Genomic DNA, 111,250 nt, shown 5'->3' on the forward strand with positions numbered 1-111,250 from the left:
GTTTAGCCTTTTTTATGGCTATTTATTACCCTTTTTCTCCTTTTTTTATCCTTGACTCCTTACCGGAAATCTTATAGTATTTTATATTTTTTATTAAACTTTCTAATTCACCATCTTGTAATTTAATTTCTAAAATTTTTTCTTTATCTAATTTATAAACACTATTTATTACTTCAGAATTTTGAACCAACACTGCACCACCACTTAAAAATGAACTAAACGGACTGTTTTTGGTGATTTCAATATAATAGTCGCTTAATTTTTTTGAAAGATTTGACTCATATAATTCAAAAAGTTTTTTTATAGTATCTTCAATATTATTATTATAATTTTTGATTATATTAAATTCATTACTTATATATCTGGAAATAAAATCAAAAAGATTTAATTCTTTGTATATAAACGATTCCGAATTTTCCAATATTCTCTCAAAATACATTAAAGTGTTTAATGAATTACTAATTTTATTTTTTTCTTCTTCAAAGAATTTATCAATTTGAATACTTAAATTATTTAATATATTTTTCGTATAAAATTCTGATTGTAATAATATATTATTTATAGAATGAAATATGTTTTGAAAATTATTTTCTATTTTATTATTAAAAGATTCTATTTGATTTATAATTGCTCTTGCTACTTCAGTCGGTGTAGAAAAACTCATATATGAAACAAAATCTGGAATAGTTTTATCTTTCTCATGACCTATACCTGTTAATATTGGAATTTTATTATTTGAAACTCGCGCTATATTTTGAGCTAATCTATAATCATCAAAATACATTAAATCAGATTGAGCGCCACCACCTCTAATTATTACAATAATATCATAATCTATTTTTGAATCTAATATTAATTTCAAAGCTTTGGTCACACTCATTGGCACCTCTACTCCTTGCATAGTAGAAGGATAAAGATGTACAATTGGAGATATTCGTAATTTACTAATATTTTTAATAAAATCACCATAACCTGCCGCTGTTTTAGATGAAATTACTGCGATTTTTTTTATAGGATTCAAATTTTCTAATTTATTTTCTTTAATCCTTAATAAACCTTCAGATTTTAATTTATATAATATTTCTTTTTTCCTTTTTTCTAATTTAGAATTTCCCAACGGCATTAATGATTGTAATCTGATTGCTATAGTTGAGGATGTAGGCCAAAACGAAAGTTTTCCCTTAAACTTCCAACTTTTATTTTCTAAGTCTTTCACAGATTTTAATTCTAATCTTTCTAATAAAGTTAGTACATGTTTTTTTGAAAGAAAGACAGTTATTTTATAAGTTTTTCCAGTATTATTTCTTTGAGAAATTTCTATAAATAAATCCCCATTATTACTTGTTTTTGCACTTGATATATCTCCCGCAAAGACAACTATTTCATCAAATAATGATGTTTTTTTTAATTCAAAAGAAATCCAATTTAAAAGTTCTAAAAGGTCTCTAAATTTTTTCATTTTCACCCTCTTTTCCAGAAAGAACAACAGTTATTTCTCCTTTAACATTTTTTTCTAAAAAATGTTTTAAAGCTTCACTTACTTTCCCTCTAAATAATTCTTGATGAATTTTTGTCATTTCTCTTGCAATGAATATATCTCTATCCCCTATTATTTCAAGTATTTCTTTTAATGTATTATTTAATCTTTGAGGAGATTCAAAAAAAACAAAAAGCATTCCTAAATCTTTTATTTTTCTAAAAAGTCTCCTTTTATTTTTCCCCCTTGGTAAAAAACCATAAAACATATATTTCGACCCAGGAAAACCACTTAATGCAATTGCTGCAGAAGGAGCATTAGGGCCTGGTATAATATCTATTTCAATATTTTCTTCCCAACATTTATTTATTAATTGATAACCTGGATCTGATATAACTGGCATACCCGCATCACTAACTAAAGAACAAATATTATTTTTTCTCACAATCTCTAAAGCTTTTTTAAGAACCTTATTTGCATTATACTCACTAAAAGTAAATAACTCTTTTTTACCTATATCTAAATTATTTAATAATTTTATAGTAACCCTTTTATCCTCAACAAAAATCACATCTGAATCCTTTAATATTTCAATAGCCCTTAAAGATACATCTTTTAGATTACCTATTGGGGTTCCGATTATAAAAAGTTTTCCCATAAATCCACCTCTTTTCTCATAACTATATATAATCTATTATATAATATAATTATTAAATAAAAAGAAAAATAAATTTTTAATTTTCTATTTTAATAATTATATTATTTAAAATAAGAATAAAAGTTCTCAATAAAAATACCTCCAGAGTACATTATCCGCTCTGGAGGCATTTTATATTTAATTTTCTATTTTTTCAACACCATTTGAACTTTTTACTTTAAAATATTCTATATCAATATTATATTTTTTATTATATTCATTTTTCAAACTATCTATACAAATTTCTAATTCATCATCTTTTGAAAGAACTAATACAGCTCCACCAAAGCCACCACCTACTATTCTAGCTCCTGATACTTTATTTTTTAAATAATCTACAATAAAATCTATTTCTTCACATGAAACTTCATATAAATTTCTCAAACTTTCATGAGATTCAAAAAGATATTTCCCAATAGCTTCAATATTATTATCTTTTAATGATTCTACTGTTTTTATAACTCTTTTATTTTCATCCAAAATATGTTTCACCCTTTTATACAATATTTTATCTAATTTTTTTAAATCATCATAAGATACTTCTTTAAATGTTTTTTTATTTAATATTTTTAAAGCTTCATTACATTGTTTTCTCCTAATATTATATTCAGAATTCCCAAGCTCGTGTTTTACTCCTGAATTAATAATATAAAAATTATACTCCTTTAAGTTTAAAGGTATTAAATTATATTTTTTTGTATATGTGTCTAAAAATAATGCATGATTTTCCTTTGATAATGTTGAAGCATATTGATCCATAATACCACAATTTAGACCAACAAACTTATTCTCTGATTTCCAACCAATTAAAGCTATTTCTTCTAAAGAAAATCCTAAATTCAAAAAATCATTTAATGCATACGCTGATACTACTTCTAAAGCTGCTGAACTTGATAAACCTGCTCCTATAGGAAGATTAGATTTAACAAAAAATTTAAAAGGTTGAATTTTACCTTTGATTTTTTCTATTTCCAATATAACTCCTATTATATAATCAGCCCATGTATTTGTTTTTTTTAACTCTAATAAAGAAATTTCTTGATTAGTGTTTTCAGAATGAAATAAAAAATTATCTGAGACTTTAATTTCCAAATTAATATATTTATCTATTGCAAAAGGTAAAACATATCCATCATTATAATCTGTATGTTCACCAATAATATTTATTCTTCCAGGAGCTCTATACATTTATATTCACCTCAACATTTCTTAACTGTTTTGCCGCTTCTTCAGGTTCTATCGGATTTATAAATGCCCATGTTCCACTTTCAACACTAGCTATCCATTTAATTAAGTTTGGTCCCCTCATAGGTGAAATGAATTCCACATGAAAATGAAAATAATGTGTAGTTTTTTTTATATTAAATGGCTTTTGAAAAAACATCATCATATATGGAAATGGCATATTGAATAAAGCATTATATTTATTTATTACAATTTTTAATACACGTGCAAATTCTTTTTTTTCTTCATTTGATAACTCATATATAGTTTCTACATGTCTTTTAGGATAAATATGAACTTCATATGGATACCTTGCATAAAAAGGAACAAGTGCTATAATATTTTTTGTTTCATATACTATTCTTTTATTTTCTTTTTTTTCTTCATTAACTATATCACACACTGCACATGAATGTTTTTCTGAATACCATTTTTTTAAAGAATTCATTTTTAATTCAATTCTTGGAGGAAGAAAAGGAAAAGCATACAATTGTCCATGAGGATGTGGTAAAGTTGCTCCTACTTCTTTCCCTTTATTTTCAAATATAAAAACATATTTAACAAAATTATAAGATAAAAGCTCTTTCGTTCTATCGGCCCACATATTAATTAATTTTTCAATTTGTTTTAATGGCATTTGAGATAATTCAGAATTATGATTTTCAGTATATACAATTACCTCACAAATACCTTGTGATTTTTCCTTTAATAAAACATTACTATCATTTTCAATCTCAGGTGAATCTTTTTTTAAAGCGGGAAATCTATTTTCAAAACTAACTAAATCATATTCCCCAGGAAGTTCTAACACTCCTGGGCATATTGGACAACTATCCTTTGGCAAATTAGGCCTCTTTTGTCTTGAAGATGATATCATTACCCATTCCCCAGTGATTGGATTATATCTTCTTTCAAGCATATTAATCCCTCTCTTCATAATAATGAAATAACCTTCCATCCTCATTCAAAACTGTTTTTTTATTTAATTTTATATAGTCCTGATCATGGAGTATTTCATATTTTTTATTTTTTAAATCAATTTTCATTTTAATATTTCCTGATTTTGTATTATAAGATTCTATTTCAAACGTATCATTATTACCTAATAAACCTTTAACATGAGAAATACCATCTTTTAATTCCAAAGTTTTTGAAAATACATCTTTTCGAATATTTTTTTCTAAATCGTCGCTTTGAATTATCATATTATTTAATACACCAGATACATATGAATACATTTCAATAATTTCATTTTTTAATTCTGTATCTTCTGTTCTTAATAATAAACAGTCAGGATCATTCCACCACCACTTTCCATTCATAAAGCTTCTTGTTAAAACATTTCTTAAGGCATAATAAGCATTTGGATATATAAAATCTGGAGAATCCATTTTATAAAAAGGTGCCGTATCAGTACTAATTCTCATTCCATCCACATATCCAACTGAAGGTAAAATTGGAGCTCCGCACCCAAGAACAAAATACATATTAGTTGACTTACGAATAATATTCATTCCTATATTATATGCTTCTATAGGGGTTACATCCAAATGCCTTTTACCAGGTATAGCCCCAGCAAAGAGAAAATCTATTTTAAAATAATGAATACCTTTATTTCTCAGATCATTGAAAATTGAAGATAAATATTTTTGAGATTCTGGATGCGTAGTATCAAGTGCATATATATTTTTATTCCAATTATAATAAGCGACTTTAGGATTACCATTTTTATCCTTTACGAGCCAATCTTTATGATTAGAAAATATTTCTGAAGTTTCAGATACACTAAAGGGAGCTAACCATAATCCTGGAATATATCCATATTCCTTTATTTTATTAGAAATTGTTTCGATAGAAGGAAATAATTCTTTAGGCTTCCAATCACCTATATCTTTTTGCCATGAATCATCTAATTGAAAAACTTCATAATTATACTCCATAGATAATTTTAAATTTTTTAATATCTCTTCCCAAGTTAAATTTTCAAAATATTGATACCACGATGACCATCCTATTGGATTCCATTTAGAAAATTTAGGATTAAGTTCAATCCTAACATAATCCGCATAAATTTCTAATAACTTTTCTAGAGGTTCATTTTCTAATATTATTAATGGTTCAATATCTATATAATCATCTGCTTTTTTCCCAAAATATTCCAAACAAGCAATAATTTTATTATCTTTAACTATAAAAAAAGGGTGAGCTATTTTTGAAGTTAAAAATCCATATAATTTATTCTCTTTCCCTAAAAAATAATCAGATATTATGTTGTTCTCTAAAAGTTCAGGAATTGGATGTACAGCAAACTTAGCTTTACTTTTCCAATCATCTGGAATATTGTATTTATATGTTGAAATATTTATTTTTTTTGTAGGACTCCAACTTTGCCAATTATTAATAAATAAATTTTCTTCTACAATATCATCAAATAATTCCATTTTATTTAAAATTCCTTTTACTTTTCCTCTAATTATGTAACCTTCAGGAATCTTATCTATTTTCAATTTTAATAAATAATCATTTTTTTTAAATTCAATATATTCTCCGTCAAAATAATTTCCTAATATATTCATATAATCCACCACCTGGAATTTTTGTCTTATTTACTATTTTTGAATTCTCCATAACAATATTAATATCTTTAGATACATGACCAATAAATGTAATTGACATATAAAAACCTCCTAAACATATTAAACGCAATCAATATGTATTTTACTTTTCTCAAAAAAGTTAGAAAATTTAATAGGGATTTTTTTATCAGTTATAATTCCCGTAATTTCAAAAAAGTTAGAAAAAGAAACGAATGATTTTTTAAAAAATTTTGATGAATCTGTTACAATAAACTTTTTTTCTGACGCTTGTATAATAGCTTTTTTTAACTCAGCCTCCAGAAAATTAGCAACCATAAAACCTTTTTCGTAAGATATTCCTGTTGTTCCAAGAAAAGCTATATCTAAATTCAAATCTTCAAGAAATCTTATTGACCATGGCCCCACTATAGAAAAACTATTTTTCCTAATAGTTCCTCCTAATAAAATTATCTCATAATGACTTTCAACTAATTTCTCTGCAATATAAATATTATTGGTAATTATCGTAACACCATTTATAGGTTTTTGTTTTAATAAGTCTGCAATATAATAATTTGTACTACTACTATCCAAAGCAATAGTGTCATCTTCTTGTATATAAGAATAAGCTTTTTTAGCAATTTCTTTTTTTTCAAAACTCATCTGTTTTATTTTACTTAAAAAATTCCATTCTACCTTTGCATGATCTGGTAAAATAGCGCCTCCATGTGTTCTAATTACTTTACCCAATTCTTCTAAATAAGATAAATCTTTTCTTATAGTTACAGCGCTGACTTTTAAAAATTTAGATAATTCATTTACGGATGCTTTCCCTTTGTTTTTTATAAAAGTTATTATCTTCTTTTGTCTTTCTTCAGCAAACATAAAATCATCCTTTCTCCAAATTACTGTACATATACTAACAATATTATTTTAATACTTTATTTATTTTTTTCAAAATCTCTTAATATATATTTATGTTCACTTACGAATAGCTATATTTAATTAGTAGTTAATTTCGTTTATTTTCTAAATATCGCAATAATTGAAACTAAACGAAAATAAACGAAAAAATAAAGTGCCTAATTTCTATAGAAAATAGAAATCAAGCACTTCAAATAAAAAAATTTTAATCAAATTACCCGTTAATTCAATAGGGTTCTGCTAAAATCAAAATTCTTTATTTTATTGTAATGGCAAAAATATGCATTGTAGGTTTTTTGGGGAGATAAATGTTTTTTATTTTTTTGTTTTTTAATTTAAACTCATTTATATATATTTTAGGATTCAGATTTTCCTTTATCCCTATACCTGAGTATCTATATATTGTATCAATAACTATCTCTTCTCCAAAAACTGGGTTCTGACACCAGTCAGAAAAGCTTAATAATTCTTCCTGTAAATCTCCATTTTCATATTCTATAATAATTTTTCCTTGGTAGTTTCCATGTTCTGAAGAACCTAAAATATAAAGTTTTTTCCCAATAATATTATCAAATTCTAACTTTTGACCTGAAGTGACTATATTATCCAATCCATCAATAAGGATTCTAAATGGTATATTATTGTATCTTAAAATACTATTTGATAAATATTTTTCTATTTTTTCAGCAGGATATTTAGCACCAAAAACACCGTCCGGATTATCAAAATTTCCTTCTTTCCTTTCAGAAAAATATGTTATACCATCATTATTGAAAGCATTACTTAAATCAACTAAAATATGTTCATCAATATTAAAAGTTTTTGCTTTTATATTTATATTTATAATATTTTTTTCATCTATTTTTTTTTCTTTATATTCTATTACTTCATAATTTTTCTCTACTATTTTGAAGTAATTATTTTCTGACTTTACTATATAAAATGGATTTTTAGCTATTATCAAAATTTGATCCAAATATAACGTTTCATTATTATACGGAGTAATAGAAATAGTTAATTTCCCTTCTTTCAAATTAATTGGAATATAGATATTTTCAGTAGTTATTTTTTTTCCTCCTGAATACACATTAATTTTTGAAGTTGGAATTTTACCAATAAGATATAAATAATAATCTCCAGAAAAATTAATTTTTGTTTTTAATGCTATTTTTTCGTTTGTTTTTATTTGGATATTCCCAGAATTTTCTAATTCAAAATAATATATTCCTGCATCCATTTTTTCTGCTTCTAATAAAACAGATCCTTTACTATTTAACATTTTTGAATAAAAAAAGTGTTCAAATCTTTTTGGCAAACGATTTAATCTTTCCAAAGATATTAATGCTGATATCGTAGATTCTGCACCTGCATTTTGATTTATATAAACAGAATGCATCCCATCATATCCTTCACCATTTTTCCCTATCATTGGATAATTTAAAGAGTTATTCCCGTAATAAAAAGAACCAAATAAAAAAGCTTTTACAGCATATATATCTTCTTGTGTCACTAAATATAATTTTGATAAAGTTGATATTATCGTTTCTAACCCATAAGATAAATAAGGATATTTATTTATATAATCTTTAATTTCATATATAGGTCCTAAAGATATCAATAAATCTAAAAATTTAGAATAGTTTTTAACTGAATCAAGATAGACCTTATTCTTTGTAATTTTATAAGCTTCTATTAAAGCCTCTCCTTGCCTCGATCCCCAAGAATGCCATAAAAAATTATTTTCATCTCCTTCGTTATAGGCACCTACAAAAGGGCCTTCTTTAACTTGAGATTTTAAAATCGAATTAGAAATATCAATTATATATTTTAAATCTTCTTTGTCATGTGAATAATAATAATATTTTGATAATCCTAATAAAAAAATTGACGATACATCTGTACTTTTATTCAATAAAAAATTAGAATCTAAATTTTCCAAAAGAACATACTTTACTTTTTTAGCGGAATTTATTAATTTGGAATTTAATTCTTCATCCTGAAATACATTTATCGCATTACTTAATGCCCAAAATGCTCTAACTGCCCACCAACTTGCAGATTTTCTGCTAGTTATTCCATATTTATTAATTTTCCCATCCTTAAAAATAAAGTTATAAAAATCTCCATCGGTATCTTGCATTGCAAATAAAAACTCTAAAGCCTCTTTTGCTCTTTTATAGTAAAAATTATCTTTTTTTATAGTATACAAATCAGTGTAAAGAATAGCCACTCTTGCAACATCATCGACACAAGTGACTCCTTCACCAAATGCTTCTTTATGAACATACTTGTCACCATATTTATCGGCATATATCCAGTAACCTATAACATCTTTATCTCCTATTTTGAAAGTATCACGTAAAAATTCTAAATGAGAAAAATTTAGATTTATTGAAAAGATTGATATTGCAAATATTAAAAACAATAATATTAAACTCTTTTTCATTTTATCCCTCCAAAAAAGGGCACTTAAAGTGCCCTTGATTATTATTTTAAAACGTGAATATTTTGAATCTCAATTGCTCTCTTTTCTAAGAAATCAATTGCCTCTGAAGTATCGCGAGATTGAAAAATCGAATAATATCTTGTATAATTCACAACATCTCCAGCCTTAAATTTTGCCATCCAATATTTTCCTACATTTTCTTCTGAATATGGTGGGAATATCTCTTTAGTGGCTTCATAATTATCCATTTCTCCAGGAAGCCATCTAAAAATACCATCTCTAAATTCTCTACTTTCATAGAACCAAAAATCGTTAAATACAAATTCTTTTAGATCAGAGTAAATTACTGGTTTTTCTGGAAGTATTTCTGCAGCACCTATACTATATTTAGGTGAAAAATTAGCTCTCCAACTTTCCTCTGAAACAAATGCATATGTTGCTCCCCACCATAATGGCTTCATAGAATCAATTGCTGAAAACTCTATATATGGCTTTCCATTTACATATTTCACAGCATCTCTTTGTTCCCAATATTCAAGAGGAGAACCGTTAATTTGCTCTGCCCAAACCATTCTTCTAAACATTGGTAAAATGTGTTTTGCGTTATCATCAATATTTGTAATCGGTGCTGTTGCCATTACTTGTAATTTCATAATATCAACATAATTTGTAAATCTAAATGAATTTTTTACCAATACATCTCCCGTTTTAAAAATATAGGTTACTATATGTTGATTTAAACCTGGTAATAATTTTGAATACAAATCCGAAATAACTGTTACTGCTACTGGGCCAGCATCTAAAACACGAACATTTTCTATCTCTAACCCAGAAGAAGTCATTTCCACATGTTTTCCTAATTTACCATTAATATAAAAAGTACTTCCTGACCATCCAGCAATTCTAGCTGTCCCTAGTTCGTTATAAATAGTTCCTTTTATATCTTTGTATCTTATAAAATTAGCTAATCCAAATTTATTTATTTTTATATCAAAATCTTTTGAAGTTACTAAATACTCATCATTTTCCTTTTCAACAGAAAAATTTGGGTTAAAAGCCATTAAATCTTTACTAGAATCATCAGATATCATAATTTTAGCATATTTTTTAAATGTAAAAAGAAGTTCATCAGAAGAAGATATTCTTTTATTTCCATCCATGTCGTTTATTTGGTATGGTAAATAATTACCATTTTCATCCAACACTCTTATTGAATACCAATTTGCTTCAAAGTCTTCTCCTACAATATCTAAAAGTTTCGAAAAGGATATCGTATAAGGTACTTCCATCCATGTCATTTGATTAGTTTTGATTTCAATTACTCTTTCTTCTGCCATTACAAAAATTGAAAAAATTATCAATAATAATACTAAAATGCCTTTTTTCATGCTTTCCCCCCTTTTTTTAATGCTAATTTTTTGGTTAAGCGCTTACACATTTTTGATTATATATCATATTCTTTTTTTTTTCAAACTTATTATTCAACGAATAGTTATATCTAGAAGAGCTGATAGCTAAAATATGTTCATTACACTCAAAATTCTTGAATTTCTATACTATTTTTAAATTAGAAATTAATTACAAATAATTAGATTTTTAAATATAATCAATAATAATTATCTATAAAAAATATTATTAAGCGTTAAATAAGTTTTTTTTATTTTTTTATTTTTTATATTTGTGTTATTATTCTAAATGGTTAAGCGCTTACATAATTGAGGTGAAATCATGGCAAATATTGAAGATGTTGCAAAATTAGCTGGAACTTCAATAGCAACAGTTTCAAGAGTATTAAACAATAAAGGTAAATATTCTGAAAAAACAAAAATAAGAGTTCTAAAAGCTGTTGAAGAATTAAACTACAAACCATCTAGCCAAGCAAAACATCTTGCAAAAGCAAAATATGGATTTAAAATCGGTGTCCTTTATAGCAACAGAATTAAAAATATATTAGAAAAGAAAAAAAATGAATTCGGTGAAATGGATTTCTATTTAACTGTATTAAAAGGAATATTTGATGGCGCAAAAGAAAATAAAGCAAATGTAAAAATAATGACTTTTGATGAATTTATTCAAAAAAATAATGATTGTGATGGAATATTAATTTTGGGTTCGGATACTATACCAGACGAAATCATTGATTATAATATTCACAAAGTATTGGTTGATAATTATATTGTAGGAAAAAAAATAAATGCGATTATATCAAATGGTTTTGATGGAGCATATTATGTGATTGATAAAATGATAAAGAGAAATTACAAAAGGATTCTTCATGTCCATGGGCCATTAAAATTTTATGGTTTCAGAAGAAGATTTGAAGGGTATGAATTAGCTATGAAAAATAACCATTTATTTCCTATAACATATGAAGTTGCAGAAAATCAAAAATCAATAAATTATATTATAGATTTAATCTTAGCCAAAAATCCAGAAATTATTTTTACTTCTAATGATCCAATAGCAATTATGATTATGAATGTTTTAAAAAGAAGAAAAATAAAAATCCCAGAAGATATACAAATAATAGGATTTGATGATATCGCCTTTTCATCATCTATTGAACCACCACTTTCTACAGTCAAAGTATTTAAATATGAGATGGGAAATGTTGCTTTAGAAAGAATTATTGAACTTATCAACGGAAAAAATTTACATCCTTATGTAACTTCTTTGTTTACAGAATTTATAGAAAGAAAAACTACAAAGGGGGTCTGAAAATGAGAAAATTTTTTGTTTTATTATTTATAATGCTATTATCTTTTTCGTTTGCCAAAACAAAAATTGTATTTTGGACAGCTCCAAATCCAAATCAAGAAGCATATTGGAAAAAATTAGTGGCTGAATATGAAAAACAAAATCCTGATATTGATATTGAATGGTCTACTATTCCTGCTGCTGGAAGTTCAGAAGAAGCAATCTTAACCGCTATTGCTTCTGGAAGAACTCCTGATATATCGACAAATATTTTTTCTGGATTTGCTGCACAATTAATTGAACTTGATCAATTAGTAGAAATAAATAAATTGCCAGGATTTGACGAACTTATTTCTACTAGAAAAATGAAAGAAATAATAAAAGGCTGGAATTTTATGGGAAAAACTTATGTTTTACCTATTTATTCAAATCCAATTTTGATGTGGTGGAGAAAAGATATTTTAGAACAATATGATTATAAAACTCCACCTAAAACTTATTCTGACGTTTATAAATTATCAAAAAAATTTGTCGTACCAAAAGAAAAATATACAATGAGAGTGATTGCAGGAAGAAATTGGTGGGATAGATGGTTCGATTATATTACTTATTATTATGCTGCAAATGAAGGAAAACCATATATTGATTTAAAAAAATATAAAGCAGTTTATAATAACGATGCTGGTATTAAAGTAGCAAAGTTCTTTGAAATAATGTTTAAAAATAGATGGACAGCTGTTGACCTTGGAAATGCTCCACTATATAATGGTGTAATATTAGGTAGCTTAAAAGGTCCATGGGAAATTCCATATGCAGAAAACCAATTCCCAGATGTATTAAAAAACATAGTAATTACTCCTCCATTAGTTCCAGATGATTATCCAAAAGATAAACCTATTTATACATTCGCTGATACAAAAGGTTTAGTTATTTTCAAAAATTCAAAACATCAAAAAGAAGCCTGGGATTTTATAAAATGGGTATTTTCAAATCCTGAAAATGATAAATTATGGTTAGAATTGACAAAAATGCCTCCTGCTAGATCAGATTTACTTACAAATAAATTATTTAAAGAATTTTTTGATAAAAATAAATTGGCTGCAGAATATGCTAAGTATGTGGAATACGCTGTTCCTCCAGCTCTAATTTCAAAAACTGTCGAAGTTCAAGATGAAATGACATTTAGTTTAATTGAACCTATAATGTATGAAAAAACAGATGCAACAACAGCTGTTAAAAATTCTGTTAAAAAAATTAACAGAATAATATGGTGATTATATGGCTAACAATTTAAGAAAAAAGGAAGCCCGAAAGGGTTTCCTAATTTCCTCAACATACTTGATCTATACAGCAATTTTTTGGGGATATCCTTTTATATGGTTGTTAATATTAGCATTTTCTAGATGGAGATATGTAGGAACACCACAATTTTCTGGTTTTAGAAATTTTTTAAGAGTATTATATGATCCGATTTTTTGGAAAGCTTTTTTTAATGTAATAAATTTTTTAATGTATTATATACCAATTGTGTTAATATTTTCATTATTATTTGCTCTTGCATTGAATAAACTTAAATATGGGAAAACATTTGTAGCTTTATCATTTTTAGTTGCAAATGTATCTTCTGGAGTTGCATATTCAATCATGTTTTCTAAATTATTTGCTGAAAATGGCCCTTTGAATCAATTAATTTATAATTTATTTGGAGCAACAATTCCATGGTTTACAAATCCTCAATTAGCAATGTTTTCAATTTCTTTAATTGTCGTGTGGAAATTCATTGGGTATTATGGCTTAATATTATATGCTGGTATAGCAAGTATTCCCAAAAGTATATATGAAGCCGCAGAATTAGATGGTGCAAATAAATATGTAAAATTTTTCAAAATAACATTACCATTATTAAATCCCTCAATAGTTATGGTATTAGTTTTTGCAATATCTCTTTCTTTTGGAATTTTTACCGAACCATACATGATTACAGGAGGAGGCCCAATGAGAAGCACATTAATGCCTATGATGGTAATGTATACTTCTGCTTTTCAAAAATTAGATCCAACATATGCTGCTACTATGTCTATATTTACAGCTATATTTAGCTTCAGCATTATATGGATAACAAGAAAAATACTTGAAAGAGAAGTGGATATAATATGAAAAAAATAAATACTATTATTTTTCATATACTAATGTTTATTTTAGCTTTAATATGGTTATATCCATATATATGGCTTTTTATGTCATCTTTTAAACCTTCATCTGAAATATATACAAGGTTTTGGCCAACCCATTTTACTTTAGATCATTTTAAATTTATATTTGAAAGCGCTGAAAAGATGCAAAGACCTTTTATCAGAGCATTTTTTAACAGTATTTTTATCTCTGTAACTGTTACTTTATCAGTAATTTTAACGTCAGCTATAATTTCATATGCCTTAGCCAAAATTCAATTTAGAGGCAGAAATAAAATTTTTAATTTTTTAATTTTTCAAATGGTTTTTCCAGGTTTTATGTTTACAATACCACTTTACATATTAATTAGAAATCTTGGATTATTGAATACTTATTCAGCATTAATATTACCAAGTTTAATGAGTGGATGGGGCATTTTTATGATTACCCAAAGTTATAGAAGTACTCCAAACGATTACATTGAAGCTGCAAAAATGGACGGAGCTACAGATTTATGGATAATTTTCAAAATCATGATGCCATTAAATAAATCTGCCATTTCTATTATTTCTCTTTTTACCTTTATTGGAATATGGGATAATTTCATGTGGCCACTAATTGTAATGAAAAATTATAATAAAATGCCATTATCTGTATTATTAGCAAGTTTTAACCATCAATATGGTGCTTACATTGGACCTATATTAGCTGGTTCAGTTATACAAACAATTCCTATGGTTATTTTATTTTTAATATTTAGAAAATATTTCTTACAAGGAATTTCAATCACATTAAAGTGAGGTGTTAAAGTTGGAAATAAAATTAAAAAGGCATCCTTTAAATCCTTTATTTTCACCAAACCCAAATCACCTATGGGAATCAAGATTTGTATTTAATCCTGCAGTAGTATATGATGGAGAATTATTTCATATGCTTTACAGAGCTCAAGGTGAAGATATGGTATCAAGAATGGGATATGCTGTTAGTACAGATGGCATTCATTTTAACAGAATGGAAAAACCTGTATTTGAACCTGATGATATTAGTGAAATGTATGGTGTTGAAGATCCAAGATTAACATATATTGATGGAAAATATTATATGTGTTATACAGCATATTCACCCACTAATATAAGTGTTGCTTTAGCATCAACAACAAATTTCTTTAATTGGGAAAGACATGGCATTGTTTTGCCAGAATCTCCTAATAAAGATGCTGCTATTTTACCTGAAAAAGTTGATGGAAAATATGTTATGTTCCATAGGTTAGAACCCGATATCTGGTTAGCATTTTCTGATGATCTAACTCATTGGGAAGATTATGTGAGTATAGCAAAACCCAGAGAAGGTTACTGGGATAATTTAAAAATAGGTATTGCAGGCCCACCATTAAAAACAGAATTTGGATGGTTATTACTTTATCATGGAGTTCAAAAAGCACCAAGGCTTATATATAGATTGGGATTTATGTTATTAGATTTAAATGACCCAAGAAAGGTTTTAAAAAGGACAGAAAAACCTATATTAGAACCAGAAGAACCCTGGGAAAAATTCGGTGGTGTTCCTATGGTTGTCTTTTCTGATGCAATGGTTGAATATAAAAATCAATATTATATTTATTACGGTGCTGCTGACAATTATATTGCTTTAGCCACTATAACAAAAGAAGAGGTTTATAAATGGATTAAAGAATAGGATAGGGAAATTCTCTATCCTATTCTATTTTTTGTATATCGTGCAATTACATCAATTTCATAATTAACAAAATCATAGGGTTTTAAATACTGAAGATTTGTATTTTTATATGTATGATCTATTACTTGTACTTCAAAAGAATCGAGATTTTTTCTTGCAATAGTCAAGCTAATACCGTTTAAAGTAATAGAACCTTTTTCTACAATAGCCCATTTTTCTTTTGGAGTTTGGAACTTCATCCAATACGTATTTGAAGATTTATATAAATTTAAAAATTTTATTTTTCCATCAACATGTCCTGAAACAATATGACCACCAAGAAAATCAGATAACCTTAAAGCTCTTTCAAGATTTACAATTTTATGATTATAATATCTTAAATTAGTTCTACTTAAGGTTTCTTCACCCATTGAAAAATATAATTTATTATTTTCTATTTTTTCTACAGTTAAACATACTCCGTTTATTGCTATGCTTTCTCCAATTTTTATATTTTCAAAAATATTTTTAACAATTATCTTGTTATTTTTAATTTCCATTTTTTCAGATATTTGAACTATTCCTGTGAACATGGTTCCAACTCCCAATACAGATTATTTCCAAAATTTCTATTTTTTTTACTTTTAAATTTTATAGCCTCTTCAATTGTATTTATAGTTATATTTTTAAATGGAGAAAGACCATTTCCTATAATTTTTGGAGAATAAAAGATATGTATTTTATCTACTAAATTATATTTTAAAAACAAAGATAAAATAGTTGCTCCACCTTCTACAAGGATACTATCTATGCCTTTATTATATAATATATTAATAATCTCAAAAATATCCATAGTATTTATTATTTCAGTATTAGATTTTATATTTTTTATGTTTTTTTCTGTAAAAATAACATTTTTCCCATCTTCATTTAATATATTTAATTCTTTATTTTTAAATACTCCTTCTCTATCAAGAATGATTCTAACAGGATTTCTCCCATTTTTTAATCTACATGTAAGCTTAGGATTATCATTTATTAATGTATTTGCTCCAATTAAAATTGAACTATAATAATTTCTAAGTTTATGAACAAATTTTCTGGATTTTTCATTAGAAATCCATTTCGAATCATATTTTTTTGTAGCTATAAAGCCATCTAAGGTCATAGCAAATTTCAATGCTATAAAAGGTCTTTTTTTGGTTATATAAGTTATAAAAATTTCATTTAATTCTTTCACTTTGTCTTCTAATATACCGTATTGAACTTTTATACCATTTTCATTTAATATTTTTACACCATTTCCATTAACTAAAGGATTAGGATCCAACATTCCAATATAAATTTCTTTAAAACCTTCTTTTACTAATCTATATGCACATGGTGGTGTTTTCCCAAAATGAGAACATGGTTCTAATGTTACATACATCGTAGCACCCTTTATATCAATATTATTCTTTTTAGCATTATCAATTGCCACTATCTCTGCATGACGACCACCATAAAATTCATGATACCCTTTGGAAATAATCTTACCGTCTTTTACAATCACAGCTCCTACTAATGGATTTGGATTAACTTTCCCTATACCTTTTTTAGCTTCTTTTATAGCTAAATTCATAAAATATTCATGATTCATACAATCACTCTCTCAATATTTTATTTAAATTAGCCATTTCTAATGCAGCCATCGCAGCTTCAAACCCTTTGTTTCCTGCTTTAGCTCCTGATCTATCAATGCTTTGCTCTAAAGTATCACTTGTAACTACACCAAAGGTTACCGGAATTTTAGATTCCAAATTTATTTGTGCTATCCCTTTTGAAACTTCATTTGCAACAACTTCAAAATGATATGTTTCTCCCCTTATAACAACTCCTAAAGCAATAACCCCATCATACCTCTTTTTAATAATATTTTTTATAACAAAAGGGATTTCAAATGCTCCTGGTACTTTAAAAATTTCTATATTTTTTTCACTAACATTATGCCTTTTTAAAGCATCTAAGGCTCCTTCTAATAATTTTTCAGAAAAGAAAGAATTAAACCTTGAAACTACAATACCAAACCTTAAACCTTCTCCATCAAAAATACCTTCATAAACTTTCATTATATAACCTCCTATAAATTTATTTTATGATTCATTTTAATTTTTTTTATTTTTAAATAAAACTTGTTTTCTTTTGTAATCTCTCCATGATGATTTTCCTCTTTTTCTACGTTTATTCCGTACTTTTTCAATTGATAAACTTTATCAGGATTATTAGTCATTAAAACAATGTTTTTTATATTTAATGATTTTAAAATTTGGGCTGCAATTGCATAATCTCTTCCATCAATGGGCATACCTATTTTTAAGTTTGCTTCTACTGTATCAAAACCTTTTTCCTGTAATTCATAAGCTCTTATTTTATTTGTAATACCTATATCTCTACCTTCCTGTCTTAAATAAATTATTAATCCATCACCAATATTGTTTATTTTTTGCATAGCTAAATGTAATTGACTACCGCAATCACATTTTTTTGATGTTAAAACATCCCCTGTTACACATTCAGAATGTATTCTTACATACAAAGGTTCCTTCTTTAAATTACCTTTATAAATTACAAAATGCTCTTTATTATCAAATTTATTTTCAAAACCTATAATTTTAAAACCACCATACTTAGTTGGAAGTTTTGCAGTAGTAATCGGTTTAACGTATAATCTATGTTTTACTGTTTCGATAAATATATCCTCCACACTAATTAATGGAATATCATATTTTTCAGAAATGGTTTTTATATAATTATAATTATGTGAATTACCACTATCATCTAATATTTCAACTAGAATAGAAAAAGATTTATATCCCAAAATTTTCATTAATTCAACAGAACTTTCTGTATGACCTTTTCTATTATTAATCCCAACACTACCTAATAATTGTACATGACCAGGATATTTAAATTCATTTATATATTTACCGTGAGCAATATTTTTAATAGTAATAGCTCTGTCCTTAGCAGATATTCCAGTATTTGTATTAATATGATCAACAGTGATAAAATAATTTGTTTGAAGTGTATCTAGATTATTTGTTGGCAATTTAAAAAAACCTTTACTTAATAAATAATTTTCTTCAGCAGCCAAACATAATAATCCCTTTCCTTTAGTAATAAAAAAATTTATAATTTCTCTATTTGCCATTTCTGCCGGGAAAACAAAATCTGCTTCTACCTCTTTTTTTTCATCCCATATAATTATAGGTTTGTTAGTTTTAAAAGTTTTAATAATACTCAATTTATCCATATTTTTCCCTCCTAAAAATAAAATTGCCCTGGATTTATCCAGGGCAATTTTTATCACATTATATATAGTAATGTCATTATGTTTTAATAACAAAACTACCTATATACATTTCGGTTTCTCCTCCCATCCAGACTTTCACTGTCGGCTCTGGAATTTCACCAGATCAACCTTATTTAATAAGGCTCGCGGGCTTTAACCGCCGGTCGGGAATTTCACCCTGCCCCGGAGAATATTCAATTTTATATTATTATAACATAATTCAGAAAAAAAAGCAACCTCATATGAGATTGCTTAATGCTTCTTTTATGTTTAATGGGAAGGTTTTTCTTTTATCTTAATAGATTTTTGAGTAATTTTTATATTTATTATTTTATTTTTATAATAAACATTAAATTCCATACTTTCCCAATGTTCTGGAATCCAAGGTTTAAAATTAATTTTTTCTTCATTATCTATATATAATCCACCAAAACCATAGACTGCTGCCTGCCACGTCCCACCAGCACTAGCTGCATGTAATCCTAATGCTGTATTATTTTGATTATCCTCAAGATCTACTAGTGCAGTTCTCATAAAATATTCATAAGCTTTTGAATGATTTCCAACAACTAAACCCATTATTGCATACATACTCGGACTTAAAGAAGATTTATGCATTGTTCTTTTTTCATAATATTCAAAATTGATTTTCTTAGTTTTTAAATCAAAATCTTCAGGTATTAAATGCATTAACATTAAAACATCTGCTTGTTTAATTAATTGATATCGATTTAATTTTGATAAATCTATGTCTTCTGGCCATTCAGGCATATTTTTATTATTATAGCTAGAAATTTTTTTATCCTCAAGTTCAAAGTATCCTTCAAATTGTTCAATTAAATGTGTAGACTTATTCCAAGGAATATATATTTTTTTTGACACATCTATCCATTCGTTTAATTCTTTTTCTTCTAAATTAATTTTTTTTATAATTTTTTCGTATTTTTCAGGAAATTTATTTTCTAACATTTTCAAATATTCTAAAGCTTTTTCTATATTCCATTTTGCTAAATAATTAGTGTAAAAATTATTATTAATATGTTCATGAAATTCGTCCGGCCCTATAACATCATTAATTTCATATCTATCTTTTTTCTTATTATATTCAGCTCTCGATACCCAAAATCTTGCTGTTTCAAAAAATATTTCCGCACCATAATCTGTAAAGAATTCCCAATCTTCTGTTGCTCTTAAATATTCTCTAATAGCATAGGCTATATCTGCTGTAATATGATATTCTTTATCTCCTGTCCAGATTCTTACTTTATTTCCATAATAATCCTCACCCCATTTAGGTGTTTCTTCTTGACCATCATCTGCAGATTCCCATGGGAATTGAGCTCCTTTATATCCATTTAAGAAGGCATTTTCTCTTGCTTTATCAAGCGTATAATATCTATATTTCAAAAAAGCCTTTGCTGCTTCTGGATATTCATATATATAAAAAGGTAACATAAATATTTCTGTATCCCAGAAAACATGACCTTTATATCCTTCACCATGTAGCCCTTTTGCACCTATACTAACTAATTCATCATCAGGATTCGCAATTGAAAGTAAAGAAAAAATATTAAATCTTAAAGCTTTATCAGCTTCATTATCTCCAACAATTTTTATGTCTGCAATTTTCCATAAATCTGAATACTTTTTACAATGTTTTTCAAAAAGATTATTAAATCCTTCTTTTTTTGCTATTTTTATCTCCTTTATATTATTATCAAAAATATTTTCATATCTTCTAGAATCTGTTATACTCGTATATATTTTTACCATATATTCTCTACCAATTTCTGGATCAATATCAATTGTTTGAGAAACGAAATCAATATAATTATGTGTTTTTACTGTATTAAAAGGAGCTTCCATAGAAGACAAAATTCCTATTTTATTTTTACTATCTCTAATACATGCTTCTAAATAAATATAATCTTCTGAAATATTAATATTGCTTAAAAAATAATGTTTTACTCTCTCTTTAGGATGATGATTAGAATTATACGTTCTTCCATCAATAAATGATTCTATAGTTATTCTATCATTATGATTCTCTGGAATTATAGTATATGTCATTAAGGCTAAATTTCTTCTATCTAAACTCAAAAATCTATATCCTTCTACATTAGTAATTCTTCCTTTTTTATCTTTTAATTTCATTTTTTTATATAAAATACCTTGTTTCATGTCTAAAATTCTTTTAAAATCTAAAATTTCGCACTCAAATGGATTTAAATACTCATATCTCAAATAAATACGTAACCCCCAAAAATATGGCAAATTGACTAATTCTTTAACTTGCGCTTCAGATTTATTAAAAATACCAGCAAGGTATGTCCCTGATACTTCATTTTGAAATAAATCTTCATAAGTTCCTCTAACTCCTAAATATCCATTAGATAAAGTAAAAATTGTTTCTTTCACAGGAGAAACTTCAAACTCTTTTTGTTCAATTAACCATTTTTTTTCTGATAATTTCATCTTTTTACCTCCTGCAATAAATCTTTTAACCTTTCAAAATTTAAATCCGATAATGAATTTATTACTAACGTCGCATGAGATAATTCTTTTTCATTACCATGCCTTGCTATTCCAATAGTAAACATATTAGCATTTAACCCAGCATTTATACCTTCAATAGCATCTTCAATAACAATACAATTCTGTGGTTTCACGTTCAATCTTTTAGCAACAGTTAAAAATATTTCCGGATCAGGTTTTCCATTATTAAAATCGTATCCTGTTACAACAGTATCAAATAAATCATAAATATTTAATGATTTTAATATCCTTTTAGTATTTTTACTTGATGATGCTACTGCAATTTTAATATTATTTCTTCTTAATATTTCAATCAAATTCATAGCATCATCAAACAGCTTAGGTGATGATGTTTCTAAAAATTCTAAAAAATATTTTTGCTTTTCTTCTGCCATTCTATTTAATTTTTCTTTATCTACATCTGTAGCCACCGAAGATATTCCCTTTATTCTAGGCTTTCCATCCACTTTTTCTTTATAAACTTTAAAATCAAAATAATAACCGTATTTTTTAAACATTTTTTCCCATGCTTTATAATGTAAAGGCACTGTATCTGTAATTACACCATCCATATCAAAGATTACAACTTTTAACATATTATTTCCTCCTCACACTTTAGCCTTTTATTGCTGAAGCTTTTCCAGATTCTACAAATTGATTCTGAAAAGATAAAAATATAATTATCATAGGTATTGTCATAAGAATTGATGCTGCCATCATATATTGCCAAAATGTATAATATGAAGTTTTGAAAAAATTAAGTCCCATAGTTAATGTATACATTGTTTTATCTGAAGTAATTATTAATGGCCACATAAAATCATTCCAAGCTCCCAAAAATGTGTAAATCGTTAAAGCTGTCATAGCTGGTTTTGCATTTGGTGCAACAATAGTAAAAAAAGTTTTGATAATACCAGCACCATCAATTCTTGCTGCTTCCTCTAATTCTTTAGGGAAATTTAAAAAAAATTGTCTCATTAAAAATAAGCCAAATACGCCTGTTAATTTGGGCAATATTAAACCTGTATATGTATTTACAAGTCCAAATTTTACCATTAAATTATATTGGGGTATCATTAAAACTTGAAATGGAATCATCATTGTCGCTAAAAATAAAGAAAACCAAAAATCTTTTAAAGGAAACTTTAATCTTGCAAAAGCATATCCCCCAAGAGTATCCAAAAACAAATGACCTATTGTTAAGGCACCAGCATAAAAAAATGTGTTTAATATCCATCTTCCATATAGTGGAACAACATCAAATATTTTTTTATAATTTTCAAAAGTGGCATTTACTCCAAATATTTTAGGTGGGATTTTAAAAAAATTTATTTTTGGTGGCCATTGCATTATGTCTATCCCAAATTTTTCTCCTGTATTTGGATCAATGCCATTTAATGGTGTCACTGAAACCAAAAAAGCCCAGAAAAAAGGAAATAATGATATTAAAGCATATATTATTAATATAATATATGAAATTGTTTTTGCAACTTTTAAGTTCATATTTTCACCTCAATATTTTTCTCTTACAAATTTTCTTTGAAGAAAAGTTATAAACAAAATAATAAAAAATAATATCAATGCTAATGCTGAAGCATATCCCATATTTCCATATTCAAAAGCATTTTTATATATATAATAAGAAATAGTTATATTTCGCATATTTTTTATAAGAAAATAAATTTGATCAAAAACTTGCATACTTCCAATAGTTCCCATTATTATCACAAATAAGATTTGAGGTCTTAACATAGGAATAGTTATTTTCCAAAAAACTTTTGACGGTGATGCTCCATCAATTCTGGCTGCTTCATATATAGAAGTTGGAATATCTTGTAATCCTGCTAAAAATGTAATCATAAAATATCCTGCTGTTGTCCAAATATTCATTACCATTATAGCCGGTAGTGCTGTATTAGGATTTTCTAACCATGCAATTGGTTGAAATCCAAATATGGATAAAAATCTATTTAAAATTCCTGGACGCGAATATATCATCCAAAAAATCATAGAAATTGCTGCAGAAGATGTTATAGAAGGAATAAAAAATGTTGCTTTAAAAAACTTTACCCCTTTTATCTTTGAATTTGCAGCTACAGCTAATACAATTGCCAACAAAGTTTGAACTGGAACCACTATTAAAGCATAAAAAAACGCATTAAATAATGATATTCTAAAATACTGATCGTTAAACATTCTTTTAAAATTTTCTATTCCTAAAAAATTAGGTATATATTTTTTAAAATATGAGCCTCCTTTTTTTAAATAAATAGACATAAAGTCAGCTATTTTCATTTCTTTATCTAATTCACCATGAAGAAAGTCGTTTAATAATTTATTGGTATCAAAATACTGTTTTATCGTTTTTTCTTTATTATCATCAAGATTTATTCCTACATCAGATTTTATAAAAGTCATCAAATCAAAATAATCTTTTATTTCATCCACAGAATTCACATCATCTTTAAAAATCCCTAAATGAAATTCTAAAGTTTCTTGAGGATTAAAAGTCACTTCTAAATTTCTGGCATTTAAAGGATTATAATCAGTAAAACTATAATAAAAAGCTGCAAAAATAGGATATATAGTAAAAGTAATTATTGATATAATAATTGGTGCTGAAAACAAATATCCAACTAATGCCTCTTTGGTTTTCCATTTTAATTTCACAATATCACCACCTTTACATTTAGAGGGGGAAAATCCCCCTCTAAATTACTGACCACTAATCCACTGAGAATAATTTTCTTTTATTTGATTTAATGCTTCATCTAAAGTAATTTTATTATAGAATAAATCTTTTAATCTTGAATTAATTTGATCATTAGCAATAGAAAAAATACCTGTTGGTGTTGGAACACTCCATGGATGAGCATATTCTGCTCCTTTATAAAATGGAATTTTCATCGGATCTGTATCTTTAGCTGCTAAATCTTTTCTTGAAGCAAGCACACCAGCTTTTTCGACAAAAATTTCTTGACCTCTTGTTACTAAAAATTTTAATACTTCCCATGCTTCTTTTTTATGCTTTGATTCTTTATTTATAGACCATGAAACTGTATAAACCATTGTAGATTTTTTTATTAAAGACGGCATTTCTACAACACCTATTTTCTTATATACATCAGGATAAGACCCTTTTAAGAAACCTAACGACCAAGGCCCAGACATTCCCATAGCAACTTTTTCTTTACCTAAAGCTTCACCTATCCATCCTGCTCCAACTGTTTGAGGCTCAACCGCTACTCCGTATTTTATAACTAAATCAATATAAAATTTAAGACCAAATTTTGATGCATCTTCATTTAAAGCAGTATTTAAATTTTCATCTACTAATCTTCCATTTGCACCTAAAATAAATGGTATAACTCTATTAAAATCAGCTGCTAAAACCATAGGTGTTTTAAAACCTTTTCTTTTTAGCTGTAAGGCTTTATCTAACAAATCAAACCACGTATCATTACTTGTGGGATATGAAACACCATATTTATCAAAAATTTCTTTATTATAATACAATGCTAAAGTTGAAAAGTCTTTAGCTATACCATATATCCTATTGTTATATTTAAATGCATCAACTAAAGTTGAATAATAACCACTTAAATCAAAATTATCTTTTTTAATATACAAATCTAATGGTAATAAAACATTTTTTGAAGCAAATTCTTGAAAAAAATATACATCAACATAAAAAATATCTGGTGCTGTTCCTGCAGATAATCTTGTTTTTAATGTTTCTAAATAGTTACCTGGAATTGGCTCCCAAACCACTTGAACATTACTATGTGTTGAATTAAATTCTTCAACCCCTGCCTTAATTGCTGACTCTTCATCTGGATTACCTGGCCATCCCGAAATCTTTATAGTTGTTACTGCAAATAAAGTAGATACTACAAACAACACCAATACTAAAACTAATACCTTTTTCATAAAAAATCCCTCCTTTTAAGTAATGAAATCGATTACATTTTTCGACACAAAAACTATTTTTTAAACTTTAATGTACTTTCTCTAATTGAAATATCAACTGGGATAATAATATTTTTTACTTTCTTACCTAATGATATTTCATGAATCATTTTCGCTGCATTATAACCAACCTGATAAATATTTTGATTAATAGAAGTAATTTTTAATATTTTAGATGAAGACAAATCGTCAAATCCAACAAGCGGTAAAAAATAACTTTTTTCTGTCATATAATCAAATACTCCATATGCCATTAAGTCAGAACCACAAAATATTCCATCGTAATTTTTTATATTAATTTTTTTTATAATTTCATATCCTGATTTTTTACTGAAATCTCCATAGACTATATCAACATTAACATTAAAATCAGTTTTAGCATTAAGTACACCATTTAAACGCTGATAAGTAACTGCTGGACCAAGATTACCACTAATATATAAAATATTTTTACATCCAATTTCATTTAAATGTTTAATTCCTAAATAACCCCCTAATTCATTGTCTGGATCAACAAAATAAAAATTATTTCTATTATTCCGTCCTATTACTACAAAAGGAAAATTTATTGAGTTTAAGAATTCTACTCTTTCATCATTGTCTTCTAAATCTGTAATAAAAAAGCCACTTACCAAATTACTTTTTATAAGTTTCTCATATTGATTAATGCAATGCTTTTCTGAATGTGAATCTACAACTAACTTTAATTCATGATGAAAAAAATACTCTAATATACCATTTAAAAAAGGATTTGTATACGAATTGTATTCAGGAATATTATTTCTCAACATTAAAATACCAAACAAATTTGAAGAACGTTGTCTTAATGATTTAGCACTATAATCTGGTTCATAACCATATTTTTCTATTATTTCTAAAATTTTTTCTCTTGTTTCTTTCTTCACTTTAGAAGAATTATTTATTACCCTTGATACTGTGGCAACTGAAACTCCTGCTAAATTAGCTATATCCTTTATTTTCATACTATACACTCCTTTTGTAATCGATTACATTATCATTATATCAAAAATAATAAAAAAATTAAACCTTTATATTTTAGAGTTAATAGTCTTTACTTATTATTAGAATTTGTTATTATCTATTATGAACTTTTTTTAAAAAAATGCTAAAATAAACACCCTTTTAATAAGGGTGTTTATTTTTTATTTTATAGGAGTATTTTTAAATGCTTCATCCAACACTTTATTTAAATTTTCATAAAATTCTTTACCTTGCTTTCCTAATTGCTCTATCAAATATGATTGTTGTTGCAATAATGAAAATGCTGTTTTTGGATTATATATTAATACGGAATGATATTCTATTCTTCCAGCTTTCATAACATAATACTTCGCAACAACTTCTGCACCTGTTTGAATTGTTTTAGCAAAATTCGAACTAACATTTTTAAATACATTATTAGCTACTGAGACAACTTTGTCATTATCTGTCCCTGTTGACGCACTTTGCAAAACACCTTGAGCTCTTTGTTGAAAATTTGCAACTACTGAATTTAAATATCTTGATAATTGTTCTCTTGCATCTTGCTCTGCTTGAGTATACATTACAGATCCCATTCCAGGAGCACCTTCAGCTATTCCATCAAAATATAAAAGAAATCCTTCTTTTTTAAGTTCTTTTAATTCTGGTCCTTTGCCTGACTTTTTAAACTCTATAACTGCTTCTTTAGGAATTTCAGCAATCTTCACACCATCAATATCAAGTGGTTTAAAAGGATATGTTAAAGAATTATATAAAAACAATCCACCTAATAACAACGCTATAATGCCTAATCCTACACCTGTCCATAATACAATGTTATTATCCATAAAATCCCCTCCTTTATAATTTGCATAAATTTGGTTAATTATTTATATATAAAATTATATCATAAAAATATACATAATACAATTAGGATATTGATTTTTTATGATTTTTTCGATATAATAATTCGGAAAACTAAATAATGAGGTGATAAAATGAATCGAGCTTTAAAATTATATTTTATAATTAATGCTATAATGGCCTATTCTTTTATAACTATTTTAATTTCTCCTATGTTTGCTAACAAATTAGGATTAACTGTATATGATGCTGGAATGGTTTTTTCAACTGTTTACGGAATACAAGCTATTTTAACCTTTTTGCTAGGTCATTTTTTTGAAAAGAGATCTCCAAACTATGGATTAGCTCTAGGAAGATTTCTTTTTGCTATTGGAAATTTAATTTTAGCATTTGCTTTTAATTCAGTGATATATTTAATTGCACAGATATTAATAGGAAGTTTTGATGTTTTTTCTCCTTTAATAAGTATGTATGAGAGAGCTATTGTTCCTCCAAAAAAACGTGAAAATTTTTATAAATATTTATTAATAATTTCTGAAGGAATAAAAGTTTTTTTATATTTACCTTTATTGTTTTTTATAGACTATAATAACACTTCTTTGGTTTTTTATAGAAATGTTTTTCTTTCAGTATTTCTTTTTAATATGATATATACATTTTTTATACTAAAAATCCTTCCGTTTGTGAAGAGTGGAAGTGATTTACATAAAGACCATATAAATATACACAAACCTAATATAAGAAAATACATTACTGTATTAATAAACCAAATAATATTTTTTGCTAACTTTGGTTTTGGAAGCTATTTAATAATTTCATACTATGTAAAAGAGGTATTAAATGGTGATTCGAAAATCATGATTATTTATGAAATTGTATTTTCATCGACTGTTTTAAGCTCTATACTGTGGAGAAAATATATTAAACTAAATAATGAAAATAGATTAATATTGGGAACATTTGTTATGGCATTTTTTTATTTTTCACTTTTATTTAAAGGTTGGTTCTCTTTTTACTTATCTCATATAATTTTAGCAAGTGGTTTTGTGTTATGGTTTTCTTCAAAAGAACCTTTAAAACAAGAATATGCACCTGTCAATTTTGGGAGATATGAAGGAATATTCAATGGTGTAAATCTATTCTCAAAGATTTTCACTCCTGGTTTAGCTGGGTTTATTGCTTTTAAATATTCCTATACTACCGTTTTTGTTATATCTTTCATTGTATTATTAATTAATAGCATTATTACTTTTTTAGGATTAAAAAAAGGTTAAACTATTTCTAGGCTTCCGATAATGGAAGCTTTTTTTATTTGAAAAAAAAATAAATTCAGAGTATAATTAAAATGGAGGTGATAATATGAAAAAAATTATATTTTTAGTTTTCTTATTGCTGTCAATGTATGTGTTTTCAAAAAATATAGAATTTAAATCTTTTAATACCTATTACACTGAACATAAAATATACTGGAATTCTGAAATATCCCATGAAGGAAGCGTTTTATATTATTTAGATTTTACAAATGAAGAATTACCTCATGAAATGACATTCATTACAGAATATCAAAGTGTTTTAATTTCTGGAGAAAAAAAAGGTTATATATACCATTTAAAAGTTACTGCTAAAAATATTGATAGAGAATATTTAGGTGAAAGTGATGAAGCAACTTTAATCATATACGATGATGATGAAGAACCTCTAAGAATAATCGGGTCAAAAGTAGAAAATACTGATGATAAAAAAATAATACATTTTATTTTAAGAAATGTTTCAAGTAAAACTATTGTTAATTTTGAGATTAGGTATTGGGGACTTGATATATTAGGTAATCCCATAAGAATAAATAGAAGATCACTGCTAAAACACATTGAGAATAATGTAGAAATTCGACCTTTCGATTTTTATGATTTATATATTGAAGTTTTTAATGTTAAAAATTTAAAATTCTCTAAAGGGATTATATGGTACATCAATTTTTCAGATGAATCTTTTTGGGAAAAAATTGTATATTAACTAAGAAAAGCCCTTAAAACGGGCTTTTCTTAATATATGTTATTAGGGTTTGAAAGAAATTCATCCTTAAACTGCATAAATCTATCTTCTTCAATTGATTTTCTAACTTCTTTCACAAAATTAATCAAAAACCTCAAATTATGTATACTTAACAAAACTTTCCCTAATATTTCATCTTTTCTAATTAAATGATGTATATATCCTCTAGTATGATTTTGACATGCATAACAATCACATTTATTATCAATAGGCTCTGTCGAATATTTCCATTTTCCTGCTTTAAGGTTTACTTTCCCGTCCCACGTCATTGCAGTTCCATGTCTTCCCATTCTTGTGGGAAGAACACAATCAAACATATCCATGCCATTTTCTACTGACATTAAAATAATAAGTGGTGTTCCAATTCCCATTATATATCTCGGTTTATTTTCAGGTAATTTGGGTCCAGAATGTTTTAATATTCTTTCTGTTTCATTATAGTGCTCCCCAACAGATAATCCACCTAAAGCATATCCATCGAAATCAATCGAAGTTATTTGCTTCAAACTTTTGTCTCTTAAATCCTCAAAGAAACCACCTTGAACAATTCCAAATAATGCTTGATCCTTTTTTATATGAGAATCAAAAGAACGTTTAGCCCATTCATATGTTCTTTCAACAGATTCTTCAACATACTTTTTTTCCGCCCCTGCTTCAACACATTCATCAAAAGCCATTGCTATATTTGAACCTATTATCATTTGAATTTCCATCGATTTCTCTGGGGTCATCATTATTTTTGAGCCGTCAAGAGGAGATCTAAACAAAACCCCTTCATCCGTAATTTTTCTATCTCTTAAAGAAAACACTTGAAATCCACCACTATCTGTTAATATCGGTCTATCCCAATTCATAAAATTATGAAGTCCTCCAACATTTTTTAAAACTTCTAGTCCCGGTCTTAAAAACAAATGAAAAGCGTTTCCAAGAATAATTTCAGCCTCAATATCTTTCAAATCAGAATTTTTCAATGTTTTAACAGTTCCATTAGTTCCAACTGGCATAAAAACTGGTGTTTCAATTATTCCATTAGGTGTATATATTCTTCCTCTTCTAGCATTTGATTTTTTATCTTTGTGTAATAATTCATATCTTAGTGGTTTGTTATCAAACATCAAATATCCTCCTGTAATCATATTTTTTTTCTTCACTTAGATTTCTTATTTTTAAAATTAGATTATCAGTTTCTACAATGAATTCTTTAATATCTTCAATTAATGATTCTTTATACTTACCCTCTTTTAAATATTGCAAATTATCTTTTACAAGGGTTAAGCCCGACTGCATTGTTGCCCATGCATAATATCCAGTAATAATCGAATCAGATAATAAATTTTGATTTCCATATTTTGCTATAACATAAGAATTGTTTAAAATTTCATATCCACATTTTGCAATTTTATATGCTGTCTCAATACTGTTTTTTGTGGATTCTTCTATTAACTCCTCATCCTTTAATTTTAAAGCTTCTTTGAATTTTTGGTAAGCTTTAACATCTTCATCAGCCAATTCTAATAATCGTTCTTTACATATAATAAAACTTTCTAATGCTTCTTCTAAAATTGTTTCATAATCTTCTAATCCTTTTTTATTAATTGAATATTTAGAAACCATACCTCCTAAGGAAGAGGATAATGCACCACAAATAGCCGCTAATGCCCCACCACCAGGAGTTGGAGTTTTTGAATCTAATTCATTAGAAAAATCTATTATTTTCTTTTCTTTTATCATGGGTTTCACCTCCTTGAAATCTTTTTTATATATTAATTATAACAGAAATTTCTTTAAAAAAGTAAAATCGGGATGATTTTGTGATAAAATTTAAATAAAGAGATTTGGATAAAGGGAGGAATAAAAATGTATAGAAAAATAACTGAAGCAGCTAATTTTATTAGTTCTAAAACTGATATAAAACCTTTATTAGGACTAATTTTAGGATCTGGCCTTGGATATATAGCTGACGAAATACAAGATCCTATTATTATTGATTATAAGAATATCCCACATTTCCCTCAATCAACAGTTACAGGTCATGAGGGGAAAATGGTTATAGGTATACTTGAAGGAAAACCGGTAGTTGCTTTAAAAGGAAGATTTCATGCTTATGAAGGTCATGATTTAAAAAATATTATTTTTCCTATTTATGTTTTTAAAGAACTTGGAGTTGAAGGTTTAATATTAACAAATGCTGCTGGTGGTGTTAATAGAACTCTAAAACCTGGTGATATTGTAGCAAATATAGATTTTATAAATTTTGCTATTAAAAACCCATTAATTGGTCCTAATCTTGAGGAATTTGGGCCAAGGTTTCCTTCAATGGCTTCTCCAATTGATAAAAAATGGTTGAAAAGAATTGAAGAAAAGTCTTATGAAAAAAAAGTAAAAATTGAAAAAGGAACTTACTGCTGGATGATGGGACCATCATACGAATCACCAGCTGAAATAAAAATGTTAGAGAAATTTGAAGGAGATTTAGTAGGAATGTCAACTATGCCAGAAATTATAGCTGCAAATCATTGCGGAATTAAAGTTGTTTCTTTTTCAGCTGTAACTAATATGGCTGCAGGTATACTGCCTCAACCACTTAATCATAAAGAGGTTATGGAAGTTGCTGAAAGAATAAAACACAAATTTGCTAAAGTTGTAAAAATAGCTATAAAAACTTATTGAGGTGATAAAATGATTAGAATTATGGAATCTATAGTTGGTGAAATTAATAAAGCTAAAAATATTTTAGTTGTTGGACATATAATGCCTGATGGCGATGATATAAGCTCTGTTTTATCTTTAACAATGGGTCTAGAAAAAATAGGTAAAAATGTTAGAGGCGTTATAGATTGGGAAATACCTGGTTACTTAGAAGAATTTCCAAATGTAAAGGAAAAAATAAAATCTTATGATTGTGTAAAGAAATTTCCAGCTGAATTAATAATTTCTGTTGATGCATCTTCTCCAGACAGAATTGGTAGAATTTATGATCACTTTAAATTTGCTCGTAGTATCGTAATAGATCATCACGCTACAAATACATATTTTGGAAATATAAATTGGGTTGATAAATTCGGGGCTACTGCACAAATGGTTTTGAGAATAAATAAGATGCTTGAAGTAAAATACGACAAAGATTTGGCTACTGCAAACTTATTAGGAATTGCAACGGACACAGGATTTTTCAAATATTCTAATACAGATGCTACTGTATTTAAAGATGTTGCGTGGCTTGTAGACAAAGATGGAGATATTGGATTTATTAGCAATTTGATACTTGAAAATAAACCTTATGAACATTTGTTATTATATAAAGATTTTCTTGATGAAATGATATTGGAAAAAAATATTGCATATTCTCACATAACTTTGGAAATGCTAAAAAAATATAATATTTTACCTAAAGATTCTCCTTCTTTTGTTGGAGATTTAAGATCTATAAAAGGTGTAGAAGTTGCAATTGTTTTTTCTGAAGCTGAACCAAATGTTTATCATGTTAGCATGAGATCAAAAGATTGGTTTGATGTGTCAAAAGTTGCAGTTCACTTTGGTGGAGGAGGACATCCAAGAGCTGCAGGGTTTAGTTTTAAAACAACTGACTTAAAAAAATTAGAAAATAATGTTGTTGAAACTATTAAAAATTTAATGGAGAGTTATAAATGATATATTTATTTATAATGTTTTTATGGATTGGTTTTATTGGTTCATTGAATGATTTATCTATATTTTTAGGAATTATAATAACTATACTCATAGTAAAAATTTCAGAAATATTCTTAAAGTCTGAGATTTATGGTTTTGTCGAACTTTTTATATCTGCAATAGGAAAAATTATTGATATGTATAAAATGACTTTCAAATCGTTACTTTTTTTATTTAAAAAAAGTTATTGTGGTTTAGTACCTATAAATGTTAAGAATAAAACTGACGCAGAAAAAGCTGCTATAGCAAATTGCATTACCCTCACTCCAGGCACAATGTTCGTGTTAGAAGAAAATAATAACCTCATAATTCACAAATTCGATAAAACACCTGATAATGCTCATTCATCTAAGAATGTTTGGAGAGGTGAATTGTTCTGATTTATACAATATTAAATATATTAATCCTCTTGACTTTAATATTAATGATAGTTAAATTAATCATCGGTCCAACAGCCTGGGATCGAGTTTTGGCATTTTCTTCTATGTCATCAAAAATATCAATTATTTCTTTAGTATATGCAGTTATAAATAATTTTATTGTGATGATTGATATTATTATTATATTTTTAGTTTTAAACTTATGGGGAGTAGTTATCATTTCTCGTTTTTTAGAAAGAGGTAGAAAATAATGTTTAGTAATATGTTAATTATCATAGGTGGAATATTAATATTCCTTGGAAGCATTGGAATGATAAATCAAAAAGATTTATATACTAGAATTCAATTTGGAGGTATCTCTGACACTGTTGGCACTTTCACAGTGCTAATAGGGTTAGCTCTAAAAAATCAGGAAATAATCTTTAGATTTATAATTATCGGATTATTAATTTTACTGATAGGTCCTGTTTTATCTCATGCTATTGCTCATAGTGCTGCACATAATAAAATAAAGGTGAGAGATAATGATTGAACTATCATTAATAGAAAATATTTTTTTTATTTCTTTAATAATATTGGCTTTTATTATGCTTTTTGTAAAAAAATATATCAATGCCATACTTATATATGCTGCTTTTGGAACAATCTTATCTGGAATTTTTTTTATTTTTAATGCTCCAGATGTTGCTGCTGTACAAATGACAATAGGATCTGCTTTTATTATATTTGTTTATATCATTGCAATAAAAACAAGATCAAAAATAAAAGTTGGATATATTGAAACGCCCTATCTTTTTGAAAATCATAATGGCAATTTATTAGGTTTTGAAAAAGACTTATTAGATTATTTCTCGGAAAATTCATTCTTTGAAATAGAATATATACCTATAAAAAAAGATAATATATTAGAGTATATCAATAATAGTGAATTTGATATAATCGCTGGTGGAATAATAATTGAAAATAACAAAAATTGTAATTATTTACACTCTAAAGAATATTTACCAACAAAGTTATTTAAATATGAAGGGGTAATTTCTAAAGAATATGATTCCATTATTTTAAATAAAAAAAGCAATCAAAAACTTATTGATTATTTACACTTAAAAGAATATTTGAGAAAAAATCCTTATTTAAAAACAGAAGAGTTTTCTAACGCTGGATATATAATTATTTTTTCTAAAAATAACAAATTTTTAAAAGATGAATTTAATAGATTTTTAAAATCTTTTTTAAACACTCAAGAATATAACGCAATGATTCGGAGGAATATAGGATGAAAAAAAAGATTTTTTCTTTAATAACTTTATTATTGCTTTTTTTTCTATTATATATTGAAACTCCAACAAAAATAACTAGAAATCAACATTATGGTGTTAATATTTTAAATGAAAATGGATCTTTAAATATTGTTTCTGCGATTGTTTTAGATTACAGATTTTATGACACTTTTTTTGAGATATTAGTATTTACAGTAACAATAATTGGTATCTCTTATTTCATGAAATTTTTTAAACCAAATAAATCAGAATTTTCGGAACCATCTGTAGTTTTAAGAATTTTTGCTCCTGTTATGTTTCCAATTACTTTATTATTAGGATTTTATAACACTCTTACAGGTCATTTATACCCAGGAGGTGGTTTTAATTCTGGCATTATACTCGGAACCGGAGTGCTTTCACTAGCTTTGATAAAAAAATATGAAGATATCGAAGAAATATTTGAGAAATCAAAAATAGAAGAAATAAAGGTTTTAATTCCTTTGTTTATTATTGTTTATGCTATTATAGGTAAGATGTTTTTTGGTGAATATTTCATCAATTTTTTCCCAAAATTTCATCCCGGAAGCATTTTTAGTGGAGGAAGTGCTATAATGTTAAATTCTTTTATAGCTTTCGAAGTTTTTGGTGGTTCTTGGACTATTCTCTATCAGTTTATAAAACATAGGGGGTTGCTTTAATGAAATTATATTTTATTTATTCCTATATAATTATAATTCTAGGATTCTTGGGCCTCATTTTAAAAAAAGATTTAATAATGAAATTATTCTTTTTAAGTATATTTCAATCAGGTATTCTTTCATTTTTTGTTATTTTAGCTTATGATAAAAATATTCCAATTATTACATCTAACATTGTAAAAGAAACTGCTGATCCATTAATTCATTCTTTTTTATTAACTGTTATCGTTATAGGTTTTGCCACAATATCACTTTCATTAGTATATATAATGATATTAGCAGAAAAATTTAAAACACACAATATAGATGCAATTGAAGAGGAGTTAGAAAAATAATGGCTATATTGTTAATATTAATTCCTATATCGCTTGGAATTTTATCTTATATTTTCAAAACTTTTCATAGAAAAATAGGTTTTACTGCTTATTCAGTTTTAATGATTTTGAACACGTATTTAACCTTTTTTGGTAAAGAAGAGAGAATATTTCCAGGTGGTTGGAATCGACTAACAGGAATAGAAATATATTTTCCTAAAGAAATGTATGTTTTAGCTTTCTTTTTTAACATCATGATGTTGATTATCTATTGGAGATCAGCTAGAAGACATAATCATATTTTTACTGCTTTGTGGTTAATAATAAATGGGACTTTAATAGGAATTTTAACTTCTGAAGATTTTTTTAATACGTATGTTCATTTAGAATTAATATCAATATCTTCGTTTTTGCTTATTGGATTAGGAAGAAATGGAAGAAGAATATGGGCTAGTTTAAAATATATGATATTAAGTTATATTGGCTTAAATTTTTATTTATTAGGCGTTGGATTAATTTATGCCCAAAGTGGTAGTTTAAACCTTCATGTTGCTTTTTCTAATAAACCAAATCCGCTTGCTGTTTCATTTATTGTAACAGGATTGTTAGTAAAAAGTGGTATGCTGTTTTTAGCCGCATGGCTTCCAACAGCTCACTCAGAAGCTTCATCAGAAATTTCTGCAGTATTATCAGGATATATTGCTCCAATTGGGACATATGTATTATATTCTTTTTCTTTATATGATGGTTTTTATAATGAATCGAAAGAAATATTATTAATTTATGGATTTATATCATTGATTTTAGGTGGATTTTTAGCCTTTTTAGAAAATGATTCAAAAAGAATTCTTGCTTATTCTACTATTTCTCAAATGGGTTTAGCAATGATTATTATAGCTGAAAAAAAAGAGATGTTTATTATATTTTTTATATTACATATGCTTTATAAATCTTTAGCTTTTTACAATGTTGGTCGAATATATGAGAAGACCCATTATAGGGATTTATCTTTACTAAAAAAAGTAAAAAATTTTGATATAAATAAAATATTAGCTATATTTAGTATTTTAGGATTATCTGGAATTTTTCCTACTCATACTTTTTTTATAAAAGAAAATATAGGTATTCATAATGAACTAAAAATTTTATTGTATATTTCTTCTTTTACAACAGCTTTTTATTCCATAAAATTAATTTCAGCACTAAAAATTTCTAAAAAATTATATTACACATTTCTTATAATACCTGTATTACCGTTATTAAATTTTTTACCTAAACATTTTACTATAACTGATATTGGTATTTCAATTTTAACTGTAATTACAGCTATATTAATTTCTAAATTCAAAATAGATAATTTCAAAATAAAACTTAATTATCTAGAAAATTCCTTGCTTATCCAAATTTTTTCTATTATTTTAGGTTATTATATAATAAAATTTCTATAATAAATGGTTTTTGGAAGGAGGTAAAATATGAAAAGAGTTTTTCTTTTTGTTTTATTAACATTTTTCTTATTTTCTATTTCATTTTCTGCTTTAATGAAGTCGGTGGATGGTAATACCGTTAGAGTTGATATTATTGAAATCAAAGATGGAAATATTACTGTAAAATTATTTAATCAAATATATACAGTTCAAGAAAATAACGTATTATATATTTCTTTTGATGAAAAAACAACAGCTGACTATGGTGTTATTATTGATGATAAACTTTTTTCTGGAAAGCTAACATCCTATGCATCAAATACCGCTAATATCCAAATGAATATCGGCGAATTTATACTAAAAGATGTTTCAAAATTAAAATTTGTTAATTTCTCAAACCCTAATGTACCTAATATAACATGGTTTAGAGAAAAACAGCCCCAAAACCTAGAAATAGCTTTAGGTGATGATTATACAGAAATAAAAGGGAATATTTTTGAAGCCAAAGATAATCAATTGTTTCTGAATATACCTATATTAGGTCAAGGTGTTTTAAATTTAAATGTTATAAAAAGCATATCTTATCCTAAATTTGAATTTAAAGAGCCTTATACTCTGAGATTATTCAATGGTTATGAATTTAAATATGTCAATTTTTTAAAAAAAGTTAATGATTACTATTTTTTTGATTTAGGATATGGAACATTAAGCTTATTTAATTCTTCTATTTTTGGCTTTTCTGGAGGAATGGAAAATCCAGAAACAAAATATACTTATTTCATATTAAAAAATGGAATGAAGTTTTTTGGCGATATTACTGGAAGCGATGAGAATAATCTAAATGTAAGTAGTATTTTTGGAGATCATAAAATTACAAAAGATTCCATTTTAACCTATGCAAAGGTTCCAGAAGGAAATATAATGCTAGTAGTTTCAAATGATGAAATTCTATTTGGTGATTACACAAAAGAGAATAGAAAAATTTCTTTTAGTCCATATAATAATGGAAATATTGATTTAATAACAATTAATAATAATAAAGAGAAAGAAAGTATTTTAAGTTCTCCTACTGAAAATTGGAGCTTAAAAAGCAATGTTATTAATAAGTCTATAGCTTTAAGTAATTATAATCTAATTTCTTACGGTAATAATAAAATGGTAATAATAGTTTCTTCTATAACTAAAGAGGTTTATGATACGTATAACCATGATTCAAATATTACTGCATTAGCTTTTGATGATGAAAATCAACTTTTATATTCTGGAGATGAAAATGGAATATTAAACGTTTATAATCTTATCACAAAAAAAATTGACTATATTTTTGACTTCAAAAATACAATTAAATATTTAATTTCAAAAAATAAAGTTTTGTATGTAGCTTTGCAAAATGGAGAATTACACGCAATAACAGGTGTTGAAGATAAATTAATCACTAAACTTGAAGATGAAATAACTAAAATAAGTGTAAATGATAGAGCTATATATGTTTCCTTAAAAGATGGAAAAGTTTTAAAAATTGATAAATTCAATGGAAATATTATATGGGATAAAACTTTTGACAGTTCAATTACTGATATTTTATTATTAAAAAATGATAAATATCTAATTGCTTCACAAATAGATGGTAAAATATATATTTTAAATATTGCTAATGGTGATACTATTACCTCTTTTCAATCATTTAATGGAGTTTATAATATTTCAGTATCTTTATTAGAAAAATACTTTATTATATCTGGAAAAAATGGGAAAATTGAGATATGGAATAGCGGCAATTTAAACAAATTATCTGAAGTAGAATTAGGGAAAGACATATTGTATTCACTAGTAGATAACACTGGAGATGTTATATTTCTATTGAAAAATTATTCTATAAAATCTTTGAAATTATTTGAATATTAATTTAAGAAAACGAGCGGTATTTAAGATATAAAACCGCTCGTTTTTTTATTTGTTTTCACCAATTTTCTTTAAGTATTTTATTTCTCTTATAAAAACATATAGCATAAATATGGAAAAAATATAAATCATTACTTTAAATTCAGGAATATCGCCTTCACTTGTATAAACTCCAAGCCAACCAAAAACAAATTTTAATAATTCATATATTCCGATCAATAATGATATAATGCCACTTACTACAATATGTGCAGATTTATGATACCATACATTTTTAATATCTTCCCATAATCCTATGAAAGCAATAAGACCTACTGTTATATAAGAAATAAAAATAAAGTTATCATATTTGATATTAATAATTGCCATCAAAAATGAAAGTATTCCAATAACTATTAATAATAATTTCTTATCAATCATAAGAATATTCCTCCCAATATATATACAACATTAGCTATTAAATATGCAACAATTAATGTATAAAATAACTCAAAAAACATCCATTTCCAACTATTTGTTTCTTGTTTAATAACACTTAAAGTAGCAAAACAAGGAATATAAGATAAAACAAAAAATATCAAAGATAAAGCGGCTCTATTTGATAAAATTGATTGTAAAGCATAGGTTATACCATCTTCACCAACGTTTAAAATAGTCATATATGAGGAAGCAACAACTTCTTTTGCAACTGCTCCAAAAATCAATGAGATATTTGTTTGCCAATTCCAACCTAAATGTAAAGTTATTGGTTCAAAAAATTTCCCTATATAAGCTGCGTAAGAATGGGATATATCATTATTATTTGGAAAATACGATAATAACCATATAAATATAGTAGCTATTAGAATTATTCCTCCCGCTTTTTCAAGAAAATGTTTTCCTCTATTCCATGAATATAATATTAAGTTTTTAAAAGTCGGCATTCTAAATCTTGGCAATTCTATGGTAAATGGCACTTCTTCACCTTTAATAAAAAATAGTTGCAATATTTTTGCTGAAATTAATACTAGAATAATACTCGAAATATATACTAGTAGCAATATTGTTGCGGCATTTTCACTAAAAAAAGCACTTATTAAAAGAATAAAAACTGGTAATCTTGCTGAACAAGATGCAAAAGGAATACTTAATATTAAAGCCATTCTTTCTTTTTTATTTGCTATAGTTTTTGTAGACATAATAGCCGGAACACTACATCCAAATCCTAAAATTATTGACATAAATGACCTTCCGCTAAGTCCAAACTTTCTAACTAATTTATCCACTAAAAATGCTGCTCTAGGTAAATAACCGGATTCTTCTAAAAAACCCATAAAAAAGAATAAAACAAATAATTGAGGTAAAAAAACTAAAACTCCTCCAACACCTCCAATAATTCCATCAACGATTAGAGAATTTACCCATGGAATAGTTATTTTTCCATCAATTAAATTTCCTAATTTACTAAAACTTATATCTATCAGATCAGAAAGCGGACTTGCTATATTGAATGTTAATGAAAAAACAAAATATAAAGCAACTATATATATTAATAATCCCAATATTTTATGTGTCATTACATGGTCCAATATATCTCTCATAGCCCAACTTCTACCTTTTTCAATAACTGAACTTTTAACTAATGATGAGATAAAACCAAACTTCCAATTCATATATTCTTTTTTTAAAGTATTAATATTAAATTTCTCATTAATATCTTTAAGTAATTTTTCGGGATAATGAAAATTTTTACTTCCAAATTCTAAATAATACATTGCTAACCATCGTTTATCATAAGATTTTAAGAAATCATAATCATCCAATTTTTTAGAAAAATATTTTATATAACTGTTAATTAAATCCGTATACATAAAGTTTCTTGTAGTTAAATTTTTCTTTTCAGCTGTTTTATGAATATATTCTAACAAAATATCTATTCCTATATTTTTTTTAGCTGAAGTTAAAACTACCGGTATATTAAGTGTTTTTGATATAAAATTTGGATTTATCACTTTACCTTTAGATTCAGCTTCATCAATTGAGTTTATAGCTAATATAACAGGAAGATTCATCTCTAAAATTTGTACTAAAAGATACATTGATCTTTCCAAGTTTAATGCATCAGCAACTACTATAACCACATCAGGAGATTCATTAGTTAAATAATCTCTAGCTACTTTTTCATCATCACTTTGAGCTGATAGCGTATAAATACCTGGTAAATCTACCAATTTAAAATTATGTCCTTTATATTTAAAAGCTCCAACTTTTTTTTCTACTGTTACTCCTGGCCAATTTGCAATATACTGTCTACTACCAGTAATTATATTAAAAATAGATGTTTTTCCAACATTAGGATTTCCTATTATAGCCACTTCAAATGTCATAATCAACCTCCGCAACTTTTTTTATTACAATAACCTTTTATTGGGCAATCATTACATTTTAGATTCATAGTATCAAATGTATTTATTTTTATCCCATCAGAAAGCAAAAATGGAAAAACAATCTCCCATTCTTGTTCAGACAAATTAAATTTTCTTTTTATTTCATCAGTGGATATAAACTCTTTTTTACTTTTAATATATTCTATAATTTCATTTATCATATATACCTCACAATTTCTTTTTACTAATATTTTTTTACTAATATTTTTTTAGATTTTCCTTTTCCAAAAATTAATTCTTTATTATTAACATTTATAATTACTTTTCCAAAATTATTATTTAATACTTTTATCTTTGTTCCTGGATAAATATTTAATCTTTCCATTTCTTTTTTAAAAATGATCCCGCCTTTAATTAAAAATATCCGATAATCTCCAGGTTTACTTTCATATAAAGATAGTATTTCTTCTGTAACCTCTACAAATATTTTTTCAGCTTCATTTTTTCTGATCATAATTTTATTATCTTCTATTTTAAATACCATAGGGTCTCCAAAAGGTGATTCGTGAACATATAATATCTTTTTACCCGGTATCATTCCTAAAGCAATAAAACGTTCTTTTATTTCATCTTCAAATTCTAATCTTACAATTATTCCTTCCATACCTACTTTAAGGCTACTTAATGGCACAATCACACTATCTCCTCCTGAGTTAGTGATATTTTTCGTTTTTATTATATCCTAACTCTGTTAAAAATAATCAGGCTATAATAAAATATGATATTAATTAATAAAATTTTTATTATGAAATTTAACATATATTATTATAAAAATTTGCTAATTTAAAATATATTTTTCTTGATGAAAACATATTTCACTTATTATAATGTCTTATTAATATATTCTATAATTTCTTCTAATTCTTTAATTTTTTCTTCAATTTCTCTTGGATTATCAGAATACGCAGCATCTCTTACACATGTTTCAAGATGTTCTTTCAGAATTTGCGAGTTCGCTTTTTTCAACAAAGAAATAGAAGCTAATATTTGTTTTGAAATATCTATGCAATATCTACTATCTTCTATCATTTTTATAACTGCTTCAACCTGACCTCTTGCAGTTCTTAAGACATTCAAAGTTTTTTTGTGTTTCATGTGATGATTATGAGCATTTTTTTCCACTTTTATCCCTCCTAATTTTATTCTTTATTAGTTATCTATTATATTATATACTATTTTTATTTATTTTATATGTTGCTAAATAAAAATTTTGTGGTATGATAAAATAGAAAAAGAAAAATAAAGAGGGAGGTCTATTATGAAAGAATATTTGAAATATCCAAAAGACATATTAATATCCAGTATATTTTTTTTGTTATTACCTTTTTTAATGATTCCTAGTTGGGTGTATGAGTATTCAACACAAAAACATCTTGTTTTTTCTTTGTTTTATACAATTATGTTTTTTTATTATTTTTATAAAATAAAAAAAGAAAAATATGAAATACATTATTCCTTAAATCATATTTATTTTTCTTTGTTTGGTTTAGCTACAATTCTTTCACTAATTAGTGTTTATATACAAAATAAATATTATTTTAGATATTCTTTTGAAGTCTCTTTTTATACAATAATGATTGTTTTTGTATCTTATATATTAACAAATAGATTTGGGAAGAAATTTGAATATATTGAATCCGCTTTATTTATATTTTTAATAACAGGATTTATTATAGGTTTTGATGGATTATTAAATAAATTTTTTGGATTTGACATATTTTTTGGAAAATACGGAGATCCTTCTCAAAGAATTACGTTAAGAACTACAATTGGAAATCCAAATTTTGTATCAGATTATATGGGACAAATGATACCTATAGGAGTTTATTTTGCATTATCTAAAAAATCTAATTTATATAAAAAAATATTTTCGATAATTTCTATTTTTATAATGTTTTGGGTATTATTATTTGCTCAAACTCGATCTATATATCTTTCATTTTTTTTAGGAATGACAATTTTCACTATATTTTTTACAATTAATATAATAAAAAATAATAATGAAGATAAAAATAAATATATTAAATCAAAAAAATTCATTATACCCCTTTTAATAATAATCTTTATTATTACTTTTTTACTAATAATGTTCAATATTCCTTCTCCTTTTAACAAAGAAGGTGAAGTTGTAGCCTCAAAAAGATTTAGTGCGATGGCTTCAGTTTCATCATGGGATGAAAGAACATTATCATGGTTAGCTGCTGTAGAACAATGGAAGGATAAAAATCATCCTGAAAATAAAATTATTGGTGGTGGTATTGCCACATATCCTGTTTATGCAGTAAGATATATGGCTGATATTCAAGAAAAAAATCCTGAAAAATTTTATTATGCATGGAATAATTTCAAAAGAGCTCATAATGACTATTTACAAGTTTTAGGAGAAACTGGAATTTTTGGTTTTATTGCAATAATAATGCTTTTACTTGGATTAATTACTATATTTTTAAAAAGAGTATTTAAAATAAAAGACTTTGACAAGTCTCTATTATTTATCCTTTTTTCATGGAGTTTAACTATCGTTGCTATTCATTCATTTACAGAATTTCCAATGCATTTACACCCTAACATAATGTCTGCTTTATTTATTGTTTCTGTAGCTCTATCAGAACAATTTGGTGAAACTAGAAAGTTTTCATTTAATAAAACATCTCTTAAAACAATTTTTGTAATATTTATATTAATAGGAGTAATAGTTTCATATTTAAAAATACAATCTACTGCTGCTGAAGTTTATTTTAAAATTGGTAATACCGAATATATGAAAATTGATGCTTATGAAAATGTAGTTAAAAACCAAATACCGAATATTCTAAATCAAATTGATAAAAAAATAAATGAATATAAAAATATAAAGGTTACAAATCCTTTAGATTTACAAAGAATTTCAACAGAAATAAAAAATTTAGAAGAACAAAAACAAAAATATCTAGTTGCTAAAAATGATTATGAAAATAAAGCTTTTGATTCATATAAAAATGCTAAAGAATATTTCATAAAATCATTGAAAGCTAATCCGGCTTTTGGAAAGTCTGGTTTCTATTTGGCTCAACTGCTATCAAAAACACCATACAGATTAATGGAACTTGATTATAAAAATTTAGAAAAATATATGAATTTGGAAACTCCTGAATACCAATTTATATTAAAGGATTTTGAAGGAGCTATTGATTTGATGCCATTTAATAGATACCAAATTAGGGATACCATCAAACCATTATATGAACTTTTAAAATCTGAAGAAAATATTCAATTATTACAAGCTTTAGCTTATATACAATCCATACAAGACGAAATAGATCAATTAGAAAGCAATTATACTTCTTTTAATGAAAAAAACGCTTATAGACTAATTGCAAAACTTAATGTTTTAATTTTCCAGAATTTGTCTAATATTGAAAAATATTATAATTCAAATAAAGAAGTTATCGATGTCATATCAAAATTAAAAGAAAGATATTATAATGATTTTGTACATTGGTATAATAAGACTATAGAAATTTTACCAGGTGGTTGGAACAGATTCCCAGAATGGGAAGATGTATATACTGAATATATGAAAATAATGTTTAACTTTAATATATTTTTAGGATATGAAAAAACTATTAATAATATTATAAATATTTCCGAAAAGGAAGGGAAAGCTGATTACTATATGGCAAAAAAATTTAGAGGAATTCCTGATAAATCCTTCGAATTTTTTGAAAGTTTATATTTTCATTTAAAAAGCAAAAATATGGATAATTTAGCAAATGTCTTATCTAAATCTATCGTCGAAAATTATAAATCCGTTTATAATTATTATGTGGATTTTATAGAAAAACACCCTGATTACAGATACAAAGATAGAGTTGAAAATTTTATAAAAATTTACAAATTTTTAAAATGAGAATAGCAATCTTTTTATTGATAACTATAATCCTTTTAAACTCTATAACCTTTTATTTTTATTTAAAAATAAAAAATATGGAATCAATAGAATCTAAATATTCATTATTTGATGCATATATGAAAACAAGATTCTATGATAAACTGATTTTATTTATTTCTAATCATAATGATTTTGAAGAAATTGAATTAAATGGATTATTATTTAAAAGAGAAGGAAATAAAATCGTAATCAAGGAGGAATAATATGAATAGAGCAATAATTGTAGATTCCGGATGCTCTCCAACAGAAAATTGGATTAAAAAATATAATTTAAATTTTATGGGAATGAAAATTTATATTGATGGAAAAGAATACACTGATGGAGTTGATTTAAACCATGAAAAATTTTATAACCTTGTAAAGAATGCAGAGGATATTCACACAGCTCAACCATCACTTAAAGAAATTATGAATATATATGAAGGATTGAAAGAAAAGGGATACGATGAGATTATAGATATTCATTTTTCTTCAAAAATGTCAGGATTATATAACACCGCTTTAATGGCAAAAAATATGTTAAATAATATAAACGTTAAAATTATAGACACTAAAAAAGTTTCAATAGGTGCATCTTTAATTGCTAGAAGAATAGTAGAACTATTATTAGATGAAAATAAAACTTTTGAAGAAGTAGAAAGTTTAATTCCTACAATCATAAGTAATACATTTATGGAATTTTCTGTTCCTACATTAAAATATCTTATAAAAAATGGAAGAATAGGTAAAGCTGCTGGAATGGCTGGAACTCTTTTAAAAATAATACCTGTCCTTGGAGTTGAAGATGGGGAAATTACTCCTTTAACCAAAGTAAGAGGCATTAATAAAGCTTTTAAATTTATGGCTGATAAAGCTTTTGAATTTATTAAAAATAAACCCTATAACATTAAAATATATAAAGTGCATGGTTTTGAAAAAAATATCGAACAAGAAAATATTGTTTTCAATATGTTTATGGAGAAGTTTGAAAAATTAGGATATAACTATGAATTGATTGAAGGGAAAATCTGGCCAACTGTTGCTTGCCATAGTGGTCCTGAAGTATTCGGCCTTGGTGTGTACGGGGAGGAAAAACCTATATAATGCATCTTGAACATTTTTTTGATGAACTAGAATATAAATTAAATCTAGCTTTATCCAAAAAAATATCTCATATGTTTTTTTTCAAAGAACTATATAATTTTTGCAAACAGAACATTGAAATAATCGAAAAAGAAAAGGGCCTAAAAAGTAAAATAGGCTCCTTTTTGGCTTATTACAAACCATTAAAAAATTTACCCGAAGATAGAAGAATAAAACGTATAAAATATGGATTTGATATGATAAAAAAATTAAAAGATCAATATTTAGTGGATGAACCTGAATTTCCTAATAAAGATTTACCATTAAAAACAGATATAAAATTTATAAAAGGTGTTGGAAATAAAAGAGCTTTTTTGATAAGAGATTTAGGAATAAATAATATCGAAGATACTTTTTATTTTTTCCCTCGGAATTATGAGGATAGGAGAAATATAAAATCTATAAATGAATGTTATCATGGTGAAGAATGTTTGGTTATTGGGAAAATAGTAAATTTCGAGGAAAAAAAAATAGGTTCTTTAAAAATCTTATCTTATGTAATTGAAGATAAATATAAATCTATAATGATTTTAACATGGTTTAATCAAAACTTCATAAAAAAAATTTTACAGATAGGTCTTAATATAGCTGTTTTCGGAACTGTAGAAATTGATTTTGGAAAAAAACAAATGAAAAATCCTGATTTTCAAATATTTACGTCAGAAAAAGAAATCAAAACAGGCATTTTGCCTGTTTACCCTCTTAAAAAAGGATTATATCAAAATAGTATGAGAAATATTTTTTCAGAAACAATACAATATACCCATAATGTAAAGGAATTTTTACCTGAAGAAATTATAAAGAAATATCAATTAATTGATTTTCCAAAAAGAATAAAAGGAATACATTTTCCAAAAAGTTTTTATCATCTTGAAAAAGCGAAAAAATCGCTTAAATATGAGGAAATTTTTTTGTTTGAATTCTCAATATTGATTCAAAAACAAAAAATACAATCCAAGGAAGGATTATCAAAAAATATCAAGGGATTGTTAGCAAATAAATTTATTAATTCTTTGCCATTTAAATTAACTAACTCCCAACTAAAAGTTTTTAATGAAATAAGAGAAGATATGAAAAAAAATATACCCATGAATAGATTATTACAAGGTGATGTTGGTTCTGGAAAAACTGTCGTATCAGAATTAGCATTAATAGATAATTTCGAAAGCAACTATCAAGGAGCAATGATGGTTCCAACATCAGTTTTGGCAAAACAACAATATAAAAAAATAAAAAATGAATTCAAAAAATTCGGCATTAATGTTGAATTACTGTTAGGTGAAACAAAGAAGAGTGAAAAAAATAGAATAAAAGAAAAACTTATAAAAAATGAGATAGATGTTATAATAGGAACTCATGCTTTAATACAAGATGATGTTAAATTTAATAATCTTGGATTAGTTGTAATTGATGAACAACATAGATTCGGTGTAAAACAACGTCTTGCTTTAATAGGCAAAGGAAAAATTCCTGATATTTTATTTATGACAGCTACTCCTATTCCCAGAACTCTTGCAATGACTTTATACGGAGATTTAGATGTTTCAATTATAACGGAAATGCCTGCTGGTAGAAAAAAAATAAAGACTGTTCTTGTTAAAGATAATAACATGAATGAAGTTTATAATTTTGTCGAAAAAGAATTAAATATGGGGAATCAAGCATTTTTCGTGTATCCTTTAATAGAAGAATCGGAAACATTAGATTTAAAAGCTGCAAATGATATGTATGAAATTCTAAAATTAAAATTTCCAAAATATGAAATCGGATTATTACATGGAAAAATGTCTCCTGATGAAAAAAATTATATTATGGATAAATTTGTAAATAAAAAATTGCAATTATTGGTTTCTACAACTGTTATTGAAGTTGGTGTTGATATTCCAGATGCTACAATTATGGTTATAGAACATGCAGAACGTTTTGGATTATCTCAATTACATCAATTAAGAGGACGTGTTGGAAGAAGCAAAAAACAAGCATATTGTTTTTTAGTAATAAGTCAAAATACTTCTTCTGAAACAAAGGAAAAATTAAGAAAATTTGCAACCACAACAAATGGTTTTGAAGTGTCTGAAATTGATTTACAGTGGCGTGGCCCTGGAAAATTTTTCGGAACTGAGCAACATGGATTACCTGACTTTAAATTTGTTGATATTTTAAATGATCCAGAATTTATTGATATGGTTAGAAAGGATGTTTTAAGCATCTTGAAAGAAGATCCTGATTTAACTAAACATAATCTTTTAAAAGCTGAAATATATAGACGATATGGAAAAAAATTAAAAATGTTAGATGCGTAGGTGATAATATTGTTAACAATAGAAAATGGATATTTAAAAGGAAGGAAAATAAAAATTGTTCCCGATAAAAGGACAAGATATACTCCTGCAAATATACGAAGGGCTTTATTGAATATTATAGATGTAAAAGATATGAACTCATTAGAAGTTTTTGGTGGTTCTGGTTGTGTATCTTTTGAATTAATAAGCGCTGGTGTTTTAAAATCTACAATAATTGAAGTTTCAAAAAAAGCTTGTTCTACTATAATAAAAAATGCAAAAACTTTACAAATCGATAATAAAATCCATTTAATTTGTTCCGATTTTAGAAAATCTATTGCTAAATTAAATGAAAAATACGATATAATATTTATGGACCCTCCTTTTCAAATGGGATTAGCTTCTGAATCATTGAGCAAAATTATTGAAAATAAAAAAATTTATGATGAAAATACTTTAATTGTTGTTGAGCATTCAAAAAGAGAAATTTTAAATAAAAAATATGATGATCTAATTTTGTTTAAAGAATATAAATATGGAGATATTTTACTGTCTATTTTTTCTAAGGAAGGTGAATAAAATGATTATAGAAAAATATCATATATTTAACGTAGTTGAAAATTTAGTGGAAGATATTACAAATGAAATGTTTAGTATGCCAAATGTTGATATGTGTGTATGTGATAGATGCAAAGCTGATGTAATAGCATTAACATTAAATCATTTACATCCAAAATATGTTGTTACTGAAAAAGGTAGAATACTTTCTGAATTAGAAAATTATACCTTTCAAATGAGAGCAGAAGTATTAACTGAAGTTTTAAAAGCTATGGAAAAAGTAAAGAAAAACCCATCACATCCAAAAGAAGAATCTGTATATAAAAATGTAAATATGGACTTAGAAAACTTGGAAAAACATTTTGAAAATATTAATAAAAAGAAAAATCAAAAATAAGCTGTAAATATCATTCCTAATATTTCATCATTTTGATTGGAAACATATTTTCCCAAATTTAACATCAATAAGCGATTTTCAAGAAATCTAATCTTATTTTCTAATTCTTTTTTTATATCAAAATCTTTTTCGAATTTTACAATTTTTTTTAATTTATCTATTAATAGTTTTAATTTTTCTATTTTTCTATCTCTATACATATTTTTAGAGACATTTTTTGAAACTTTATTATTATTTTCATCATCTATTTTATTTTTATATATTATCATAACTTGAGTTTTCCCTGCTATCGCAGCTAAAAATGAACCCCTTTTTTCCATATTCAATGATATTTTACTATAAACAACATACCCACCGTTTTGGGCGGCATCTTTTTTAAATGCCATTAAATTTCCTGTTTCTTGACTTAATACTCTCATTATACTTAATGACGCTGGGGATGATGATGGTAATCCAGGTTCACCTGGATCTAGCTTATATCCTAACAATGGATTGACTATGTCAGGATTGACTTTCATATTTATCATTTAATCACTCCATAATGATATAATTTATAGCATTCATTTTTCAATTTAGATGCTCACACAAAGAAAAAAGTTCTAAAGAAAAAAGTTACAAATATTTATTTCATAAAATTTGTTTGTTAAAAAATATTTTAAAAGGGTGAAAAAATGAATATTTTTGAAAAGTTAGAAAAAAATTTAAAATCAATTAAAATAAACGGACTAAGAATAAGTTTTACACATATACAAAATAATTTAGATAATGTACATTTATATTCTGAAAAAATTCATTCAAAATATAATCCTGATGCTCTAATAATTTTTGTATTAAATTCTATAACTAATGTATATGGTTTCTCTTTTTGTTATGAAATAAATATAAAAAATATCTTTTCAAAATTTAATGGGAAAGGATCTAAAAATATTTCTCATTTCACAACAAATGAAACAAATATTGAATTTCTAATAAAAAATATCATAGAAGAAATTGTTAAACAATATAATCCTATTTTAAAAGCAAAAGATATTATGTCTTCACCTGTAAGGACAGTTTTATCTAACGAAACTATAGAAAAAGTTTATAAACTCATGATACAAACTGGACATAATGGTTTTCCAGTAATTGAAAAAAACGAATTAATTGGAATAATAACTAAAAAAGATATTGAAAAAGCCATTAATCATGGATTAGGAAAAAATCCTATAAAAAAAATTATATCTAAAAATATTATCGCTGTAACTCCAAATACTTCCATAGAAAAAGTAAGATTCAAAATGATTAAAAATGGGATTGGAAGGTTATTGGTTATAGATGAAAACCATACACTTGTTGGTATAATTACCCGTTCAGACCTGATAAAAGGAAAATTTTTTCATGAATCAAAACCTCAAATTATTATTGAATATGAAGAAGAATTACATAAGTACAACATTTTAAAAAAAATGATTTCTTCTATTCCTCCAAAATATATGAATTTACTAAGACTATTAGGTATATATGGCAGTGAATTGAATATGCCTGTTTATGTAGTTGGAGGATTTGTTAGAGATTTGTTGCTTGGAAGAAAAAATTTTGACATCGATATAGTAGTTGAAGGAGATGGATTAAAATATGCAAAATATGCTGCAAAAAACTTAAGAGTTACTTTCGTTGAACACAGCGAATTTCATACGGGTTCTTTATTTTTCAAAGACAGGTTTAGAATAGATATAGCAACAGCTAGAACAGAATATTACGAAAAACCTGCTGACTTACCTAAAGTAGAATTGAGTACTATAAAAAAAGATTTATATAGACGTGATTTCTCCATAAATGCGATGGCTATAAAACTTAACATTGAAGAGTTTGGAGTATTACTTGATTTTTTTGGATGCAAACGTGATCTCGAGAATGGAATTATTAGAATTTTGTATAATCTAAGTTTTATAGAAGATCCAACTAGAATATTAAGAGCTATACGTTTTGAAAAACGGTTTAATTTTAAGATTGAAGATAGAACATTAGAACTATTAAGAGACGCTGTAAATAGTAATTATATTGAAAAAGTTACAGGTATGAGATTAAGAGAAGAATTCGAAAAAATATTAAATGAAAAAGATATAATAGAAGCTATTGAGGAAATAGGAAATTTGCAGATCTTAGATCATTTATTATTATATTCAAAGTATGACAGAGAAAAAACTAAAAGATTTAGCAAAATATTAGAATTTTATTATTGGCTAAAAAAATATGCTCCAGAATATAATTATAAAGTAAAGTTGTTTCATCTTTTTCTATATCCTTATCTTCTTTTTGAAAACAAACAAGCCGTTTTATATGCTTTTGAAAGATATGGATTGCCTAAAAAATTCCTTAGTAATATAGAAAAGTTGAAAAGCACATTGCCATTGTTAAACACATTAAATTCAAAATCTGCATATTCAGAAATTTATAAATTAGTTGAGTCTTTTGACAATGAATTATTAATTGTTTTGGCAGGTTATTTAGAAAAAGGATTAATGGAGAAATATAAAAAATATTTGTTGAAAATCAAGGACTTTAATCTTGAAATTAATGGTAAAGATATAATGAAAATGGGTATAAAAGGAAGATTAATAGGGAAAATATTAGATGAAATAAAAATGAAAAAACTTGATGATAAAATTCAAAATGAAAAAGAATATTTATTGAAAATTGTGAGGGAATTTAATGAATCAATATAGAGCTTATATGTTAATTGCTTCGATTTTAATATTATTATCAACATTTTTCATAGTTAAAATAATAAACGATTCTTCTGATTTAATAACTGTTGCTTCTATGCAAAAATTACCTTTGGAAATAGAAAACAAAAGCAATAGGATTATTTTTGTTAATGGCGAGAAATTAAACCCCTTAGAAAAAAAAGATATAAACCTTGGGCAAAATGAAAAAATTATTATCACTAATAATACAGGAACTGTTATAATAAAAACGTTCGAAAAAATATATGAAATAAAATTAAAATCTTTCGAGGTGGTGGTTACAAATGGGAAAGATTAAGGACATCGATAGAGTAAATTATGTTATACACTTTTTTTCTGCTGGAAATACTGATTATTGGCTATATCATGAAAATGTTTTAGAAGAATTAAAAAAACATTTTGGAGAAATAGATTATATCTCAGAAGAATTAGACTTCCAAAAATACACATATTATTACAATATGGAGATGGGACAAAATGTAAAAATTAAAGCTCGAATGATCAGCTTTAAAAATCTATATTCACCTGGCTTTTTAGCAGATGCTAAAACTATTACTAATATGATAGAAGCAAAATATGCTGTTAATGGTAAAAGAAAGGTAAATTTAGATATTGGATATATTCATCATATGCAATTTGTTCTTGCGAGCACTAAACCATGGGGAAATAGAATTTATCTTTCAAAAGGAATATATGCAGAAATAACATTAATGTATGTTTATGAACAATGGAAATCTTTTGATCACTCATATCAAAATTTTAAAGATAAAGAATATCAAGATATATTAACTGAAATTAGAAATATGTATCTTGAGAAAAGAAAAAAATGGCTATCTGGAAGGAAATAATATGAAAAGGTTTACACTTATTCTCATTTTATTAAATTTAATTATAAGCTCTTTTAGTTCAGCTAAACTATTATTTCCAAATTCTATAAACTTTTATTTTCAACGATCAAAAAATATAAACTCCGGTATTCAATATACCGGAGTTCCTTTGTTTTTCACTAATGATAAAAATTATAAATCTAACGTACTTTTTGAATTTCCAATTGGATTTGAAAAAAGATTAGAAAATACCGTGTTATTCAATGGCGGAGGTTATTATACATTAGAAAAAGATAAAATCTTTTTTAGTGATTTATATAATGAGTATTATTCATGGATGAATTTTGGTTTTGAGTTTTATCATAACGATGAATTATATGCCAGATTTGTTGCAGATTTCAAAGAGGGAAATAGCCCCTATTTTAAGTATAATAATATAACTATTTTTGATATATACAATGATTTCTCAATTTCAAAAAGAACTACACTAGATATACCTTCATTAAGTTACTTGAGTTTAAAAAATCATAATTGGAGTTTTATTCTCGGTCGAACAAAAATATCTTTAGGGCCATTAAAAAATTCTTTAATACTTTCTGATGCGTCAAAATACTATGAAAATATAAATTTTAAATATACTTTAAAAAATTTTTCTTTTAATACTATTTTTATTTCTATGCAACCAATGCTTACAAAATTAGAATATGAAAAACAATTCTCCACAGAATCAACAATGGCTTTTAAAGAAGTTTTAGTAAATAGGGTAGATTATAATATAGATAAATTTAATGCAGGAATTACACTTTTAAACTTGTATGGAGGCAAAATTCCTTCTAATCCTATTGATACAAAAAATTCTTTATTTGCTGTAGATGCTCAATTACAATTTAGAAATTTCAGATTTTATATTCAAGATGCCTTTAACCCTTTGAAAAATAAAAATAGTTATGGCTATGGAGGAGAAATTTTATTTGAGTTATTTAAAGATGCCTTTCTTTCTATGTTATATGAAAAATATTCTGTAGATCCTGGAATATATGAAGACGAGATACCATATAATAGATTGTACAATAGATCTCTGGAAATCATCAACGAACCTGGCGCTAGATATTTTTATGATTACCCTTTAGGTTTCAAATACGATGAAAATTCGAAAGTTGATTCTTTCCAAACTTATATTTCTTCAGGAAATTTTTTAATGCTATTTGAAAAAGATTGGGGAATTTCATATGGCAATGATTTTTGGAATAGAAAATTAAAAATTTATTTTGATATACCTTATTTAGGTAATCTTGAATTTAAATACATTGATACAAAATATAATGATGAAAATTTTAAAATTTATTCTTTATTTTTATCTATACCATTTAAAATTCAATGAGGTGTATTATGAAAAAATATATATTCATATTCCTAATTTTCATTTTTTCATCTACAATATTTTCTTTTTATTTTGAAAACGATATAGACTATAAAATATATATTTTTAATAAAATATTAAAAGGAGAATCTTTAGAAACTTCTATTTCTCCTTATCCATCGATCCAGGAAAATAATATTAAAACACAAATCAATATTCCCTATTTTTACACTACATATTATCAATTAACACCTATTTTTGAATTAAAAAATAATAATTTTGGATTAAATATCAGTCTTACTAACAATTACTATCTGAAATTAAAACTTTACTATGGAAAAAAAATTAATTCTTTCTGGTATATATTAGGAAGGTATAAAACAGATTGGTCATTGTTAGAACATGGCGTATTTCTTTCTGATTCTCTTCCATATATAGATGGTATTACAGGGGGTTTCACTACAAATTTTCTTTTAGGAGACATGGGAATTTACTTTGGCGCTTATGCTTTTAATCCATATTTAACATCTGAAGAAAAAGAAATACAAAAAATGCACATAGATGGGAATTCTGATAGAAGAAGTATTGGAATAGGTTATGATGATCCTTATAAAACCTTATTAATTCATAGACTTGATCTAAAACCTATAAAAAATTTAAGAATATCTATTAATGAATTAAATTTAATAGGTGGAAAGTTTCCTGATTTGGTTGATTTAAATTTTATGAACATTCTTCACAACACATATGGTGAAGGCTATTCCAATGCTATGTTTGCAGCAGATGGAGAAATATTACTATTAAAAGGATTAAAATTTTATGGAGAATTTGCTATGGATGACTTCGTTGTACCTTTAACAGAATCTGGAGCGGAAGATTATAAACCAACGGCTTTTGCATGGGGATATGGTGCTCAATATGTTTTTAAAATGCTAAACGGATACTTCAATGCAAAAGTTGAAAACTATAAGATTTATTCCTGGATGTATAATAGATGGCAGGAGCTATTAAAATTTACTGGCAGATATATTGATAATAACAATATTTATGATATTCCTATGGGATATGATTACGGAAGTGGTATTGAAAGTCAATTATTTTCTATAGAATATCTAAAAAACAATGTTAATTTCAAATTTATGTTCGAAAGAGTTATTCAGGGCGAAGTAAATTTAAATACATCCTATTTTAATAAAGAATTAAAAGGAAATACAGAAACATGGGAAGGCCCATATGGTAATATTATAGAATATTATTATACAACATTTTATATAAAATATAAAAATTTCAATTCAAACATAAAAATAGAAAATCTTAAAATCAGAGATTATAACTTATATTTTTCATTTATTTTTTAATAAAATAATAGGAGGTTAAAAATGAAAGTAGGATTAATTTTTGGTACAAGACCAGAAGCAATAAAAATGGCACCAGTATATCATACTTTAAAAGAAAATGAAATAGACGCAAAAATTATAGCAACAGCACAACATAGAGAAATGCTTGATCAGGTATTAAATTTATTTGAGATAAAACCAGATTACGATTTAAACGTTATGACACACAGACAAACATTACCGGAACTAACAAAAAACTTGATAGAGAAATTAGATAACATACTTAAAGAAGAAAATTTCGATTATATATTGGTTCAAGGAGATACAACATCAACATTTATTGGAGCATTAATATCTTTTTATTATAAAATACCTGTAGGACATATAGAAGCGGGTTTAAGAACTAACAATATATATAATCCTTTTCCAGAGGAAATGAACAGAAGATTAACCAGTGTAATTAGCTCTATTCATTTCCCCCCAACCAAAAAATCAAAAGAGAATCTTTTAAAAGAAGGAATATCAGAGGAAAATATTTATATAACTGGTAATACAGTTATTGATGCTCTGTTATGGGTTATAGAAAAAAATAAAGATAAAATAGAAAATATACAGGAAAAATATGGATTAAAAAGAAAAAAATATATATTGATGACAATGCATAGAAGAGAAAATTGGGGAATTCCTATGAAAAATGTAATGCAGGCAGTTAAAGAATTTTTAACTAAAAACACAGATATACATTTAGTATTTCCAGTCCATTTAAATCCTGCAGTAAGAGATATAGTTTTTCCTGCATTAGAAGAATTAAATAATACAATTTTAATAGATCCTGTAGAATATCTTGAATTTACTGCTTTAATGGCTGGCTCTTATTTTATAATGACAGATTCTGGTGGAATTCAGGAAGAAGCCCCTGCATTAGGCAAACCTACATTAGTTTTAAGAGAAACTACAGAAAGGCCAGAAGCAATAGAAGCTGGAACAGCTAAATTAATAGGAACTGATAAAGAAAATGTATTGAAATATATGAATAAATTATCTTTCGATTCGGAATATTACTCAAAAATGGCAAAAGCAAAAAATCCATTTGGAGATGGAAAAGCATCAATTAGGATAACAAAAATTCTTTTGAATGACCCTATAGAAGAATTTTTGATCTAAAGAAAATTTAATATTATATAGGTCAGCTATTAATATAGGTCAGCTATTAAGCTGACCTATATATTTCAATATTTATTATAGTTTTCAATCATCTTTGTTAATGAAGGAAAAAGTAGATATTATTTTTCATTTTTCTTTACGACCAAAATTATTTTTCAAAAAATTTTCAGCATCCTCTTTGGCATATCCCAAATTTTCTAATAATTCAATCGCAAATTCTTTATTTATTTTACCTTTAATATATAATTCTAATGTTTTTTGCTCTTCTGGTGTTAATAAATTATTTGTTTTTATTTCTTCCTCTTCAAATACAACATTATTATTTCCTATATTCTTTTTTTCTTTAATAGTTAAATCACCGCTCACACTTTTAAAATCAATAAATCTTTTGGTAGAATGTTCAATTTTTAAAGAAAGATCTGCATACACTTCTCCTGATGGTAAAGTATTTTTATTTAAAAATACTTCCTTTCTACCGGCAACATATAGCTCAACATCTCCAGATACTGTTTTTATTTTCGCTTCTTTAAAATCTTCTACTAAATAATCTATTTCACAATCTCCAGATACTGTTTTTATTTCTAGAGAATAAATAGACGAATTAGCAATTTCTAAATCCCCACTTGTACTATAATATTTAAGATGTTTAATTTTCGAATTATATATTTCTATATCTCCAGATACTGTTTTAGCATTCAATTCATCAAGCATCATTTTATTTAAAGAAATATCTCCACTAATATCGTCGATATTTATAGCTAAGATATTAGAATTAACTTTTAACTTCGCAGATCCTTTTGAACTAAAATTAAAGGAAAACCCAAACATTTTTGATATAAATGAATCAGATTTTTGTTTAATCTTCAAAAACCATATTTCATCTTTTATATAACTTTCTATATCGATATTTTCTGGAAAATCTTCATATTCAAACAAAATTTCTTCATCATTTACTATATCTAAATCCATACCAATGCCACTAAATACAATATATTTAACTTTTTTATCAGGGTTTAAAATTCCATTCATCTTTCCACCTTCTCATTTCTTAATATTTCCTTAGCTTCTTCAGGTGTCAATTCTCCTTTTTCTATTTTTTCTAAAATTTTCAATGTATCTACATTTGTTTTTTCTTCTTTAAATCCCATAGCTCTAACAACACCTTCTAGTCTTGCTTTTGCTGTAGGGTATGAAATACCTATTTCTTTTTGAACATCAGAAAGATTTCCACGATTTTTTATAAAAATTTTCAGAAAATATAATTGTTCATCAGAAAGTTTTGCGAAATCGTCTAAATGGAAATTTCCACTTATAGTAACCTCACAATCTGGGCACTTAAACTCTGAAATAATCAATTCTCCTCCACAAACAGGGCATCGGGTTAACCTTTTCAACTTTTTCATTTTATCACCTCTAAATTTTTTATTCTATAAAAATAATACCACTCAACTTAAAAAAAGTCAAGTGGTATTTTATATTTTTTGAATTATTTTTTATATTTTTTAATAAATATAATTATAAATTAAATAATTTTTATTTTATCTCTTAATTTTTCTGATTCTAAAATTTCTTCCATATTTTTTTCACTAACACTTTTTATATAATCTTTTAAGGCAATAACATCAAATCCTTTAACTAATGCTGTTTTTATAGTTTCCAAAACACATATATCTCCAGCTAATCCTAAAATAATTAATTTCTTGATATTATGTTCATTTAAAATATTTTCTAAATTATTTTCTTTTTTAGAATCAAAATCTTCATAAAATGCAGAATAACTATCGGAATTTTCAGAAGTACCTTTTTTTACAAGGAAATCATATGTATTGATGAAAAGTTCATTACCATATGTATTTTTTATACAATGTGGTGGCCATATTTCAAAAGATTTGTGATTTCTTGGGTGATCATCTTTGCTGGCTATTATTAAATATTTTTCATTTTTAGCTTTTAATAAAAAATCATTAACAGACTCAATCCATTTTTCATCAGTACCTTTTACAGGCAATTCATTTGCACACCTTAATGTAAAACCATTTTGACAATCAACGCACAATATGGCAGAATCCTCAGAAAAAAATCCTAAGTTATTTAATCTTTTTATAACTTCCATTTTACCACCTCTTTTTTTATTAAAATTTGAATTTTTGTGATTAGCATTTATTATTATACTACTTATAATATTATAAGAAAAATACGAATATAATGAAAAATTTTTCATTAACTCATAAAATCCTGTATTTTTTTACAATATGACGGGTTTTTAAAAAAAGATAAGTATGGTATAATCAAACATGGAAAAAACTATTCTAAAAGGAGGGCTATTTATGGCAAAAATGATAAGAAAAAATTATTTGTTAGCACCTGGACCAACACCAGTACCTATTGATTTATTATTGGAAGGAGCAAAAGATACAATTCATCATCGAACCCCTCAGTATTTAGAAATTCAAAAAACAGCTTTAGATGGTGCAAAATACATTTTTGGAACTGAAAATCCTGTGTTTATTTTATCTTCATCTGGTACAGGGGCAATGGAAACAGCTGTTGCAAATACTTTAAACCCTGGAGATAAAGCAATAGTAGTTGTTGCTGGAAAATTTGGTGAAAGATGGATGGAAATTTGTAAAGCCTACGGAGTGGATCCGATTGTCGTTGATTTAGAATGGGGGGATTACGTAAAACCAGAAACAATTAAAGAATTATTAGAAAAGAACCCTGATACAAAGGTTGTATTCACAACACTAAGCGAAACATCAACTGGTACTGTTCATCCAATAAAAGAAATTGCCGAAATCGTAAAAGATAAAAATACTATTATTGCTGTAGATGCTATTAGCGGAATGTTAGCTCAACCTTTAAAAATGGATGAATGGAATTTAGATATAGTTGTAACAGGTGTTCAAAAAGGATTTATGATGCCTCCTGGCATTGCATTAATCAGCGTAAGCGAAAAAGCTTGGAAAGTTATTGAAGAAAATAAAAATCATCATTATTATTTTGATTTAAAAGCTTATAAGAAAAAATATCCAGATTCACCTTACACCCCACCAGTAAATTTGGTTTATCAATTAGCAAAATCTGTTCAAATGATTAAAAATGAAGGAATAGAAAATGTTTGGGAAAGACATAGAATAATGGCTGATGCAACAAGAGCTGCTGTTCAGGCCATGGGTCTTGAACTATTCGCAAAAAAACCCGGTAATGTATTAACTTCCATAAAAGTTCCAGAAGGCATTGATGGCGGAAAAATATTAAAATATTTAAGAGATGAAGAAGGAGTCACATTTGCAGGAGGTCAAGCACACTTAAAAGGGAAAATTATAAGAATTGCACATTTAGGTTATATGTCAAAATATGATGTTATTGTTGGAATTAGTGCTTTAGAAATGGCTCTAAAAAAATTTGGTTTTGATGTTGAATTAGGTTCAGGAATTAAAGCTGCTCAAGAAGTATTTTTGAAAGAAGGTGTTTAATATGTGGATACATATCAATGATCCTTTAGCTGAGGAAGCTACTCAAAAATTAATAAATTCATTACCTGAAACAAAAATAACAATTGAACACTTTGAGAAAGACGAACTAAAAGAAAAAGTAAAAGATTTCGATGTTTTAGTTGTTAGAAGCGCTACAAAAGTGACAAGGGACATAATAGAAAATGGTGAAAATTTAAAATTAGTAGCAAGAGCTGGCATGGGATTAGATAATGTTGATTTAGAAGCTGCTAAAGAAAAAGGAATTAAAGTTATAAATACTCCAGGAGCTAATTCTTTATCCGTTGCAGAATTAGTGATTGGATATATTTTATCAATATATAGACATATAGTAACAGGTACTACATCTTTAAGAGATGGAAAATGGGAAAAGAAAAAATTAAAAGGTTTTGAATTAACAGGAAAAACTTTAGGTATTGTAGGATTCGGCCATATAGGTAAATTAGTTAGAAAATTAGTTTCAGGTTTTGATATGGATGTTTTAGTTTTTGATGTTTTTGAAATCCCTGAAGAAGTTCAAAAAGAATATAATGTAAAACAAGTATCTTTCGAAGAACTAATTAAAAACTCTGACATTATTACATTGCATGTTCCTTTAAATGAAAAAACAAAACATTTAATATCAGAAAAAGAATTTGAAAAAATGAAAAACAATGTTGTTATAATAAACGCTGCTCGCGGGGGAGTAATAGACGAAGCTGCATTATTAAAATATCTTGAAAACGGCAAAGTTTTAGGAGCAGGACTAGATGTATTTGAAGAAGAACCTCCTACATCAGAAATACAAATTAAATTATTAAAACATCCTATGGTTGTAGCAACTCCTCATATTGGTGCAACAACCAAAGAAGCTCAAAGAAGAGTTGGATTAGAATTAGTCGACAAAATTGTAGAAATAGTAAAAAATATGTAATTTGTTAAATTATTTTAATATTCTTTGCTATTTTTTGAGTTATAATAACTATAGTTATTTTTATAAATGGAGGTGTTTATGGTGAAAGTATTTGTAGATCAAGATGCATGTATCGGATGTGGAGTATGTGAAAATTTATGTCCAGATGTATTCAAAATTAATGATGAAGGCAAAGCAGAAGCTTTAGTTGCTGAAACAGATTTACCTTGTGCACAAGACGCTGCAGATTCTTGTCCAACACAAGCTATCTCAGTTGAATAATTAAGAATACCTAAGGCTAGCTTCGGCTAGCCTTTTTATTTTATAATCAATTTAAACTGATATTTTGATATTTTAAGAAAATGTTGTATAATATGTAATGAAATTTAAATATTAATTTGGAGGGGGCATTATGAAAAAAAGCAAGGTTATAGTTGTAACTTCAGGGAAGGGGGGAGTAGGAAAAACTACTGTCTCTGCAAATATTGGGGCTTCTCTAGCTTTAATGGGATATGATGTATGTTTAATTGATGCTGACATAGGCTTAAAGAATTTAGATCTTGTGCTTGGATTGGAAAATCGAATTGTTTATACTATCCTAGATGTTGTAAAAGGTGGAAAATCTCCAGTTGAGGCTGTCGTTAAGCATAAGCAAATCAAAAAATTAAATTTACTTGCTTCTTCACAAATTGCTAATAAAGATATGATTTCTCCTGAAGATATGAAAATGATTGTAAACGAACTTTCGAAGCATTTTGATTATGTGATTGTTGATTCACCTGCCGGAATTGAACGTGGTTTCAAAAATGCTGTTGTTGCTGCTCAACATGCAATTGTAGTAACAACTCCTGAATTAACAGCTATAAGTGATGCAGACAGGGTTATAGGATTATTAGAAAACGAAAAATTTAATGAAGATAATATATCTTTAATAGTCAATAGAGTTAAATTGCATATGATTAATAAAAATGAAATGTTATCTCCTGAAGACATCAGAAATGGTTTAGCAGTAGAATTATTGGGAATAGTTCCGGATAGTGAAGAGATTATAATTGCAACCAACAAAGGAATTCCTATTACCCTTGAAGATAATTCAAAAGTTTCTAGCATATTTGCAAATATTTCAGAGAGAATTGCCGGAAAGGAAAATCCCATAGAAAATGACCTTGAACTCTTAAAAAGCCATTCTAAAAAAGGTCTGAAAGGGTTTCTGCAAAAGATGTTTGGTGGCAGGTGATATTGATGGGCTGGTTTAATTTTGGTAGAAAAAAATCTAGTAGAGATGTTGCATTAAAAAGAATGCAGAGTTTAGTGGGTAGTAGGAGAGAAAAAATTTCAAATATTTCTTTTGGAAAAAATGCAAATGTTGCAATTGCTGAAAGATATGATATGAATATTAATCCTAATGAGGTTTCTAAAGTAATCAGGGATTTCATAACTAAAAAATCAAAAATAGATGGAAAAAATATAAAAATACATATAAGCAAAGATGAAAATGGATATACTATAGTAACAAATATCTTTTTTAGATGAGGTGGAAATATGTTGAAAGAATTTAATATTTCAACTTCCAGCAGAAATGAATTTATTGAAATTACTCACCTAATAAAAAATTATATTAAAGAAAAAAAAATAGATGAAGGAATCGTTATTGTTTATACCCCTCATACAACCGCAGGAATTACTATTAACGAAAATGCTGACCCCTCTGTTAAAATGGATATAAAAACGTTTTTAAACAAATTAATACCTAATGAATCTTATTTTACTCATATTGAAGGAAATTCGGATTCTCACATTAAATCATCTTTAATAGGACCATCTTTAACCTTAATAATAAAAAATAATGATTTGTTATTAGGAACATGGCAAGGCGTTTATTTTTGTGAATTCGATGGCCCTAGAAGAAGAAAATTTTATTTAAAGATAATTAAAGGATAAGCGGGATTCTCCCGCATTTTTTTTATTGAATTTATAAATAAATGGTGTATAATTAAATCAGGGGGATTTTATGATTAAATTAAAATTTTCAAACGAAGATATTATACAAGAAGAAAATGATTTTCCTATAGGACTTATTGTATTAAAAAAAGGCGATTTGCTTTGTGAATCTGATTTTTGTAATTACAAAAAAATTTTTATAAATAAAGGTATTTTTTCAGAAGAATTTCTATTTAGAAAAAAATCATGTGAACTATTGAAAAATATTAGAAATAGTGAAATTATCCTTTTTGACGATGTAAATGAAGCTGATGATTTTTTGTCAAAAAATCCAAGTTTATTAAAATTAGCAATAGAAAAAAGAATAAATATGCTTATTAATATGAATGAAAAATTATCTTATAATTATGTTCCGAATGATGATTTATTATCATTAACTTTAGAAAAATCAAAAAAGTTTTTTAAAAATATTTATCGATATAACTGGTATCATTTTAATGATAGTTTTATCCAAAAATATATTTCAGCTAGAGAATTAATTATAGAAGAAAAATACGAAGATGCTTTAAATATTTTAAATAAAATTCCCCTAAACGAAATAAAAGATGAATTTTTTAAAGCTGAACTTGATATTTGGAAAATTTATTGTATTTTTTATTTAAAAGAGGTCAAAGCTCATAACTTATTTAATAAATTAAAATATAAATACGATTTTCTTGATTTATTAATTTCATTTAAAATTCTATATAATATCATTAATAATAAGAAATTAGATAATATATATAACTCTTATCTTAAAAAAGGGTACCTTATTCCCTCTCAAACTGTTTTATTTCATGAAGGAGAAGAAGGAAATTGGGCATTTTTAATTTTAAATGGAAGTATTTTTGTTTCTAAATTTCTTAATGAAAGAACAGAAATATTATTGAATATTTTGACTGAAGGTGAGGTCGTTGGGGAAATTGCTATTATAAAAGATATAAAAAGAACTGCTACTGTTTTTTCAAAAACTCCTACTCAAATAATCTTAATAAATTCGAAGAATCTTGAAAATCTTATTAATGAAAGTTATTTGTTGGGAAAAAATATATTAAAATCTCTTATTTATAGAGTAGATTTCCAAAAAGCTTTAATTAATAAAAAAACATTGAAAGATAAAACAAATTTTTTAATTAATAAATATACTATAGAACGTTTAAATACATTACACTTAACACCCATTCAATTTATAAATCTTTTCGGAACTAAAGAAAATGTAAATGATTTTTTGTTAGAAATTAATTCTGAAAAAATTGCTACTTTAAGGCCTGATGGTACTTTATATTTTAAAACTTAGGATGTGATTATATGAAAGAATTTTTATATGCTCCAGGAAAAATACTCATTAATGAAGGAGATAAAGTAAAAGAATTATTAATTTTAAAAGAAGGAAATGTTGAAACATTTTCCAGTTTTTGTCAATATAGTTCATTAGAAAAAAATGGAATATTTGGCTCAGAAATTCTAATTCCAGAAACAACTTCTTTTGAAACTATCAAAGTTATTGAAAATAGTAGAATTATTTCTATTGAAAAGGAATTGGTTGAAAAATTCTTACTATCAAATTCTAATTTAATTGTTCATCTTATAAAAAAATATATTTTAAAATTGATTTCCCTAAATAATAAAATATATTTTAATTCAAATAATAAAGAAATTTCTGAAAAAAAAGAAAATTTAAAGGATCAATTACTCAATAAAGCTGAATTATCAAAAAAATATATGAAAATAAACAGACGAAAGCTTTTTTACCATATAACTGATGATCAGATTCAATTATACTTTAAAGGAAGACATTTGTTTAACAAAGGAAAAATAAAAGAAGCTTTAAATATATTTAAAAAAATTCATTACTTTAATTTTGATATTTATTTTCAAGCTGAAATAGAAATCTGGAAGTATTTATCCATGATTTTAATTTCACCAGATAAAAAATATTATTTGGAAAAAACATTAAAAGAGAAATATCCTTTTATAAACGAGCTTTTTTCTTTTATGATTTTTGAAAGTATTATTACAAACAAACCATTACCAAAACCTATTGTCACATATTTAAAAAGTGGATATTTGATACCCTCAAATACTGTTTTATTTTATGAAGGTGAAGAGGGAGATTGGGCTTTTTTGATTTTAAAAGGTAATGTTAGAGTTTCACTATTTGATAATTCAGGTGAAAAATTATTAGCAATTCTATCAAATGAAGAAATTGTAGGAGAAATTGCTTCTCTAAAAGAAGTTCAAAGAACTGCTACTGTATTTACCTCAACTCTTTTACAAATAATAATAATAGAAAAGGATAATTTAGAAAATTTAATTAACAATGATCCAGCTTTTGGTTTAAAAATTGTCAAAAAACTAATAAAAAGATTAAATTTCGAGAAATTTTGGCACTCACCTCTATCTTTTGAAGAAAAATTAAAATTTATGATAAAAAAATATGGTAAAAATATATTGAATGATTCAAAATTGAAAATAAATGAAATAAAATATCTTTTTAGATTACCAAACAAGAAAGATAATGAATTAATAGATTACTTATATAAAAATAATATTGCCACCATGAGAGCTGATGGGACATTAAAGTTTATGTAGGAGGTAGAAATGAAAGTATTATTATTTTCTGAAGGAAAAAATCTTTTTAAAAAATCTGGTGTTGGAAAAGCTTTAGAACATCAAAAAAAAGCTTTGGAATTGGCTGAGGTTAATTATACTTTAAATCCAAAAGATGATTTCGATATTATACATATTAATACAATTGGATTTTTAAGTGAAAAACTACTAAAAAAATCAAAGAAATTAGGTAAAAAAGTAATAGTTCATACACATACAACTTATGAAGATTTTAAAAATAGCTTTACCTTTAGTAACTATCTTGCTCCTTTTATAAAAAAAAGGGTAATAACAATGTATTCCCATGCTGATATATTAATTTCACCATCAGAATACACAAAAAATTTAATTTTATCTTATGGAATTAAAAAGGATATAAAAGTGGTTTCTAATGGAGTTGATACAAACAAATTTAAATGCGACAATTATTCAAAAAAAATTTTTAGAAATTATTTTAATATCAAAAGGCCTTTGATATTATCTGTAGGACTACCTTTTGAAAGGAAGGGCATTCTGGATTTTTATAAATTAGCTAGAAAATTGCCTATCTATGATTTTGTTTGGTTAGGTGCAAAATTAAATATTATTCCTAAAAAAATTAAAAAAATTTTAAAAAATAAATTACCAAATTTAAAATTCCCCGGATATGTTTCAGACGAATTATTAATTTCCGCATTTTGTGAAGCTAATGTTTTTTTATTTCCAAGTTATGAAGAAAACGAAGGTATTGTAGTTTTAGAAGCTCTATCTTCAAAGACACCTTTAATATTAAGAGATATCCCAGTATATGATAAATGGTTAATTCATAAAAAACATTGTTTAAAATCTAACGGGATAGAAGATTTCATTAAAAATATTGATTCAATAATAAATAATAAAATTGATGTTGAAAAAATGGTTAATAATGGTAAAAAAATTGCTGAGGAACGTGATTTAAAAAATATTGGACTTAGATTAAAAAATATATACGGTGAGATTTATGAAAGAAAAGTATAAAAATGTTATTGGTATTATATCTTCAATTATAATAGGTGTTTTTGTAATTTTATTTATACAAAAATTTTATAAAACAGATATTATAAAAGAAATATATAAAATTAAAATTTGGGATATTGTTATTGTATTCTTTATATATTTCCTTGGATACATACTAGATTCTATAAGATATATGATCATTATAAAACAATTCGGAAAGAAAATAAGTTTTTTTACTTTACTATACAATAATATAATGGGATTATTTTTCTCCTCAATAACACCTTTTGCAGCTGGAGGGCAACCTTATCAGATTTATCATTTAAATAAACACGGGCTAGACATTGAGCACTCAACTAATATTGTTGTCTCCCGTTTTATTACTGCTATGATATTAAATTTATCAATTGCTCTTTTTTCTTATAAAAAAGTGATTAATGTTTTGTATGGCACTACATTTGAATCAGCATTAATAAATTTAGGATTAATAATTTCTTCTGGCATAACTTTTTTAATTTTAAGTGTTTTTATAAATTCTAATTTAATAGTTAAATTTCTCAATTTGTTTAAATTAAAAAAAATTGAGAAATTGAAAAATAAATATATTGAATGGTCTAAAAAATTAAAAAATAGCATTAAATTTTTATGGAATGAAAAATTTCATATTATGATATTGGATATTTTATTAAATTTAATAGTTTTATCATTACAAGCATACTCACTTTTTTATTTATTTACAAAATATGCAAATCTAGCAATAAATTTAGACAATTTTTTTATTGTATTTGGAACAATGATGTTATTAAATATGGTTGTATATTATATTCCAACTCCAGGAGCGAGTGGTACAATAGAAGCTTCATATCAACTAATATTTTCTTCCATATTAAAAATTCATAGTGGAGTATTATTATCTATTATTGGGTGGAGATTTTCAACTTATTATTTGCAAATTTTTTTAGGAATTGTATTCAGAACTTATGTAAAATTTTTTCGTAAGGAGAGTGAATAGTGAAAAATTTAATTGCCACAGCCTGTAATGAAAAATATGAAATTTTTTTATTACATAGTTGGTTTAAATCTTTAAGAGAAAATGTTAATTTGGATAAAACTGATATTGTTATATTTGATTTTGGATTGTCCCCTGAAGTTAAAAAAAAATTAACTAAAGAAAATGTTATTATAATTCAATCAAAAACAAAAGGTAAAATTGTAAATTCAAGATTTGTCGAACTATTAAAATTTTTAAAAGATAGACCTGAATACAAATCAATTTTAAATTGTGATTCTGGAGATATTATTTTTTTTGACGATATTTCCTTCTTATTTAATAAAAGTAGTGATTTTTTGGCAGTTTGTGAAGATATAAATCCCCCTATGCATATTATGATGAATAATAACAATATTTCTAATGAATTAAAAAATGAAATTTATAAAATTTTAAAAGGAAAAAAAATGATAAATGCTGGGTTTCTAATAGGTCCTCGAGATAAGTATATAGAATTACTAGAATTTATTATTTCTAACATTAATGATTTTAATGTGTGGGGATTGGATCAATTATTAATAAATTACTATCTTTATAAATACGGATTTAAAGAATTAGATTTTATTTATAATTTTATTCCCACAACTCACATTAATAATTTTTATTGTAAAAATGGCGTATTTTATACTAAAAATGGAAATAAAATTCCTGTTGTGCATAATGCTGGTGGAAAAAAATTCTTTAGACCAATAAAAAAATTCGAATATGGACAAAATAAAATAAAAATTAATAATTCGGTTATATGGTTGTTAAGAATATTATATAAACTTTCAAAATAATATAAAAAAGTATTTTATAGTAAAAAATTAATATTTATGATAATATTTTAAAGAGGTGAAATAATGAATATAGGTATTTTTTCTGATGTTTATTTTCCTCAAAAGAATGGAGTTTCAACCGCTGTTAAATTATATAAAGAAGAAATGGAAAAATTAGGGCATAATGTATACTTATTTGTCCCAAAATATTCCAATAATTATAAAAGAAATGAAAAAAATGTGTTTGAATTTCCAGCAATAAAGTTTTTGTTTGAAAAAGAACAAAGAATTGCTTTACCTATTTCAACAGATATTTTTAAGATAAAAGATTTAAATCTTGATATAATCCATTCTCAAGATCCATTTTCAATGGGAATATTCGCAGAGTTTATGGCTAAATTATTAAAAACAAAACATATTGGTACTCATCATACAATGTATGAATACTATAGAAATTACCTACCATTAATTATTAGACCAACACTTAAACAAACTCAAAGAATGATAAGAAATTGGTGTTTGAAATTAGATAAAGTAATATCTCCCACAACAAATATTAAAGAGCTTTTAGTTAGCTATGGTGTTCCTGATGATCATGTTGTAGTTATTCCGACTGGAATTGATATTAATAAATTTAATGAAGAAGTCATATGGAATCTTAGAGATGAATATAATATTTTACCTGAAGAAAAAATATTGCTATTTGTAGGGAGATTAGGACCAGAAAAAAATATAGATTTTTTAATAAAAGTATTTCATAAAATATTCCACGAAGAAAGAAATGTTAAATTTGTTATTGTTGGCGATGGTGTAGAAAAAAATAAATTAGAAGAATTAGTTATTGAATTAGATTTACATGAAAATGTAATATTTACAGGCGGGCAACCACGCGAAAAAGTTTTGGATGCATATAAACAGGCAGATTTATTTATTTTTGCATCGTATACAGAAACGCAAGGCTTAGTAGTTTTAGAATCTATGGCTGCAGGTACTCCAGTTGTTGCTTTAGGTAAAATGGGAGTATACGACCTTTTAAATCACGAAAATGCAGGTGGAATAATGATTAAAGAATTAAATGAAGATGATTTTGTTCATGAGATATTAAAGGTTTTGCGAGATAAAGATTTATACAAAATTTTATCTGAAAATGGAATAAGATTTGTTAAAGAAAATTATTCTATAGAAATTTCAGTAAAAAAAATTATAGAAGTATACAATAGTGTATTAAATGTTGACAAAAAATAAGATTTATGATAAAATTTTTTAGGTAACGTGGGTGCTTAGCTCAGTGGGAGAGCGCTTCCTTGACGCGGAAGAGGTCGCAGGTTCAATCCCTGCAGCACCCACCATTTTTTTATAAGGGGAGAAAACATGGATGTCTTATTTTTTTCTATTTTATTTTCAATGACATTTCAATTGTTGGGAAAATATTTAAACCTTTATAAAACATTTATAAGCAAAAAAAATATTCAAAATCTTTCTAATATGAATTTGAAAATTTCTATTATAATCCCAACTTATAATGAAGAAAAAGTTATTAGAAGAAGTATAGAATATATTCAAAAAAACAAATATAAAAATTTTGAAATAATAGTTATAGACGATAATTCTACCGACAAAACTTTTGAAATATTAAAAGAACTGGAAATTGAATTTAAAAATTTGCGAGTTTTAAGAAAAAAAAGAATAAAGGGAAAACCACAATCAATCAATGAAGCTTTTGAGTATATTACAGGGGATATCGTTTTATTTTTAGACGCAGACACATTAATTGACGAAGATTTTTTAGAAGAACATATAAAATATTTTTATAATCCTAAAACAAATATGATATATGTTGACTTTGAAGCATATAATTACAAAGAAAATTTGATTTTTGATTATCAGGAAATATATTTTGAATTTAGTCGAAATATTTTATATTCAAATTTATTCTCAAAGGCTGTTTTTATGGGAAATGGTGTATTTATCAAAAAAAATATACTAAAAAAGGTTTTGCCTTTAGATACAGCAACTTTAGTGGATGACGTTCATTTGGCAATAAAATTAAATCAAATGAAAATCAATCAAATTTTTGTTATCTCTCCTAAAACTAAAATCCAATATGTATCAAATTTAAAAGATTTATTTTTTCAACACAAGAGATGGTATATAGGTGGTATTGAAGAGTTTCTTAAAGCATTAAAATATAGGGATTTTAATGTAGTTTTTATTAATTTTTTTCTTATCCTATTATTAATTTTTCCAATCTTATCGTTTTTAATTCTTTTTAAAAACTTAGCTCTTGGTATATTTCTATTAAAGAATTTTTTCAGTATTATGTGGGGGCTAAATCTTGGTTCAGCATTATTATTGACCAGAAAAATGAAAATTCCAAGATTTTTAATAAATATATTTATCACAACACCGTTTATGTTATTCTTTGAATACATTGTATTATTAAATGCTTACTTATCTTTAAACAAAAAAGAAAAAATATGGTATAAAGTAAAAAGAGAAAAAATATAACGGCCTACATGGCCGTTATATTTATATTTTATATTCTTGATATTCTTCCCAAATTCGAAGATTTTACTATTCCAGCACCAATCAAAAATAAAATAATATAAATATATTCATCAATATTGTTTTTTAGATTAAACCATAAAGGCAATTTATTTACAAGTATAATCAATGCCACAGAAAAAGAGAAACCTTCTAATCCTCTTAAAATTATTCTTTTCATTAGAAATTTATAAAAATATGATTCCCTTGTATACCCAAAAGATAATATCATAGATCTAAATCTACTATCAAATTTATCTTTAGCAGTCATATAAGATCTTACATAAAATATTATCAATATAATAAATAATGAAAAATTTGAAATTTTTAAATATTCAACACTCATTATTTTTATAAATAAAATCATCACAACAAAATTATACAAATTCATCCATTCAAAAATTATTGGAAATTTTTTATTAGATATTATATAATGCTGTGCTATAAAAAAGGCTATAAAAGAGGCTATAAAACACTCAAATAATATCCGCAATATTTGGTACATTTAATCCTTCCTTTCTTTATCTACTTCCTCTTTAGTTGATTTTGCCTCAAATAATGTAGCAACTGAACCAAGAACACCGATAACATCATAAGGAATAAATAACTTTGAAGCTTTCCCATTTGCCATTTCTTTTAATGCTTCTAAATATTTTACTCTTAAAAGATCCGTTGTCGGTTTCCCATCATGAATTGCTTTAAATACATTTAAAATAGCATGAGCTTGACCTTCTGCTTCCACTTCATATTTATATTTTTGCGCTTCTGCTACTCTTTTAACAGATTCAGCTTGACCTTCTGCTTTTAAGATAGCAGATCTTTTATCCCCTTCTGCTCGTAAAATTGCTGCTTGCTTATATCCTTCTGCTTCTAAAATAGAAGCCCTTTTCATTCTTTCAGCTTTCATTTGCTTACTCATTGCATCCATAATATCATTTGGAGGATCAATTTTCTTAATTTCAACTCTAGTTACTTTTACACCCCATTTATCCGTAGCTTCATCTAAAACTTCTCTAAGTCGTGTATTAATCATTTCTCTAGAAGTTAATGTTTCATCCAATTCTAATTCACCAATAACATTTCTCAAATTAGTTTGGGCTAATTTTATTGCTGCTACTTCAAAATTATTAACATTATATATTACTCTAAATGCTTCTGTTACTTCATAATAAATTACAGCATCTACAGTAACAATAACATTATCTTTTGTAATAACTTCTTGCGGTGGTACATCAATAACTCTTTCTCTCATATCAACTTTAATTAATCTATCCAAAAAAGGTACAATAAACTGTAATCCTGGTTGAGCTTCTCTATGAAATTTACCTAATCTTTCAACTAAACCTTTTTCATACGGCCTAATAATTTTTAAACTCGTGGCAGCTAAAAATAATAAAAATATCGCCAAAATACCATATAAATACATTTTACCCCCTCCTTACAATTGTTTTTTTACTATAAGAAAATTCGATTCCCTTTTTAAAACAATTACTTTATCACCTTTATTTATTTTTTCATCAATTGAATATGCTCTCCATTCTTCACTAAAAACTTTAATAATTCCAGAGGTGTCTTTATCAAAATCATTTAATGCAATTCCTGTTTTTCCTATTAATTCATCTAAGTGAAAATTTTTTGAATTTTCAGGTTCAAACCATTTTTTTACTATTTTTCGTGAAAATAACCATAATATTGTGGATAAAATTATAAAAGTTGTAGAAGTAATAAATTTATTTGAAACAAACACACCTAATATAGATGTGATAAAGGAACTAATTCCAAACCAAAGGAAAAAGAATGTAGGAGTAATAATTTCAAGAATAATAAATATTATACCTAAAATAAGCCAAAATTGCCATTCCAACATCTAACCCCCCCTTTCACATTAAATAATAGAAACTTCCTCTGGATGAACAATATGGAATTCAATATCAGGATATTCATCTCTTAGTTCTTTAATTGTTTTTTTTATTAATTTGTTATATCTACTAGAAATATGATATAATATTACTCTTTTTGGTTTTATTATCGATAATAATTTTTTTATTTCATCTAAAGATGTATGATTTCTTAGTTTTCTATCTTTTTCTTTTATGAATGTGCACTCATGAATTAAAGTATCAGTATCTTCTATAATATCAGGAGAAATAGGTAAAGAATCTCCGCTTATTGTAATCAACTTTTTTGTATATTCCTCCAAAATATTTTCTTTTCCTTTTTCAGCTATCATCTTTTTTATTTCTTCACCAGATAGATTATTAAAAATAGCTTTCAATTTTCTTCTTCTTTCCAAAATTTGAAATCCTATAGATTTTTCGCCTGGGGTATGTCTTGTTTTGAAAATTTCTAAATATCTATTATTTTTTAAATTTATTATATCTCCATGCTCTACTTCATATATGGATAATTTAAATCTTAAGTGCCTATTCATTCTTTGTATAAAATTTAAATATTCCTCAATATTTTTCGAATTTTTAGGATAATAAATTTCAAGATTTTTTTCTCTACTCCCCATAGCATTATTACGAGTATTTATAAATCCCCATAATCCAGCTATATGATCAACATGAGAATGTGAAATAAATATCTTTTCTATGCTATATATTTTATTTCCTAAAACAGAACTGATTCCTTCTCCTACATCAAATAAAAGTCTATCAGGTTTATAATATATCCATGTTGTATATAATGCTTTTGATCTAATTATAAATTCCAAAACATTCACCATCCATTAGTCTAAAGGTTCTACTTTTAATTTTATCTCTCCTTTTACTCCTTCTGGCAATTTTAACTTTAATGTATATAGTCCTATTTCTTTTATATTGATTTTTTCTGCAATCCATCTTTTATCAAAATCTATATTTGTTGATTCTTTAATTAAATTCGATACATCATTTGAAGTTATAGCACCAAATAGTTTTCCATTAGCCCCTGTTTTTATTTTTATTTTATAAACTCTTTCCTGTAATTTCTTTAACAATTTTTCGTTTTTTTCTTTCCTTCTTTGTTTAACTTCTGTTTTAACCTCTTGTATTTTCTTAACATGTTTTATTTCGCCATCTTTAGCTTCAATAGCTAATCCTCTAGGAATCAAGTAATTTCTTCCATAACCATCTGAAACTTTAACTATTTCTCCCTTTTTACCAACTTTAGCAACATCTTTTAATAACATAACTTTCATTTTATCAACCTCCATTACTTTTATTTTTATTTAAGTATACCATATTTATTTTAAATTTAAGTTTTATATTTTTAAATAGAAAAAAGGAGGCTTAAGCCTCCTTTTGATTAGTCATTTATGAAAGGTAATAATGCCATTTGTCTTGCTCTTTTTATAGCTGTCTTAACCATTCTTTGATGCTTTGAACAATTACCATTTAATCTTTTTGGAATAATTTTACCTTTTTCATTTATAAAATCTTTTAATAAGTCTGTATTTTTATAATCTATATATTCAACTTTCATTGAGCATAATTTACATTTCTTTACTCTTCTTGGTCTTCTAAATGCCATTTAATTCACCTCCTAAAAATTTGGTGGGGTATCATCTTCCGGATTACCATCATCAATAGGAAAAAATTGCGGAAAATCATCATTAGTAAAATCATCCAGATCATCTGATATTTCATCAATATTCGGTTCAATAACTTCAATTTGAGAATTATTCTCAAAATTGTCAGTAATATAAGCATCTCTGCTTGCCTTTGATTCCATAAATTGTATACTTGATGCTGAAACCTCTGCTCTTTCTCTATAGTTATTATTTTGATCTCTCCAGGTATTTATTCTTAATGCTCCTTCGACAAGAATTAAAACACCTTTTTTTAAATAATTTTCAGCAAATTCAGCCTTTTTCCCAAAAACAACAATTCTAATAAAATCTGTTTTTTGACCATTAAAGTCATTATTCCAATTAGGCCTATCTACAGCTAATGTAAAATTAGCTACTTTATCTCCTGATGTTGTCATTCTAACTTCAGGATCACGAGTAAGCCTACCTACTAAAATAACCCTATTAAATGAGTAACTCATATTTTCATCCCTATCATTCTTCAGTATTTACAGGTTCTTCAACTATTACTTCTTGATTTTCCACAGCTTTTTTTTCTTTACTTTTTTCAGCTTTTTCTAAATCTTCTCTTCTAAATACTTGCCATCTAAAAGTGTTTTGACTATTAATTTTAAAAAGTTTGTCTAATTCATTTACATTCTCTGGAGAAGCTTTAAAAACACCCCAAGTATAATCACCTTCAGTATAACCTTGATGGGTTCTATAAGCTAATTTCTTAACGCCCCATCTTTCCCAATGTTGGATTTCACCACCAATTTTTTCTTCAATCCAACCCTTTACTTTTTCTGATTCATTGTTTCTAGCTTCCTCAGATAATTCTGGAGAAACAATAAACATAACCTCATAAATTCTTTCCTTCATACTACACCTCCTCGGACATTTTGGCCCTTTTAAGAGCGGGATTTTTTTCTTCAATATTATACCAAAAAATACATTTATATGGAAATTTTTAACACAATCTTATTCAAATTAATAAATATTTGAAACTAAAATTGCAACTTATATATTTTTATGCTATACTATTTTTAGGAGGTAATATAATGTATAATCTTGAAACACAAGTATTCGTATCTTTTGATTTAGAAACTACTGGGTTATCTCCCTATTTAGGAGATAGAATTATTGAAATTGCTGCTATTCCAATATTCAATGGAAAAATTAAAAGAAAATATGAATTTCATACATTAATAAACCCAAAAATCACCATTCCTGTTGAAGGTTCTCAGTTCCATAAATTAAACAATAAAGATATAGAAAATGCTCCAACCATAATTGAAATTTTTCCTAAATTTAAAGAATATATTTCTAACACGATATTAGTTTCTCATAACGCAAAAATGGACATGATGTTTTTAGATGTAGCCGCAAAAGAAAGTGGTATTTTACCTATTGAAAATTATTATATTGACACATTAGAAATCTCAAAAGTTCTATTAAATAAAGGTCCATATTCATTAGAATATCTTTCTAAAAAGTTTAATATTTACACAGGAAAGTCTCATAGAGCTCATGATGATGCTTTAATGACAGCTAAACTGTTTCTTATATTTATCAAAAGATTTGGCTTAAGAAGTTTGGGGGAATTTATAAAAAAATGGAGGGGATAGTATGGTAAAAAACTATGTTTTGGATACGAATGTCTTAATCCATGATCCTAAAGCTATTTTTAATTTTGAAGACAACAATGTAATTATTCCTTTTCCTGTATTAGAAGAAATTGATAATTTAAAAACCAGAGGTGAAAGAACAGGAGCTGCAGCACGTGAAGTTAATAGAATTTTAGACAATTTAAGAAAAAAAGGAAATTTAAGAAAAGGTATAAAATTAGAAAATGGCGGATTAATAAAAATTATGACAATTGAACGAGAAGATAATATAAAAATCCCACAATTTCTTGGAAAAAAAATGGATGATTATATATTAGCCTATGCTATTTATTTAAAGAAAAAAAACCATGTCCCTACCTATTTAGTTACTAAAGATCTTAATTTAAGAATAAAAGCTGAAGCAGCTGGTATAGATGCTCAAGATTATTTAACAGATAGAGTTGAATACGAAAATTATTTTCAGGGTTTTATAGAATTAAATGTCGATAAAAAACTTGTATCTAAAGAGAAAATAAATTTTAATTTATTAAATTTAGAAAAAAAGCCTGCTCCAAATACCTACTTCGATTTAAATGATGGTAACTATTATAGATATTCAGGAAAAGAAGACTCTTTGATAAAACTTGAGGTTTCTTATTTCACTGAAGTTTTCGGAATCAATCCTAGAAATAGAGAGCAAATTTTTGCTTTTGATGCCTTATTAAACGATGAGATACCTTTAGTAACATTAGTTGGAAGCGCTGGAACCGGTAAAACATTATTAGCTTTAGCTGTTGGATTATCAAAAGTATTAGATGAAAAAAAGTATAAAAAATTATTAGTATCAAAACCTGTTGTTCCAGTGGGTAAGGATATTGGTTATTTGCCTGGTTCCATACAAGAAAAAATGAAACCATGGCTACAACCAATTTATGATAATTTTGAATTTCTATTTCAAGGAAAAGGCAAAAAACCAGATGAATACTTGCAAAAAAAGGATATTTTAGAGATAGAGGTTTTATCATTTATTAGAGGAAGATCGATACCTGAACAGTATATGATAATTGATGAAGCTCAAAACCTAACTCCTCATGAAATAAAAACTATTATAACAAGAGTAGGAGAAAACACTAAAATTATTTTGACTGGAGATCCTTTTCAAATAGACAATCCTTATCTTGGTTTCTCGTCAAATGGATTAACTTATACTTCATCAAAACTTAAAAATTCTGAGTTATCTGCTCACGTATATTTATTGAAAGGTGAAAGATCTGAACTTGCTACAAAAGCTGCAGAACTATTGTAAAATCATTTTAAGAATTTTAAGGTAAAATATAGCAAACTATGAATGAAAGGATGATATAATGAATAATAAAATTTTAGAATATGATATATATTTAAAAGTAAAAAAGGAAGATATCCATCTAGTTACTTATTTATTAGAATCTGTAGATAATCTTATGAATGTTAGAAATGTAGTAGAAAATAATTTGATGAAAATAATTTGTCCGAAAGATACTTTAAAAGAATCTTTAATGTTAATTAATTCATTAAAAGATTTAACAGATTTGGAGGTTGTAAGGGTTGAACCCAATGACGGAAAAGTCTAAAAAAAATCCTTATAAATATGTTCCTATTCCTTATGAGCATCATCCATCTATTTTTGATATAGATTATATTAAATTAAAAAAGCTTGGTTTTACTACTATTTTATTTGATTATGATTTTACATTAGCTCCTTGGAAACAACAAATTGATAATAAAACATTAAACCTTTTTAATAAATTACATGGATTAGGTTTTAAATTAGCAGTGGTTTCTAATGGCCCTGAAAAAAGAATAAATAATGTTAAAGAAAAAACTTGTGGAAAGGTAAAAATTTTTTGGAAAATGAAAAAACCATTTTCAAAAAAATTAAAAAAAGTATTAGAAGATTTAAATTCAACTCCCAAAGAAACCGTTTTAATTGGCGACTTATTTTTTACAGATATTTTAGTTGGTAACAAAAATGGTTTATATACTATATTAGTTAATCCATACACTTACGAAATCGATGCTGCGTATAAAAAAGTTACTGCTTTTTTATCAAAATTAACTTATTTTATATTCTTCTATACATTAGGATGGCTATTTAGAGTAATGGATTTAGCAGTGCCAAACGAATTTGTAAATTCAGTTTTTGATATTAATTATGATAAATTAAAAGAAAAAAAATATGAATTATTAATATTTGATTTTGACAATACTTTGGCAACGTGGCGTTCAGAAGAAATTCCAAAAAACATCTTAAATTTATTTGAAAAATTATCAAAAGATTTTAAAATTTTTATAGCTTCTAATGGAAAAGAATATAGATTTGATAAAATTAAAAAACAAGTGAAAAAATACGGAATAAATGTTATGGGTTATTCATTAAAACCATTTCCTTATAAAATCAAAAAGAAAGTTAAAGAAATGAATGTTGATCCTTCTCATGTTGTTCTAATTGGCGATCAATTATTTACTGATATAATAGCAGGAAACAACTGTGGATTTTATACAATAAAAGTTAATCCATTATCAAACAAAGAAAGAGTTTTTACTAAAATTTTAAGGTTTTTTGAAAAACTAAGCATAAAAACGATGCGAGAAAAACCAAAATTTTAGGGGGGATATTGTGAAATTTGATAATGAAATTATATGCAATAAAACAAAAAGTGTGACTAAGTATTTATGGTTTAATACAAAAGAAAAAATAGAAATTATCCATTTAACCGATGTTGTCGAAGAATTTGTTAAAGAGTCTGGTATTTTGGATGGATATGTTCTTGTTTCAGCTATGCATTTGACCGCTTCTATATATATAAATGATTATGAACCAGGATTAATTGAAGATATAAAAGAATGGTTAGAAAAACTGGCTCCTCAAAATTATCCATATAAACATCATAGAACTGGGGAAGTAAATGGTCACGCTCATTTAAAAAATTTATTAATGCATCATCAAATCTTAGTACCTATAACAAATGGGAAATTAGATTTAGGCCCATGGCAAGAAATATTTTATGCTGAATTTGATGGGCAAAGACAAAAAAGAGTTATTTTGAAAGCCTTCGGCATTTCAAATAGTTAGTATCGGAGGGGGATTATGGAAAAAAACATAACATTTCCAAAAGGTTTTTTATGGGGGAGCACATTTTCTTCATATCAAATCGAAAAAATTAATAATAAAACCAATTGGGATGAATGGCAAAAAAAAGGGCATATTAAAGACGGTTCCACTTTAAATATATTGGATGATGTTAATATTAACCTTTTTAATGAAATTTTTAATTTATCCAAAGAAATAAATTTTAATTCTATATCTTTTTCTATAGAATGGGCTAAAATAATGCCTGAAATGAATTTTATTAATCATAAGAAATTAGAAAGCTATAAAAATTTCATTTTAAATTTAAAACGTCATAATATAGAGCCTATTATTATTTTAAATTACTTTACAGTCCCTTCTTGGTTTGAAAAAATTGGAGGTTTTAATAAAAAAGAAAATCTTATATTTTTCAGAGATTATATAAATATTGTATTAAGCTATTTAGGAAACATTGTTGACTATTATATAACTTTTTTTGAACCTGGAAAACTTGTAAAAAAAAGCTTTCAAGAGAAAACCTTTCCAAATGGATTTTCAAATATAGAAAACTTAAAAAACTTTATTGATAATTTGTATGTTCTTCATAAAGAAACATACATTTCTATAAAGAAAAATAATATTTTTTCCAAAGTATCTTTTACAAAAAATATTTTTTACGACTTATTTGATTATAAAAAAAATAACCTTTTAAAATATATAGATTTTATTTCAATTAGTTATGATGGTGAAAAAAATTATAATAATTCTAAACCCGTACAAAAAGATGATATCGGAAATATAATAAATCCAGATTCCATATATAAATACCTATTAAGTATTAAAAAGTTAGATAAACCTATTTTGATAATGGGTACTGGCATAGCAGATGAAAATGATATATATAGATCAACATTTTTAATAAAAACACTTACTTATATTTATAATGTTTTAAAAAGAGGTATTAAAGTTTATGGTTTTCATTATAGATCACTTTTTGATCTTTTTGAATGGGAATATGGTTTTTCTGCTAAATATGGTTTATATGAATTTGATTATGAAAACATTAAATTTCATATAAGATCAAGTGGAAAAATTTATTCTAATATAATAATTAATAATGGAATTCCTTCATATTTAGAAAAATATACACAATAATAAAAGCATCTGCGAAATTGCAGATGCTTTTATTATTTAATTATTCTGTAGCAGCTGGTTCGATAAAAGTTCTCGAGGCTAATTCTCTATCTAACATAAATAAAGCATTTGGATTATCTTTGATTAACTCTAATTTTGCAATAATTTCCTCATCATTTGCTTCTTCTTCAACTTGCTCATCTATATACCATTGTAAAAAGTTAAATGTTGCCCTATCATGTTCTTTCTCAGCTAAATCTACAAGATCATTAATGCATTTTGTAATATGCCTTTCATGTTCTAAGGTTTCACTGAAGACTTCTAAAGGTGAATCCCAATCATTTTTAGGTTCTTTAATTGCATATAATTTAACTTTTCCTCCTCTTTCTAGCAAATAATTGTACATTTTCATAGCATGAAATGTTTCTTCTTGATATTGAACATTCATCCAATTTGCAAATCCTTTTAAACCTTTTCTTTCAAAGTAGGCTGCCATGGATAAATATAAATAAGCAGAAAATAATTCCTCATTAATTTGTTTATTCAACGCCTCTTCCATAGTTTTTGATATCATAGTATCCCTCCTTGTAATATTTCTTATATTGTAATTATATCATTTTTTTTCTATAAAAACAAATAATTAATAGTTGACATTATAATTTTTTTATGGTATAATCGAGAAAAAAATTGTGAGGTTGATAGTATGAAAAAGATGAATTTAAAAAAGATGAATGATTTTATTTCAAATATAATATTGAGACATCGCTCAAGGTGTGGCTTCGTGCTGACACCTTGAGTTGTCGTATTAACTCAAGGAAAATCAGAGGCCACACCTTTTAAAGGTGTGGCTTTTTTTTTATATAAAAGATTAAAATTTAATTTATATATGGAGGTGTTATTTATGAAAAAGTTTATTGGTATTTTATTGATGGTTATTGTTGCATTTATTGGTTTTAGTGGAAAAATAGAGGAAATCCAAAAACGTGGTGTTTTATTAGTTGGACAAGATCCCGCATATGCTCCGTTTTATGGTGTAAATGATAAAGGCGAAAGGGTAGGTTATGAAATTGAATTAGCAAAAATGATGGCTGATGTCTTAGGGGTAAAAGTTAAATTCGTTATTACGAACTGGGATGGAATTATTCCTGCTTTATTAGCAAATAAATTTGACTTTGTTTTAGCAGGGATGACAATAACTCCAGAAAGAGCATTGAAAGTTAATTTCACTACATCTTATTACGAAACAGGCCAAACCGTTTTTTACAATAGCGAAAAATATCCTAATGGAATTACTTTAGAAGAATTAAAAAAAATGGGAAGTAATGTTAAAATTGCTGTTCAGTTAGGTACAACTGGTGAATTTACTGCAGAAAAATTATTTCCTAATGCTAAAATACTAACTTTTGAAACAGTAGATGCTGCTGCATATCAAATAATTACTAAAAAAGCGGATGTTCTTATTTTTGATGAATTATATTATGGCTCCATTTCTAAAAAATATCCTGCTATTAAAGTTTGGAATAAACTTCTGAACAAAGAAAAACTTGGAATTGCTGTAAAAAAAGAAAATTTAGATTTACTACTATGGTTAAACACATTTTTAGAATGCAAAAAAACAGATGGTACTTTAGAACAACTAAAACAAAAATGGATGATAGATTATAATTGGGGTGAATAAGTTGAAAAAAAAATATTTGCAAAAATCTATAGCTTATGTTGTATTAATATTTATCTTAGGTATTTTTTATTATGAAATGTCAAAAACGTATCCTTTTAATTGGCAGAAAGTTCCTTTCAAATATATGAACTTATATTTGAAAGGGTTTTATATGACTTTAAAAATTTCTGTTTTTTCTGTTTTTTTTGCATTAATAATAGGTATTATTTTTGGTGTAATGAAAACATCTAAATACCAAATTTTAAAAGAATTTGCTAATACATATACAACTGTCTTCAGAAATATACCTCTATTAGTAATTATTCTTATTATATATTATGGTGTTGGATCTATGATTGAAATAAGTGCAATGATTGGAGCTATTGTATCTCTATCCTTATTTGAAGGAGCATATGTTTCAGAAATAATAAGAGGTGGCATCGAAGCAGTACCAAAAGGGCAAGTTGAAGCTGCAAAAACTATAGGATTAAATACTTTTTACTTATATACAGATATATTATTACCACAAGCTTTTAGAACAACATTACCCGCTTTAACTGGACAATTTATAAGTTTAGTAAAAGATAGTTCTCTTGCATCTGTTATAGCATTGCAAGAATTAACTATGATCGGGAGACAGATTGCCACCTCATCTTTTGCATCATTTGAATCTTATATAACTGTAGCTATATTTTATTTTACAATTACATCACTTCTTCAATTATTAGGAAAATATTTTGAAAGGAGGTTTTCAATAATATGATTGAAATAAAAAGCTTAGAAAAAAGTTTTGGTAAATTAGAGGTATTAAAAGGGGTAAATTTAAAAGTTTCAAAAGGTGAAGTTTTAGTAATTATGGGACCATCAGGTTCAGGTAAATCCACATTGTTAAGATGCATTGCCGGATTAGAAAACTATGAAAAAGGAATCATAATTTTAGAAGAAAAAAATATATTGGATTATACAAGAAAAACTTTGGTTCAAAAAATTGGTTTTGTTTTTCAACAGCATAATCTTTTTCCTCATTTAAATATAATAGATAATATTTCATTAGGATTAATTAGGACAAAAAAAATGAAAAAAAATGAAGCTTATGAAAAAGCTTTAGACGTATTAAACAAGGTTCATTTAAAGGATAAAGCTTATAATTATCCATCCCAACTATCCGGCGGTCAACAACAAAGAGCTGGTATTGCAAGAGCCTTAGCTATGGATCCTGAAATATTATTATTTGATGAACCAACGTCTGCTCTTGATCCGAGCTTAGTCTATGAAGTAAAAGAAACAATGGTTGAATTATCGAAAATAGGGAAAACTATGATAGTCGTAACTCATGAAGTTGATTTTGCAAAAAAAGCAGGAGATAGAATTATATTTATGAAAGATGGGAAAATACTTGAGAATATGGATCCAGAAGTTTTTTTTAAAACTGAATTAAAATATGAAATAGCATAGAAAGGTGGTTTTTTTATGATAAATATAATTAAATACTACTCATTTTTTAAAAATACAAATTCATTACATCATCATTTAAAGTGTGGCCATAAGCTGACACTTTGAGTTGCCATATTAACTCAAATGCAATCAGATAATGGCCACATCTTAAAAGATGTGGCTTTTTTTATATAAAAACAAATTAATTATGGAGGTGTTGTATTATGAAAAGATTTTTTGGTATTTTATTAGTTATTATTTTAGTACTTGTGAGTTTTGGTGGAAAAATAGAAGATATTCAAAAACGAGGTGTTTTGTTGGTAGGTCAGGATCCAGCATATGCTCCTTTTTATGGAATAAATACAAATGGGGAACGTATAGGTCATGATATAGCTTTTGCGAAAATCTTAGCTGATTTTTTAGGGGTAAAAGTTAAATTCGTTATCACAAATTGGGATGGAATTATCCCCGCTTTAATGACAAACAAATTTGACATCATTTTAGCTGCAATGACAATAACTCCAGAAAGAGCTTTAAAAGTTAATTTTACTATACCATATTATCAAACTGGTCAAGCATTAATATATAATTCAGAAAAATACCCTAATGGTCTTTCTATTAAAAAAGTTATTGAAATGGGGAAAAAAGCTACAATTGCTGTTCAATTAGGATCTACTGGAGAAATCGCTGCAAGAAAATTTTTCCCTAAAGCAAAAATATTAACATTTGAAACTGTAGATGCTGCAGCATATCAAATAATCACTAAAAAAGCGGATGCAATTATATTTGATGATTTGTATTTTGGTAGTTTATCAAAAAAATATCCCTCAATTAAAATGGAAAACGAACTTCTAACAAAAGAAAATCTAGGAATTGCAGTTAAAAAAGAAGATATAGATTTGCTTCTATGGTTAAACACTGTTATAGAAACCTTAAAAACAGACGGCACTTTAGAACAGTTAAAACAACAATGGATAATAAACTATAATTGGAATAATGATTAAAATAAATTTAAATAAATGTTACTGAAATATTTTTGTAAAAAAATACTTGACATTTAATAATAAATATGTTAAAATCCAATAAATGTTATTAAAAAAGATTAGAGCAAATTGGAGGTCATTATAATGAATAATTTCAATAAATATCAATATAATTTAACAAATAATAATCAACCCGAACCCAAGGTGTGGCCTTTTAACACCCTAAGTTCGGTGTATATTTCTATTTAAACTTATGGGAATTAAAGGCCACACTATATAGTGTGGCCTTTTTTATATGCAGGAGGTGGAAAAATGGATTTAAGACTTGATGTAAAACATGGTTTAGAAGGTGTTGCTGTTGCTATAAGTTCAATTTCTTTTATCGATGGCGAAAAGGGTAAATTAGTTTATAGAGGATTTGAAATAGAAGATTTAGTTGAAAATTCTAATTTCGAAGAAACCGCATATTTAATCTGGTTTGGTTCTTTGCCAAACGGTAACGAAATTGATTTTTTAGTTTCAATGTTATCAAAAAAACGTGACTTGCCAAATGAAATCATTGAAATGATGAAATTATTTCCTAAAAACTCCCATCCTATGGACGTTTTAAGAAGTGTTGTCTCATTATTAGGCATATATTCAAAAAAAGATTATTCCACGTTAGAAAATGCTATTAATTTAACAGCAAAAATCCCAACGATAATTGCATATTGGTATAGAATAAAAAACAATCTTAATATTATACATCCAAATGAAAATTTAAATCATTCTGATAATTTTTTATATATGATGTTTGGAGAAATTCCTAAAAATTCTAAATTGTTTGAAAAAGCTTTAATTTTACATATGGAACAAGGGATGAACGCTTCAACTTTTGCGTCCACTGTTACAACTTCTACATTATCTGATATATATTCTATCATAACAACTGCTATAGGAACCTTAAAAGGACCGCTGCATGGAGGTGCCAATGAGAAAGTTTTAAATATGTTCAAAGAAATTAAAACTGTTGAAAATGTTGAACCTTACATATATAAACTGTTATCTAACAAAGAAAAAATTATGGGATTTGGTCACAGAATATATAAAACTTATGATCCAAGAGCAAAAATATTAAAACATTGGATAAAAGAATTATTTATTAAGGAAAATGTTGAATATTTTGAAATAGCTTTAAAAGTTGAAGAAATTGTAATAAAAGAATTTAAAGATAAAAAAATTTTTCCAAATGTAGATTTTTATTCTGGTATTTTATACAATTATTTTAACATACCTCCAGAGTTTTTTACTACTTTATTTGCAATGGCTAGGATAGTAGGTTGGACATCTCACGCGATGGAATATAGAAAAAATAACAGAATATTCAGACCAAGATCTATATATAACGGTCCAAAGAATTTAAAATATAAAGAAATGAAGGGAGTTGAAGAAAATGGGAAAAACTTTAGCTGAAAAAATTTTAAGTCATCATGTTGGAAGAGATGTTGTTCCTGGTGAAATAATTGTTGCAGATGTTGATTTGGCTTTTGTTCAAGATGGAACTGGACCTTTAACTGTTGATCAATTTAATTATTTAAATTTTGAAGATATAAAAATTAAATCCTTTGTTTTTATAGATCATGCTTCTCCCAGTCCAAGAAAAGAATTATCAAATTCTCAAACTAAATTACGAAATTTTTGCAAGAAAACTTCCGCTAATATATATGATATTGGAGAAGGAATTTCTCATCAAATTGTAGCTGAAAAACATGCCAAACCAGGTGACATAGTGGTAGGTGCTGACTCTCATTCATGTACCGCAGGTGCTTTAGGTGCTTTTGCAACAGGAATGGGCTCTACTGATATTGCTTTAGCATATGGATTAGGAAAGGTTTGGCTAAAAGTTCCAGAAACATTTAAAATTATTCTAAAAGGCTGTTTACCTTTTGGAGTATATGCTAAAGATGTTATTTTGTATTTAATAGGGTTAATCGGAGCAGACGGTGCAACATATAAAGCATTAGAATTTTCTGGTGAGGGTGTTAAAAATCTATCAATGGAATCAAGACTAACAATTTCTAATATGGCAGTTGAGGCCGGAGCTAAAGTAGGATTATTCCCAACAGATGAAATCACAAAAGAGTATTTAAAATTGCAAGGAAGAGAAAGAGATTTTAAGGAAATGATACCTGATGAAAACGCTAAATATGAAAAAATCATTGAAATAGACATGTCAAAAATTGAGCCCCAAGTAGCATTTCCTCATACAGTAGATAACACAAAACCCATCAAGGAAGCCAGGGGAATAAAAGTTGATCAGATTTATATCGGAACATGTACAAATGGAAGAATCGAGGATTTAAGAATTGTTGCAAATATATTAAAAAATAAGAAAAAAGCAAAGGATGTTAGATTAATCATAGCGCCAGCTTCAAAAGATATTTATTTAAAAGCTTTAAAAGAAGGACTAATTAATATATTCATTGAATCAGGTGCTACTATTCTCCCGCCAGGATGCGGCCCTTGTGTTGGGGTACATGCGGGTGTACCTGCAGATGGTGAAAAAGTATTATCTACTCAAAATAGAAATTTTCATGGTAGGGCTGGAAACCCAAATTCAGAAATATATTTATCATCACCAGCAGTAGCTGCAGCAACAGCTATTACAGGTTACATCACAGATCCAAGGGAGGTGTTGAAATGATACTAAAAGGAAAAGTTTGGAAATTCGGGGATAATATTTCAACTGACCATATAGCACCTGGAAGATATTTCCATTTGCGTTCCAACCTCAAAGAATTAGCCAAACATGTCTTAGAAGATGCTAGAATAGATTTTTCCAAAAAAGTCAAAAATGGAGATATAATCGTTGGTGGTCAAAATTTCGGATTAGGATCTTCACGAGAACATGCACCAAGAATTATAAAAGTCGCTGGTGTCTCTTGTGTTATAGCAAAATCATTTGCCAGAATTTTTTATAGAAATTCAATAAATATAGGATTACCTGTAATTGAATTGAAAGAAGTTGATGAAATTAATGAGGGTGACATTCTTAAAATAGACACAGAAAAAGGTAGTATTTATAATATAACTCAAGAAAAAGAATATAGCTTTATTCCATTTCCAAAATTTGTAAATTCAATATTAGAAATAAATGGTATTGATGAATATATAAAAAAATATGGTGATTATGGAGTGTGAAAATATGAATATTGGAATTATAGGTATTGGCAATATTGGAAGCATGTTATTAGAAACATTAAATAATGGGGAATACACTTTTAATATTATAAATAGAACAAGATTAAAACTTAAAAAATATGAAAAATATAAAAATATAAATATTTGCAAATCAATTAAAGATGTATACAAAAATTCTAAATACATATTTGTTGCAGTAAAACCACAACATATAAATGAAGTTTTTAATGAAATATCAAAAATCGAAGAAAAAGATAATTACATAATAAGTACTGCAGCTGGAAAAGAATTAAAAGAAATTTCAGAAAAAACTAAAAAAAATAATGTAATAAGAATAATGCCTACAGTAATATCAAAAATAGGAAAAGGTGTAACAGCAATAACTTTTAACAATACAATAGAAAGAGAAATCAAAAAAGAACTCATAGAATTAATGAAACCTTTGGGAAAAATTTTAGAATTAGAAGAAGAAAAATTTGATGCTTTTACTATTTTAAATAGTAGCGGTCCAGCTTTTGTCGCTTTTATTCTTGAAAGCTTTATAGAAGGAGCTATAAATATTGGATTACATGCAGAAACTGCTAAAGATATAGTTTTAAAAACATTTGAAGGATCTATTAAATTCTTAGAAAAAGAAGAAATTGAACTATCAGAATTAAAATATAGAGTTTCTTCTCCTGGCGGGGTAACAATAAAAGGATTATACGAGCTTGAACAAAAGGGAGTAAAAGGAGCTATTATGAAATCAATATATGAATCATATTTAAAAAACAAACACTTATGAGAGAGGGGATAATATGAATGAATTAATTAATAAAGCAAAAAATTTAAAAGATGCTTCTGAAATTCTAAAAAAAATGACCGCATCACAAAAAAACAAAGCAATTACGGAAATTGCTAAGGAAATTGAAAAAAGTAAGGAATATATTCTTAAAGAAAATCAAAAAGACGTTTTATTAGCTGAAAAAAAAGGGTTAAAAAAATCTTTAATTGATAGATTGGAATTAAACGAAAAAAGAATTAAAGGAATGATTGATGCATGTAATACAGTTATAAACCTTAAAGATCCTGTAGGTGAAATATATGATTCATTCTTAAGGGAAGATGGTTTAAGAATTAGTAAGGTAAGAGTTCCATTAGGAGTTATAGGCATTATATACGAATCAAGACCTAATGTAACACTAGAAGCAACTATATTATCTTTAAAATCTGGAAATACCGTATTATTAAGAGGTGGATCTGATGCCATAAATTCTAATAAAGCAATAGTAAATGCTATAAAAAAAGGGTTAAAAAAATCTAATATTCCAGAAAATGCAATAGAAATAATAGAAGATACTAATAGAGACATTGTGAATGATATGCTTAAATTAAATGAATATTTAGATTTAATTATTCCTAGAGGAGGAAAAAGTTTAATAAATTTCGTTGTAAAAAATGCTACAGTTCCCGTTTTGGAAACAGGTGTTGGAATTTGTCATATTTTCGTGGATGAATCTGCTAATATAAAAAAATCTATAGACATAATAGATAACGCTAAAACACAACGACCTGGCACATGTAATACTGTTGAAACTGTTTTAATCCATAAAAATATTGCTAAAAAAATATTGCCAGATTTAAAGAAAAGATTAGAGGAAAAAAATGTAGAAATTAGAGGTTGTGATGAAACATTAAAAATAGTAAACGTTAATAAAGCGATTGAAGAAGATTGGGCAACAGAATATCTTGATTTAATTTTATCAATAAAAATAGTAAATAGCTTAGATGAAGCTATAAAACATATTAAAAAATATTCAACAGGACATTCAGAATCCATATTAACAGAAAATTACTTTAACGCTATGAAATTTACAAGCGAGATAGATTCAGCTGCTGTATATATTAATGCATCAACAAGATTTACAGATGGTGGAGAATTTGGATTGGGTGCAGAAATGGGAATAAGTACACAAAAAATGCATGCAAGAGGTCCTGTCGGACTAAAAGAATTAACAACATATAAATATTTAATTTTTGGAAATTATAATGTGAGGGAATAATATGGAAAAAATTGTTATAAAAATAGGAAGCAATCTTCTCATTAAAAATAATGAGATTAATAAAAGATTTATAATAAACTTAAGTTCTATAATATCATCTTTAATAGATGACGGGAAAAGGGTTGTAATAGTATCTTCTGGAGCAAATGCTGCAGGATTAAAATACTTAAATTTGCATCCCTTAAAAAGCTTATCGCAAAAACAAGCATTATGTGCTGTTGGCCAGGTTCAATTAATGAAGATATATGAACAGGCTTTTGATTTTTATAATAAAAAGATCGCTCAAATTTTATTAACAAGAGATGATTTTTCCAATAGATATAGATTTTTAAATCTTAAAAATACACTTATTGGGTTAAATCAATTAAATATTATCCCTATAATAAATGAAAATGATACTATATCAATTGAAGAAATTAAATTTGGTGATAATGACATGCTTTCTGCATATTTCTCAGTTGGATGGGGAGCAGATGGATTAATAATATTAACCTCAGTTGATGGAATTTATGACGAAAATGAAAAAATAATAAAAGAATATAACGATTCAATAAATTTATTAAAGCTTAAAAAAACATCCTTTGGAACTGGCGGAATAGACTCTAAAATATCAGCAGGAAAAATAGCATCCGATGCTGGAGTTAAAACATGCATTTGTAATGGAAATTATTTATACAATATAAATATGTTTATAAATGGCAACAATCCAGGAACAATATTTATGCCAAACAAAAAAATGAAAAATAAAAAAGCTTGGATAGCATATTTATCAAAGAGCAAAGGAAAAATATATATAAATAAGGGAGCAAAAGAGGCAATATTAAAAAGAAAAAGTTTATTACCAGTTGGAATTGAAAAAACTGAAGGGAACTTTATAAAAGGCGATCCTGTAAATATTTATTATAAAAATAAATTAATAGCTAAAGGTTTAGCTAATTTCACAAGAGATGAAATTGATATGATTAAAGGAAAAAAAAGTAAAGAAATATTAAAGGAATTCGATTATGAAGAATTTATTCATACAGATAACATTGTTATTATGAACTGAACTATAAGAGAGGTGAAATTATGGAGGAAAAAATAATTTTATATATAGAAGGAGATGGGATAGGACCTTATATAATGAATGCAGCTATGAAAGTATGGAATAAAGCTATAGATTATGTATATGCTGGGGAAAAAAGAATTATATGGAAAGAAATTTATGCTGGAAAAAAGGCTTTAAAAAAATATGGCACACTTTTACCAGAAGAAACAATAAAATCATTAAAGGAATATAAAATTGGAATAAAAGGTCCTCTTGAAACTCCTGTGGGAAGTGGTTATAGAAGCTTAAATGTTGCTATGAGACAAACCCTAGACCTTTATGCATGTATAAGGCCTGTCAAATATATTAATGGAATAGATGCACCTGTGAAAAAACCAGAAGATGTTGATATTATAATATTTAGAGAAAATACAGAAGATGTTTATGCTGGTATTGAATGGGAAGAAAACTCAAAAGAAAGCAAGGAAATAATTAATTTTTTAAAAGAGCATTTTGGAATAAAATTAAATAAATCTGCAATAGGTATAAAACCCATTAGTGAGTTTAAAACCAAAAGATTAATGAAAAAAACGATTAAATACGCCATTGAAAATAACAGGAAAAAAATAACTATTGTTCACAAAGGAAATATAATGAAATACACAGAAGGAGCATTTAGGAAGTGGTGTTACGATGTAGCAGAAGAATATAAAAAAGAATTAAACGATAATTCTATAATAGTTAATGATATAATTGCAGATAATATGTTTCAACAATTATTGTTAAATCCTAAAGATTATGATGTCTTAATAACCCCTAATCTAAATGGAGATTATTTATCTGATGCTGCAGCAGCACAGATTGGAGGGATAGGAATAGTTCCCGGAGCAAATATCGGTGATGAAATTGCTTTGTTTGAACCAACACATGGAATTGCTCCTGGAATTAAAAATCCAGAAATGGCTAACCCTACTTCTCTTATATTATCAGGTGTAATGATGCTAGAATATATCGGTTTTTCAGATGCTGCAGAATTAATAAAAAAATCTCTTGAAAATACAATTTTAGAAGGATATGGAACACAAGATATTACAAAAAAAACAGAAAAAATACTTTCAACAAAAGAATTTGCTAATAAAATTATTAATAATTTTTAAAAATTATGGCGCCTTAATAAAGGCGCCATAATTACATAATTAATTGAATAAATTTAACTTTGTAATAATTATAAAAATATGATATAATTTATACAAATAAAAAACGGGGGTGATTTAGTGAAAAAATCCTTTTTTTTAAAGCAACCCATGATGCGTCGGGTATTATATGCTTTATCTCCTATTTATCTATTTGCTTTATATTTTTATGGAGTTAGGTTAATTACTCTAAGCATTGTAGTTTTTTTAGGTGGTATTTTAACAGAATATATCATGGAAAAACGAGTTAATAAAAATGTATCTGAAGCAGTTCTAGTTACTTCCATGTTATTTGTATTATCTTTACCGCCATTAACGCCATGGTGGATAGCATTAATTGGTATTATTTTTGGTGTTTTATTTGGAAAAGAAGTTTTTGGTGGATTTGGTAGAAATCCATTTAATCCAGCTATTGTTGGAAGATTATTTATTTATATTACTTTCCCAAATATAATGACATATGGATGGATGAAACCAGGAAATTTTGGATTAGACGCTATTACAACTGCTACACCATTAAAAATAATGAGAGATTCTGGTGAAACAATCACTTTGTTAAAGGCTTTTTTAGGTTTTAGAGCAGGTTCTATGGGGGAAAGTTTTATTTTCCTAATTATAATAGCGGCTATATATTTAATATATACGAAAACTGCTAGTTGGAAAATTATTTTATCTACATTTTTCAGTGCTACTATCTTAACCTACATTTTCTATTTTTCAGGTTTTATAAACTATCCTATTCAATTTTTGATGTCTGGTAGTTTACTTTTTGTTACTGTCTTTATGGCAACAGATCCTATTAGCGGACCCAAAAATCAAAAAGCACACTGGTATTATGGAATTTTAATTGGCTCTGTAACTATATTAATTAGAACTTTTTCTTTATTCCCAGAAGGAACAAGTTTTGCAGTTTTATTAGGAAACACATTTGCACCTTTAATGGATGAGATTTTATCAAAAAAGAAGGTGAAAAAATGAAAGATAGCAAATTATATGTAGTTCTATTCACCTTTATAATTTCTTTTATATTTGTTTTTATACTAGCTTTAGCAAATGAGTTAACTAAAGAAAAAGTGAAAATAAATGAAGAACTATTTCAAAGAAAAGCAATTTTATCAGCAATGGGTATAGATTTTAACAATGATGAAGAAGCATACAAATTATATAATGAAAAAATAAAAGTTAGTACAAAAAATGGAATAAATATTTATGAATCAAATGTAAACGGAAAAGATGTTTATGCTGTTATTTTCGTAGGAAATGGTTTATGGAGTACAATTAGAGGTGTTTTAGCTGTAGATAAAAATTTAACAGAAATAGTTGGAATTGATTTTATTACTCAAAGTGAAACTCCAGGTTTAGGTGGAAGAATAGAGGAAAAATGGTTTAAGGATCAATTTAGATTTGAAAAAATAAAAGATGGAAAAATACAAATGATTATTGGTGGAACAGGAAAAGGTGATTATGACCATGAAAATGGTGAATTTGAAGCAATCACCGGTGCAACAAGAACTTCTGAATCTGTTGCAAATATGTTAAATAAATATTTAACCATATTAAAAGACCTCCTAGGGGGTGAATTGAAATGAGTGAATATAATAAAATACTAAAAGAAAATGTATGGTATAACAACCCTGTCTTTGTTCAAATTTTAGGTATTTGTTCTGCATTAGCTGTAACTAATAACTTAACAAACACATTTATTATGACTATTGCTGTAAGTTTGGTCACAGCTTTTTCAAGTTTAACCGTTTCAATAATAAAAGGGTTAATACCAAGAAAAGTAAGAATGATTGTACAAACACTAATTATAGCCTTTTATGTAATTATTGTAGATATAGTTCTAAGAGCTTATCTACCTGATATAAGTAAATCTCTTGGCCCATATGTTGGATTAATTATAACTAATTGTATAATCATGGGAAGGGCAGAAGGTTTTGCACAATCCAATGGACCTATTATATCATTTTGGGATGGTTTTACATCCGGTCTTGGTTATTTAGTTGTGTTAATGGTTGTTGCATTTTTTAGAGAATTACTTGGCTTTGGAACTTTATTTGGTTTTAGAGTTTTGCCTGAAGGATTTATGTCATGGACTATTATGTTAATGGCACCAAGTGCATTTTTTATGCTTGCAATATTTATTTGGGTTGCAAAAGGTATAATGATTAGAAAGGAGGCTAAATAATGGCTCCAGATATTAGTCCTTTCATATTATTTTTTGCATCAATTTTTACAAGTAATATTTTATTAGCAAATTTTTTGGGTATGTGTTCTTTTATTTCAATATCTAAGGATATAACATCCTCTAATGGGTTAGGTATGGCAGTAACAATGGTTATGACAATAACAACAGCATTAAATTGGATTGTTTATAATAAAATCATTGTTCCTTTTGGATTAGAATATTTAAGATATATTATTTTTATTATAGTAATAGCTGCTGTAGTCCAAATACTTGAAATGCTTATTGATAGACTATCACCAAATTTATATATGAGTTTAGGAATTTTTTTACCATTAATAACTGTTAATTGTGCTATATTAGGTGTTTCATTATTTATGCAATTAAGATACTATACGTTTATTCAATCTATTTTTTACGGTTTAGGTTCTGGACTTGGATGGTGGCTTGCAATTATGGCTCTAGCCGCTATAAGAAAAAGAGTTGACAAAAGCCCAAATGTCCCTGCAGCTTTAAAAGGACCTGGATTAACGTTAATAATAATCGGCATTATGGCAATGGCATTCATAGGATTTTCAGGAATGCTCAATGTACAGTGAGGTGGTATGATGAGCAATATATTATTAGCACCTTTAATTGTTTCTGTTATAAGTGGAGTTTTAGCCGCTATAATAGCTATCGTTGATGGAATCGTTAATAATTATGGTGAAGTCAAAGTTAATATAAATGGGAAAAAAGAATTGACTGTAAAAGGTGGCGCTTCACTTTTAACAACTTTATCTGAAACCGGGATTTTTGTTCCATCTGCATGTGGAGGTCGCGGAAGTTGTGGAGCTTGTAAAGTAAAGGTTTTATCTGATGTTGGACCTCATCTCCCAACAGAAACACCTTTACTCACACCTGAAGAACTAAAAGAAAATGTTAGACTTTCATGTCAAGTTAAAGTAAAAAAAGATATTGAAATTTGGCTACCTGAAGAATTATTCAATGTTAAAAAGTATAAAACAAGAATTGAAACTATTAAAGATGTTACTCATGATATTAAAGAAGTTAAATTTAAATTATTAGAACCAACGGAAATAAATTTTAAGGCTGGTCAGTATATGCAAATTGTGATACCTCCTTATGAAAAAATAAAAGAATCTACTCAAAGAGCTTATTCTATTTCTTCATTACCATCTCAAAAAGATTCTTTTGAATTATTAATTAGATTAGTCCCTGGAGGAATTGCAACAACATATGTTCATAATTATTTAAAAGAAGGGGATATTCTAGAGGTTATCGGCCCTTTCGGTGATTTTTATTTAAGAGATACAGATGCTGATGTTATTGGTGTTGCTGGTGGCTCAGGAATGGCACCTTTAAAATCAATAATTTTTGATATGTATGAAAAAGGGATTACAAATAGAAATGTATGGTATTTTTTTGGTGCTCGTTCCTTAAGAGATCTTTATTATGTTGAAATGTTTAGAGAATTAGAAAAAAAATGGCCTAATTTTCATTTTATTCCTGCTTTATCTGAACCTTTACCAGAAGATAAATGGGAAGGTGAAACAGGATTTATAACAGATGTTTTAGATAAATATATAAAAGAAAAAATGGATCCAAACACGCCTAAAGAAGGATATCTTTGTGGAAGTCCTGGGATGATCGGTGCTTGTGTTAAAGTAATGACAAATAATAATATTCCAGAAGATAAAATTTATTATGACAAATTTGCTTAAAAAGGGGGATTATATATGAAAATGACTCCTGAATTCCAAAAAGCTCAAAAAAATATGCAGCCAGGTGTTATAACTGCTGATGGTTTCCTAGGTAATGATGATAGAAATCTTATTGATATTATCATTGAAGATGAAGAAATTTTATCAAGTTTAAATTGTGATATTGAAAAAATAGTCAATAAAATGAAAGAATTAAGAAAAAAAGGCGAGAAAGGTATGGGTGAACCAATTACAATAGACAAAAAATGGGAAGTTCAAGTTGGAGAGGCTAGAGGACATTTACCCTGTCCCTTTGAAGATGGGATATTTAGAAAAGTTGTTACAAAGGTTACAAACCTTGATAATAATGAAAGTATTATATTTAGCGATTTATCAATACATTTAATTGAAAAACACCATTTTTTTCAAGGGAAAGGTTCTCCATTTAGGTTAGAACCTCCAAAATTAATAAAAGTTCTTGATATTTGTAAATAGAGGTGGATTCCGCCTCTATTTATTCTTTAGGAGGGATTTTATGATATATGATATTGCTATTATTGGAGCGGGTGTTATTGGCACATCTATTGCTAGGGAATTATCAAAATATGAATTAAAGATTTTACTACTTGAAAAATCAGATGATGTAAGTAATGGAGCATCAAAAGCTAATAGCGGTATTGTTCATGGAGGATATGCCGCTAAACACGGAACATTAAAAGGTAAATTATCTTTTGAAGGAAATAAATTATATGATGAACTTGATAAAGAATTAAACTTTGGATTTAAACGAACTGGAGCATTAGTAATTGGGTTTGATGAAAATGATGAAAAAAATATTTTTAATTTATATGAAAATGGAATAAAAAATGGTGTGAAAAAAGAAGATATAAAAGTAATATATAAAGACGAAATATTAAAATTAGAACCTAATATAAATAAAAATGTAAAAGTGGCATTAATAGCTAATGATGTTGGAATAACTTCCCCTTATGAAATGACAATAGCACTTGCCGAAAATGCTGTAAAAAATGGTGTTGAATTGAAATTAGAAAATGAAGTTATAGGTATCGAAGAGCAAAATGACTATTTTATAATCAACACAAATCAAAGTAGTTATAAAACAAAATATATTATAAATGCAGCAGGTGTATATAGTGATAAAATCTCAAGTATGGTTTGCATAAATGATTTTTATATAAACCCAAGAAAGGGACAATATATTATTTTCCATAAAGGATATGGAAAAATAATAAATAGGGTAATTTTTCAAACTCCAACAGAAAAAGGAAAAGGAATATTAGTTACTCCAACATACCATGGAAATTTAATGATTGGACCTAATGCTGATGAAATATCTAGTAAAGAAGACGTTACTACTGATATAGAAACATTAAAATATATTATAAAAACGGCAAAAAAATCTGTCCCAAATATTGATTTAAGAAAAGTTTTAACATCATTTTCTGGTATTCGTCCTACCCCATCAACTGGAGATTTTATTATAAAAGAAGCAAAAGAAAGGTTTATCAATGTTGCCGGTATAGAATCTCCAGGTTTAACTTCATCACCAGCCATCGCTAAAATGGTTATTAATATTCTAAAAAATTCCAAATTAAAATTAACTAAAAAAAATTATTTTGACCCTTATAGAAAACCTATAATTGTTCCAAAAAATTTATCTTATAAAGAAGTAAATAAAATGTTAGAATTGAATTCTGAAGAGCAAATAATTTGTAGATGTGAAATGGTAAGCAAAAAAGAAATTATAGATGCTTTAAATAGAGGGATACCAATTAAATCTGTTGATGCTGTAAAAAGAAGAACAAGAGCTACCATGGGTTTTTGCCAGGGAGAATTTTGTACCCCAAGAGTTAGAAAGGTTATTGCAGAGACATTAAAAATAAAAGAAGAAGATGTTCCAATAAGAGGTAAAAAAAGCGGTATTTTACCTAAAAAAGTAAATCTAAACTACTTTAAAAATATTTTAAATGATTTAATTTGAAATTTTAGTAAAAAACATATATAATATATAACTAAGATCATATGTGCTCTGAGGTGATTTTATTGTATTATTTAATGGCTATATTATCAGCGTTTTCATCATCTGTTACTTCTGTTTTAGGAAAATATTCTTTTAATATTGGAGCAACAGTATCTCAGATTTTATTTCTGAGATTTCTTTTTTCATTTTTGATATCTGGTGTTATTTTTATTATAGCGGGTTATAAAATACATTTTAAAAAATTTTTGCTATTTTCTATACTTGGTATAGTAAATTATGGAATAGCTGCTTACGCTTTTTTTACAGGGTTACAGTATCTTAATCCTGCTTATGCTACCGTTATATATTTTACAAATCCTATATTTGTATCAATACTGCAAACAAAAGCTACTAAAAGAAAACTAAACATTGTCAATACATCTGCTGTAGCTTTATCCTTTGTAGGAGTTTTTATTTCTAATTTGGGAGAAAAAGCTTTTGCAGGAAATAAAAGTCTTGTTTTTGGTACTTCAATTATATTATTTAGCTCTTTTGTTAATGCGTTATTTCTCGTAACTGTAAGTGAAAATTTAAAAGAAAAGAAATCTAATCCTTTTGAAAATGTTTTTTATACTTTTACTGGTGCTTTCCTTTATTATTTCATTTTAGTTATTAAAAATAATGAAATCTATTCTCTTAATAATAAATTTCTATTAAGTGGTTTTATATTAGCTGTATTAGCTACCTTTATTCCATTAACGTTAAATTATATTTCTTTAAAAAAGCTTCAATCTCATACTTTAGCATTATTGATGCCTTTAGAAATTGTTTTTGCAGCAATAATGTCATTTATATTTTTCCATGAACCATTTAATGTTTTGAAAATATTTGGATTTATAATGGTTGGAATAGCTCCAATTATCGATATTTTAAATGTTGAATCTCAATCTATATAAAAAATCATTTAACATATTGGGGGGAATATAATGTTAAAAAAAATTTTATTTGATCAAGTTAAACCTGCATATGGATGTACAGAACCAATTGCAGTTGCTTTAGCCGTTGCAACTGCAAAAAAATATTTAAAAGGACATTTAGAAAAAATAGAGATTATTCTCGATAAAAACACTTATAAAAACGGATTAGAAGTAAACATTCCCGGAACTCCATTTATAGGTCTTGAAGTTGCAGCTGCACTCTCTTTTACATGTGGAGAAGCTGAATTAGGGTTAGAAGTATTAAAACATGTAAATCAAATGTGTATAGATAATTCCCATAAAATATTAGGTAAAATAAAAATTATAGTTAATAAAAATTACTCTGGTTTAAAAGTAAACTGTAAATTAAAAGGAGAAAACAGTGTTAATGTTATTATAGAAGGAAAGCATGATAATATTGTCCATATTGAATCTAATAATATACCTATTTTTGACAAACCATTTGAAGCTAGTGGTGCATTATTAAATGAAATAAAAAATTTTAATATAAATTATTTTATTAAATTTGTTGAAAATTATGATTCTGACATTTCGGAATTACTGGATAGAACTATGAAAATGAATACTCAAATAGCTGAAAAAGGCCTTAATACACCTGGAAATTTTGGAAATATATTAAATTTTGAACCTGTAAACATAGTTCAAGCTGCTGTAGATGCACGAATGAGCGGGGAATTATTACCTGTAATGACTGTTGCAGGCAGCGGAAATCAAGGACTATCTTGCACTTTACCTATCATTAAGATAGGTAAAGAATTTGATACTGAAAAAGTAAAAAAATCTATATTATTAAGTATGTTAGTAACAATATATATAAAAGCATATACAGGCCTTTTAACTCCAATTTGTGGCGCAGGATCTATTGCATCAGCTGGAGCTGCTGCTGGTTTAGTATACTTAAAAAATGGTAATTCTGAACAAATCAAAAATGCAATTAATAATGTATTAGCAACTCTCTTTGGTCTAACATGTGATGGCGCAAAAAAAGGATGTTCTTTAAAAGCTGGTACCGGAACTTTTGTCGCACTTCAAAGTTCCGAACTATCATTAAAAAATATAAATGTTCCATGTGGAAATGGTATTGCCGCAAAAAATGTAGAAGATACAATAAAAAGAATAGGAAAATTAACATTATCTATAAAAAAGTTTGATGAAGATGTTTTGGAATTTATTGGAAAATGTTAAAGAAGGTGAAATATGTCTTATAAGGTTTGTATAGAATGTGATGAAAAAGTAGATAATGATGAAAAAATATGTCCTAATTGCGATGGATTTTTTTTGAAAAAAAAATGTCCAAAATGCAACGAAATTATGAAAGATGATATAAAAAAATGTTGGTATTGTGGATGGAACTTTACAGATATAAAGAAAAAAAACATATCAAAAAAAATTAATTTTTACGAATCTTATATAAATGATATTAAAAACACTACATTTAAAAATAAAATATCATCAAAATATAAAAAAAATTATATAAAGTTAACAACAGAACAAATAGAAATTATAAAAAAAGCTAGAAATAGTAACTTAATAATTAATGCTTTTGCTGGATCAGGAAAAACGACAACTTTATTAAGTATTGCTTATGCATTAAGAAACAAAAGTTTTCTTTTCCTTGCTTTCAATAGATCAGTTAAAGAGGAAATTGAATATAAAATTAAAAAATCAAAATTAAATAATATAAAAGTATTAACTACTCATGGATTGGCCTATAAATTTGCGAAAAATGATTTAAAGTTCAAAAAAATTGGAAAAGAATTAAATACTTTGGAAATATCAAAAATTTTAGATATTGATATTTTTATTGCAGATTTAGTAAAAATCGCATTTAATGATTTTTGTAATGGTGATTATACTAGTATTTCTGATAAAACAATAGAAGAAATATTAAATTCAAATCAGAAATTACGGTTTATAAAAGAACAAAAAGAATATCTAAAAACTAAGTTACTAAATATTTGGAATTTATATATCGAAAACAAATTACCCATGACACACAATGTTTATTTAAAGTTTTTCCATCTAAATATAGAAAAATATAGAAATTATATAAATTTTGATTATATTCTCTTAGATGAGGCACAAGATACAAACGAAGTTGTGTTAGATATCTTTAAAAAATTAAAAGGAAAAAAAATTATTGTTGGAGATCCTCATCAACAAATATACTCTTTCAGAGGTTCAATTAATGCTATGTATAAAATTAGAAATGAAATATCAGCTGAAATTTCATATTTAACTGAATCTTTTAGATTTCCAAATTATATATCTAATAAAGCTAATATTATTTTAAAAGATTTCAAAGGCGAAGAAAAAGAAATTATCTCCTTTAATCAAAATAGTAATAATACTATAAGCAATATGTGTTTTATAACGAGAACAAATGCTACCCTTATAAAATTAATTGATACTTTAAAAAATTTTGAAATTAAACTAGTAAGATCTCCCCAAGAAATTTTCCATCTTCCTTTAAATATATATTATTATATTAAATATTTAAATAATGGTAAATATAAAGATAAAATAAAAGAGCGCTGGATTCTCAATTTCGAATCATTAGAAGAATTAAAAAATTATGCAGAAGATTTCGAAGATTATGAATTAGTCTCAGCAATAAATATAGCTGAAGAATATGATGAAAAATTATTTTCCCTTTTAAATATGGCAAAAGAAAAATATAAAAAAAATAAAGGAAAAATATTTCTTGCAACTGCACATTCTAGTAAAGGGTTAGAATGGGATAAAGTTGTAGTCTGCCATGATTTTCAAAATTTAATTGATTTATTAAAAAAAGAAAAATATAAAAGTATTAAAAATTTTCAAAAATCATATCTTAATCATATACATAAAATAATTAATGGAGAAAAAAGTGTATTTAAACACCAATACATTATCGATGAAATTAATCTTTTTTATGTTGCCATAACTAGAACAAAAAAAGATTTGATCATTTATTCTAATAGTGATATATTCAACATTAACATAAATGAAAAGCTTGAGGAATGAGCCTCAAGCTTTTATTCCTTTTGCAAGAAATTCTGAAAGCTCTAATAAAACTTTTTCCTTATCTTTTATAGTTTTTTCAAATAAATATTCAATACCTATATAATGAGAAATCCCCATTAAAAACATCGCTATTATTTCTTTATTTTTTATTTTTATATCATTAAGATTCTCAAGATATCCTTTTTTAAAACTTTCATAATATTTTCTAACTTCATCCTTTACAACAAACTCTGATTCTCTTATAATCTCATAGTAATTTTTATTTTTTGAGAAAAATTCTAAAAATAAATATATACCTAATAATTCTCTTTCTAATCTATTAACATTTTCTGATATATTATTTGAAATAAAATATCTTGTCTTATGACTTATTTGTCTTACAATTTCTCTCAAAAATTCCTCTTTGCTTGAAAAATATAAATAAAAAGTTCCAACAGCCATGCCAATTTTATTTGTTATTTCAAAAACCTTTACATTATAATATCCTTTTTTACTAAATAATTCTATTCCAGCATCAATAAGTATTTTCTTAGTATCTTTTTTTTCTTCTTTGAAAAAATATATATCAATATTAAAAATATTTTTTCTTATATCACAATTAAATATCCCATTAAATATTATTTCAAAAAAAACATTTTTATCTAATTTTACCCAACCATAAGAAGACATGATTCCCAAAAACCTTAAACCACCTATTATATATATATACTCTATTTCTGTAATATCTTTTTCCAAAATATTGCCTAATATATCAATATAAATATCTCTTAATTCTTTTTCATATTTTGGAAATCTATATTGACCTTCTCTAAATATTGTAACAAGTGGTTTGTATTTTATTGCAGCTTCGAAAACTATATCAAAAAAAGATATTAGTTTTTCTTTTTTTGAATTACCACTAAAATTATAAAAGTCTTTTTTTAGCTTATTTAATAAATCATTTAATAAATATTCAAAAATTTCTTGTTTGTTTTTAAAATAATTATAGAATACTCCATTAGAAACATTAGCATTCCTACAAATCTCTGCAACAGATACTGTTTCATACCATTTTTTTGAGAATAATTCTATAGCAGAATTGATTAGTTTTTCTTTAATATCTTTTTTCATTTAATCATCTCCAAGTTAATTATTTCTGCAAAAAGTAATAAACTCCTTTTTAAATGTTTTGGGATCTTCTATAATAACAGAGTGGCCAACATGGTCTATAACCTTTATCTCACCACTTAAATATTTCATTGTTTCTTTAGCCATATCTTCTGTTATTAAAGTATCTTTTCTCCCTACAATGAATAATACCTTATTATTGTAATTTTTTGATAATTCGATATAATTAATTTTTTCTAATGCTCTTGCATTACCTGAAAAACAATTTTCATTCATAAGCAATGCATCATTAGTTAATTCATCTAATAGCTTTTCATCTTTATTTTCTGGCATTATTCCTGCTAAGGCTTTTTTTAATAATTCTTTATTACCCTTATACATTTCTAAGATAGGATAATATTCTTCTGGTGTTTTTAATCCATTTATTGGAGCAGAATCTATTAAAATCATTTTTTCAGATTTTTCCGGATATCTAAAACTAAGCGCTTGAGCTACCGCTCCACCTAATGAGTGTCCAACAATAATAGCTTTTTCAATATTTAATTCTTCCATAAACCCTTTTACATAATCTGCATAAACATCTATATCACATATATCAATTTTATCACTTCTCCCAAAATTAGGCAAATCTAAGGCAAAAAATTTAAAATTTTCTATATCCATAACTTTTTTATACCAATTAGATGACGCAAAATTCCCATGTATCATTATAACAGGTTTCCCATTTCCATTTTCATAATAAAAGATTTTCTTTCTATTAATTTCAGCAAATTTCCCATCCATTTTTTTACTCCTCCATATTTTTTTTATAAAATACACATGAGGTTTTCCTAAATGTTTATAATAAAGCATTATTATACCATACATTATACCTTTCGGAAAGAAAAGAACGAAAATAATTAACAATATCCCAAAAATTAATGACATTGGTATCGCTGTTCTTGAAAAAATAAAAGGTAATCCAGTAATAATAGCAGAACCTATTAATCCTCCATGAATAGTTGATAATCCACCAATAATTATCATAGCTAAAAGATTTAGTGATGTAGAAAGCCCAAAATCTGTAGGTGCTATATAACCTAAGGTATGAGCATATAATGTTCCAGATATTCCACCAAAAACTGCACTTATTACAAAAGCATGTAATTTTATATACGAAGTATTTATTCCATATGCTTTTGCTGCTACTTCACTTTCTCTAACCATTTTATATTTTATCCCTATTGGAGAGTTTACTACTTTTGAAGCAAAGTGAGCTAAAATTACATAAAATAATAAATTTACTATGTACATTCCAAAATCACTTTTTATTAAAGGAGGAATATTTCTTATTCCTATATGCCCACCAAAAATATCAAATGCTCCAATTAATTGTTCTATAGCAATACCAAAGGCCATCGTGGCTATAGCTAAATAAAAACCTTTTAATCTTAACGCAGGCAATCCTATTAAAAAACCTAATATCGAAGATAATATTATAGCTATAATCAGATTAATTATAAAAGAGAAATTATAATTTGTCAATAAAAACGCAGTAGTATATGCACCTATAGCCATAAAAGCTCCATGACCTATAGAAATTTGTCCAGCATATCCTGAAATGAAATTTAGTCCTAACGCTGAAATAGCAAAAATAATTATCGTAGACAATATTAATAATATGAACGGTTTAGATAAAAATATAAATCCAACTAATATGCCAATTATTAGAAAATATAAAGATTGTTTCATATTATACTCTCCCTTCAAAACCTTTTGAAAATATCCCTGAAGGTTTTACTACTAACATTATTATTATTAATACTAGAACTATTGACAATTGAAAATCAGGTGATATATACATTCCTACTATCTTTTCTAATATTCCTAATATTAATCCACCAAAAATAGCACCAAATAAATTTGAAAATCCTCCTAAAACTCCGGCCGTAAATCCGTATAATTGCATATTCACCATCATATTAGGATGAATATATTCTTTAGGAGCTATTAATATTCCTACTAAAGCCGATAACATTATACCTATTCCCCAAACAATAGAATCTATTTTATTAATATTAATACCTACAACTCCTGCTCCTATTTCGTCTTGTGATCTTGCTCTAATAGCAGTTCCAAGTTTTGTAAATTTCAAAAACAACGCCATTATTATTGCTATAGAAAAAGCTATTAAAGAAACTCCTAAATCATTTATAGGCATAACCAAAATATTTTCTCCTATATGCATAATAATCGGCATTCCCGTAAATATCTCTGGAAAACTTTGATAATCTGTACCCCATATTAAAACACTCAATCCTTCAAAAATCATTAAAAGACCTAAAGTAACTATTAACATTGCTCCATGAGATATATGTTTTATTGGTTTCAATATTTTTTCAATTAGATACCCTATAACAAACCCAAATATTAATGCAGATATAATTGATATTAATAAATTATTTGTAATAGAATATATAGTAAATGCAAAAAAAGTTGAAATCATACCAGCGTGTCCATGAGCAAAATTCATAACACCCACACTTCTAAAGATTAAAGCAATTCCAAAAGCCATCAATCCATATAATGCTCCTTGAGGTATTCCCAAAATAATACTTTGTAAAATTAACATCTTATCACCTACCAAGATATGCTTTTTTTATTTTTTCATTATGAAGTAATTCATTCGCTTTACCAAAATGTACAATTTTACCTGTTTCCAAAACATATGCTCTATCACTTATTTTTAATGCTTTAATGGCATTTTGTTCTACTAATAATATTGAAATACCAACTTTTTTCAATTTTAATAATACTTCAAATATTTCATCAACAATTATTGGCGCTAAACCTAAGGATGGTTCATCAAGCATTAATATTTCCGGATCTCCCATTAGCGCTCTTCCAACAGCCAACATTTGCTGTTCTCCACCAGACAGTGAACCAGCTAACTGTTTTCTTCTATCTTTTAAAATCGGAAAAAGAGTATATACTTTTTCCAAATTATTTTTTTCATCTCCACGTAAAAAACTTCCCATTTTTAAATTTTCTTCAACGTTTAGCTTAGGAAATATTCTTCTATTTTCTGGACATAATATTAATCCTCTTTTAACTAATTTTTGTGTATTCTCTTTTGAAATATTTTCATTGTTAAAATACAATTCTCTTTTTGCTTTAACTAATTTTAATATGCCAAATAGTGTAGATGTTTTCCCTGCACCATTTGCACCTAAAATTGATACTATTTCACCTTTTTGTACGTTAAACGATATATTTTTCACAGCATTTACATGACCATAATTTACTACTAAATTTTTTATTTCAAACATTTTCTTTCTCCCCCAAATATACTTTTATAACTTCTTTATTGTTTGCAATTTCTTCAGGATTTCCTTCTGCTATTTTTTTACCGAAACTCATAACTGTTATCTTTTCAGATACTTTCATAACTAAATTCATATCATGTTCTACTAATAATATAGTAATACCCTGTTTTTTATTTAACATTTTAAAAATATCTTCTATTTCTAACGTTTCACTTGAATTTAATCCTGCAGCTGGTTCATCAAACAATATCATTTCTGGTTCTAATACAATTGCTCTTGCTATTTCAATCCTTTTCAAAATACCATATGATAGTTGTGATGGATATGAAGACAATCTATTTTTAATACCTAATAATTCTGCCGCAAATAATATTTTATCTCTAATATATTTATCAAATTTGCTAGTATTTCCATTAAAAATATCAAAAATATCCCCTTTAAAATTATGCACAATACCAGAATATATATTTTCATAAACATTTAAAAATTTAAATAATTGCAAATTTTGAAATGTCCTAGTTATTTTCTTATATATAATTTTTTCTGTTTTTAAATTTAATAATTCTATTTCTTTGAATTTAACCAATCCATTAATAGGTTTCACAACACCTGTTATAACATTAAACAATGTTGTTTTTCCTGCACCATTGGGACCAATAAGAGAATGAATTGCCCCTTTGTCTATTTTCATATTAAAATTATTTACTGCTATTAACCCACCAAATTTTACCGTTATATTTTTTAATTCTAGCACTTTATCACCTCTCTTTAATAAAGCGGGGATTTCCCCCGCTTTATTATTTATCATAATAAATCCAATTAGTCATTTGTGTCCATGCACCTTTTCTTACTCTTAATACATACATTGATTGTTTCCCTAATCTGCATGTTTCATCATTTGGATCATATTTTTTATAAGTTATTTCGTGTGCCAACATACCTGACCATTTATTCATTGTTTCTAAGGCTTCAACCATTTTTTCTCTTGTTAAATCTTTACCTGCTCTATTTAACCCTTCAACAAAAACTTCAGCAGCTATCATACCAGCTATTGCATATGCGTTAGGTAACTGATCATAATATTTTTTATATATCTTAAATGGTTCTAAATCAGGATTTGAAAAATCAACCTTTACCCATGCCATTGCTTCAACACCTTCAGCTGCTTCTTTTGCCAATAATATATAAGAAATATCAGAATTTGCATAGGTTAAAACATATTTTTGTTTTTGAAGCCCATATTGTTTTGCCTGTTTTACAAAATTAACTGATTGCGGAACAAATAACATGATTGCTATAGCATCAGGCTGTTTAGCAATTAATTTTGTTATTTCAGTTGAAAAATCATTTGCTGTAGGATTTATAGCTAGTGTTTCTACAGGTTTCATATTATATTTATCCTTCAAAGTTTCCATAGATGATTTTAAAAATTCTTTACCTGCATCATCATTTCTATATACTATAGCAATTTTTTTAGCTTTTTTTGTTTTTACCAAATAATTAATCATTATATTACCTTCTAAAGTATAATTGGGTTGTACAGGAAATATATATTTTTTAGGAGGTATGGCAAGTAATGAAGAACCACTAGCCTGATACACATAAGGTACTTTCATATTATTCACATAATCCATAATTGCTAAATTTCCAGGAGTTCCTAAGCCACCCACTAATGCGAAAACCTTGTCATTTTCTATTAACCTTTTTACTTCGACAGTAGTTTTGGCTGGATTAAATTGATCATCTGCAATAATTAAGTTAATTTTTCTTTCATATATCCCTCCATTATCATTAACATAATTAAAATATGCGTTCATACCATTTGCTACACTTTGACCAATTACAGCGACAGGTCCAGACATTGCTTGAAATGTGCCAATTTTAATTTCTGTATCGGTAACTCCGTCTACAGAATATCCAATACTCATAATAACTAAGACGCTTAACAATACCAACAATACCTTTTTCATTTGAATCCCCCCTTATAAATAGCCTAAATTACTGGCTTCTTTTTTTAATTTCTCCCTGAAATCAGGATGTGAAATATCAATTAACGCTTTTACCCTTTCTCTTAAACTTTTACCTCTTAAATGTGCAATTCCATATTCAGTAACAACATAATCTAAATCTTGCCTTGGTACAGTTACAAAAGAACCTTGAGGCAACATCGGCACTATTGTTGATATAGTTCCATTTTTTGCCGTTGACCTTAAAGCTATAATCCCTTTTCCATTTTTACTCATTACTGCTCCTCTATGAGTATCCAGCTGTCCTCCTGTTCCTGAATATTGTTTTGGACCTATAGATTCAGAACATACTTGACCTGTTAAATCCACAGTTATCGCAGTATTTATACTTATCATATTTTCATTTTTAGATATAATATATGGATCGTTTACGTACTTCCCCCTCATTATCCACACTCCAGGGTTATTATTTAGCCAATCATACATTCTTTTTGTACCTAATGCAAAAGTACAAACAAATTTACCTTTCCATAATGTTTTTTTCATATTGGTTATTGCTCCAGCTTCAAACAAATCTATCATAGACTCTGTAAACATCTCTGTATGTATTCCCAAATCTTTTTTATGATTTAAAAGTTTTGCTACTGCGTTAGGAATTCCACCTATTCCAATTTGCAATGTTGAACCATCATTAACTAATTCAGATATATATTCTGCAATAATTCTTTCCGTTTCCGAAGGTTCAACTATCGATAATTCTGGAATTTCCCATGAATTTTCAACAATATAATCAGCTTGTGAAATATGCACTTGAGTTTCTCCATGAGTCCATATAAATTTATCATTTACTTCTAATATTACTATGTCCGCTTTCTCTAAAACTTCCATTTCATATACATTTGAAATTCCTAAATTAAAATATCCCGTTTTCTCATGCATTGGAGTTACAGTTCCCCAAAATATTACAATATTCCCATTCTCTTTTTCAGATAATAATTTATCTGTACCAGCCATGTGCAGATTATTTGGAACAAAGTCTACTGTTTTTAATCCTAATTTTTCGGCTTTTCTTGTGGGGGGGCTTAAAAACCATGAGTGATTATTATAAACATCTTCATATTCTTCTTTCATAAAAAAATCATATTCTTTCATATTCAAACAAGTTACTACTTTCAACTTTTCGAAATGTGGTTTGTATTTATGTAAATTTTCCAACAAACCCTGCGCTTCAGAAGAAGCTAAACCCGTAATTATAGTTGCTTTTTTTGGTAAAGATAATATAACTTCTTCTATGGTTTTTAATTTATTGTTATATTTATCTTTCCACATATTCTCACCCCTCATATTTTCCCCATTTAACAGTAGCAGCAGCCCATACAAAACCTAATCCAGCACCAACCATTACTATATTATCTCCATCTTTTATTTTTCCTGATTTTAATCCCAATTCTATTGATAAAATTTGATCATTTTGGCCTATGTGACCATATTCTTCCAAATATGTTGTTTGATTTTCGGTTAAACCTAATTCATCTAAAACAGCATAATGTGCAGAACGTTTAAAATGTAAAATCGCAAGATAATCTATATCCTTTCTTCTTAATTTAGATTTTTCTAATGATTTATCGATCACATAATAAAAGTTAGGCATAGTTTTTTCTTTTAACTTTTTCTTAAATTTTTCTCCATTTTTTACAACAAAATGAAGTCTATTTACATCTTCTTTTTCCATTGGCCATTTTTTAGTCCCCCCTACTTCAACTATACAATCTTCCGAAAATGATCCATCTCCTTTAAATGCAGTTCCTAAAATAACATTTTTATTATAATTCTTTCTTAATATCATTGCAGCTCCTCCAGCACCTATATCAAACATAAAAGACGTTTCTTTAATGGAATAATCTATTAAATCACCATTTCTATACCCACTAACCAATAAAACAGTATTGATATCTTCATTTGCAATCATCATAGATCTTGCAACTTCCATACCACTCATCATAGAACCACACATTGCCTCCATATCAAAAGACCATGCATTTTTAGCATTTATTTCATCCGCAACTTTCAATCCAGCTAACCAACATGGATAATCTTTATGCTGAGCGCCATTCCAAATAACCAAATCTATTTCATCAGATGAAATGCCAGCATTCTCTATAGCTTTTTTAGCTGCTTGAATTCCCATATAACTTGTAGTATCCTTAGTACCTGGTATTGGTTTTTTTAATATACCAAACTTTTCTTTTATAACTTCTATAGGTATTTTACTTTTCTTAGATATTTCTTCTGCAGTAATAAACGTTTCAGGAGTGTATGTACCAATTCCCATAATTCCAACATTCATTTCTTCACCTTC

The 111,250-nt window shown here is 26.4% G+C and carries 117 protein-coding genes, 1 tRNA gene and 1 riboswitch; of the genes, 70 read left to right on the plus strand and 48 right to left on the minus strand.

Going from position 1 to position 111,250, the window contains the following annotated elements; genetic code table 11:
• Positions 1-25: 25 nt before the first annotated feature.
• From xseA to ACYQ44_RS01830, 9 genes are all read right to left on the minus strand, one after another.
• Entirely contained in the window at positions 26-1,459 is a 1,434-nt protein-coding gene (gene xseA / locus ACYQ44_RS01790; RefSeq protein ID WP_459994772.1) for an exodeoxyribonuclease VII large subunit, read from the minus strand.
• On the minus strand, positions 1,446-2,135 hold the full coding sequence (rsmI, locus tag ACYQ44_RS01795) for a 16S rRNA (cytidine(1402)-2'-O)-methyltransferase (RefSeq protein WP_459994773.1): 690 nt from the start codon (positions 2,133-2,135) through the stop codon (positions 1,446-1,448). Before rsmI ends, xseA begins: the two co-directional genes overlap by 14 nt.
• 177 nt (positions 2,136-2,312) lie before the next feature.
• Complete coding sequence (locus tag ACYQ44_RS01800) at positions 2,313-3,362, minus strand: galactokinase (RefSeq protein ID WP_459994774.1); 1,050 nt, start codon at positions 3,360-3,362, stop codon at positions 2,313-2,315.
• Positions 3,355-4,317 carry a galactose-1-phosphate uridylyltransferase gene (galT, locus tag ACYQ44_RS01805; RefSeq protein ID WP_459994776.1) on the minus strand — a complete coding sequence of 321 codons (963 nt, stop codon included), beginning with the start codon at positions 4,315-4,317 and terminating at the stop codon, positions 3,355-3,357. The genes ACYQ44_RS01800 and galT overlap by 8 nt, the downstream gene beginning before the upstream one ends.
• A gap of 1 nt (position 4,318) precedes the next feature.
• Complete coding sequence (locus tag ACYQ44_RS01810; protein ID WP_459994778.1) at positions 4,319-5,974, minus strand: glycoside hydrolase family 36 protein; 1,656 nt, start codon at positions 5,972-5,974, stop codon at positions 4,319-4,321.
• Entirely contained in the window at positions 5,949-6,074 is a 126-nt protein-coding gene (locus ACYQ44_RS01815; protein WP_459994779.1) for a hypothetical protein, read from the minus strand. The genes ACYQ44_RS01810 and ACYQ44_RS01815 overlap by 26 nt, the downstream gene beginning before the upstream one ends.
• A gap of 20 nt (positions 6,075-6,094) precedes the next feature.
• Positions 6,095-6,859 carry a DeoR/GlpR family DNA-binding transcription regulator gene (locus ACYQ44_RS01820; RefSeq protein ID WP_459994780.1) on the minus strand — a complete coding sequence of 255 codons (765 nt, stop codon included), beginning with the start codon at positions 6,857-6,859 and terminating at the stop codon, positions 6,095-6,097.
• Between the two features lie 295 nt (positions 6,860-7,154).
• Entirely contained in the window at positions 7,155-9,344 is a 2,190-nt protein-coding gene (locus ACYQ44_RS01825) for a hypothetical protein (RefSeq protein WP_459994781.1), read from the minus strand.
• A 41-nt stretch (positions 9,345-9,385) separates the two neighbouring features.
• Entirely contained in the window at positions 9,386-10,732 is a 1,347-nt protein-coding gene (locus ACYQ44_RS01830; RefSeq protein WP_459994783.1) for a hypothetical protein, read from the minus strand.
• A 340-nt stretch (positions 10,733-11,072) separates the two neighbouring features.
• On the opposite strand from ACYQ44_RS01830, the gene ACYQ44_RS01835 reads away from it, so the two are divergent.
• The 5 genes from ACYQ44_RS01835 to ACYQ44_RS01855 are packed head-to-tail and all read left to right on the plus strand — an operon-like array spanning position 11,073 to position 15,908.
• On the plus strand, positions 11,073-12,062 hold the full coding sequence (locus ACYQ44_RS01835) for a LacI family DNA-binding transcriptional regulator (protein ID WP_459994784.1): 990 nt from the start codon (positions 11,073-11,075) through the stop codon (positions 12,060-12,062).
• A 2-nt stretch (positions 12,063-12,064) separates the two neighbouring features.
• Entirely contained in the window at positions 12,065-13,315 is a 1,251-nt protein-coding gene (locus tag ACYQ44_RS01840) for an ABC transporter substrate-binding protein (RefSeq protein WP_459994785.1), read from the plus strand.
• Between the two features lie 4 nt (positions 13,316-13,319).
• Positions 13,320-14,198 carry a carbohydrate ABC transporter permease gene (locus ACYQ44_RS01845; RefSeq protein WP_459994786.1) on the plus strand — a complete coding sequence of 293 codons (879 nt, stop codon included), beginning with the start codon at positions 13,320-13,322 and terminating at the stop codon, positions 14,196-14,198.
• On the plus strand, positions 14,195-15,013 hold the full coding sequence (locus ACYQ44_RS01850) for a carbohydrate ABC transporter permease (protein WP_459994788.1): 819 nt from the start codon (positions 14,195-14,197) through the stop codon (positions 15,011-15,013). Before ACYQ44_RS01845 ends, ACYQ44_RS01850 begins: the two co-directional genes overlap by 4 nt.
• Positions 15,014-15,023: 10 nt before the next feature.
• Complete coding sequence (locus ACYQ44_RS01855) at positions 15,024-15,908, plus strand: glycoside hydrolase family 130 protein (protein WP_459994789.1); 885 nt, start codon at positions 15,024-15,026, stop codon at positions 15,906-15,908.
• Positions 15,909-15,922: 14 nt separating this feature from the next.
• Here the strand turns inward: ACYQ44_RS01855 and ACYQ44_RS01860 are convergent, their stop codons facing one another.
• From ACYQ44_RS01860 to ACYQ44_RS01910, 11 genes are all read right to left on the minus strand, one after another.
• On the minus strand, positions 15,923-16,480 hold the full coding sequence (locus ACYQ44_RS01860; protein WP_459994790.1) for a riboflavin synthase: 558 nt from the start codon (positions 16,478-16,480) through the stop codon (positions 15,923-15,925).
• Entirely contained in the window at positions 16,465-17,526 is a 1,062-nt protein-coding gene (gene ribD / locus ACYQ44_RS01865; protein WP_459994792.1) for a bifunctional diaminohydroxyphosphoribosylaminopyrimidine deaminase/5-amino-6-(5-phosphoribosylamino)uracil reductase RibD, read from the minus strand. The genes ACYQ44_RS01860 and ribD overlap by 16 nt, the downstream gene beginning before the upstream one ends.
• Before the next feature lie 4 nt (positions 17,527-17,530).
• A complete protein-coding gene (gene ribH / locus ACYQ44_RS01870; protein ID WP_459994793.1) occupies positions 17,531-17,995 on the minus strand; it encodes a 6,7-dimethyl-8-ribityllumazine synthase in 465 nt (154 codons plus the stop codon).
• A gap of 11 nt (positions 17,996-18,006) precedes the next feature.
• Positions 18,007-19,179, minus strand: coding sequence for a bifunctional 3,4-dihydroxy-2-butanone-4-phosphate synthase/GTP cyclohydrolase II (locus ACYQ44_RS01875; RefSeq protein ID WP_459994794.1), 1,173 nt, complete (start codon positions 19,177-19,179; stop codon positions 18,007-18,009).
• 111 nt (positions 19,180-19,290) lie between these two features.
• Positions 19,291-19,413, minus strand: a riboswitch (FMN riboswitch).
• Positions 19,414-19,488: 75 nt separating this feature from the next.
• Positions 19,489-21,693 carry a glycoside hydrolase family 65 protein gene (locus ACYQ44_RS01880; protein ID WP_459994795.1) on the minus strand — a complete coding sequence of 735 codons (2,205 nt, stop codon included), beginning with the start codon at positions 21,691-21,693 and terminating at the stop codon, positions 19,489-19,491.
• A complete protein-coding gene (locus ACYQ44_RS01885; protein ID WP_459994796.1) occupies positions 21,690-22,349 on the minus strand; it encodes an HAD family hydrolase in 660 nt (219 codons plus the stop codon). Before ACYQ44_RS01885 ends, ACYQ44_RS01880 begins: the two co-directional genes overlap by 4 nt.
• A gap of 19 nt (positions 22,350-22,368) precedes the next feature.
• Positions 22,369-23,256: a carbohydrate ABC transporter permease gene (locus ACYQ44_RS01890; RefSeq protein ID WP_459994798.1), complete on the minus strand. Its 888-nt coding sequence runs from the start codon at positions 23,254-23,256 to the stop codon at positions 22,369-22,371.
• Positions 23,257-23,265: 9 nt separating this feature from the next.
• Positions 23,266-24,423, minus strand: a complete 1,158-nt coding sequence (locus tag ACYQ44_RS01895; RefSeq protein ID WP_459994800.1) for a carbohydrate ABC transporter permease — start codon at positions 24,421-24,423, stop codon at positions 23,266-23,268.
• Between the two features lie 45 nt (positions 24,424-24,468).
• Positions 24,469-25,683, minus strand: a complete 1,215-nt coding sequence (locus tag ACYQ44_RS01900) for an ABC transporter substrate-binding protein (protein WP_459994801.1) — start codon at positions 25,681-25,683, stop codon at positions 24,469-24,471.
• 53 nt (positions 25,684-25,736) lie between these two features.
• Entirely contained in the window at positions 25,737-26,705 is a 969-nt protein-coding gene (locus ACYQ44_RS01905; RefSeq protein ID WP_459994803.1) for a LacI family DNA-binding transcriptional regulator, read from the minus strand.
• 180 nt (positions 26,706-26,885) lie between these two features.
• Positions 26,886-27,551, minus strand: coding sequence for a hypothetical protein (locus ACYQ44_RS01910; protein WP_459994804.1), 666 nt, complete (start codon positions 27,549-27,551; stop codon positions 26,886-26,888).
• 150 nt (positions 27,552-27,701) lie between these two features.
• Between ACYQ44_RS01910 and ACYQ44_RS01915 the strand changes: the two genes are divergently transcribed.
• On the plus strand, positions 27,702-28,841 hold the full coding sequence (locus tag ACYQ44_RS01915) for an MFS transporter (protein ID WP_459994805.1): 1,140 nt from the start codon (positions 27,702-27,704) through the stop codon (positions 28,839-28,841).
• An 85-nt stretch (positions 28,842-28,926) separates the two neighbouring features.
• Positions 28,927-29,580, plus strand: coding sequence for a hypothetical protein (locus tag ACYQ44_RS01920; RefSeq protein ID WP_459994807.1), 654 nt, complete (start codon positions 28,927-28,929; stop codon positions 29,578-29,580).
• A gap of 29 nt (positions 29,581-29,609) precedes the next feature.
• Here ACYQ44_RS01920 and tgt read toward each other — a convergent pair whose 3' ends face one another.
• Together tgt and ACYQ44_RS01930 are read right to left on the minus strand one after the other, a co-directional pair.
• Positions 29,610-30,734, minus strand: coding sequence for a tRNA guanosine(34) transglycosylase Tgt (gene tgt / locus ACYQ44_RS01925; protein ID WP_459994808.1), 1,125 nt, complete (start codon positions 30,732-30,734; stop codon positions 29,610-29,612).
• Entirely contained in the window at positions 30,727-31,350 is a 624-nt protein-coding gene (locus ACYQ44_RS01930) for a cyclodeaminase/cyclohydrolase family protein (protein ID WP_459994809.1), read from the minus strand. The genes tgt and ACYQ44_RS01930 overlap by 8 nt, the downstream gene beginning before the upstream one ends.
• 126 nt (positions 31,351-31,476) lie before the next feature.
• On the opposite strand from ACYQ44_RS01930, the gene ACYQ44_RS01935 reads away from it, so the two are divergent.
• From ACYQ44_RS01935 to ACYQ44_RS01980, 10 genes are read left to right on the plus strand one after another with little or no spacing between them, the layout of a single operon-like run.
• On the plus strand, positions 31,477-32,289 hold the full coding sequence (locus tag ACYQ44_RS01935) for a purine-nucleoside phosphorylase (RefSeq protein WP_459994810.1): 813 nt from the start codon (positions 31,477-31,479) through the stop codon (positions 32,287-32,289).
• Positions 32,290-32,298: 9 nt separating this feature from the next.
• Positions 32,299-33,270: a DHH family phosphoesterase gene (locus ACYQ44_RS01940; protein ID WP_459994812.1), complete on the plus strand. Its 972-nt coding sequence runs from the start codon at positions 32,299-32,301 to the stop codon at positions 33,268-33,270.
• Positions 33,267-33,689 (plus strand): Na+/H+ antiporter subunit E, encoded by a 423-nt coding sequence (locus ACYQ44_RS01945; RefSeq protein WP_459994814.1) that lies wholly within the window; start codon positions 33,267-33,269, stop codon positions 33,687-33,689. Before ACYQ44_RS01940 ends, ACYQ44_RS01945 begins: the two co-directional genes overlap by 4 nt.
• A gap of 44 nt (positions 33,690-33,733) precedes the next feature.
• On the plus strand, positions 33,734-33,940 hold the full coding sequence (locus ACYQ44_RS01950; RefSeq protein ID WP_459994816.1) for a monovalent cation/H+ antiporter complex subunit F: 207 nt from the start codon (positions 33,734-33,736) through the stop codon (positions 33,938-33,940).
• On the plus strand, positions 33,940-34,221 hold the full coding sequence (locus ACYQ44_RS01955) for a monovalent cation/H(+) antiporter subunit G (protein WP_459994817.1): 282 nt from the start codon (positions 33,940-33,942) through the stop codon (positions 34,219-34,221). Before ACYQ44_RS01950 ends, ACYQ44_RS01955 begins: the two co-directional genes overlap by 1 nt.
• Positions 34,214-34,969, plus strand: a complete 756-nt coding sequence (locus ACYQ44_RS01960) for a transporter substrate-binding domain-containing protein (RefSeq protein WP_459994818.1) — start codon at positions 34,214-34,216, stop codon at positions 34,967-34,969. The genes ACYQ44_RS01955 and ACYQ44_RS01960 overlap by 8 nt, the downstream gene beginning before the upstream one ends.
• Positions 34,966-35,649, plus strand: coding sequence for a hydrogen gas-evolving membrane-bound hydrogenase subunit E (mbhE, locus tag ACYQ44_RS01965; RefSeq protein ID WP_459994820.1), 684 nt, complete (start codon positions 34,966-34,968; stop codon positions 35,647-35,649). The genes ACYQ44_RS01960 and mbhE overlap by 4 nt, the downstream gene beginning before the upstream one ends.
• Positions 35,649-35,984 carry a cation:proton antiporter subunit C gene (locus ACYQ44_RS01970; RefSeq protein WP_459994821.1) on the plus strand — a complete coding sequence of 112 codons (336 nt, stop codon included), beginning with the start codon at positions 35,649-35,651 and terminating at the stop codon, positions 35,982-35,984. Before mbhE ends, ACYQ44_RS01970 begins: the two co-directional genes overlap by 1 nt.
• Entirely contained in the window at positions 35,984-37,411 is a 1,428-nt protein-coding gene (locus ACYQ44_RS01975) for a complex I subunit 5 family protein (RefSeq protein WP_459994822.1), read from the plus strand. Before ACYQ44_RS01970 ends, ACYQ44_RS01975 begins: the two co-directional genes overlap by 1 nt.
• A gap of 27 nt (positions 37,412-37,438) precedes the next feature.
• The gene (locus ACYQ44_RS01980) at positions 37,439-39,295 is read left to right on the plus strand and encodes a WD40 repeat domain-containing protein (protein WP_459994823.1); all 1,857 of its coding nucleotides are present in this window, start codon (positions 37,439-37,441) and stop codon (positions 39,293-39,295) included.
• A gap of 45 nt (positions 39,296-39,340) precedes the next feature.
• Here the strand turns inward: ACYQ44_RS01980 and ACYQ44_RS01985 are convergent, their stop codons facing one another.
• The 5 genes from ACYQ44_RS01985 to ACYQ44_RS02005 all read right to left on the minus strand — a co-directional run bounded on the left by ACYQ44_RS01985 (position 39,341) and on the right by ACYQ44_RS02005 (position 42,813).
• Positions 39,341-39,712, minus strand: a complete 372-nt coding sequence (locus tag ACYQ44_RS01985; RefSeq protein WP_459994824.1) for a hypothetical protein — start codon at positions 39,710-39,712, stop codon at positions 39,341-39,343.
• Positions 39,709-41,658, minus strand: coding sequence for a ferrous iron transport protein B (gene feoB / locus ACYQ44_RS01990; protein WP_459994825.1), 1,950 nt, complete (start codon positions 41,656-41,658; stop codon positions 39,709-39,711). Before feoB ends, ACYQ44_RS01985 begins: the two co-directional genes overlap by 4 nt.
• A gap of 2 nt (positions 41,659-41,660) precedes the next feature.
• A complete protein-coding gene (locus ACYQ44_RS01995) occupies positions 41,661-41,879 on the minus strand; it encodes a hypothetical protein (protein ID WP_459994826.1) in 219 nt (72 codons plus the stop codon).
• Positions 41,880-41,902: 23 nt separating this feature from the next.
• Positions 41,903-42,355 carry a FeoA domain-containing protein gene (locus ACYQ44_RS02000; RefSeq protein ID WP_459994827.1) on the minus strand — a complete coding sequence of 151 codons (453 nt, stop codon included), beginning with the start codon at positions 42,353-42,355 and terminating at the stop codon, positions 41,903-41,905.
• 185 nt (positions 42,356-42,540) lie between these two features.
• Entirely contained in the window at positions 42,541-42,813 is a 273-nt protein-coding gene (locus ACYQ44_RS02005) for a metal-sensing transcriptional repressor (protein ID WP_459994931.1), read from the minus strand.
• 163 nt (positions 42,814-42,976) lie between these two features.
• Here ACYQ44_RS02005 and ACYQ44_RS02010 point away from each other — a divergent pair, with 163 nt between their 5' ends.
• From ACYQ44_RS02010 to ACYQ44_RS02035, 6 genes are read left to right on the plus strand one after another with little or no spacing between them, the layout of a single operon-like run.
• Entirely contained in the window at positions 42,977-45,607 is a 2,631-nt protein-coding gene (locus ACYQ44_RS02010; RefSeq protein WP_459994828.1) for an O-antigen ligase family protein, read from the plus strand.
• Positions 45,604-45,852, plus strand: coding sequence for a hypothetical protein (locus tag ACYQ44_RS02015; RefSeq protein ID WP_459994829.1), 249 nt, complete (start codon positions 45,604-45,606; stop codon positions 45,850-45,852). Before ACYQ44_RS02010 ends, ACYQ44_RS02015 begins: the two co-directional genes overlap by 4 nt.
• A 1-nt stretch (position 45,853) precedes the next feature.
• Positions 45,854-46,732 carry a DegV family protein gene (locus tag ACYQ44_RS02020; protein ID WP_459994831.1) on the plus strand — a complete coding sequence of 293 codons (879 nt, stop codon included), beginning with the start codon at positions 45,854-45,856 and terminating at the stop codon, positions 46,730-46,732.
• Positions 46,732-49,074 carry an ATP-dependent DNA helicase RecG gene (recG, locus tag ACYQ44_RS02025; protein WP_459994833.1) on the plus strand — a complete coding sequence of 781 codons (2,343 nt, stop codon included), beginning with the start codon at positions 46,732-46,734 and terminating at the stop codon, positions 49,072-49,074. Before ACYQ44_RS02020 ends, recG begins: the two co-directional genes overlap by 1 nt.
• The gene (locus ACYQ44_RS02030) at positions 49,075-49,632 is read left to right on the plus strand and encodes an RsmD family RNA methyltransferase (RefSeq protein ID WP_459994834.1); all 558 of its coding nucleotides are present in this window, start codon (positions 49,075-49,077) and stop codon (positions 49,630-49,632) included.
• A 1-nt stretch (position 49,633) separates the two neighbouring features.
• Positions 49,634-50,008 (plus strand): late competence development ComFB family protein, encoded by a 375-nt coding sequence (locus tag ACYQ44_RS02035; protein ID WP_459994835.1) that lies wholly within the window; start codon positions 49,634-49,636, stop codon positions 50,006-50,008.
• Here the strand turns inward: ACYQ44_RS02035 and ACYQ44_RS02040 are convergent.
• The gene (locus ACYQ44_RS02040) at positions 49,999-50,535 is read right to left on the minus strand and encodes a hypothetical protein (protein WP_459994838.1); all 537 of its coding nucleotides are present in this window, start codon (positions 50,533-50,535) and stop codon (positions 49,999-50,001) included. The two genes, ACYQ44_RS02035 and ACYQ44_RS02040, sit on opposite strands and share 10 nt — an antisense overlap.
• Positions 50,536-50,679: 144 nt before the next feature.
• Here ACYQ44_RS02040 and ACYQ44_RS02045 point away from each other — a divergent pair, with 144 nt between their 5' ends.
• From ACYQ44_RS02045 to wecB, 6 genes are read left to right on the plus strand one after another with little or no spacing between them, the layout of a single operon-like run.
• Positions 50,680-52,713, plus strand: a complete 2,034-nt coding sequence (locus tag ACYQ44_RS02045; RefSeq protein ID WP_459994839.1) for a CBS domain-containing protein — start codon at positions 50,680-50,682, stop codon at positions 52,711-52,713.
• Positions 52,700-53,032: a hypothetical protein gene (locus ACYQ44_RS02050; RefSeq protein WP_459994841.1), complete on the plus strand. Its 333-nt coding sequence runs from the start codon at positions 52,700-52,702 to the stop codon at positions 53,030-53,032. Before ACYQ44_RS02045 ends, ACYQ44_RS02050 begins: the two co-directional genes overlap by 14 nt.
• Positions 53,019-53,582, plus strand: coding sequence for a DUF4416 family protein (locus ACYQ44_RS02055; protein ID WP_459994842.1), 564 nt, complete (start codon positions 53,019-53,021; stop codon positions 53,580-53,582). The genes ACYQ44_RS02050 and ACYQ44_RS02055 overlap by 14 nt, the downstream gene beginning before the upstream one ends.
• A gap of 1 nt (position 53,583) precedes the next feature.
• Positions 53,584-54,942 (plus strand): hypothetical protein, encoded by a 1,359-nt coding sequence (locus ACYQ44_RS02060; protein ID WP_459994843.1) that lies wholly within the window; start codon positions 53,584-53,586, stop codon positions 54,940-54,942.
• An 8-nt stretch (positions 54,943-54,950) separates the two neighbouring features.
• The gene (locus ACYQ44_RS02065) at positions 54,951-56,279 is read left to right on the plus strand and encodes a hypothetical protein (RefSeq protein WP_459994844.1); all 1,329 of its coding nucleotides are present in this window, start codon (positions 54,951-54,953) and stop codon (positions 56,277-56,279) included.
• A gap of 21 nt (positions 56,280-56,300) precedes the next feature.
• Positions 56,301-57,422 carry a non-hydrolyzing UDP-N-acetylglucosamine 2-epimerase gene (gene wecB, locus ACYQ44_RS02070; protein WP_459994845.1) on the plus strand — a complete coding sequence of 374 codons (1,122 nt, stop codon included), beginning with the start codon at positions 56,301-56,303 and terminating at the stop codon, positions 57,420-57,422.
• Positions 57,423-57,548: 126 nt separating this feature from the next.
• On the opposite strand, the gene ACYQ44_RS02075 is transcribed toward wecB, so the two are convergent.
• The 3 genes from ACYQ44_RS02075 to ACYQ44_RS02085 all read right to left on the minus strand — a co-directional run bounded on the left by ACYQ44_RS02075 (position 57,549) and on the right by ACYQ44_RS02085 (position 59,535).
• Positions 57,549-58,451, minus strand: a complete 903-nt coding sequence (locus tag ACYQ44_RS02075) for a DUF4097 family beta strand repeat-containing protein (RefSeq protein ID WP_459994847.1) — start codon at positions 58,449-58,451, stop codon at positions 57,549-57,551.
• The gene (locus ACYQ44_RS02080) at positions 58,448-58,825 is read right to left on the minus strand and encodes a DUF2089 domain-containing protein (RefSeq protein ID WP_459994848.1); all 378 of its coding nucleotides are present in this window, start codon (positions 58,823-58,825) and stop codon (positions 58,448-58,450) included. The genes ACYQ44_RS02075 and ACYQ44_RS02080 overlap by 4 nt, the downstream gene beginning before the upstream one ends.
• Before the next feature lie 119 nt (positions 58,826-58,944).
• Complete coding sequence (locus ACYQ44_RS02085; RefSeq protein ID WP_459994850.1) at positions 58,945-59,535, minus strand: isochorismatase family protein; 591 nt, start codon at positions 59,533-59,535, stop codon at positions 58,945-58,947.
• 214 nt (positions 59,536-59,749) lie between these two features.
• Here ACYQ44_RS02085 and ACYQ44_RS02090 point away from each other — a divergent pair, with 214 nt between their 5' ends.
• From ACYQ44_RS02090 to ACYQ44_RS02155, 14 genes are all read left to right on the plus strand, one after another.
• Entirely contained in the window at positions 59,750-60,898 is a 1,149-nt protein-coding gene (locus ACYQ44_RS02090) for a pyridoxal-phosphate-dependent aminotransferase family protein (protein WP_459994851.1), read from the plus strand.
• Between the two features lies 1 nt (position 60,899).
• Positions 60,900-61,829 carry a D-2-hydroxyacid dehydrogenase gene (locus ACYQ44_RS02095; RefSeq protein WP_459994853.1) on the plus strand — a complete coding sequence of 310 codons (930 nt, stop codon included), beginning with the start codon at positions 60,900-60,902 and terminating at the stop codon, positions 61,827-61,829.
• Positions 61,830-61,910: 81 nt separating this feature from the next.
• Entirely contained in the window at positions 61,911-62,090 is a 180-nt protein-coding gene (locus ACYQ44_RS02100; RefSeq protein ID WP_459994932.1) for a ferredoxin, read from the plus strand.
• Positions 62,091-62,220: 130 nt separating this feature from the next.
• Positions 62,221-63,045, plus strand: a complete 825-nt coding sequence (gene minD / locus ACYQ44_RS02105; RefSeq protein WP_459994854.1) for a septum site-determining protein MinD — start codon at positions 62,221-62,223, stop codon at positions 63,043-63,045.
• Between the two features lie 5 nt (positions 63,046-63,050).
• Positions 63,051-63,341, plus strand: a complete 291-nt coding sequence (locus tag ACYQ44_RS02110; protein WP_459994855.1) for a hypothetical protein — start codon at positions 63,051-63,053, stop codon at positions 63,339-63,341.
• Between the two features lie 9 nt (positions 63,342-63,350).
• Positions 63,351-63,749 carry a secondary thiamine-phosphate synthase enzyme YjbQ gene (locus tag ACYQ44_RS02115; protein ID WP_459994857.1) on the plus strand — a complete coding sequence of 133 codons (399 nt, stop codon included), beginning with the start codon at positions 63,351-63,353 and terminating at the stop codon, positions 63,747-63,749.
• A 70-nt stretch (positions 63,750-63,819) separates the two neighbouring features.
• The gene (locus tag ACYQ44_RS02120) at positions 63,820-65,085 is read left to right on the plus strand and encodes a cyclic nucleotide-binding domain-containing protein (RefSeq protein WP_459994858.1); all 1,266 of its coding nucleotides are present in this window, start codon (positions 63,820-63,822) and stop codon (positions 65,083-65,085) included.
• Between the two features lie 11 nt (positions 65,086-65,096).
• Positions 65,097-66,380: a cyclic nucleotide-binding domain-containing protein gene (locus tag ACYQ44_RS02125; RefSeq protein WP_459994859.1), complete on the plus strand. Its 1,284-nt coding sequence runs from the start codon at positions 65,097-65,099 to the stop codon at positions 66,378-66,380.
• Between the two features lie 9 nt (positions 66,381-66,389).
• Positions 66,390-67,394 (plus strand): glycosyltransferase family 4 protein, encoded by a 1,005-nt coding sequence (locus ACYQ44_RS02130; protein WP_459994860.1) that lies wholly within the window; start codon positions 66,390-66,392, stop codon positions 67,392-67,394.
• Positions 67,378-68,385 (plus strand): lysylphosphatidylglycerol synthase transmembrane domain-containing protein, encoded by a 1,008-nt coding sequence (locus tag ACYQ44_RS02135; RefSeq protein WP_459994862.1) that lies wholly within the window; start codon positions 67,378-67,380, stop codon positions 68,383-68,385. Before ACYQ44_RS02130 ends, ACYQ44_RS02135 begins: the two co-directional genes overlap by 17 nt.
• Positions 68,385-69,200, plus strand: a complete 816-nt coding sequence (locus ACYQ44_RS02140; RefSeq protein WP_459994864.1) for a putative nucleotide-diphospho-sugar transferase — start codon at positions 68,385-68,387, stop codon at positions 69,198-69,200. The genes ACYQ44_RS02135 and ACYQ44_RS02140 overlap by 1 nt, the downstream gene beginning before the upstream one ends.
• A gap of 63 nt (positions 69,201-69,263) precedes the next feature.
• Complete coding sequence (locus tag ACYQ44_RS02145; protein ID WP_459994866.1) at positions 69,264-70,424, plus strand: glycosyltransferase; 1,161 nt, start codon at positions 69,264-69,266, stop codon at positions 70,422-70,424.
• Positions 70,425-70,453: 29 nt separating this feature from the next.
• Positions 70,454-70,528 (plus strand) — tRNA-Val (locus tag ACYQ44_RS02150).
• A 22-nt stretch (positions 70,529-70,550) separates the two neighbouring features.
• On the plus strand, positions 70,551-71,687 hold the full coding sequence (locus ACYQ44_RS02155) for a glycosyltransferase family 2 protein (RefSeq protein WP_459994867.1): 1,137 nt from the start codon (positions 70,551-70,553) through the stop codon (positions 71,685-71,687).
• 28 nt (positions 71,688-71,715) lie between these two features.
• Here the strand turns inward: ACYQ44_RS02155 and ACYQ44_RS02160 are convergent, their stop codons facing one another.
• The 8 genes from ACYQ44_RS02160 to rpsF form a co-directional block, all read right to left on the minus strand.
• Entirely contained in the window at positions 71,716-72,090 is a 375-nt protein-coding gene (locus tag ACYQ44_RS02160; RefSeq protein ID WP_459994869.1) for a hypothetical protein, read from the minus strand.
• A gap of 138 nt (positions 72,091-72,228) precedes the next feature.
• A complete protein-coding gene (locus ACYQ44_RS02165; RefSeq protein WP_459994870.1) occupies positions 72,229-73,149 on the minus strand; it encodes an SPFH domain-containing protein in 921 nt (306 codons plus the stop codon).
• 12 nt (positions 73,150-73,161) lie between these two features.
• Entirely contained in the window at positions 73,162-73,590 is a 429-nt protein-coding gene (locus ACYQ44_RS02170; protein WP_459994871.1) for an NfeD family protein, read from the minus strand.
• An 18-nt stretch (positions 73,591-73,608) separates the two neighbouring features.
• On the minus strand, positions 73,609-74,451 hold the full coding sequence (locus ACYQ44_RS02175) for an MBL fold metallo-hydrolase (protein WP_459994873.1): 843 nt from the start codon (positions 74,449-74,451) through the stop codon (positions 73,609-73,611).
• Between the two features lie 3 nt (positions 74,452-74,454).
• On the minus strand, positions 74,455-74,904 hold the full coding sequence (gene rplI, locus ACYQ44_RS02180; protein WP_459994874.1) for a 50S ribosomal protein L9: 450 nt from the start codon (positions 74,902-74,904) through the stop codon (positions 74,455-74,457).
• A gap of 107 nt (positions 74,905-75,011) precedes the next feature.
• The gene (rpsR, locus tag ACYQ44_RS02185) at positions 75,012-75,236 is read right to left on the minus strand and encodes a 30S ribosomal protein S18 (RefSeq protein ID WP_459994875.1); all 225 of its coding nucleotides are present in this window, start codon (positions 75,234-75,236) and stop codon (positions 75,012-75,014) included.
• Positions 75,237-75,248: 12 nt separating this feature from the next.
• Entirely contained in the window at positions 75,249-75,755 is a 507-nt protein-coding gene (locus ACYQ44_RS02190; protein WP_459994876.1) for a single-stranded DNA-binding protein, read from the minus strand.
• Positions 75,756-75,768: 13 nt separating this feature from the next.
• A complete protein-coding gene (rpsF, locus tag ACYQ44_RS02195) occupies positions 75,769-76,155 on the minus strand; it encodes a 30S ribosomal protein S6 (protein WP_459994878.1) in 387 nt (128 codons plus the stop codon).
• 179 nt (positions 76,156-76,334) lie between these two features.
• Here rpsF and ACYQ44_RS02200 point away from each other — a divergent pair, with 179 nt between their 5' ends.
• The 6 genes from ACYQ44_RS02200 to ACYQ44_RS02225 are packed head-to-tail and all read left to right on the plus strand — an operon-like array spanning position 76,335 to position 81,144.
• Positions 76,335-76,901, plus strand: a complete 567-nt coding sequence (locus ACYQ44_RS02200) for a 3'-5' exonuclease (RefSeq protein WP_459994880.1) — start codon at positions 76,335-76,337, stop codon at positions 76,899-76,901.
• Between the two features lies 1 nt (position 76,902).
• Complete coding sequence (locus ACYQ44_RS02205; RefSeq protein WP_459994881.1) at positions 76,903-78,186, plus strand: PhoH family protein; 1,284 nt, start codon at positions 76,903-76,905, stop codon at positions 78,184-78,186.
• A gap of 58 nt (positions 78,187-78,244) precedes the next feature.
• Complete coding sequence (locus ACYQ44_RS02210; protein WP_459994884.1) at positions 78,245-78,490, plus strand: DUF4911 domain-containing protein; 246 nt, start codon at positions 78,245-78,247, stop codon at positions 78,488-78,490.
• Positions 78,474-79,526 (plus strand): YqeG family HAD IIIA-type phosphatase, encoded by a 1,053-nt coding sequence (locus ACYQ44_RS02215; protein WP_459994934.1) that lies wholly within the window; start codon positions 78,474-78,476, stop codon positions 79,524-79,526. The genes ACYQ44_RS02210 and ACYQ44_RS02215 overlap by 17 nt, the downstream gene beginning before the upstream one ends.
• Before the next feature lie 10 nt (positions 79,527-79,536).
• Entirely contained in the window at positions 79,537-79,992 is a 456-nt protein-coding gene (locus tag ACYQ44_RS02220) for a secondary thiamine-phosphate synthase enzyme YjbQ (protein ID WP_459994885.1), read from the plus strand.
• 15 nt (positions 79,993-80,007) lie between these two features.
• Positions 80,008-81,144 carry a family 1 glycosylhydrolase gene (locus ACYQ44_RS02225; protein ID WP_459994887.1) on the plus strand — a complete coding sequence of 379 codons (1,137 nt, stop codon included), beginning with the start codon at positions 80,008-80,010 and terminating at the stop codon, positions 81,142-81,144.
• A 40-nt stretch (positions 81,145-81,184) separates the two neighbouring features.
• Here the strand turns inward: ACYQ44_RS02225 and ACYQ44_RS02230 are convergent, their stop codons facing one another.
• Positions 81,185-81,697, minus strand: a complete 513-nt coding sequence (locus ACYQ44_RS02230) for a ferritin (RefSeq protein ID WP_459994888.1) — start codon at positions 81,695-81,697, stop codon at positions 81,185-81,187.
• Positions 81,698-82,024: 327 nt separating this feature from the next.
• Here ACYQ44_RS02230 and ACYQ44_RS02235 point away from each other — a divergent pair, with 327 nt between their 5' ends.
• The 21 genes from ACYQ44_RS02235 to ACYQ44_RS02335 all read left to right on the plus strand — a co-directional run bounded on the left by ACYQ44_RS02235 (position 82,025) and on the right by ACYQ44_RS02335 (position 102,512).
• Positions 82,025-82,801: a transporter substrate-binding domain-containing protein gene (locus ACYQ44_RS02235; RefSeq protein ID WP_459994890.1), complete on the plus strand. Its 777-nt coding sequence runs from the start codon at positions 82,025-82,027 to the stop codon at positions 82,799-82,801.
• A 1-nt stretch (position 82,802) separates the two neighbouring features.
• Positions 82,803-83,543: an amino acid ABC transporter permease gene (locus ACYQ44_RS02240; protein ID WP_459994892.1), complete on the plus strand. Its 741-nt coding sequence runs from the start codon at positions 82,803-82,805 to the stop codon at positions 83,541-83,543.
• Entirely contained in the window at positions 83,540-84,235 is a 696-nt protein-coding gene (locus ACYQ44_RS02245) for an amino acid ABC transporter ATP-binding protein (protein WP_459994894.1), read from the plus strand. Before ACYQ44_RS02240 ends, ACYQ44_RS02245 begins: the two co-directional genes overlap by 4 nt.
• A 203-nt stretch (positions 84,236-84,438) precedes the next feature.
• A complete protein-coding gene (locus tag ACYQ44_RS02250; protein ID WP_459994895.1) occupies positions 84,439-85,218 on the plus strand; it encodes a transporter substrate-binding domain-containing protein in 780 nt (259 codons plus the stop codon).
• A 291-nt stretch (positions 85,219-85,509) separates the two neighbouring features.
• On the plus strand, positions 85,510-86,649 hold the full coding sequence (locus ACYQ44_RS02255; RefSeq protein ID WP_459994897.1) for a citrate/2-methylcitrate synthase: 1,140 nt from the start codon (positions 85,510-85,512) through the stop codon (positions 86,647-86,649).
• Complete coding sequence (locus ACYQ44_RS02260) at positions 86,630-87,880, plus strand: 3-isopropylmalate dehydratase large subunit (protein WP_459994898.1); 1,251 nt, start codon at positions 86,630-86,632, stop codon at positions 87,878-87,880. Before ACYQ44_RS02255 ends, ACYQ44_RS02260 begins: the two co-directional genes overlap by 20 nt.
• Positions 87,880-88,377 carry a 3-isopropylmalate dehydratase small subunit gene (locus ACYQ44_RS02265; RefSeq protein ID WP_459994936.1) on the plus strand — a complete coding sequence of 166 codons (498 nt, stop codon included), beginning with the start codon at positions 87,880-87,882 and terminating at the stop codon, positions 88,375-88,377. Before ACYQ44_RS02260 ends, ACYQ44_RS02265 begins: the two co-directional genes overlap by 1 nt.
• A gap of 4 nt (positions 88,378-88,381) precedes the next feature.
• Positions 88,382-89,161: a pyrroline-5-carboxylate reductase gene (gene proC, locus ACYQ44_RS02270; protein WP_459994899.1), complete on the plus strand. Its 780-nt coding sequence runs from the start codon at positions 88,382-88,384 to the stop codon at positions 89,159-89,161.
• Positions 89,162-89,174: 13 nt separating this feature from the next.
• The gene (locus tag ACYQ44_RS02275; protein WP_459994901.1) at positions 89,175-90,419 is read left to right on the plus strand and encodes a glutamate-5-semialdehyde dehydrogenase; all 1,245 of its coding nucleotides are present in this window, start codon (positions 89,175-89,177) and stop codon (positions 90,417-90,419) included.
• 1 nt (position 90,420) lies between these two features.
• Positions 90,421-91,467 (plus strand): glutamate 5-kinase, encoded by a 1,047-nt coding sequence (gene proB / locus ACYQ44_RS02280; protein ID WP_459994904.1) that lies wholly within the window; start codon positions 90,421-90,423, stop codon positions 91,465-91,467.
• 20 nt (positions 91,468-91,487) lie between these two features.
• Complete coding sequence (locus tag ACYQ44_RS02285) at positions 91,488-92,603, plus strand: NADP-dependent isocitrate dehydrogenase (RefSeq protein ID WP_459994906.1); 1,116 nt, start codon at positions 91,488-91,490, stop codon at positions 92,601-92,603.
• A gap of 147 nt (positions 92,604-92,750) precedes the next feature.
• The gene (locus ACYQ44_RS02290) at positions 92,751-93,617 is read left to right on the plus strand and encodes an RnfABCDGE type electron transport complex subunit D (protein WP_459994908.1); all 867 of its coding nucleotides are present in this window, start codon (positions 92,751-92,753) and stop codon (positions 93,615-93,617) included.
• Complete coding sequence (locus ACYQ44_RS02295) at positions 93,614-94,228, plus strand: FMN-binding protein (RefSeq protein WP_459994909.1); 615 nt, start codon at positions 93,614-93,616, stop codon at positions 94,226-94,228. Before ACYQ44_RS02290 ends, ACYQ44_RS02295 begins: the two co-directional genes overlap by 4 nt.
• A complete protein-coding gene (locus ACYQ44_RS02300; RefSeq protein WP_459994910.1) occupies positions 94,225-94,827 on the plus strand; it encodes an NADH:ubiquinone reductase (Na(+)-transporting) subunit D in 603 nt (200 codons plus the stop codon). The genes ACYQ44_RS02295 and ACYQ44_RS02300 overlap by 4 nt, the downstream gene beginning before the upstream one ends.
• Positions 94,827-95,423 carry an Rnf-Nqr domain containing protein gene (locus ACYQ44_RS02305; RefSeq protein ID WP_459994912.1) on the plus strand — a complete coding sequence of 199 codons (597 nt, stop codon included), beginning with the start codon at positions 94,827-94,829 and terminating at the stop codon, positions 95,421-95,423. Before ACYQ44_RS02300 ends, ACYQ44_RS02305 begins: the two co-directional genes overlap by 1 nt.
• A gap of 9 nt (positions 95,424-95,432) precedes the next feature.
• Complete coding sequence (locus ACYQ44_RS02310) at positions 95,433-96,548, plus strand: NADH:ubiquinone reductase (Na(+)-transporting) subunit F (RefSeq protein ID WP_459994914.1); 1,116 nt, start codon at positions 95,433-95,435, stop codon at positions 96,546-96,548.
• A gap of 15 nt (positions 96,549-96,563) precedes the next feature.
• Entirely contained in the window at positions 96,564-97,022 is a 459-nt protein-coding gene (locus ACYQ44_RS02315) for a hypothetical protein (protein ID WP_459994915.1), read from the plus strand.
• A gap of 43 nt (positions 97,023-97,065) precedes the next feature.
• Positions 97,066-98,529 carry an NAD(P)/FAD-dependent oxidoreductase gene (locus ACYQ44_RS02320; RefSeq protein WP_459994938.1) on the plus strand — a complete coding sequence of 488 codons (1,464 nt, stop codon included), beginning with the start codon at positions 97,066-97,068 and terminating at the stop codon, positions 98,527-98,529.
• A 74-nt stretch (positions 98,530-98,603) separates the two neighbouring features.
• Positions 98,604-99,464, plus strand: coding sequence for a DMT family transporter (locus ACYQ44_RS02325; protein WP_459994917.1), 861 nt, complete (start codon positions 98,604-98,606; stop codon positions 99,462-99,464).
• A 30-nt stretch (positions 99,465-99,494) separates the two neighbouring features.
• The gene (locus tag ACYQ44_RS02330; RefSeq protein ID WP_459994918.1) at positions 99,495-100,691 is read left to right on the plus strand and encodes an L-cysteine desulfidase family protein; all 1,197 of its coding nucleotides are present in this window, start codon (positions 99,495-99,497) and stop codon (positions 100,689-100,691) included.
• 12 nt (positions 100,692-100,703) lie between these two features.
• Entirely contained in the window at positions 100,704-102,512 is a 1,809-nt protein-coding gene (locus ACYQ44_RS02335) for a UvrD-helicase domain-containing protein (RefSeq protein WP_459994919.1), read from the plus strand.
• A 3-nt stretch (positions 102,513-102,515) separates the two neighbouring features.
• On the opposite strand, the gene ACYQ44_RS02340 is transcribed toward ACYQ44_RS02335, so the two are convergent.
• From ACYQ44_RS02340 to ACYQ44_RS02375, 8 genes are all read right to left on the minus strand, one after another.
• Complete coding sequence (locus tag ACYQ44_RS02340; protein WP_459994921.1) at positions 102,516-103,622, minus strand: TetR/AcrR family transcriptional regulator; 1,107 nt, start codon at positions 103,620-103,622, stop codon at positions 102,516-102,518.
• 15 nt (positions 103,623-103,637) lie between these two features.
• Positions 103,638-105,350, minus strand: coding sequence for an alpha/beta fold hydrolase (locus tag ACYQ44_RS02345; protein WP_459994922.1), 1,713 nt, complete (start codon positions 105,348-105,350; stop codon positions 103,638-103,640).
• Position 105,351: 1 nt separating this feature from the next.
• Positions 105,352-106,230 (minus strand): branched-chain amino acid ABC transporter permease, encoded by an 879-nt coding sequence (locus tag ACYQ44_RS02350; protein WP_459994923.1) that lies wholly within the window; start codon positions 106,228-106,230, stop codon positions 105,352-105,354.
• 4 nt (positions 106,231-106,234) lie between these two features.
• Positions 106,235-106,927, minus strand: a complete 693-nt coding sequence (locus tag ACYQ44_RS02355; RefSeq protein WP_459994924.1) for an ABC transporter ATP-binding protein — start codon at positions 106,925-106,927, stop codon at positions 106,235-106,237.
• On the minus strand, positions 106,920-107,678 hold the full coding sequence (locus tag ACYQ44_RS02360; protein WP_459994925.1) for an ABC transporter ATP-binding protein: 759 nt from the start codon (positions 107,676-107,678) through the stop codon (positions 106,920-106,922). The genes ACYQ44_RS02355 and ACYQ44_RS02360 overlap by 8 nt, the downstream gene beginning before the upstream one ends.
• Before the next feature lie 43 nt (positions 107,679-107,721).
• Positions 107,722-108,894 carry an ABC transporter substrate-binding protein gene (locus ACYQ44_RS02365; RefSeq protein WP_459994926.1) on the minus strand — a complete coding sequence of 391 codons (1,173 nt, stop codon included), beginning with the start codon at positions 108,892-108,894 and terminating at the stop codon, positions 107,722-107,724.
• Between the two features lie 12 nt (positions 108,895-108,906).
• The gene (locus ACYQ44_RS02370; protein WP_459994928.1) at positions 108,907-110,220 is read right to left on the minus strand and encodes an acetyl-CoA hydrolase/transferase family protein; all 1,314 of its coding nucleotides are present in this window, start codon (positions 110,218-110,220) and stop codon (positions 108,907-108,909) included.
• Positions 110,221-110,224: 4 nt separating this feature from the next.
• A partial coding sequence (locus ACYQ44_RS02375) for a 3-oxoacyl-ACP synthase (RefSeq protein ID WP_459994930.1) occupies positions 110,225-111,250 on the minus strand: 1,026 nt, incomplete at its 5' end.

Source organism: Marinitoga arctica (assembly GCF_054657315.1).

What these genes read in the sequence shown, in the direction of transcription:
- xseA (WP_459994772.1), bottom strand. Translation starts at nt 1,459, where the DNA reads ATGAAAAAATTTAGAGACCTTTTAGAACTTTTAAATTGGATTTCTTTT.
- rsmI (WP_459994773.1), bottom strand. Translation starts at nt 2,135, where the DNA reads ATGGGAAAACTTTTTATAATCGGAACCCCAATAGGTAATCTAAAAGAT.
- ACYQ44_RS01800 (WP_459994774.1), bottom strand. Translation starts at nt 3,362, where the DNA reads ATGTATAGAGCTCCTGGAAGAATAAATATTATTGGTGAACATACAGAT.
- galT (WP_459994776.1), bottom strand. Translation starts at nt 4,317, where the DNA reads ATGCTTGAAAGAAGATATAATCCAATCACTGGGGAATGGGTAATGATA.
- ACYQ44_RS01810 (WP_459994778.1), bottom strand. Translation starts at nt 5,974, where the DNA reads ATGAATATATTAGGAAATTATTTTGACGGAGAATATATTGAATTTAAA.
- ACYQ44_RS01815 (WP_459994779.1), bottom strand. Translation starts at nt 6,074, where the DNA reads ATGTCAATTACATTTATTGGTCATGTATCTAAAGATATTAATATTGTT.
- ACYQ44_RS01820 (WP_459994780.1), bottom strand. Translation starts at nt 6,859, where the DNA reads ATGTTTGCTGAAGAAAGACAAAAGAAGATAATAACTTTTATAAAAAAC.
- ACYQ44_RS01825 (WP_459994781.1), bottom strand. Translation starts at nt 9,344, where the DNA reads ATGAAAAAGAGTTTAATATTATTGTTTTTAATATTTGCAATATCAATC.
- ACYQ44_RS01830 (WP_459994783.1), bottom strand. Translation starts at nt 10,732, where the DNA reads ATGAAAAAAGGCATTTTAGTATTATTATTGATAATTTTTTCAATTTTT.
- ACYQ44_RS01835 (WP_459994784.1), top strand. Translation starts at nt 11,073, where the DNA reads ATGGCAAATATTGAAGATGTTGCAAAATTAGCTGGAACTTCAATAGCA.
- ACYQ44_RS01840 (WP_459994785.1), top strand. Translation starts at nt 12,065, where the DNA reads ATGAGAAAATTTTTTGTTTTATTATTTATAATGCTATTATCTTTTTCG.
- ACYQ44_RS01845 (WP_459994786.1), top strand. Translation starts at nt 13,320, where the DNA reads ATGGCTAACAATTTAAGAAAAAAGGAAGCCCGAAAGGGTTTCCTAATT.
- ACYQ44_RS01850 (WP_459994788.1), top strand. Translation starts at nt 14,195, where the DNA reads ATGAAAAAAATAAATACTATTATTTTTCATATACTAATGTTTATTTTA.
- ACYQ44_RS01860 (WP_459994790.1), bottom strand. Translation starts at nt 16,480, where the DNA reads ATGTTCACAGGAATAGTTCAAATATCTGAAAAAATGGAAATTAAAAAT.
- ribD (WP_459994792.1), bottom strand. Translation starts at nt 17,526, where the DNA reads ATGAATCATGAATATTTTATGAATTTAGCTATAAAAGAAGCTAAAAAA.
- ribH (WP_459994793.1), bottom strand. Translation starts at nt 17,995, where the DNA reads ATGAAAGTTTATGAAGGTATTTTTGATGGAGAAGGTTTAAGGTTTGGT.
- ACYQ44_RS01875 (WP_459994794.1), bottom strand. Translation starts at nt 19,179, where the DNA reads ATGGATAAATTGAGTATTATTAAAACTTTTAAAACTAACAAACCTATA.
- ACYQ44_RS01880 (WP_459994795.1), bottom strand. Translation starts at nt 21,693, where the DNA reads ATGAAATTATCAGAAAAAAAATGGTTAATTGAACAAAAAGAGTTTGAA.
- ACYQ44_RS01885 (WP_459994796.1), bottom strand. Translation starts at nt 22,349, where the DNA reads ATGTTAAAAGTTGTAATCTTTGATATGGATGGTGTAATTACAGATACA.
- ACYQ44_RS01890 (WP_459994798.1), bottom strand. Translation starts at nt 23,256, where the DNA reads ATGAACTTAAAAGTTGCAAAAACAATTTCATATATTATATTAATAATA.
- ACYQ44_RS01900 (WP_459994801.1), bottom strand. Translation starts at nt 25,683, where the DNA reads ATGAAAAAGGTATTAGTTTTAGTATTGGTGTTGTTTGTAGTATCTACT.
- ACYQ44_RS01905 (WP_459994803.1), bottom strand. Translation starts at nt 26,705, where the DNA reads ATGAAAATAAAGGATATAGCTAATTTAGCAGGAGTTTCAGTTGCCACA.
- ACYQ44_RS01910 (WP_459994804.1), bottom strand. Translation starts at nt 27,551, where the DNA reads ATGGATAATAACATTGTATTATGGACAGGTGTAGGATTAGGCATTATA.
- ACYQ44_RS01915 (WP_459994805.1), top strand. Translation starts at nt 27,702, where the DNA reads ATGAATCGAGCTTTAAAATTATATTTTATAATTAATGCTATAATGGCC.
- ACYQ44_RS01920 (WP_459994807.1), top strand. Translation starts at nt 28,927, where the DNA reads ATGAAAAAAATTATATTTTTAGTTTTCTTATTGCTGTCAATGTATGTG.
- tgt (WP_459994808.1), bottom strand. Translation starts at nt 30,734, where the DNA reads ATGTTTGATAACAAACCACTAAGATATGAATTATTACACAAAGATAAA.
- ACYQ44_RS01930 (WP_459994809.1), bottom strand. Translation starts at nt 31,350, where the DNA reads ATGATAAAAGAAAAGAAAATAATAGATTTTTCTAATGAATTAGATTCA.
- ACYQ44_RS01935 (WP_459994810.1), top strand. Translation starts at nt 31,477, where the DNA reads ATGTATAGAAAAATAACTGAAGCAGCTAATTTTATTAGTTCTAAAACT.
- ACYQ44_RS01940 (WP_459994812.1), top strand. Translation starts at nt 32,299, where the DNA reads ATGATTAGAATTATGGAATCTATAGTTGGTGAAATTAATAAAGCTAAA.
- ACYQ44_RS01945 (WP_459994814.1), top strand. Translation starts at nt 33,267, where the DNA reads ATGATATATTTATTTATAATGTTTTTATGGATTGGTTTTATTGGTTCA.
- ACYQ44_RS01950 (WP_459994816.1), top strand. Translation starts at nt 33,734, where the DNA reads ATGATAGTTAAATTAATCATCGGTCCAACAGCCTGGGATCGAGTTTTG.
- ACYQ44_RS01955 (WP_459994817.1), top strand. Translation starts at nt 33,940, where the DNA reads ATGTTTAGTAATATGTTAATTATCATAGGTGGAATATTAATATTCCTT.
- ACYQ44_RS01960 (WP_459994818.1), top strand. Translation starts at nt 34,214, where the DNA reads ATGATTGAACTATCATTAATAGAAAATATTTTTTTTATTTCTTTAATA.
- mbhE (WP_459994820.1), top strand. Translation starts at nt 34,966, where the DNA reads ATGAAAAAAAAGATTTTTTCTTTAATAACTTTATTATTGCTTTTTTTT.
- ACYQ44_RS01970 (WP_459994821.1), top strand. Translation starts at nt 35,649, where the DNA reads ATGAAATTATATTTTATTTATTCCTATATAATTATAATTCTAGGATTC.
- ACYQ44_RS01975 (WP_459994822.1), top strand. Translation starts at nt 35,984, where the DNA reads ATGGCTATATTGTTAATATTAATTCCTATATCGCTTGGAATTTTATCT.
- ACYQ44_RS01980 (WP_459994823.1), top strand. Translation starts at nt 37,439, where the DNA reads ATGAAAAGAGTTTTTCTTTTTGTTTTATTAACATTTTTCTTATTTTCT.
- ACYQ44_RS01985 (WP_459994824.1), bottom strand. Translation starts at nt 39,712, where the DNA reads ATGATTGATAAGAAATTATTATTAATAGTTATTGGAATACTTTCATTT.
- feoB (WP_459994825.1), bottom strand. Translation starts at nt 41,658, where the DNA reads ATGACATTTGAAGTGGCTATAATAGGAAATCCTAATGTTGGAAAAACA.
- ACYQ44_RS01995 (WP_459994826.1), bottom strand. Translation starts at nt 41,879, where the DNA reads ATGATAAATGAAATTATAGAATATATTAAAAGTAAAAAAGAGTTTATA.
- ACYQ44_RS02005 (WP_459994931.1), bottom strand. Translation starts at nt 42,813, where the DNA reads ATGAAACACAAAAAAACTTTGAATGTCTTAAGAACTGCAAGAGGTCAG.
- ACYQ44_RS02010 (WP_459994828.1), top strand. Translation starts at nt 42,977, where the DNA reads ATGAAAGAATATTTGAAATATCCAAAAGACATATTAATATCCAGTATA.
- ACYQ44_RS02015 (WP_459994829.1), top strand. Translation starts at nt 45,604, where the DNA reads ATGAGAATAGCAATCTTTTTATTGATAACTATAATCCTTTTAAACTCT.
- ACYQ44_RS02020 (WP_459994831.1), top strand. Translation starts at nt 45,854, where the DNA reads ATGAATAGAGCAATAATTGTAGATTCCGGATGCTCTCCAACAGAAAAT.
- recG (WP_459994833.1), top strand. Translation starts at nt 46,732, where the DNA reads ATGCATCTTGAACATTTTTTTGATGAACTAGAATATAAATTAAATCTA.
- ACYQ44_RS02035 (WP_459994835.1), top strand. Translation starts at nt 49,634, where the DNA reads ATGATTATAGAAAAATATCATATATTTAACGTAGTTGAAAATTTAGTG.
- ACYQ44_RS02040 (WP_459994838.1), bottom strand. Translation starts at nt 50,535, where the DNA reads ATGATAAATATGAAAGTCAATCCTGACATAGTCAATCCATTGTTAGGA.
- ACYQ44_RS02045 (WP_459994839.1), top strand. Translation starts at nt 50,680, where the DNA reads ATGAATATTTTTGAAAAGTTAGAAAAAAATTTAAAATCAATTAAAATA.
- ACYQ44_RS02050 (WP_459994841.1), top strand. Translation starts at nt 52,700, where the DNA reads ATGAATCAATATAGAGCTTATATGTTAATTGCTTCGATTTTAATATTA.
- ACYQ44_RS02055 (WP_459994842.1), top strand. Translation starts at nt 53,019, where the DNA reads ATGGGAAAGATTAAGGACATCGATAGAGTAAATTATGTTATACACTTT.
- ACYQ44_RS02060 (WP_459994843.1), top strand. Translation starts at nt 53,584, where the DNA reads ATGAAAAGGTTTACACTTATTCTCATTTTATTAAATTTAATTATAAGC.
- ACYQ44_RS02065 (WP_459994844.1), top strand. Translation starts at nt 54,951, where the DNA reads ATGAAAAAATATATATTCATATTCCTAATTTTCATTTTTTCATCTACA.
- wecB (WP_459994845.1), top strand. Translation starts at nt 56,301, where the DNA reads ATGAAAGTAGGATTAATTTTTGGTACAAGACCAGAAGCAATAAAAATG.
- ACYQ44_RS02075 (WP_459994847.1), bottom strand. Translation starts at nt 58,451, where the DNA reads ATGAATGGAATTTTAAACCCTGATAAAAAAGTTAAATATATTGTATTT.
- ACYQ44_RS02080 (WP_459994848.1), bottom strand. Translation starts at nt 58,825, where the DNA reads ATGAAAAAGTTGAAAAGGTTAACCCGATGCCCTGTTTGTGGAGGAGAA.
- ACYQ44_RS02085 (WP_459994850.1), bottom strand. Translation starts at nt 59,535, where the DNA reads ATGGAAGTTATAAAAAGATTAAATAACTTAGGATTTTTTTCTGAGGAT.
- ACYQ44_RS02090 (WP_459994851.1), top strand. Translation starts at nt 59,750, where the DNA reads ATGGCAAAAATGATAAGAAAAAATTATTTGTTAGCACCTGGACCAACA.
- ACYQ44_RS02095 (WP_459994853.1), top strand. Translation starts at nt 60,900, where the DNA reads ATGTGGATACATATCAATGATCCTTTAGCTGAGGAAGCTACTCAAAAA.
- minD (WP_459994854.1), top strand. Translation starts at nt 62,221, where the DNA reads ATGAAAAAAAGCAAGGTTATAGTTGTAACTTCAGGGAAGGGGGGAGTA.
- ACYQ44_RS02110 (WP_459994855.1), top strand. Translation starts at nt 63,051, where the DNA reads ATGGGCTGGTTTAATTTTGGTAGAAAAAAATCTAGTAGAGATGTTGCA.
- ACYQ44_RS02115 (WP_459994857.1), top strand. Translation starts at nt 63,351, where the DNA reads ATGTTGAAAGAATTTAATATTTCAACTTCCAGCAGAAATGAATTTATT.
- ACYQ44_RS02120 (WP_459994858.1), top strand. Translation starts at nt 63,820, where the DNA reads ATGATTAAATTAAAATTTTCAAACGAAGATATTATACAAGAAGAAAAT.
- ACYQ44_RS02125 (WP_459994859.1), top strand. Translation starts at nt 65,097, where the DNA reads ATGAAAGAATTTTTATATGCTCCAGGAAAAATACTCATTAATGAAGGA.
- ACYQ44_RS02130 (WP_459994860.1), top strand. Translation starts at nt 66,390, where the DNA reads ATGAAAGTATTATTATTTTCTGAAGGAAAAAATCTTTTTAAAAAATCT.
- ACYQ44_RS02135 (WP_459994862.1), top strand. Translation starts at nt 67,378, where the DNA reads ATGAAAGAAAAGTATAAAAATGTTATTGGTATTATATCTTCAATTATA.
- ACYQ44_RS02145 (WP_459994866.1), top strand. Translation starts at nt 69,264, where the DNA reads ATGAATATAGGTATTTTTTCTGATGTTTATTTTCCTCAAAAGAATGGA.
- ACYQ44_RS02155 (WP_459994867.1), top strand. Translation starts at nt 70,551, where the DNA reads ATGGATGTCTTATTTTTTTCTATTTTATTTTCAATGACATTTCAATTG.
- ACYQ44_RS02160 (WP_459994869.1), bottom strand. Translation starts at nt 72,090, where the DNA reads ATGATTTTATTTATAAAAATAATGAGTGTTGAATATTTAAAAATTTCA.
- ACYQ44_RS02165 (WP_459994870.1), bottom strand. Translation starts at nt 73,149, where the DNA reads ATGTATTTATATGGTATTTTGGCGATATTTTTATTATTTTTAGCTGCC.
- ACYQ44_RS02170 (WP_459994871.1), bottom strand. Translation starts at nt 73,590, where the DNA reads ATGTTGGAATGGCAATTTTGGCTTATTTTAGGTATAATATTTATTATT.
- ACYQ44_RS02175 (WP_459994873.1), bottom strand. Translation starts at nt 74,451, where the DNA reads ATGGTGAATGTTTTGGAATTTATAATTAGATCAAAAGCATTATATACA.
- rplI (WP_459994874.1), bottom strand. Translation starts at nt 74,904, where the DNA reads ATGAAAGTTATGTTATTAAAAGATGTTGCTAAAGTTGGTAAAAAGGGA.
- rpsR (WP_459994875.1), bottom strand. Translation starts at nt 75,236, where the DNA reads ATGGCATTTAGAAGACCAAGAAGAGTAAAGAAATGTAAATTATGCTCA.
- ACYQ44_RS02190 (WP_459994876.1), bottom strand. Translation starts at nt 75,755, where the DNA reads ATGAGTTACTCATTTAATAGGGTTATTTTAGTAGGTAGGCTTACTCGT.
- rpsF (WP_459994878.1), bottom strand. Translation starts at nt 76,155, where the DNA reads ATGAAGGAAAGAATTTATGAGGTTATGTTTATTGTTTCTCCAGAATTA.
- ACYQ44_RS02200 (WP_459994880.1), top strand. Translation starts at nt 76,335, where the DNA reads ATGTATAATCTTGAAACACAAGTATTCGTATCTTTTGATTTAGAAACT.
- ACYQ44_RS02205 (WP_459994881.1), top strand. Translation starts at nt 76,903, where the DNA reads ATGGTAAAAAACTATGTTTTGGATACGAATGTCTTAATCCATGATCCT.
- ACYQ44_RS02210 (WP_459994884.1), top strand. Translation starts at nt 78,245, where the DNA reads ATGAATAATAAAATTTTAGAATATGATATATATTTAAAAGTAAAAAAG.
- ACYQ44_RS02215 (WP_459994934.1), top strand. Translation starts at nt 78,474, where the DNA reads ATGACGGAAAAGTCTAAAAAAAATCCTTATAAATATGTTCCTATTCCT.
- ACYQ44_RS02225 (WP_459994887.1), top strand. Translation starts at nt 80,008, where the DNA reads ATGGAAAAAAACATAACATTTCCAAAAGGTTTTTTATGGGGGAGCACA.
- ACYQ44_RS02230 (WP_459994888.1), bottom strand. Translation starts at nt 81,697, where the DNA reads ATGATATCAAAAACTATGGAAGAGGCGTTGAATAAACAAATTAATGAG.
- ACYQ44_RS02235 (WP_459994890.1), top strand. Translation starts at nt 82,025, where the DNA reads ATGAAAAAGTTTATTGGTATTTTATTGATGGTTATTGTTGCATTTATT.
- ACYQ44_RS02245 (WP_459994894.1), top strand. Translation starts at nt 83,540, where the DNA reads ATGATTGAAATAAAAAGCTTAGAAAAAAGTTTTGGTAAATTAGAGGTA.
- ACYQ44_RS02250 (WP_459994895.1), top strand. Translation starts at nt 84,439, where the DNA reads ATGAAAAGATTTTTTGGTATTTTATTAGTTATTATTTTAGTACTTGTG.
- ACYQ44_RS02255 (WP_459994897.1), top strand. Translation starts at nt 85,510, where the DNA reads ATGGATTTAAGACTTGATGTAAAACATGGTTTAGAAGGTGTTGCTGTT.
- ACYQ44_RS02260 (WP_459994898.1), top strand. Translation starts at nt 86,630, where the DNA reads ATGGGAAAAACTTTAGCTGAAAAAATTTTAAGTCATCATGTTGGAAGA.
- proC (WP_459994899.1), top strand. Translation starts at nt 88,382, where the DNA reads ATGAATATTGGAATTATAGGTATTGGCAATATTGGAAGCATGTTATTA.
- ACYQ44_RS02275 (WP_459994901.1), top strand. Translation starts at nt 89,175, where the DNA reads ATGAATGAATTAATTAATAAAGCAAAAAATTTAAAAGATGCTTCTGAA.
- proB (WP_459994904.1), top strand. Translation starts at nt 90,421, where the DNA reads ATGGAAAAAATTGTTATAAAAATAGGAAGCAATCTTCTCATTAAAAAT.
- ACYQ44_RS02285 (WP_459994906.1), top strand. Translation starts at nt 91,488, where the DNA reads ATGGAGGAAAAAATAATTTTATATATAGAAGGAGATGGGATAGGACCT.
- ACYQ44_RS02290 (WP_459994908.1), top strand. Translation starts at nt 92,751, where the DNA reads ATGATGCGTCGGGTATTATATGCTTTATCTCCTATTTATCTATTTGCT.
- ACYQ44_RS02295 (WP_459994909.1), top strand. Translation starts at nt 93,614, where the DNA reads ATGAAAGATAGCAAATTATATGTAGTTCTATTCACCTTTATAATTTCT.
- ACYQ44_RS02300 (WP_459994910.1), top strand. Translation starts at nt 94,225, where the DNA reads ATGAGTGAATATAATAAAATACTAAAAGAAAATGTATGGTATAACAAC.
- ACYQ44_RS02305 (WP_459994912.1), top strand. Translation starts at nt 94,827, where the DNA reads ATGGCTCCAGATATTAGTCCTTTCATATTATTTTTTGCATCAATTTTT.
- ACYQ44_RS02310 (WP_459994914.1), top strand. Translation starts at nt 95,433, where the DNA reads ATGAGCAATATATTATTAGCACCTTTAATTGTTTCTGTTATAAGTGGA.
- ACYQ44_RS02315 (WP_459994915.1), top strand. Translation starts at nt 96,564, where the DNA reads ATGAAAATGACTCCTGAATTCCAAAAAGCTCAAAAAAATATGCAGCCA.
- ACYQ44_RS02325 (WP_459994917.1), top strand. Translation starts at nt 98,604, where the DNA reads ATGGCTATATTATCAGCGTTTTCATCATCTGTTACTTCTGTTTTAGGA.
- ACYQ44_RS02330 (WP_459994918.1), top strand. Translation starts at nt 99,495, where the DNA reads ATGTTAAAAAAAATTTTATTTGATCAAGTTAAACCTGCATATGGATGT.
- ACYQ44_RS02335 (WP_459994919.1), top strand. Translation starts at nt 100,704, where the DNA reads ATGTCTTATAAGGTTTGTATAGAATGTGATGAAAAAGTAGATAATGAT.
- ACYQ44_RS02340 (WP_459994921.1), bottom strand. Translation starts at nt 103,622, where the DNA reads ATGAAAAAAGATATTAAAGAAAAACTAATCAATTCTGCTATAGAATTA.
- ACYQ44_RS02345 (WP_459994922.1), bottom strand. Translation starts at nt 105,350, where the DNA reads ATGAAACAATCTTTATATTTTCTAATAATTGGCATATTAGTTGGATTT.
- ACYQ44_RS02350 (WP_459994923.1), bottom strand. Translation starts at nt 106,230, where the DNA reads ATGTTAATTTTACAAAGTATTATTTTGGGAATACCTCAAGGAGCATTA.
- ACYQ44_RS02355 (WP_459994924.1), bottom strand. Translation starts at nt 106,927, where the DNA reads ATGTTTGAAATAAAAAATTTAGTAGTAAATTATGGTCATGTAAATGCT.
- ACYQ44_RS02365 (WP_459994926.1), bottom strand. Translation starts at nt 108,894, where the DNA reads ATGAAAAAGGTATTGTTGGTATTGTTAAGCGTCTTAGTTATTATGAGT.
- ACYQ44_RS02370 (WP_459994928.1), bottom strand. Translation starts at nt 110,220, where the DNA reads ATGTGGAAAGATAAATATAACAATAAATTAAAAACCATAGAAGAAGTT.